This is a genomic window from Sphingosinicella sp. CPCC 101087, assembly GCF_004151485.1.
Taxonomy (GTDB): domain Bacteria; phylum Pseudomonadota; class Alphaproteobacteria; order Sphingomonadales; family Sphingomonadaceae; genus Allosphingosinicella.
The window spans coordinates 1-115,343 of sequence record NZ_SBFF01000003.1 but is presented as its reverse complement, the minus strand read 5'-3'; the positions used below and the strand labels follow the sequence as shown (position 1 = coordinate 115,343).

The 115,343-nt window shown below is 65.4% G+C and carries 89 protein-coding genes, 3 tRNA genes and 1 pseudogene (1 of these 93 running past the window's edge); 38 read left to right on the top strand and 55 right to left on the bottom strand.

Annotation, left to right across the window (positions count from 1 at the left end; all coding sequences use genetic code 11):
• The 3 genes from EKM57_RS05825 to EKM57_RS05815 form a co-directional block, all read left to right on the top strand.
• Window positions 1-1,014 carry the 3' portion of a glutamate--cysteine ligase gene (locus tag EKM57_RS05825; protein WP_129791552.1) on the top strand. The gene continues 360 nt to the left of window position 1, outside the view, so 1,014 of the gene's 1,374 nt are visible here — the last part of the coding sequence; its start codon lies beyond the left edge, outside the window; its stop codon occupies window positions 1,012-1,014.
• A gap of 114 nt (window positions 1,015-1,128) precedes the next feature.
• Window positions 1,129-2,070 carry a prolyl aminopeptidase gene (gene pip, locus EKM57_RS05820; RefSeq protein WP_129791800.1) on the top strand — a complete coding sequence of 314 codons (942 nt, stop codon included), beginning with the start codon at window positions 1,129-1,131 and terminating at the stop codon, window positions 2,068-2,070.
• 81 nt (window positions 2,071-2,151) lie between these two features.
• Complete coding sequence (locus EKM57_RS05815; protein ID WP_206185310.1) at window positions 2,152-3,300, top strand: PPC domain-containing protein; 1,149 nt, start codon at window positions 2,152-2,154, stop codon at window positions 3,298-3,300.
• On the opposite strand, the gene EKM57_RS05810 is transcribed toward EKM57_RS05815, so the two are convergent.
• A complete protein-coding gene (locus EKM57_RS05810; RefSeq protein ID WP_129791550.1) occupies window positions 3,245-4,573 on the bottom strand; it encodes an isoprenylcysteine carboxylmethyltransferase family protein in 1,329 nt (442 codons plus the stop codon). The two genes, EKM57_RS05815 and EKM57_RS05810, sit on opposite strands and share 56 nt — an antisense overlap.
• A gap of 157 nt (window positions 4,574-4,730) precedes the next feature.
• On the opposite strand from EKM57_RS05810, the gene EKM57_RS05805 reads away from it, so the two are divergent.
• The 4 genes from EKM57_RS05805 to EKM57_RS05790 all read left to right on the top strand — a co-directional run bounded on the left by EKM57_RS05805 (window position 4,731) and on the right by EKM57_RS05790 (window position 8,377).
• Window positions 4,731-5,360: a PilZ domain-containing protein gene (locus tag EKM57_RS05805; protein ID WP_129791549.1), complete on the top strand. Its 630-nt coding sequence runs from the start codon at window positions 4,731-4,733 to the stop codon at window positions 5,358-5,360.
• Between the two features lie 81 nt (window positions 5,361-5,441).
• The gene (locus EKM57_RS05800; protein WP_129791548.1) at window positions 5,442-6,338 is read left to right on the top strand and encodes a bifunctional 5,10-methylenetetrahydrofolate dehydrogenase/5,10-methenyltetrahydrofolate cyclohydrolase; all 897 of its coding nucleotides are present in this window, start codon (window positions 5,442-5,444) and stop codon (window positions 6,336-6,338) included.
• A 336-nt stretch (window positions 6,339-6,674) separates the two neighbouring features.
• The gene (locus EKM57_RS05795; protein WP_129791547.1) at window positions 6,675-7,334 is read left to right on the top strand and encodes a peroxiredoxin; all 660 of its coding nucleotides are present in this window, start codon (window positions 6,675-6,677) and stop codon (window positions 7,332-7,334) included.
• Entirely contained in the window at window positions 7,286-8,377 is a 1,092-nt protein-coding gene (locus tag EKM57_RS05790; protein ID WP_243450905.1) for a rhodanese-like domain-containing protein, read from the top strand. Before EKM57_RS05795 ends, EKM57_RS05790 begins: the two co-directional genes overlap by 49 nt.
• A gap of 117 nt (window positions 8,378-8,494) precedes the next feature.
• Here EKM57_RS05790 and EKM57_RS22410 read toward each other — a convergent pair whose 3' ends face one another.
• The 4 genes from EKM57_RS22410 to EKM57_RS05775 are packed head-to-tail and all read right to left on the bottom strand — an operon-like array spanning window position 8,495 to window position 9,985.
• Window positions 8,495-8,788, bottom strand: coding sequence for an SRPBCC domain-containing protein (locus EKM57_RS22410; RefSeq protein WP_206185309.1), 294 nt, complete (start codon window positions 8,786-8,788; stop codon window positions 8,495-8,497).
• Window positions 8,785-8,955, bottom strand: a complete 171-nt coding sequence (locus EKM57_RS22760; protein WP_206185308.1) for an SRPBCC domain-containing protein — start codon at window positions 8,953-8,955, stop codon at window positions 8,785-8,787. Before EKM57_RS22760 ends, EKM57_RS22410 begins: the two co-directional genes overlap by 4 nt.
• A complete protein-coding gene (locus EKM57_RS05780) occupies window positions 8,948-9,322 on the bottom strand; it encodes a helix-turn-helix transcriptional regulator (RefSeq protein WP_129791545.1) in 375 nt (124 codons plus the stop codon). Before EKM57_RS05780 ends, EKM57_RS22760 begins: the two co-directional genes overlap by 8 nt.
• A gap of 12 nt (window positions 9,323-9,334) precedes the next feature.
• A complete protein-coding gene (locus tag EKM57_RS05775) occupies window positions 9,335-9,985 on the bottom strand; it encodes a dihydrofolate reductase family protein (RefSeq protein WP_129791544.1) in 651 nt (216 codons plus the stop codon).
• A gap of 882 nt (window positions 9,986-10,867) precedes the next feature.
• Between EKM57_RS05775 and EKM57_RS05770 the strand changes: the two are divergent.
• A pseudogene (locus EKM57_RS05770) lies at window positions 10,868-11,258 on the top strand (IS5 family transposase); the annotation flags it as partial.
• Between the two features lie 35 nt (window positions 11,259-11,293).
• On the top strand, window positions 11,294-11,671 hold the full coding sequence (locus EKM57_RS05760; protein ID WP_129791798.1) for a VOC family protein: 378 nt from the start codon (window positions 11,294-11,296) through the stop codon (window positions 11,669-11,671).
• Window positions 11,672-12,287: 616 nt separating this feature from the next.
• On the opposite strand, the gene EKM57_RS05755 is transcribed toward EKM57_RS05760, so the two are convergent.
• From EKM57_RS05755 to EKM57_RS05740, 4 genes are all read right to left on the bottom strand, one after another.
• Window positions 12,288-12,869, bottom strand: coding sequence for an N-acetyltransferase (locus EKM57_RS05755; RefSeq protein ID WP_129791542.1), 582 nt, complete (start codon window positions 12,867-12,869; stop codon window positions 12,288-12,290).
• 43 nt (window positions 12,870-12,912) lie between these two features.
• Window positions 12,913-13,890: an alpha/beta fold hydrolase gene (locus tag EKM57_RS05750; protein WP_129791541.1), complete on the bottom strand. Its 978-nt coding sequence runs from the start codon at window positions 13,888-13,890 to the stop codon at window positions 12,913-12,915.
• 602 nt (window positions 13,891-14,492) lie between these two features.
• Entirely contained in the window at window positions 14,493-15,479 is a 987-nt protein-coding gene (locus EKM57_RS05745; RefSeq protein WP_129791540.1) for a restriction endonuclease, read from the bottom strand.
• A gap of 77 nt (window positions 15,480-15,556) precedes the next feature.
• Window positions 15,557-16,030 carry a hypothetical protein gene (locus tag EKM57_RS05740; protein ID WP_129791539.1) on the bottom strand — a complete coding sequence of 158 codons (474 nt, stop codon included), beginning with the start codon at window positions 16,028-16,030 and terminating at the stop codon, window positions 15,557-15,559.
• A gap of 523 nt (window positions 16,031-16,553) precedes the next feature.
• Between EKM57_RS05740 and EKM57_RS05735 the strand changes: the two genes are divergently transcribed.
• The 5 genes from EKM57_RS05735 (at window position 16,554) to EKM57_RS05715 (ending at window position 23,525) form a co-directional block, all read left to right on the top strand.
• The gene (locus tag EKM57_RS05735; RefSeq protein ID WP_129791538.1) at window positions 16,554-17,849 is read left to right on the top strand and encodes an AAA family ATPase; all 1,296 of its coding nucleotides are present in this window, start codon (window positions 16,554-16,556) and stop codon (window positions 17,847-17,849) included.
• The gene (locus tag EKM57_RS05730) at window positions 17,846-18,679 is read left to right on the top strand and encodes a hypothetical protein (protein WP_129791537.1); all 834 of its coding nucleotides are present in this window, start codon (window positions 17,846-17,848) and stop codon (window positions 18,677-18,679) included. Before EKM57_RS05735 ends, EKM57_RS05730 begins: the two co-directional genes overlap by 4 nt.
• A gap of 339 nt (window positions 18,680-19,018) precedes the next feature.
• Window positions 19,019-19,213 carry a hypothetical protein gene (locus EKM57_RS05725; RefSeq protein WP_129791536.1) on the top strand — a complete coding sequence of 65 codons (195 nt, stop codon included), beginning with the start codon at window positions 19,019-19,021 and terminating at the stop codon, window positions 19,211-19,213.
• Between the two features lie 198 nt (window positions 19,214-19,411).
• Window positions 19,412-20,212 (top strand): hypothetical protein, encoded by an 801-nt coding sequence (locus EKM57_RS05720; RefSeq protein WP_129791535.1) that lies wholly within the window; start codon window positions 19,412-19,414, stop codon window positions 20,210-20,212.
• Window positions 20,205-23,525: a DEAD/DEAH box helicase gene (locus tag EKM57_RS05715; protein WP_129791534.1), complete on the top strand. Its 3,321-nt coding sequence runs from the start codon at window positions 20,205-20,207 to the stop codon at window positions 23,523-23,525. Before EKM57_RS05720 ends, EKM57_RS05715 begins: the two co-directional genes overlap by 8 nt.
• Window positions 23,526-25,468: 1,943 nt before the next feature.
• Here EKM57_RS05715 and EKM57_RS05710 read toward each other — a convergent pair.
• Window positions 25,469-28,069 carry an RNA-binding domain-containing protein gene (locus EKM57_RS05710; protein ID WP_129791533.1) on the bottom strand — a complete coding sequence of 867 codons (2,601 nt, stop codon included), beginning with the start codon at window positions 28,067-28,069 and terminating at the stop codon, window positions 25,469-25,471.
• A 309-nt stretch (window positions 28,070-28,378) separates the two neighbouring features.
• On the opposite strand from EKM57_RS05710, the gene EKM57_RS05705 reads away from it, so the two are divergent.
• The gene (locus EKM57_RS05705) at window positions 28,379-29,107 is read left to right on the top strand and encodes a hypothetical protein (protein ID WP_129791532.1); all 729 of its coding nucleotides are present in this window, start codon (window positions 28,379-28,381) and stop codon (window positions 29,105-29,107) included.
• Between the two features lie 311 nt (window positions 29,108-29,418).
• Complete coding sequence (locus EKM57_RS05700) at window positions 29,419-29,691, top strand: hypothetical protein (protein ID WP_165357204.1); 273 nt, start codon at window positions 29,419-29,421, stop codon at window positions 29,689-29,691.
• A gap of 64 nt (window positions 29,692-29,755) precedes the next feature.
• On the opposite strand, the gene EKM57_RS05695 is transcribed toward EKM57_RS05700, so the two are convergent.
• The 6 genes from EKM57_RS05695 to traA form a co-directional block, all read right to left on the bottom strand.
• The gene (locus EKM57_RS05695; protein WP_129791530.1) at window positions 29,756-30,220 is read right to left on the bottom strand and encodes a hypothetical protein; all 465 of its coding nucleotides are present in this window, start codon (window positions 30,218-30,220) and stop codon (window positions 29,756-29,758) included.
• Window positions 30,221-30,350: 130 nt separating this feature from the next.
• Window positions 30,351-30,656, bottom strand: coding sequence for a hypothetical protein (locus tag EKM57_RS05690; protein WP_129791529.1), 306 nt, complete (start codon window positions 30,654-30,656; stop codon window positions 30,351-30,353).
• Between the two features lie 46 nt (window positions 30,657-30,702).
• The gene (locus EKM57_RS05685; protein ID WP_129791528.1) at window positions 30,703-31,860 is read right to left on the bottom strand and encodes an AbiV family abortive infection protein; all 1,158 of its coding nucleotides are present in this window, start codon (window positions 31,858-31,860) and stop codon (window positions 30,703-30,705) included.
• A 258-nt stretch (window positions 31,861-32,118) separates the two neighbouring features.
• Window positions 32,119-32,646: a YfbU family protein gene (locus tag EKM57_RS05680; protein WP_129791527.1), complete on the bottom strand. Its 528-nt coding sequence runs from the start codon at window positions 32,644-32,646 to the stop codon at window positions 32,119-32,121.
• A 394-nt stretch (window positions 32,647-33,040) separates the two neighbouring features.
• Window positions 33,041-33,607 (bottom strand): DUF6118 family protein, encoded by a 567-nt coding sequence (locus tag EKM57_RS05675; protein WP_129791526.1) that lies wholly within the window; start codon window positions 33,605-33,607, stop codon window positions 33,041-33,043.
• Window positions 33,608-33,616: 9 nt separating this feature from the next.
• Window positions 33,617-36,439 carry a Ti-type conjugative transfer relaxase TraA gene (traA, locus tag EKM57_RS05670; protein WP_129791525.1) on the bottom strand — a complete coding sequence of 941 codons (2,823 nt, stop codon included), beginning with the start codon at window positions 36,437-36,439 and terminating at the stop codon, window positions 33,617-33,619.
• A 172-nt stretch (window positions 36,440-36,611) separates the two neighbouring features.
• Here traA and traD point away from each other — a divergent pair, with 172 nt between their 5' ends.
• From traD to EKM57_RS05655, 3 genes are all read left to right on the top strand, one after another.
• On the top strand, window positions 36,612-36,935 hold the full coding sequence (traD, locus tag EKM57_RS05665; RefSeq protein WP_206185307.1) for a conjugal transfer protein TraD: 324 nt from the start codon (window positions 36,612-36,614) through the stop codon (window positions 36,933-36,935).
• A 19-nt stretch (window positions 36,936-36,954) separates the two neighbouring features.
• On the top strand, window positions 36,955-37,170 hold the full coding sequence (locus EKM57_RS22130) for a conjugal transfer protein TraD (RefSeq protein WP_206185306.1): 216 nt from the start codon (window positions 36,955-36,957) through the stop codon (window positions 37,168-37,170).
• Between the two features lie 89 nt (window positions 37,171-37,259).
• Window positions 37,260-37,535: an HU family DNA-binding protein gene (locus EKM57_RS05655; protein ID WP_129791524.1), complete on the top strand. Its 276-nt coding sequence runs from the start codon at window positions 37,260-37,262 to the stop codon at window positions 37,533-37,535.
• Window positions 37,536-37,569: 34 nt separating this feature from the next.
• On the opposite strand, the gene EKM57_RS05650 is transcribed toward EKM57_RS05655, so the two are convergent.
• The 3 genes from EKM57_RS05650 to EKM57_RS05640 all read right to left on the bottom strand — a co-directional run bounded on the left by EKM57_RS05650 (window position 37,570) and on the right by EKM57_RS05640 (window position 39,688).
• A complete protein-coding gene (locus tag EKM57_RS05650; protein ID WP_129791796.1) occupies window positions 37,570-38,493 on the bottom strand; it encodes a nucleotidyltransferase domain-containing protein in 924 nt (307 codons plus the stop codon).
• Window positions 38,494-38,567: 74 nt separating this feature from the next.
• On the bottom strand, window positions 38,568-38,789 hold the full coding sequence (locus tag EKM57_RS05645) for a sigma factor-like helix-turn-helix DNA-binding protein (protein WP_129791523.1): 222 nt from the start codon (window positions 38,787-38,789) through the stop codon (window positions 38,568-38,570).
• The gene (locus EKM57_RS05640) at window positions 38,786-39,688 is read right to left on the bottom strand and encodes an ArdC family protein (protein ID WP_243450904.1); all 903 of its coding nucleotides are present in this window, start codon (window positions 39,686-39,688) and stop codon (window positions 38,786-38,788) included. The genes EKM57_RS05645 and EKM57_RS05640 overlap by 4 nt, the downstream gene beginning before the upstream one ends.
• 512 nt (window positions 39,689-40,200) lie before the next feature.
• Between EKM57_RS05640 and EKM57_RS05635 the strand changes: the two genes are divergently transcribed.
• On the top strand, window positions 40,201-40,416 hold the full coding sequence (locus tag EKM57_RS05635) for an AlpA family transcriptional regulator (protein ID WP_129791521.1): 216 nt from the start codon (window positions 40,201-40,203) through the stop codon (window positions 40,414-40,416).
• Between the two features lie 148 nt (window positions 40,417-40,564).
• Here EKM57_RS05635 and EKM57_RS05630 read toward each other — a convergent pair whose 3' ends face one another.
• From EKM57_RS05630 to EKM57_RS05580, 11 genes are all read right to left on the bottom strand, one after another.
• Window positions 40,565-41,854 (bottom strand): triacylglycerol lipase, encoded by a 1,290-nt coding sequence (locus EKM57_RS05630; RefSeq protein ID WP_129791520.1) that lies wholly within the window; start codon window positions 41,852-41,854, stop codon window positions 40,565-40,567.
• 654 nt (window positions 41,855-42,508) lie between these two features.
• The gene (locus EKM57_RS05625) at window positions 42,509-43,309 is read right to left on the bottom strand and encodes an alpha/beta fold hydrolase (protein WP_129791519.1); all 801 of its coding nucleotides are present in this window, start codon (window positions 43,307-43,309) and stop codon (window positions 42,509-42,511) included.
• Window positions 43,297-43,812 (bottom strand): SRPBCC domain-containing protein, encoded by a 516-nt coding sequence (locus EKM57_RS05620; RefSeq protein ID WP_129791518.1) that lies wholly within the window; start codon window positions 43,810-43,812, stop codon window positions 43,297-43,299. The genes EKM57_RS05625 and EKM57_RS05620 overlap by 13 nt, the downstream gene beginning before the upstream one ends.
• Before the next feature lie 14 nt (window positions 43,813-43,826).
• Window positions 43,827-44,156, bottom strand: coding sequence for a helix-turn-helix transcriptional regulator (locus EKM57_RS05615; protein ID WP_206185305.1), 330 nt, complete (start codon window positions 44,154-44,156; stop codon window positions 43,827-43,829).
• Between the two features lie 219 nt (window positions 44,157-44,375).
• Window positions 44,376-45,626 carry an integrase arm-type DNA-binding domain-containing protein gene (locus EKM57_RS05610; RefSeq protein ID WP_129791516.1) on the bottom strand — a complete coding sequence of 417 codons (1,251 nt, stop codon included), beginning with the start codon at window positions 45,624-45,626 and terminating at the stop codon, window positions 44,376-44,378.
• Window positions 45,627-45,789: 163 nt separating this feature from the next.
• Window positions 45,790-45,863, bottom strand: a tRNA-Gly gene (locus tag EKM57_RS05605).
• A gap of 180 nt (window positions 45,864-46,043) precedes the next feature.
• Window positions 46,044-47,303, bottom strand: coding sequence for an amidohydrolase family protein (locus EKM57_RS05600; RefSeq protein WP_129791515.1), 1,260 nt, complete (start codon window positions 47,301-47,303; stop codon window positions 46,044-46,046).
• A complete protein-coding gene (locus tag EKM57_RS05595) occupies window positions 47,300-48,712 on the bottom strand; it encodes an amidohydrolase (RefSeq protein WP_129791514.1) in 1,413 nt (470 codons plus the stop codon). Before EKM57_RS05595 ends, EKM57_RS05600 begins: the two co-directional genes overlap by 4 nt.
• A 335-nt stretch (window positions 48,713-49,047) precedes the next feature.
• A complete protein-coding gene (locus tag EKM57_RS05590) occupies window positions 49,048-49,761 on the bottom strand; it encodes a hypothetical protein (RefSeq protein ID WP_129791513.1) in 714 nt (237 codons plus the stop codon).
• Window positions 49,758-51,041: an amidohydrolase family protein gene (locus EKM57_RS05585; protein ID WP_129791512.1), complete on the bottom strand. Its 1,284-nt coding sequence runs from the start codon at window positions 51,039-51,041 to the stop codon at window positions 49,758-49,760. The genes EKM57_RS05590 and EKM57_RS05585 overlap by 4 nt, the downstream gene beginning before the upstream one ends.
• A complete protein-coding gene (locus EKM57_RS05580) occupies window positions 51,038-52,408 on the bottom strand; it encodes an amidohydrolase (RefSeq protein WP_129791511.1) in 1,371 nt (456 codons plus the stop codon). Before EKM57_RS05580 ends, EKM57_RS05585 begins: the two co-directional genes overlap by 4 nt.
• Window positions 52,409-52,595: 187 nt before the next feature.
• Between EKM57_RS05580 and EKM57_RS05575 the strand changes: the two genes are divergently transcribed.
• From EKM57_RS05575 to EKM57_RS05555, 5 genes are read left to right on the top strand one after another with little or no spacing between them, the layout of a single operon-like run.
• On the top strand, window positions 52,596-53,807 hold the full coding sequence (locus EKM57_RS05575) for a PLP-dependent aminotransferase family protein (protein ID WP_165357200.1): 1,212 nt from the start codon (window positions 52,596-52,598) through the stop codon (window positions 53,805-53,807).
• Entirely contained in the window at window positions 53,807-54,928 is a 1,122-nt protein-coding gene (locus tag EKM57_RS05570; protein ID WP_129791509.1) for an ABC transporter ATP-binding protein, read from the top strand. The genes EKM57_RS05575 and EKM57_RS05570 overlap by 1 nt, the downstream gene beginning before the upstream one ends.
• On the top strand, window positions 54,925-55,986 hold the full coding sequence (locus tag EKM57_RS05565) for an ABC transporter substrate-binding protein (protein WP_129791508.1): 1,062 nt from the start codon (window positions 54,925-54,927) through the stop codon (window positions 55,984-55,986). The genes EKM57_RS05570 and EKM57_RS05565 overlap by 4 nt, the downstream gene beginning before the upstream one ends.
• Window positions 55,967-57,178 carry an ABC transporter permease gene (locus EKM57_RS05560; RefSeq protein ID WP_206185304.1) on the top strand — a complete coding sequence of 404 codons (1,212 nt, stop codon included), beginning with the start codon at window positions 55,967-55,969 and terminating at the stop codon, window positions 57,176-57,178. Before EKM57_RS05565 ends, EKM57_RS05560 begins: the two co-directional genes overlap by 20 nt.
• Complete coding sequence (locus EKM57_RS05555; protein WP_129791506.1) at window positions 57,175-58,008, top strand: ABC transporter permease; 834 nt, start codon at window positions 57,175-57,177, stop codon at window positions 58,006-58,008. Before EKM57_RS05560 ends, EKM57_RS05555 begins: the two co-directional genes overlap by 4 nt.
• Window positions 58,009-58,026: 18 nt before the next feature.
• On the opposite strand, the gene EKM57_RS05550 is transcribed toward EKM57_RS05555, so the two are convergent.
• From EKM57_RS05550 to EKM57_RS05505, 10 genes are all read right to left on the bottom strand, one after another.
• On the bottom strand, window positions 58,027-59,247 hold the full coding sequence (locus EKM57_RS05550) for a hypothetical protein (RefSeq protein ID WP_129791505.1): 1,221 nt from the start codon (window positions 59,245-59,247) through the stop codon (window positions 58,027-58,029).
• Window positions 59,244-60,542 (bottom strand): amidohydrolase family protein, encoded by a 1,299-nt coding sequence (locus EKM57_RS05545; protein ID WP_206185303.1) that lies wholly within the window; start codon window positions 60,540-60,542, stop codon window positions 59,244-59,246. The genes EKM57_RS05550 and EKM57_RS05545 overlap by 4 nt, the downstream gene beginning before the upstream one ends.
• Window positions 60,539-62,347, bottom strand: a complete 1,809-nt coding sequence (locus EKM57_RS05540) for a DUF885 family protein (protein WP_129791504.1) — start codon at window positions 62,345-62,347, stop codon at window positions 60,539-60,541. The genes EKM57_RS05545 and EKM57_RS05540 overlap by 4 nt, the downstream gene beginning before the upstream one ends.
• The gene (locus EKM57_RS05535; RefSeq protein WP_129791503.1) at window positions 62,344-64,152 is read right to left on the bottom strand and encodes a DUF885 family protein; all 1,809 of its coding nucleotides are present in this window, start codon (window positions 64,150-64,152) and stop codon (window positions 62,344-62,346) included. Before EKM57_RS05535 ends, EKM57_RS05540 begins: the two co-directional genes overlap by 4 nt.
• On the bottom strand, window positions 64,149-66,047 hold the full coding sequence (locus EKM57_RS05530; protein ID WP_165357198.1) for a S9 family peptidase: 1,899 nt from the start codon (window positions 66,045-66,047) through the stop codon (window positions 64,149-64,151). Before EKM57_RS05530 ends, EKM57_RS05535 begins: the two co-directional genes overlap by 4 nt.
• Window positions 66,048-66,082: 35 nt before the next feature.
• A complete protein-coding gene (locus tag EKM57_RS05525) occupies window positions 66,083-69,406 on the bottom strand; it encodes a TonB-dependent receptor (protein WP_165357196.1) in 3,324 nt (1,107 codons plus the stop codon).
• 149 nt (window positions 69,407-69,555) lie between these two features.
• A complete protein-coding gene (locus EKM57_RS05520) occupies window positions 69,556-70,524 on the bottom strand; it encodes a FecR domain-containing protein (RefSeq protein ID WP_129791500.1) in 969 nt (322 codons plus the stop codon).
• Window positions 70,487-71,023 carry an RNA polymerase sigma factor gene (locus EKM57_RS05515; protein WP_206185302.1) on the bottom strand — a complete coding sequence of 179 codons (537 nt, stop codon included), beginning with the start codon at window positions 71,021-71,023 and terminating at the stop codon, window positions 70,487-70,489. The genes EKM57_RS05520 and EKM57_RS05515 overlap by 38 nt, the downstream gene beginning before the upstream one ends.
• A gap of 99 nt (window positions 71,024-71,122) precedes the next feature.
• Complete coding sequence (locus tag EKM57_RS05510; RefSeq protein WP_129791498.1) at window positions 71,123-71,833, bottom strand: hypothetical protein; 711 nt, start codon at window positions 71,831-71,833, stop codon at window positions 71,123-71,125.
• A gap of 12 nt (window positions 71,834-71,845) precedes the next feature.
• Entirely contained in the window at window positions 71,846-73,513 is a 1,668-nt protein-coding gene (locus tag EKM57_RS05505; RefSeq protein ID WP_129791497.1) for an alpha/beta hydrolase-fold protein, read from the bottom strand.
• A 142-nt stretch (window positions 73,514-73,655) separates the two neighbouring features.
• Here EKM57_RS05505 and sseA point away from each other — a divergent pair, with 142 nt between their 5' ends.
• On the top strand, window positions 73,656-74,495 hold the full coding sequence (gene sseA / locus EKM57_RS05500) for a 3-mercaptopyruvate sulfurtransferase (RefSeq protein ID WP_129791496.1): 840 nt from the start codon (window positions 73,656-73,658) through the stop codon (window positions 74,493-74,495).
• On the opposite strand, the gene EKM57_RS05495 is transcribed toward sseA, so the two are convergent.
• The gene (locus EKM57_RS05495; RefSeq protein ID WP_129791495.1) at window positions 74,479-77,328 is read right to left on the bottom strand and encodes a pitrilysin family protein; all 2,850 of its coding nucleotides are present in this window, start codon (window positions 77,326-77,328) and stop codon (window positions 74,479-74,481) included. The genes sseA and EKM57_RS05495 overlap by 17 nt on opposite strands.
• Window positions 77,329-77,585: 257 nt before the next feature.
• Between EKM57_RS05495 and EKM57_RS05490 the strand changes: the two genes are divergently transcribed.
• The 10 genes from EKM57_RS05490 to EKM57_RS05445 all read left to right on the top strand — a co-directional run bounded on the left by EKM57_RS05490 (window position 77,586) and on the right by EKM57_RS05445 (window position 90,401).
• Complete coding sequence (locus tag EKM57_RS05490) at window positions 77,586-79,670, top strand: ATP-binding protein (RefSeq protein ID WP_129791494.1); 2,085 nt, start codon at window positions 77,586-77,588, stop codon at window positions 79,668-79,670.
• A gap of 208 nt (window positions 79,671-79,878) precedes the next feature.
• Entirely contained in the window at window positions 79,879-82,728 is a 2,850-nt protein-coding gene (locus tag EKM57_RS05485) for a monovalent cation/H+ antiporter subunit A (RefSeq protein WP_129791493.1), read from the top strand.
• A 2-nt stretch (window positions 82,729-82,730) separates the two neighbouring features.
• On the top strand, window positions 82,731-83,075 hold the full coding sequence (locus EKM57_RS05480) for a Na+/H+ antiporter subunit C (RefSeq protein WP_129791794.1): 345 nt from the start codon (window positions 82,731-82,733) through the stop codon (window positions 83,073-83,075).
• Window positions 83,072-84,601: a monovalent cation/H+ antiporter subunit D gene (locus EKM57_RS05475; protein WP_129791492.1), complete on the top strand. Its 1,530-nt coding sequence runs from the start codon at window positions 83,072-83,074 to the stop codon at window positions 84,599-84,601. Before EKM57_RS05480 ends, EKM57_RS05475 begins: the two co-directional genes overlap by 4 nt.
• Window positions 84,598-85,089 (top strand): Na+/H+ antiporter subunit E, encoded by a 492-nt coding sequence (locus tag EKM57_RS05470; RefSeq protein ID WP_129791491.1) that lies wholly within the window; start codon window positions 84,598-84,600, stop codon window positions 85,087-85,089. The genes EKM57_RS05475 and EKM57_RS05470 overlap by 4 nt, the downstream gene beginning before the upstream one ends.
• A complete protein-coding gene (locus tag EKM57_RS05465) occupies window positions 85,086-85,355 on the top strand; it encodes a K+/H+ antiporter subunit F (protein ID WP_129791490.1) in 270 nt (89 codons plus the stop codon). The genes EKM57_RS05470 and EKM57_RS05465 overlap by 4 nt, the downstream gene beginning before the upstream one ends.
• A gap of 4 nt (window positions 85,356-85,359) precedes the next feature.
• Entirely contained in the window at window positions 85,360-85,776 is a 417-nt protein-coding gene (locus EKM57_RS05460; RefSeq protein WP_129791793.1) for a Na+/H+ antiporter subunit G, read from the top strand.
• 214 nt (window positions 85,777-85,990) lie between these two features.
• The gene (locus EKM57_RS05455) at window positions 85,991-87,358 is read left to right on the top strand and encodes a TolC family protein (protein WP_129791489.1); all 1,368 of its coding nucleotides are present in this window, start codon (window positions 85,991-85,993) and stop codon (window positions 87,356-87,358) included.
• Complete coding sequence (locus tag EKM57_RS05450) at window positions 87,348-89,075, top strand: type I secretion system permease/ATPase (protein ID WP_129791488.1); 1,728 nt, start codon at window positions 87,348-87,350, stop codon at window positions 89,073-89,075. Before EKM57_RS05455 ends, EKM57_RS05450 begins: the two co-directional genes overlap by 11 nt.
• Window positions 89,076-89,096: 21 nt before the next feature.
• Entirely contained in the window at window positions 89,097-90,401 is a 1,305-nt protein-coding gene (locus tag EKM57_RS05445; RefSeq protein WP_129791487.1) for an HlyD family type I secretion periplasmic adaptor subunit, read from the top strand.
• 25 nt (window positions 90,402-90,426) lie between these two features.
• Here EKM57_RS05445 and EKM57_RS05440 read toward each other — a convergent pair whose 3' ends face one another.
• The 12 genes from EKM57_RS05440 to EKM57_RS05385 form a co-directional block, all read right to left on the bottom strand.
• Window positions 90,427-91,266: an SMP-30/gluconolactonase/LRE family protein gene (locus EKM57_RS05440; RefSeq protein ID WP_129791486.1), complete on the bottom strand. Its 840-nt coding sequence runs from the start codon at window positions 91,264-91,266 to the stop codon at window positions 90,427-90,429.
• Entirely contained in the window at window positions 91,266-92,552 is a 1,287-nt protein-coding gene (locus tag EKM57_RS05435) for an MFS transporter (RefSeq protein ID WP_129791485.1), read from the bottom strand. Before EKM57_RS05435 ends, EKM57_RS05440 begins: the two co-directional genes overlap by 1 nt.
• Before the next feature lie 6 nt (window positions 92,553-92,558).
• A complete protein-coding gene (locus EKM57_RS05430; protein ID WP_129791484.1) occupies window positions 92,559-93,929 on the bottom strand; it encodes an amidohydrolase family protein in 1,371 nt (456 codons plus the stop codon).
• Complete coding sequence (locus EKM57_RS05425) at window positions 93,907-94,590, bottom strand: hypothetical protein (RefSeq protein WP_129791483.1); 684 nt, start codon at window positions 94,588-94,590, stop codon at window positions 93,907-93,909. The genes EKM57_RS05430 and EKM57_RS05425 overlap by 23 nt, the downstream gene beginning before the upstream one ends.
• Window positions 94,587-95,435 carry a 4Fe-4S binding protein gene (locus EKM57_RS05420; protein WP_129791482.1) on the bottom strand — a complete coding sequence of 283 codons (849 nt, stop codon included), beginning with the start codon at window positions 95,433-95,435 and terminating at the stop codon, window positions 94,587-94,589. The genes EKM57_RS05425 and EKM57_RS05420 overlap by 4 nt, the downstream gene beginning before the upstream one ends.
• 181 nt (window positions 95,436-95,616) lie before the next feature.
• Entirely contained in the window at window positions 95,617-98,595 is a 2,979-nt protein-coding gene (locus tag EKM57_RS05415) for a TonB-dependent receptor domain-containing protein (protein ID WP_165357192.1), read from the bottom strand.
• Window positions 98,596-98,847: 252 nt separating this feature from the next.
• A complete protein-coding gene (locus EKM57_RS05410; RefSeq protein ID WP_129791480.1) occupies window positions 98,848-99,624 on the bottom strand; it encodes an IclR family transcriptional regulator in 777 nt (258 codons plus the stop codon).
• Between the two features lie 75 nt (window positions 99,625-99,699).
• Window positions 99,700-100,614, bottom strand: a complete 915-nt coding sequence (locus tag EKM57_RS05405; RefSeq protein WP_129791479.1) for a hypothetical protein — start codon at window positions 100,612-100,614, stop codon at window positions 99,700-99,702.
• On the bottom strand, window positions 100,611-101,678 hold the full coding sequence (gene dmpG, locus EKM57_RS05400) for a 4-hydroxy-2-oxovalerate aldolase (protein ID WP_129791478.1): 1,068 nt from the start codon (window positions 101,676-101,678) through the stop codon (window positions 100,611-100,613). Before dmpG ends, EKM57_RS05405 begins: the two co-directional genes overlap by 4 nt.
• Window positions 101,675-102,649, bottom strand: coding sequence for an acetaldehyde dehydrogenase (acetylating) (locus tag EKM57_RS05395; protein WP_129791477.1), 975 nt, complete (start codon window positions 102,647-102,649; stop codon window positions 101,675-101,677). The genes dmpG and EKM57_RS05395 overlap by 4 nt, the downstream gene beginning before the upstream one ends.
• Window positions 102,650-102,902: 253 nt before the next feature.
• Window positions 102,903-102,989, bottom strand: a tRNA-Tyr gene (locus EKM57_RS05390).
• 81 nt (window positions 102,990-103,070) lie between these two features.
• Complete coding sequence (locus EKM57_RS05385) at window positions 103,071-104,060, bottom strand: complex I NDUFA9 subunit family protein (RefSeq protein WP_129791476.1); 990 nt, start codon at window positions 104,058-104,060, stop codon at window positions 103,071-103,073.
• A gap of 205 nt (window positions 104,061-104,265) precedes the next feature.
• Between EKM57_RS05385 and EKM57_RS05380 the strand changes: the two genes are divergently transcribed.
• Window positions 104,266-104,352: transfer RNA gene (locus EKM57_RS05380), tRNA-Leu, on the top strand.
• 250 nt (window positions 104,353-104,602) lie between these two features.
• A complete protein-coding gene (locus EKM57_RS05375; RefSeq protein WP_129791475.1) occupies window positions 104,603-105,502 on the top strand; it encodes a DMT family transporter in 900 nt (299 codons plus the stop codon).
• Between the two features lie 135 nt (window positions 105,503-105,637).
• Here EKM57_RS05375 and EKM57_RS05370 read toward each other — a convergent pair whose 3' ends face one another.
• Window positions 105,638-106,540 (bottom strand): mechanosensitive ion channel family protein, encoded by a 903-nt coding sequence (locus tag EKM57_RS05370; protein WP_129791474.1) that lies wholly within the window; start codon window positions 106,538-106,540, stop codon window positions 105,638-105,640.
• 64 nt (window positions 106,541-106,604) lie between these two features.
• Complete coding sequence (locus EKM57_RS05365; RefSeq protein ID WP_206185301.1) at window positions 106,605-115,292, bottom strand: S-layer family protein; 8,688 nt, start codon at window positions 115,290-115,292, stop codon at window positions 106,605-106,607.
• Window positions 115,293-115,343: the final 51 nt, after the last annotated feature.

Here is a 115,343-nt window from a genome sequence, read left to right as displayed (position 1 = left end):
CTCGCCCAGGTCAAGGCGATAGGCGAGAAGCTCGGCGTGGGTTTTCTGGGCCTTGGCATGTGGCCCGACAAGAAGCGGTCCGACCTGCCGGTGATGCCCAAGGGCCGCTACGCGATCATGCTGTCCTACATGCCGAAGGTCGGCTCGCTCGGGCTCGACATGATGCTGCGGACCTGCACCATCCAGACCAATCTGGACTATCGATCAGAAGCCGACATGGCGATGAAGTTCCGGGTCGGTCTGGCACTGCAACCGCTCGCTACCGCCTTGTTCGCCAATTCGCCCTTCACCGAGGGAAAGCCGAACGGCTTTCTCTCCTTTCGCAGTCATATCTGGTCCGACACGGACCCCGACCGGACCGGCATGCTGCCCTTCGTGTTCGAGGACGGATTCGGCTACGAGCGCTACCTCGATTATGCGCTCGACGTACCCATGTACTTCGTGTTCCGCGACGGCCGCTACATCGACGTCGCCGGCCAGTCGTTCCGCGACTTCATGGCGGGGCGGCTGCCGGCGCTGCCGGGCGAGACGCCCTTCGTCTCGGACTTCACCGACCACTTGTCGACGATCTTCCCCGAGGTGCGGCTGAAGAGCTTCCTCGAAATGCGCGGCGCCGACGGCGGTCCGTGGAACCGGATCTGCGCCCTGCCGGCTTTCTGGGTGGGCCTGCTCTACGACGGCTCGGCGCTCGATGCGGCGTGGGACGAAGTGAAAGACTGGTCGATCGAGGAGCGGCAACGGCTGCGCGACGCGGTGCCGAAGCTCGGCCTCGCCGCCCCTATTCCGGGCGGCGGGACGTTGCTGGATCTCGGCCGGCGAATCGTCGCCATCGCCGAGAAAGGACTCAATGCCCGGGGCAGGCTCAATGCATCGGGGGACAATGAGAGCGGCTTCCTCGACCCGCTGCACGAGGTGCTCGCCTCGGGAAAGTCGCCGGCCGACCGGCTGCTCGACCGCTATCGAGGCGAATGGGCCGGCGATATTTCGCGAGTCTATGGAGAAGAGAGCTTCTGAAGGCTCCCTGTAGAGCCGGTGCCATGCTCTCGCTTTGATAATCGGCGCCCGTTCCGCTAGCGCGAAGCGAGCATCGAGAGGAGAGCCGTCTTGCCCGACACACCGGCGCGAACCTTGCGTACCCTCTATCCGAGGATCGAGCCGTTCGAAACCGGACGCCTCGACGTGGGCGACGGGCACTGCCTCTATTGGGAGAGGTGCGGAACTCGGGGCGCCAAGCCGGTCGTGTTCCTGCACGGGGGACCGGGCGCCGGAAGCAGCGCCGACCATCGGCGCCAGTTCGATCCCGAACGCTACGACATATTGCTGTTCGACCAGCGCGGATGCGGCCGCTCGACACCGCATGCCTCGCTCGAGGCGAACACGACCTGGCATCTGGTCGACGATATCGAGCGGCTGCGAAAGCTGATCGGCCATGAAAGATGGATGGTCTTCGGCGGCTCCTGGGGTTCGACCCTTGCGCTCGCTTATGCCCAGGCCCATCCCGAACGGGTCACCGAACTGGTGCTTCGCGGAATCTTCACCTTCCGCCAGTCCGAACTCGACTGGCTCTATCGCCACGGCGCCTCCGAGATCTTCCCGGACAAATGGGAGGAGTTCCTGGCGCCGATCCCGGAGACGGAGCATGACGACCTGGTCGCGGCCTATCACCGGCGACTCACCGACCCCGACCGTGCGGTGCAACTCCCCGCCGCGAAGGCGTGGAGCAAATGGGAAGCCGAGACGGTGACATTGCTGCCGAACCGTGCGGTGATCGAAGCCCACACCAGCGACGATTTCGCCATCGCCATCGCCCGGATCGAGACTCATTATATGATCAACAAGGGCTGGATCGAGGAAGGCAGTCTGATCACCGGAGCAGCGGCGCTGAAGGAAATTCCCGCCGTCATCGTCCAGGGGCGCTACGATTGCTGCACCCCGCCGGTGACCGCCTGGGACCTGCACAAGGCCTGGCCGGAGGCACGACTCGAAATCGTTCCCGACGGCGGCCACCTGTTCAACGAGCCGGGAGTGCTCGACGGCCTCATCCGCGCCACGGACGATTTCGCATCCTGATTTCGTTCCCGCGCCGAAACCGCTAGGCTCGGGAGCACACTGAGGGGGGAAGTTCGAATGCGCCACGGGTTCCAAGCTTCGATGGCGGTCCTGGCGGCCGTCCTGCTCGCAACGCCGGGACCGGCACAGCCGGGCACCGACCCGATCCTGTCGGCGGAAGGCCGGATCGAGGACGACGACAGCCGGGACTCCGAGCAGCATCCATTTGACGACCATCGCGTGAGGCTCGAGGCGGGGCAGCGTTACCGCCTGTTTGCGAGCTCCGCGGATTTCGACACGGTCATCCGGTTGTTCCAGCCCGGTTCCGACAGCCCAGTCGCCGAGAATGACGATTTCGGCGAGGGCCTCAACTCGCGAATCACCTACACGGCCGAAGTCGGCGGCGACTACAGGCTGCGCGTGCGGCCCTTCTCGGCGGAAGGGCGCGGCGCCTATACGGTCGGCGCCGAAGCGCTCGCGCCGCTGCCGCCGGCGGCGGAGGTGCCGTCCGGGGAGGGCTGGTCCGTGCGAGGACGGATCGAGGCGGGGGAGGAAGGCCGCGCCGAGGAACGCTTCGTCGAGCACCGCCTCCGGCTCGAGGGCGGCCGCCGCTATCGGCTCTCCGCCAGCTCCGAGGACTTCGATACGATGCTCGAGCTATCAAGGGAGGATGAATCCGAGCCGGTCGCCCAGAATGACGATCATGGCGGCAGCCTGAACTCCAGGATCACCTTCGCGCCCGAGCAAACCGCCGTCTACGTCCTGCGCGTTCGTCCGCTGGCGCCCGACACAGGCGGCGCGTTCACCCTCGGCGCGGAGCTGCTGCCGCCGCTGCCGCCGCCGATCACCCAGCCGGCAGCCACCCAGGCCGGAATGCAATGGCAAATCTGGGAAGGCGAGCTGACCGAGTCCGATCCCGACCGGGATGGAGCCCATTTCGACGACTATCTGGTGCCGATGCGCGCCGGCGAGGTGCGGCTCATCTCGGTGGAAGCGGCGGACTTCGACACGGTGGCGTGGGTGCTTCGCGCCGATGCGCGCGAAGGCGATCCGCTTGACCAGAATGACGATGCCGGACCGGGTCTCAACGCCCTGCTGGCCTTCCAGCCGACGGAAAGCGGCGACCATGTGATCCGCGTCACCGCCTACGGCAGTGGAGGCACCGGCCCCTATCGCCTGCGGGTCAGCGAGCCGCTCACTCCGCCGCCACCGGCTCCGACGGACGCGCCGGACGCGGAAACAATCGATTGAGGAGCCGGGGGATGGGGCCGTTGCGCTCCATCCATTCGGCATAGTCCCGATAGGCGGGATCGGCCATCAGGTGCCGCTCCTCGGTGCGGGCGCGCCAGTAATAGACTCCGGCGATGAGCGCCAGCACGACCGTGTTGCGCACCATGTCCACCGGATTGCCGGTCGTGGCGAGGAAGGGAAGCACCGCAAACCACCAATAGAGGTTTTTCGAGACATAGGCCGGATGCTTGGTCCAGGCGTAGGGACCGTGCGTCAGAATGCCGCGATGGGTGAGGTTCGAGAAGCGCAGGCCGAACGCCACCGTCGCCCATGCATAGACGCCGGTGAGGAACACCAGCCAGGCGCCCCAGGCAGCCGCGAGCAGCGGATATTCGGCGAACCAGTGGATCCAGCCCGCATCGTGATGCGTGCCGATCCCGTAATCGAGCGGCCCGCCCGAATTCATCAGGATGAAGGGCGGGTAGCAGACCAGGGCCGCCGTCCATCCCGCCGCATAAGGATTGGCGGACCGGATATGGGCGTCGAGCGGCTTCAGGGTCAGCACGTAGCCGACGGTGGCAAAGACGACGTCGATCATGAACATGGCGGCAATTAGCCAGCGGGCGAGATTGACGGGATTGTCGGTGATCCAGGTCCATTCGAGCCTGATCGTCTCGGCCCAATTGCCGGGAACGATCGAGATCATGAAGGCCAGGAAGAAGCCCTTCACCGCCCAGGCGCGAAAGAAGTCGTAAAGCAGCTCGCGATCCGCCTGATCGGGACGGCCGACCAGCATCTGGCCGAAATGCCAGGCGCCGTCGCGCGGATCGACGAGGCGCCGGTCGATCCAGAGCAGATAGGGAATGGAGAGCAAGAGCATCGGGACGGCGCCGAAGCCCAGGACCTGCATCGCGAACAGATAGGCTCCGTCCCAATACCAGCGGGCGATGCAATAGAGCGCGCCGATGATGCCCCAGACGCCCCAGAGACCGGCGAGCTTGACAAGGCTGATGTCGAACGTTTCCGACAACGGGCGCGGCGGCCGGTCCCAGTCGATGCCGGTGGTGGGACTGCGATGCACCTTGTCGACGAGGATCGACCAGAGGAGCATCGGCACCGCACAGGCGACCAAAGCCACGAGCGACGCGAGAGGGCCGACCATTCCGAAGGCGCGGGCGATCGCCGCCCAGCCGAGCAAACCGGCCAGCCCGACCATGCCGACCATCGCGCTGACCGCGGACCGCGGCCTAGGGTCGCGCCGAGACGCCGGATCGATCTTCGCTTCCGCCTCCATCCGCCCACGCCCTAGGCCCAAGAAGTAAGCAAGCCGTGAAGGCCGGACTTCGGCCCCATCCGAAGCCAGGTGGAAGTTGCAGGGCAAGCGTAAGCACTTCTTAAAGCAGTATGGCGGCATGATCGCACCATGACTCCGTCCGATACGAGGTAGATCGATGTTCGCAGACGATCATGTCGTGGAGACGAGCTTCTCCACTTCCGGCCGCGCCCCGGAACCGCCGGAGCGGCGCCAGCGGGATCGAATCGTCACCATCCTCAGGGTCGGAACCCTGATCGTCGATGGGCATCGCGAGCTGTGCCTGATCCGCAACATGTCTGCGGGCGGATTGATGGCGCACGTCTACAGCGCTCTGCAGCCCGGCCGGGACGTCATCGTGGAGCTCAAGACCAGCCAGCAGATCAAAGGCCGCGTCATCTGGGTGCGGGACGACAATGCGGGCATCGCGTTCGATCAGCCGGTGGACATCACCGCCATGCTGGCCAACCCTGCGGTACTCGACAATGGCTGGCGCCCGCGCATGCCCCGTGTGGAGGTCGACCGGCTGGCGACGCTCCGCGTCGGCGCGACGACCCATTGGGTGCAGATTCGCGACATTTCGCAAGGCGGCGTGAAGATCGAATGCGAGCAGCCGATCGAGATCGGCAGCCCGGTCGTGCTCACCCCCGAACATCTCGACCCCGTCGCCGGAACGGTGCGCTGGCAGCATGACGCGGCGTGCGGAATCGCCTTCAACCAGCCCATCCCGTTCGACCAGCTGATCAACTGGCTCCAGCGAACCGATTAGATCCGCCCGTCAGGCGTCTGACCGATTGTCTCGACGCGCGTGACCTGCAATGGAGCGCGAGCAGTCGGATCGGAGAGCAGAATGACAGCCGAGATCATCGATGGGCGCGCGCTGGCGGCCCAGGTCGTCGAGGGCGTGAGGCAGGAAATGGCCGGGCTCGAGAGGCCCCCGGGACTGACCGTCCTCCTGGTGGGCGACGATCCGGCCAGCCACGTCTACGTACGCGGCAAGGTCAAGCTGGCTCGGGACCTCGGCTTCGCCGCCGAGGTCAGGCAGATGCCCGCCGACGTCTCGGAGGAGGCGGTGCTGGCGGAGATCGCCCGTCTCAATCGTGACGACGGAACCGACGGGATCCTGGTTCAGCTTCCACTGCCCAAGCAGATCAACACGCTTCGCGTGATGGCGGCGGTCGACCCGGCAAAGGACGTCGACGGCCTCCATGCGCTCAATGCCGGCCTGCTTTCGCAGGGCGCGGAAGGGCTCATTCCCTGCACACCGCTCGGCTGCCTGAAGATCATCAAGTCTATCGTGCCCGACCTGACCGGGATGCATGCGGTCGTCATCGGCAGCTCCAACATCGTCGGTAAACCGATGGCCGCTTTGTTGCTCGAGGCGCGCGCCACGGTGACCGTCGCCCATGTCCATACCAGGGACACGCCGTTCATCTGCCGGGGCGCCGACGTGCTGGTCAGCGCAGTCGGCAAGCCGGGGCTGGTCCGCGGCAACTGGATCAAGCCGCGGGCGATCGTCGTCGACGTCGGCACCACGCGAATCGCCAAGCCCGATGGCGGTTTCCGAGTCGCCGGCGACGTCGACTTCGACGAGGCCCGCGAGGTCGCCGGCGCCATCACGCCCGTGCCGGGCGGTGTCGGGCCGATGACCATCGCCTGCCTGATGGAGAACACGCTTCGCGCGGCCAAGGCGCGGCTCCTGCGCCATTCGGCCGAGAAAGCGGAATCGGCGAAAGTCTTCGGCTGACCGGCTGGCGAAGAGCCTTGCGGAATTCTTCTGAATAGACATTGACGGGGTGTGTCGCCCGGAGTCGCCGTGGAGCCGGGACTGCAGGAGTGCGTGCGCCGGCCGCTGCCGAACCGAGCGTCGGCAGAAGGGAAGTCGTCGCAATCGCGGCGGATTCGCAGCTGTGCTGGCCCGGGCAGAGGCCGCTCCGAAACAAGGACGGTGGGCGGCCGCGCCCGCCTCGGCTATGTTGTTCGTGGAAGGCCGACCATTCGATTCGCTGAAAGTCAGGGGGAGCGGCAGAGCTCGTGGCCGCCGGATGCTCGACGTTTCAGCGTCCAACAAGGGGAACCCAGAATGTCTCTTCGCATCAATTCCGTGGCGCCGAACTTCACCGCTGAAACGACCGAGGGGCCGATCGATTTCCACGAGTGGATCGGCGACGGCTGGGCGATCCTGTTTTCCCACCCCAAGGACTTCACCCCGGTCTGCACGACCGAGCTCGGCTACATGGCCAAGCTCAAGCCGGAATTCGACAAACGGAACACCAAGATCATCGGCCTCAGCGTGGACCCGGTCGCCAACCACGCCATCTGGGCACAGGATATCGCCGAGACGCAAGGCGCTGCGCCCAATTATCCGATGATCGGCGACACCGATCTCGCCATCGCCAAGCTCTACAACATGCTGCCGGAGGAGGCCGACGGACATTCCGAGGGCCGCACGGCGGCGGACAATGCGACGGTGCGCACGGTTTTCATCATCGGGCCCGACAAGCGAATCAAGCTGATGCTCAGCTATCCGATGACCACAGGCCGCAATTTCGACGAGATATTGCGCGTGCTGGATTCGATCCAGCTCACCAGCAAGCACCGTGTCGCCACGCCGGTGAACTGGCAGGAGGGCGACAATGTCATCATCGTTCCGTCGGTGACGGACGCGGAAGCGGCGGCCCTCTATCCCGACGGATGGGAGACCGTGACGCCGTATCTGCGGCTTGTGCCGCAACCGCGATAGGCGTGCTGTTCGAGACTTTCAGCGCCGGAGGCTGCCGCTCCTATCTTCTCGGCTGCGATGCCTCGTGCGCCGCAATTCTGATCGATCCGGAGCTCGGCCTGCTCGATCGCTATCGGGGCTATCTGCTGCAGCAGGGACTGACGCTTCGCTACGTGGTGGATACGCACACGCATGCGGATCATTTCTCGGCAAGCCGGCAACTCGGCGAGGCGTTCAACGTGCCCGTGGTGATGCACCGGCTGAGCCCGGCGCCTCATGCCGACCTGCGCCTCGACGACGGGGACATGCTGATGACGGGCAGCCTCAAGATCACGGCCCTGCACACGCCGGGGCATACGCGCGATTCCATGTGCCTGGTGATGGCGGACCGGGTCTTTACCGGGGACACGCTGCTGATCGGCGGAACGGGACGCACGGACCTGCCCACCGGCGACCCCGATGAACTTTACGAGAGCCTGTTCGAGAAGCTGCTGCGGTTGCCGGGCGAAACCCTTGTCTATCCCGCCCACGACTATAAGGGGCGCGGCCATTCGACCATCGCCCAAGAGATCGCCGCCAATCCGCGGCTGCAGGTGACCGAGCGCACAGGCTTCGTGAGAATGATGCGCGATCTCGATCTTGCGGCACCCACCCATCTGACGGAAGCGCTGCGCACCAACATGAGCGGCGGCAAGACGGTGACCGAGCTCCTCGCCGAAGCGGCGTCCCGCGTACCCTTCATGTCGATGACCGAGCTGCACGGACGGTTGCAGGACGATCGCAGCGAGCTTGTCGTCATCGACGTGCGCGAGAAAGATGAGTTCGAGTCCGGACATATACCGAGGGCGCGTCATCTGCCGCGCGGTCAGCTCGAACTGCGGGTGAACAACGAGCTGCCCGATCCCACCGTGCGCATCGTCACCTGCTGTGAATTCGGCAAGATCTCGATCCTCGCCGCGGCTACCTTGCGCGAGCTCGGCTATACCCGCGCCGTCGCGCTGGACGGCGGCGTCAAGGCATGGTGCGAGGCGGGCTATGTGCTGGATCGCAGCCCCGTCACTTGAGCACAGCCCGAAGCGGCCAAGGACTGCGCGAATTTCACGGGCCAGCACCCCGGCTGATCGATTGCCGCAAGGTGCCCTCCCACCGGCATTCTGGTTCAGAAAGGTCCATGAGCGCCATCAGGTCTCGATCTCAAGGAGATTAGCCAGTTGGGCCACGACCGTGCCCCAGCCCTCATGAAATCCGAGCGCCTCATGTTTCTCGCGGTCCGCCCGGCTTTTGTGCAGCGCCTGTGCGCGATAGGCGGTGCCATCCGGGTGGTCGGCAAGCGTTATGATGGCGGTCACAAAACCATTCGCCGCCGGTCGCCAGCCACCGGTTAACGCGTTTGTATAGACGATCCGCTCCTCGTGGATCACATCGAGAAAGCAGGCTGAGAGGTGCGGCACGAACGGTCGGCCATTCTCGCTCATTTCGGTGACGAATGATCCGCCGGATGAAGCTCCAAGCTGACGACACGGCAGATCATGGGGCGCGGAATCCACCATTGAGCCAGTCGGTCAGGATCCACCCACGCGTTCCAGACCTGCGCTCGCGGCGCCTTGATAACCCGCGAAACTTCGAGATCGAGCTCAGTCATCGCGTTCCGCATTCCTCGCTGTGCCCTCTGCCTGTTCTTGCATCTCGAATGCCTCGAGGCGATCGGAATGGCGTTCCCAGATCGCCCTCTGCTCGGCCAGCCAGTGCTCGGCATGCGAGAGCCCCTGGCCATTTATGGTGCATGTGCGGGTCCTTCCGGATTTTGTCGTGCGGATCATCCCGCTGTTTTCAAGCAGCCGGATATGCTTTATGAAGGAGGGGAGGCCCATGCCAGAAGGGCCGGCAAGCTCGCTGACACTGGCTGGCCCTTGCCCAAGACGCGCGATGACCGCTCGGCGGGTGGGATCGGCGAGCGCCAGAAAGATCCTATTGAGACCTTCCGACGGCCGCTCAGCGACTGACGGCATTTCCCTCTCCCTTCAACGACTATTCACGCCGGCAAACGCGTGATCGGCCTTGGTGCGAACATAGGTGCCGACTGTTCCCGCGCCGGAATTTTCCAGCCGGCACGTGACGAGCCCCAACGGCGTTCGCTCCTCGGAAACCAGATTGAACCCCATCGGCGCGTCCGTGTCGCCAAAGAGCTTTCGGCCTTGGCCGACAATGACGGGAGCGATTGCGATACGCAGTTCATCAACCAGATTTGCGGCCAGCAGGGACCGGCCGAGCCGCCCGCTGCCGTGAACCTGAATTTCGCCATTCCCGTTTCGTTTCATAGCAGCGACGGCGCCTTCGACATCCCTGTCGAGCACGGTCACCGGCCCCCAAGGCTGGTCAACGAGCGAGGTTGCCGCGACATATTTCGGGAGCGTGTTGAGGCGGGCCGCATTGATATCCGTTGGATCGGTGATGGTGGGCCAAACGGCGGAAAATTCCTGATACGTCCTTCTTCCGAACAGAAATCCCGTTGCCGACCTTGTCCACTGTTCCACCGTCGATTCGAGCGCTTCATCGACAAAGGGCGCGAACCAACCGCCGCGCTCGAAGCCATCGGAGCGGTCCTCGTCGGGGGAGCCGGGGCCCTGGTGGACTCCATCGAGGGATAAGAAGTTCAGAATGACAATCCGCATCTCTAAGCTCCACGCCAATGGTTTGCTTCGAGGAGAACTATCACTGCGAGATACTTTCCTCAAGGGGAAACTGTCATGCCGCGGCTAAAGCCGAAGAAGGTGCTCGCAAAGACGCGTGTCACGACGGCACAAGGTTCCGAAATGAACGTGCCGAATCGAAAGGTGTTGGCGCTCTGGAGCCACGTCGATGCCGATAGGTGCGGCGGGGATCCGCTGCCGGGCTGGCGGCATGCCCTTCAGGAGCATCGAGCCTCGCTTCCGATCCACACCGCCTGGAGAACGCTGGTAACGGGCGCTTCCGGCATTCCCATCGCTTCAATCGATTTCGGACGGCAGTGCTGCTATCGGAAAGGATCGCTTCCTATGGCCGATGGCGTCCGTTCTCGGACGTTCTGAGATGGGCTGCTGGAGCGGTAGCGGGAATCGAATTGGTCAGGTAATCGGTTGAATATTCTAAAGGAATTCAGGCGCCCTGACTCCTGTCCATCAGCGATACCATCAGGAGCGAAATGAGGATGGGTTCGACTCTCACACCGGGAATCGATCTGTGGCCTGAGACCGATTCGCGAATCTGTCCCACCCCATACAAAAGCGTCCTATAGCAGCTCCAGGAAGCTGACTTCGCCCGGAGGTACGGAGCCATATTTTTGACCGGGGCTGGCCGGGAGCGGACTTTCCACTTCAAGGCGCTAGTCTGAAACTGAGGACCATGCGGCGCCAGGTGCCTCGTTGCGGGAATGGCCTGTTGCGGGGCCGTACGTTTCGTCGCGCGGCGTGATCGGGAGGCCGCCGAATTCTTCGGCCCGAGCGGCCTCGGCAAAGGCAGCGGATGCGTGCACGTAGCGGAGGTAGCGATCAGCGCTCGATCCGCACAGATTGTCAGGCGCGTCCACCAAGATCCACGCCGTCTGCGACCTCCTCGGCCGTCCCGTCGCGCTGACGCTCACGCCGGGCAACACCTCCGACATCAAGGCGGCCGCGCTTCTGGAAGAGCGCGTCACGCGCTGCCGCCGCCTCGTCGCACACCGCGGCTACGACGCCAACAGCTTCCGCAAGCTGTTGAAGGAGGCCGGCACGATCCCTCATCCCTGGCCGCAGCAACCGCAAGCGGCGCATCCGCCACGACGCGAAGCGCTATCGCGATCGCTGGTTGAGCGAGGCCATGTTCTGCCGCCTGAAGGACTTCCGCCGCGTCGCCACCCGCTATGACAAGCTCGCAGCCAACTTTGCATCAGCCGTGGCACTCGCCGCTGTCATCGCTTTCTGTTGCTGATAAACTTATTAAGTCTCGGACTGGGAGATATCGCTTTGCTCAGGATCGGCTCAATCGTTTGGGGCGTCGGCGACGTGTCCCGCGCCATCCAATTCTGGTCGGCGGCGCTGGACTACGAACCTCTGCGGAAGCCGAGTATAGACTGGGCGATCCTCGTGCCGCGCACTGGCGGTGGCCCTCAACTTGCGATCACGGCGGTGACATCGCAAGCCCAAGATCACCAACGCCATCATCTCGACCTTTATGCCGAAGACGCGTCCGCTGAAATCGAACGCCTGCTGGGACTCGGCGCCAGCCGTGTTGAATGGCGCTACCCCCCCGACGCAGATTACGTCGTTCTGGCCGATGCTGACGGCAACACCTTCTGCGTGGTCGAGAAGCGGACTGCCAAGCCCGACCCAGATCACGTTTGATCGAGTCCGTACCCCAATCTGCCACGCCTCGGGCCGGTCCGCCGCGACGCGGCGCTTCGCTTGGTGAGGACAGATTCGCCCGGCCGCCGAAGGCTGGTCCTGTCCCACAGCCGCGCGGCGGCATCCGTGAGACGCGCCCATGGAGATCGAGAACTTGATGGACCGCGACGGCTGGCAAGCAGCCGGTTGCTCGTTAGGATCGCTTTCTGCCGTTCCTGTAGCTCGCGAGGACTCACAGCCAGGACGGTGGGCGCCTCCTTCAGCCATTTCGCGGCTTGCTGATGGAAACGCCCCGTGTCCGGGGAGTGGTGGAACACGCGTGCGGTATTTCGAACAGATGCGGGCGGTCCCGCAGGTGGCGCCAAGCGCCAGGAGGGTGATGAAGATCATGTTGGGATGCCAAAGAATGCACTCGCCTTGGCGGAAGGAACCGTAGTCTAAGACCTTTTGGCGGCGCCTGCCGATGATCGGTGGGCGCCGCTCATTCGCGCTGCAGCTCGTTGCAGGTGGCTTGTTCCTGGTGGGAACCGGAAACCTTGTGATGCGGACGCCGGGGCTGGTCACCGGCATGGTGACAATGTCCCTAGCTGGGTTAGATCGTTGTTCTCACAAACACCTAGCGTCGGGCCCGCCGAATCATCGGAACCTGGACGGGCGAGCTCGCGGTCTTAATTTGGCCAATCGGTTCGAAGCCGAAGCGTCTATAGAGCGGAACGTTGCGCGAGTTCGAACTGTCGAGATAAGCAGGCCTGCCATCTTCGTCTATGCGGGCGATCGCCGCTTCCATCAAGGCCGTGCCCAAGCCCTGGCCCTGGCGCGCTGGATCGGCGGCGATGAGCGGCAGATACCAGTGCGGCTCGTGCAACCGGAACGCCTCCATCTTGGCGAAGAGCTCGGACATTTCCTGCTTGCGGTTGTCCGGCGTCTGCTCGGCCATGATTTTTTCCATGCGCTCATTGTCCGGCTCGACGCCCGGAGGCAGCCAGGTCGCCACCGCCGCGCCGTCGTCAGCGACGAAAGCGGTGCCGTGATCGAAGGCCGCGCCGCCGAAGGCATCGAAGAATTCGTCGCGCCGGTCCAGGTAGACCGCAGGGTCGGGCGATGCCCAACGCGCCATCGGATCGGCGCAAAAGCCGAGCACAATGGTCTGCATCAGCCGCGCCTTGTCCTCCCGCCTGCCGATCGTGACCTTTACCATGGTTGCCTCTCCAGTGAGTTATCGCTGAGTCGTGAAGCCGCCGCTAGTTTGGCTCAGGTTCGAATTGCGTCGCCTTCGAGGTGGGGTTTGTAAGATAGCGCTCGATGATCCGCGCTATGTCCGGCGACTGTCCGAAATTGTAGTGCGTGTATCCGGGAACGATCGCCAGCCGGGCGCGCGAGAACTTGGGCTCGCCTTCCCAGCCTGCATCCCGCACGCCGCCCCCGAACAAGGCGTAGAATTCCGCGATATGGTTTGCGGATATGGCATCGTGATCCGCGAATATCAGCAAGGTGGGTATCCGTAGCGCAGCGATCTCTGCGCGCCAGTCATAGTCCGTCCGCATGAGTGCGCCCATTCGATCGAGCAGGACCCCAAATCGCTCGGGGTCCGGCGAGACTTGCGCGTACCTTGTGTAGATCGGCGTTTCTTTCATCTGTTCGGCAAGTCCTGAATTCACCGCCTCCATTCCCTTCAACGCCGAGGGATACCAGCCGTCGCGTTCCGCCGCGGTGGAAATCACGATGAGATTGCGGACCATTTCGGGATACTGGATGGCCATTCGGATCGCCGCGTCGCCGCCATGCGAATAGCCCGCGACGTCGGCCTTCGGAATCTTGAGATGACGCAGGACGGCGGCTACGTCGTCGCCGTTCCGTTGGTGAGTCATCGGCGACTTGCGAAGCGCAGTGCGGCCATGACCTTCAAGGTCGATGCCGATGACCTGACGAGTTCGTGATAGCGGACCGATTACCTGGAGCATTGTGCTCGTGTCCATCAACCCGCCGGCCATGACGACGATCGGCTCGCCCTGGCCGTAGATTTCGTAGTGGACCTTTAACCCTTCGGCGGCGTCGGCGTAGCCGTTCCTCGACGGCTGGATGGCTTTCGTCTGCACCACATTTGGCTCCGTATCATTAGTGTTCGCTTGTTCGGCCGTTTGCGGTGAACAGGCGCCAAGAAGGAAGAGCGCGGTTCCGAGCGTCATACTGCGCACGTTCGTGAATTTGCGAAATGGCATGAAGGTCTCCCATAATGCTTCGCACAATCATGACGGAAAAATTGGCGACATTGGACCCGAGCGCCGCTCGGTACGCGCTTGTCATTCACAAAGAGAACTAGAGACGGGGCCCTGCGGTTCCAGCGTAACGGCTAACCACCGACGGATTGCGGTCATACAAAGCCGCTACGACCGAGCTGGACTGCGAGGAAGACGCGGGCCCGGGCTGAATGTCGGCTTGTACAATTCTCCGGCCGAGAGCGGACAGTCAACTATCGGCCATCCTCAGACATTAAATTGCGACTGGCATCGTCTGAAACGCTGATCCAAGTCCCGTTGGGGTCACCATTGTCAAGCCATAAGTACTTGAATTCGCGTATCTTGCGTGGGTGAGCCCCTCCGAGCTCCCCCGATTTGCCCCACAGAATCTCTGCGCTTTCGTGGGCGCTACCTAGGTGATCTGGGATCTCCTGGTTAGCCTCATATCTCCGCGGCTATGGCCGGTTTGCGCCCATTTCGGCCATTCAGCGCCGCCCAAGCCGTTTCCGAAAGCCGCCGTACATTAAGCGAGCGTCACCGCGTCGTGCCGCCGCGCCTCCTTAATCGGCCGCAGGGCGCAAGTGTCAGCACCTCCGAAACGGCTCGCGGTCGATCACCGCCGCGTAGATCTTTCTGCGCAACATCTCGACGAGATCGTCGCCGCGCGTCAGCACACCCACGATCTCCTCCAGCGTCACGAGCACGACGGTCATATGGGCCATCGCGTCACGTACCTGTCTGATCGCCGCATCAGAGAACCCGGGATTGGCGATGACCATCCCGCGGGCGCCCGAGCGACCCATCACTCGCACGAGGTGGTGCGCCACAACGTCGGTGCCAGCCGTTGTCGCCAGCCACTTCATCTCGACTAGATATATCGTTCCGTCGATCTCAATGACGCCGTCAATCTGCTCGACAATTCCTTCGCCGTCGTCCCCTTTGAGCTCGAACGCCTCGCGCACCGAGATACCAAATGCGGCGAAAAGATCGTTGAGCGCCTTCTCGGCGAGCTTACCGCGCCGTTGCGGATTCTGCTCGCCGAACAGCGCGAAGAGGCCGTCGCGCGCTGCTTCGATCGTGGCTTTGCGGTTACGGACTTCCTCCTGCTGGCGCGCATGCGCTTCGCGATGACGCGCGGCTTCGCGGTCGCGCTCGATCGACATCCGCGTGAAGCTGTCATGGACATTGACCCGTTCGCGGATGCTCGCGACCTGGCCCTTGGCGCGCATACGGTCGGCCTCCCAAGTCGTGCCGTAATCCTCGAACTCGACCACACGCTTAATCACCTCGCGTCGGGGACGAAGCCCGTTGTCGCCGCGCTCATTGAGCCGGGTGAGGATTGTTCGAGCGATCCCATATTTGTTGTGCGAGTTGCGATCGGTCGTCAGCTCGGCGCGAATGTCTTCATAGTCTTCGGTCGAGACCCCGGCGCCTTGGAAGAAGAGAATTACCGCATTCTTGCTCTTGCATAGCAGCGGGATCGTATCGACCAGCTGCTCAAGCAGGTCAGGCGGATAGTGAAACGCTGCGCCGAACTCGTCGGGCGTCTGATTTAGGGGCGGTGTGGCCATCCCGGTAATTTCGCTCAGTCATCCGTTGCTGTCCAGCGCGCGGCCTGCTCGGCCGCGCGGCAGGAGCCAGTGCACTGTCACCCCGGCAGCGTATGGTCTCTAACGAAGTGGGTCGGCGAGACCCCTTGGACCTGATTGAATAGGACCGCGCAGACCGCCTGAATCAAGCGACGAAGCCATTCCATGATCCTCAACCGGTCCGAGTAGAAAGCAAGGGCGTCGTCGAAGTCGAAGTGGGGGATCATAAACGTGTTGTTGTCTGTCTCGAACTCCTCGGTGGCAAACAAGATGCGCTGCCGGTCGGCGTCGGAGTGCGCCACCACCTTGCGACGCCGCTCGATCAGCCGATCGTGCAGTTCCTTCTCGTCCGGTGTGGGCTTGATGCCCATGTGCTTGAAGACCAGGAACGGGAGACCCTCGGCATTGCTGAACGCGCGACCGTAGGCGATGACAGCCGCATCTTCGAAGCAGCGATAGCGCCGCCTTTCCACGCGTGTAAGGCGTCTGTCCTCGTCAAGTTCGCACATGAAATCGATGGCGCTGAGCGCCATCTGGAAATCCGCTAGGGCTTGGACCAGCCGCTCCTGCCTGGGAGTAAGCGGGCTTGCCTCGCCTCTGCCGTCTTGGGTCGCAACTGGCATTCTTGTTCGGCGTCCCGCAGCCGCGCCTTTTCTGGGGCGCCGCACGGGAAGCTCCGTACTTTCAGCGCTGGGGTCAAGTCGACGTTCTAAATTCGACGGAGTAAGTTCAGGCTTCAGCCGTCGTGCGTAGAGCCGACGATCAACTTTCTCAGGGAAGTGGCCGAAGGAAGACCGGCGGCTTCCGGCCAGACTGCTCCAACTCGGGGCCTCGTCTCATCGCAGCCTAATTTGGCCCGTAGAGGAGAAAAATCATTGGAGACTCGATCTACGATCCGGGGCAGGATCATTGACCAGCATGGAATTCGGGACACAAGCTCGGAGTTGAGCCCCCCGATTGTATCCGATCGGGAGGTTTCGGCTTGGCCTTCGCGGGCCTTGCTGCCAACCTGCCCGTCGCAGGACTTGGAGATCGGGCCGCGGCCGAGGAGGCAGGATGTTCCTTGAGAAACTGGTGGTCGAGAATATCCGTTCGATCCCCTATGCCGAGCTCGACTTCACCACCGACGAGATCGAGCCGCCGATGGTGCGGCGCTGGTCGTTGCTGGTCGGCGAGAACGGCACGGGCAAGTCGACCCTTCTGAAGGCGGCAGCGCTGATCCTGGCCGGATCGGAGGCCCTCCCCCATCTCATCGGCGACTGCCGGTCATGGGTGCGCCGCGGCGCCGAGCGCGGGCGCATCACCGCGCGCCTCAGGACCGCCGAGTGGGAGCTTCGGGAGGTCGCGGTGGATATCACGAGCTCTGACACGGTGCGCGAGGTACTCTTTCGCAATAGGGATGACCTCAAGCCGCTCGACGACGCACTCGAGCATGCCACCCAGAACTATTTCGTCGTCGCCTACGGCCCCTATCGCCGCGTCGACGACGAGCGCGCGGCCCCGCTCGCGACCAAGGGCGCCGGACCCGCCCGCGCTCAGTGCCTCGCCACCCTGTTCGACAAGAATGCGGTGGTGAACCCGCTGCCAGCCTGGGCGATGGACCTCGACTATCGCCGCGGCGAGGACGGGCTCGATATCGTCCGCGAAGCGCTCAACGCGCTCATGCCCGAGGTGAGGTTCGACGGCGTCGACAAGCAAAAGCGGACGCTGCGCTTCACCACGCCCGACGGCATCGTCTCGCTCGAGGAGCTCAGCGACGGCTACCAAAACATGGCGGCCTGGATCGGCGACCTGCTCTACCAGGTGACCGAATCCTTCGCCCACCACCAGAACCCGCTCCGCGCCCGCGGCCTTCTGCTGATCGACGAGATCGACGCGCATCTCCATCCGGCTTGGCAGCGGCGCCTGCGCGCCTTCCTCACCGACCGGCTGCCCAATTTCCAGATCCTGGCGACCACTCATTCGGCGCTGACCCTGCAGCAGGCGCATGAGAACGAGGCCACCATCCTAGCCCGCGACGAGAACCGCCTGGTCAAGGCGACAGCCTTCCCCGGCGACCCCTCGAAGCTCAGGCTGCACCAGCTCTACGATCTCGGCTTCCGGATCGACTCGCTCGATTCCTGGGAGATCGAGCAGAGCAAGAATGTCTATCGCGAGCTCTCCTCCATTTCGGAGGAGCTGCTCACGGACAACCAGAAGATCGAGCTCGAGGCGGCGCAGGCGAAGCTAGAGGTAGTGCCCTCGGAGCGGGGCGACGATCTTGGCAACGAGGTGCTCGGACGCTATTTCTCGACGCTCGACCGGATCGCCAGCTCGCTCGAGGCGCGCCCCGGCGGCGGAGACGGGCGTTGATCCAGCTCCAGCGCGACCGCGCCCGGATCCCACCCTCGTTCCGCGATCCCGCGCGGCAGGCGCGGCTGCTGGAGCTGTTCCGCGCCAAGCGCGACGGGCAATTGGGCGATGCGACGATCAAGAAGAAGCTCTTCTCGTCCAGCCGCTGGAACGCCACCAAGCCCCAGCTGCAGCGCGAAACGTCCGGGAAATGCGCCTTCTGCGAGACGCCGACCTCGGCCGCTTATTATGGCGACGTCGAGCATTTCCGGCCCAAGGCGCTCTACTGGTGGCTGGCCTATTGCTACGACAATTATCTGTACAGCTGCCGCGTCTGCAACGGCAAGAAGAGCGACCAGTATGAGCATGGCGGCCCGCCGCTGGCCGAGCCGGCGGTCGATCCCGCCGCCGACGATGCGGCGCTCGCCCTGCTCGCCGCGGCCGCCTGCCCGGAGCCCGGCGACGCGGTTGCGATCGGCCAGCTGCTGGCCCTGCTCGATGCTGAGGGACCGGGCCTTCCCAATCCCTATCGCATCGATCCCGAGATCCTGTTCCAATGGGCGGCCGACGACGTCATCCAGGAGGTGAGGGCCGAGGCCCGGCCCGGCCTTCCTGCCGCCGCGTCGGCCTTGGCAACAGCCGAGCGGATGGTCGACATCAACCGCGAGGAACTTCGCATCTGGCGCTGGCGGACCTATGACTTCGCCCGGCGGCTGAGGGACATCGCCGCCAGCGCGACCGGACAGGCCAGGCTTGACACGATCGACACGCTACGCACGATGGCGGCGCCGACGCAGCCCTTCTCGGCGATGGTCCGCTATTTCGCCGGCGAGGAATGGGGCCTGATCTAGCGGGGACGACACCATCCTTGCCCTTGGGCGGGACCCTCCCCCTCACGGGAACAGCATGGCGCCACAATCCACGACCGCCGCAAGGCAGGCCCGGCTATCAACCAGGCGGCTTCACCGGAATTGAAGTCGAAAACCTTGTCATCGTCCATCCGTTGCCACCCCAGGATCGACTGGCTCAGGCAGCAAATCGAGTTGCGTCGCTGAGGTCGCAGGGCGGCGCCTGGAGACCGGCTCCGCCGCAAGGTCCACTACCGAAAATGCTGAAATCCGATCCCGTTCGACCGTAACTCCCGATAAAGGTCGATGACGCCTCGCGCCCGATCGCACTCCGGGCCCAGGGTGCCGCTCCAGGCCGCGGCCTCGCTCTCCTCGCGCGCCGATCGGCGATCCGGGACCGGCGGTCAGCCGGCGCGCGACTGCTCGGTCATCTCGGCATGGAGCCGCATCACGCCGCGAGAGACGGTGTGGGTAAAGGCGAAGGCCGGAGTCGCCGACCTGCTTCCCTGGTGGGGGCGCCTCGACGAGGCCGGCTAACGGGCCGAACGCGTCATGTAGAAAACCGCCTATTATCGGTGAAGCTGACATCGAAGTAGATGAGCGCTACGCTACGACAATGGGGAGGAAGGTCAGGCGGAGTGACAAGTGGTTGAGCGGCTTCGGTATCGCTCTGCTGTTGCTCGCGGCCCATGACTTGGGAGGTGCTATGGCTTGGCTGGGGTTATCGGAAGCGCGATGCCTCTGACGCTGATTCCGATATGCCACGGCACGCTGTGTCATGGCTCAAGGTGGACCATTGCTGACGAGGATGATCTTGCTGGCAAGGTCGCGCGGCTGGCACTCGGTCAGGCACGACATGTTGCAGCGATATTGACCGGCATCGATAAGCGGCCGCCCGCTACCCGCGCCGACACGGCGGCGGGAGCGATCAAGCTATTGACCGTGCCGAAGGACAAGCCCCCATATCATCGGGATGGGTGGGTGTTCCAGGCGATCTCGTGGATCGCGGCGCACCGTGCCGAGGTCGGGGCCGTGATCCGCGCGCCGCATATGATTCATGCGCACAAGGGGTTCGACGGCTTCCAGTTGAAACTCGATGATACCGGCCAGAGTATCACGGCGGTGGTGATATTCGAGGACAAGGCGACAGGGAACCCGCGCACTACGATCGCGGGCGACGTGTGGAAGGGCATCCGTGACCTCGAAAGCGGGTTGCGCATGAACGAGCTGATCCCGGAGGCTGGCGGTCTGCTCGAGGCGCACCAGCAGCGCTTTCCGGACCTCGATATCGACGTTGCGGTCGAGCGGATCGCCTGGGAGGAAGCCCGGCATTTCCGTGTCGCGGTGACCGCTGACACCGCTCATGACGACGATGACGCCCGCGCGGCACTGTTCAAGGGCTTTGACGAGGTGGCGCCCGGGCCCGCTGCCCGCCGCCAGGCGGAAACCATCGCCATCCCGAAACTGCGCGACTGGATGAAGGCCTTTTCGGCCAAGGCGATCAAGCAGATCGAGGCATGGCGGGACGATGTTTGATCCCGTCACGATCGACCTGATCAGTCGCGCGCCACCGCTGGGCGACCTTGACTTTTCCGAGCTACCACAGCGCTTCACCAATGCCTTTGCCGAAATCGTGGCGGCGCGGGTCCGGCTTCGTGGTGTCGCGAGCCTGGAGCAGCGCGGCGAAGCGCTCGTCGAGCTGCTTGCCGAGATGCGTCGTCTCGCGGCGGCGCAGGAACTTCTCGTTGCGACCGTGCCCGAGCGTGCCGACCGCGCCTCGGCTGCTTTCGTCGCAGGCACGGCGCACCAGCTATGCCTCATGGCCGAGACCGTCGCCGCAGACGGAGCGCCGCACTTCTCCAGCATCAACGCGATCCATGCCGATCACGACATCTGCGCGACGCTGCTGTTCCTGATCGCGGACTCGCAGAGTGACGCTGCCGAGATGGCCAAGCGGCTTAAGCGCCCGGATGGTGATCTGGGAGCTGAAGGACGACTGGTGACGGCGATCGGTGACCTGGCCACCGGCCGCTTGCGTGAAGTGATCGCCAGCGAGGTCGATGAAGACGATTTCCAATTCTACGATCCGCCGTCCGATACGAGCGCGAGCGGTATCGCGGTAGAGGCGCTGCTGCGCCGGCTGCACGCGGGCGTGATCCAGCTCGCGCGCGAGTTGCTTGTGGCTCCGCGCGACGGCGCTGGTGCCGACGTAGCCTCGGAGTCTCGTCGGATCTTCGCACAGGTTCGCGACCTTTCAGTCGCGGCAATCGATGACGTCTTTGACGAGGAGGGCCCGCAGGTCTTCAGCGCCTTTCCCGGCCCGCTGCACGTTGCCAAGCTGCTGCTGGCGGTGTCGGGTGATCTTGCCGAGGCGGCGTTATGCCGGGTTCCCGCGCCTGACGATGTCGATCCGGGCTCGTGGTGGCGGATCATTCGCCGTGCCGCGCGGAAGCGGCCGTACCTCTGGCGAAATCACCGCGAGGCGCTGGATAAAGGCTATCTCGCAAAGGGCGTTTCCGCAGCGGTCAGCTTCCCGACCGGGGGCGGCAAGTCGACGCTGGCCGAGCTCAAGATCGCGGCGGCGCTGCTTCGAGGCGGCCAAGTCGTGGTGCTCGCGCCGACGCTCGCGCTGGTCGACCAGACCGCCTTCACCCTCGGCAATGCGTTCAAAGATTACACCGTCTTCGGTGACCTCGACGACGAGATCACCTTCACCGACGTCCTCGAACTGCCGGAGATCATCGTCACGACTCCTGAGCGCTGTCTCGTGCTGGAGTCGATGCAGCCGGAAGCGTTTGCCGATGTTGCACTGGTGGTGTTCGACGAGTGCCACCTTCTCCACCCACGTGAGTCCGACCGAAGCCGCCGGGCGATCGACGCGATGCTTTGCATCCTCAATCTCACCAACTATGCGCCGGATGCCGACGTGCTGCTCGTATCGGCGATGATGCAGAACGCCGAGGAGATAGCCGGCTGGGTGGCCGAACTCACCGGCCGTCCGTGCCTCGCGCTGGACCTCGCCTGGAAGCCTACCCGCCAGGCTCGCGGCTGCGTGGCTTATGAAGATGCACGTATCACAGAGCTAAATAACCTGCTCGCCACGGAGCAGCTTACGGCAACCACCAAGGGCGTGCCTAAGCATGTCGCGAGCCGCCTTGATGCGCAGCCCTTTGCGTTTTTCTGCCTGCGGCAGACCTGGGCGACGCGCAATCGCGACGACTATGCCCTGATGGCGCTGCTCGACGAGACGGTGCCGTTCGCCACTGATGTGTCGAAGAAGTTCGGTGATTGGTATATGACGCCGAATGGCAACATCGTAGCCGGCACGATCGCCGCCGCCGCCGCCGAGGGTGGCCTGAAGACCTTGACCTTTGTTCAGAGTACGATTGCCGCCGAATCGACCGTCCGTCATTTTCGCAGCCTGTTGCCCAAGCGCCGCGTCGTGCTCAACGCGGAAGAGCAAGGATGGCGCAAGCTGGTCGAGGAGGAGATGGGCGGGCCGCAGCATTGCTATCTCAAGCTGGACGCCGCCGGCCAAGTCGAAGGGAGTGCCACCAGCCACCATGGCCAGCTGCTCAAGCCCGAGCGCATGCTGCACGAATCGCTGTTCAAGCGGCGTGACGGTGTTGACGCCCTGTTCGCCACCTCCACACTCGCGCAGGGCATGAATTTGCCGAGCGACGTGGTCCTGATCGCCGGCGACAGCCGCTGGGACGTTTCAGACGACAAGTTCAAGCAGCTCGACGCGCACGAACTGCTCAATGCCGCCGGTCGTGCTGGCCGTGCAGGCGAAGGCGGGCAAGGCTTCGTGCTGGTGGTGCCGAGCAAGATCATTAACATCGATGACGATGACAACACAATCAACCACCACTGGATGTCGCTGCAGAGCATCTTCTCGCAGTCGGATCAGTGCCTAAAAATCGACGACCCGATCACCGGCCTGCTTGATCGTATCCACATGCACGCGCACGAAGGCAATGAGGACTACTTTCTCGCCCGCCTGCCGGTCGGCGAGGATGATGCGCCCGATGAACCTGCCAAGGCGTTGATCCGGCGATCCTTCGCCGCGTATCGCAAGCGCCTGGAAGGGAAGGCCGAGTGGATTGAAGGCCGCATCAACGCAGCGCTTGCTCGCCGCGAAGAGCTATCGCCGAAACAGGATTTGACGTGGCTTGAGCGCGTCGCTGCATCGGCGGGCCTGCCTTACGAGGTCGTCGCCAGCCTAACAGCCCTGATCGAGGCCGGGGCGTTCGAGGGTGACAGCACTAGCTGCATGAACACGCTGTTCGATTGGATCGAGGCGAACCCGATCTGGCTGATGCACCTGATCAGGCCCAACGACATCGAAGGGCTGTTCGGAAAGGACTATCGCGCGATCGACGGAAACGCCGCCAAGGCGAAGGTCGCCTTGCCGCAGATCAGGCCGCTCCTGACCGCATGGATGGCGGGCAAGCCGCTTTGCGACCTCGAACGCGCGATCGGTACCAAGGAGCATCTCATCAAGACTTGCGAGACCGCGCGGCATTTCGTGGTTCGCTTGGTTCCGGACCTGGCTTTCGTAGCCGGGTTGCCGGCCCGCATCCTTGCGGCGAGAGCCGTCGCGGCCGGCGAGGAGCCTGCCATACCGATCGTGCTGCAGGCCTTGAGTGGCGTGGTCCGCAAGGGATGCGCAAGCCCGGAGCAACTCGCGAACGCGGTCCATATGAAGTCGGAATCACGGCCAGCGGCTCGTGCGAGGTTCGCCGAGATCGAACGTCACATTGCGGCTGGCACACCCTTAGAAAGCTTTGAAAACGTTCTTGTTCGGGTCCGGCATGCCCATGCAGTCGCGATGTTCGACGGACTTTAGCACTGCCGAGCTATCGAGGTCCTAACTCTGGATCAGCCCGTCGGCGACAGTGCCCGCTCCAGAAAGTCGATCGAGTTGCAGACCCCCGGAGCCGCGACGACTGGCGCCGCGCGCGCGACGCGCCTCCACACCCAGCTGTATCCAAAGAGTAGCTCCGCAACAGACAAGCGGCACCTGAATCAACGTCCGGTGCTGGTAGGCAACAAGACCACTGCGACGTCGGCTTCGGTCGAAGCTGCCGCTTGCAGTGCGTACTATGATCGTCCGGCTTGGGCGCATCCTGGACGACCTAGGCCGGCGAAGAAATGTCCGCTTTGGTCAGTTGGGCCTCGCAAGCGGACCTTCGCTTTCCGGCCACATGTCGTCGGCCGCAGCGCCTGCGCGGGAGGAAGCCTCAAATTCGGTGTAAGCCATTGCGGTTACTAGTGATTAGGCCACGTCCGCCCGTGTCTTCCCCACATTTCCCCCCACACCTCGCACGAGATTTTTTTGAGACTAGCTGCCCTGGCCTGGCCGAGTCGCTCACGTCCTCATTGCGCCCAATTCGGTCGCTCACGGCAGATCACGCAGCTACCAAAAGCAGCCACTTGCTCGTACCGGCGCGCGAGGCCAGCGTCTAGCTGAGCCGCATCGTCATGCCATGAGATCTCAATCGACACCCCGCCATCATGCGAACGAGGTAGGCGCTTCCTCAATTGTGCCCAGTTTCCGCGTTGGGAGCATTCGGCGCGTGAGGCTCATGTTTGCTCCCAGACTCGGTAAGTTGAATTCGTTCGATTTGCAGTCCACTCGGTGCATCCCACAATCTGTCAGCGCATCCAGGCGGGCCCGCCATGACGCCCAGTTGATCGACATTGCGGACGGTCCATTGGTCATCCACTCGCCTCAGCGAAATGCGGTATGAAAACCCTCCGCATGGGCGAGCTTTGGTAAGCGCCAGGAACGCCCAACCATGAAGAACCAAGGGCCTGACAATGGTAATCAATCCGGTACAATCGGAACCTCGCGCCAAGTGAGCCGAGGGATATTCGGTCCGTAAGTCGGCGGGAGACAATGGCTTCGGCCCCGGCATGGCCTGCTCGGAAGCTCGGACCAACCTCTCCGCATCCTGCCGATAGCCTTCTTGGTCGGGTTGGTGCGGCAAACTACGCTTCGTAGTGAGGTGTACACGATAATCAGGAGGCGCACCTTGCAGCGGAGTGGCTAGGCAGACACCCCGATCGTCAGGTCCAACTTGGTTATCCAGAGCGGCCAGAACAATCTGGATCTCCTCGTCTTCAGCGACCGGACCTGAAGGGCGGGGAGATCCGGCGCACGACGCTGCGGCAGTATACGACAGGACTATAAATGCGGTGGAGAACATTAGCGTGCGCATTGGTCTCTCCGTCGTTGCGATTCCTAGCAGACGAGTGGTCCAAGGAGTTGTTGGGACTCAAACTTACTGCCTCTCCATCATTTCGAGAGTGGACCTGACAATCGCGTCACCGCCATTGGTTTTCGTGTGGTTAGGCTCCTATTGGCCGAATCGAATGCGCCCGCATGCCGTGGCCTCATATCCGCTCTGCCCTGGTGGGTTCGCGAAGCGGCCTGTCTGCTTCCGGCCATTAGCTGAAGCGCCAGTGCGACCCACGATACCCAGAGCTCGGCGGTAGCGGGAATCGAATTGGTCAGGTAATCGGTTGAATATTCTAAAGGAATTCAGGCGCCCTGACTCCTGTCCATCAGCGATACCTCAGGAGCGAAATGAGGATGGGTTCGACTCAACACCGGGAATCGATCTTTGGTTCGGACCGATTCGCGAATCAGTCCCACCCCATCCAAACCCGTCCTATAGCAGCTCTAGGAAGCTGGCTTCGCGCGGAGGTACGAAGCCATATTTGCGACCGAGACTGGCCGAAAGCAGAACGTCCGGATCCGGCGCAATTCTCGCGCAGACGAACCATCTATCCTATCGAGGTCTGAAGCGCGGCACCTCGGTATTCCAGCTCGCGCCGACGGGTCTCGATGTCGCTCGTCGCACCTGTGTCGCGTTTGTAGCCCGCAAGTTGCTGCTCAATCTTCTCCAGCTTGCCCAGCATTCGGCTCAGAAGCTTACAGGCAGCTAGATCCGCAACGGGACGGCGTTCCACGTCCCCCCACCATTCCTCGAGAGCGGATACTCCCCTTTCCAATAGATCAATGACGACCACGTCCGCAGCTGCGAGCCGGGCTACACCTTCAAACACCCGTACGCGATCACCCCCGCGGGTGTTGGATCGGTCGAGTGCGTCCACGTAGGCACGGGCGAAGTCAAAACGCTGCCCCAGCAAAGAGTTAAAGTAGCCCACGTCGAGGCGCGTACGGCGCAGCTTAGCCGTGATGCGCTCAACCGCCTCGATCGCCAACTCGGCAATGCGATCCCGATCGCCGCGGACCTTTGCCGCGCTAATCATCTCACCGTTAGCCCTTAAATGCGCGGCTAGAGCAATGTCGCCGTTCGGCTCGTTCGAGATCCGCGTCCGAGTGATCTCTCGTAAGCCGATCCAGTCCTCCGTCTGCGTCTTTGCGCGTATGATGTTCGGGAGCAGCTCCGATTTGGTGCAGCCCAGCTTCGCGGCAGCGTCCAATTCCCGGTCTGCCTCGCGATATCGCGGCGGCCTGGTGCGTAGCAGGGAGGCGCCGAGAATGCTCGCCGCATCTCCGTTCGCCGGGAACTTCTTCCTTAAATCGCTAGCGACGATGACAGCCTCGTCGAACCGCTCGGCGCTCCATAGACGCACGATAGAGCGGATGCTTGCTCCGACTTGTCGCTCTTGGTTGCCGCTCCGCTCGTGTGCCCGTCCGACTGCCTCCTCGATCAGTTTGGCTCCCGCGCCCAGCTGAGTCCTTACAAGATCGACGACGGACTGCAGTTCGTCCGGCACGCTGATGGTCGAGTCACCCCGTCCTTTGGAAGCGGTGGCCATAAGGTGGTACGCCTGCAGTCCCGCGACTTGGTCGCGCACCGCTCGGTGCTGCATGTCAACGACTTCAGCTATGTCCGCCAATGTCGTCTCGCCCAGCAGCAGCACGGCATAGAGCACTCGCGCCTCCATGGCCGTAAGACGCTCAAGCTCACGCTGGAACGCGAAGTTCCTTACCTCCTCGCCATCGCGGCCCTTCCACTTTTCGACAACATCGCGCCTGTTCTCTCCAAGCTTGAGGAGGCGCACGATGGAGGCCGCGAACAACGGGGAGCCCGACGAGGCTTCAAAGATCTCATCGAGATCGCGTCCAACGAATGGTTCAACGGTAAACGCGCCGCAGAGGTTAGCTAGATGTACCTCGAAGTCGGTCCGCTTTAGCCCCAGTATTTTTACGATGGCCGTCGGTGGCAGACCTTGATCGATTCGCGATGTCATCAGCATGCGGGACGGCGGGAGTTCTCGACCGACGGTCCTCAGTGCGACGCTGTTCAACGCCGCTACGGTCTCCTTCTGCTCGTCGGGCGAGAGCGTATCCAAGTCGTCAACCACGACTAGCGACGGGATGGTCGACAACGCCTCAACCAAGCGATCTCCCACCTCCGTAAAGCTGGGCTCCTCCTCCGAAAGCGGCATCTCGTGGCTGAGCGCCTTCAGAATAGCGTTGAAGAGGGAGCTTAGGTCGTTAAAATCGACACGGGAAATTGGGACCATTTTTCCGCGGAGCGCCGAATAGGTCTGCTGCTTCGCCGTCAACCAAATCACCGTTTCAACCTCGCCTGCTCCCGTCTCGATCACCTCCTCTGCAAAGCGGTAGGCCAAGGTAGTCTTGCCAAGGCCACCAATGCCAGTGATGAGCCGGACAGGGCTTCGATCATCCCCGATCCATCTTCTCAGTTCAGCTAATTGCTCTTCCCTGCCAACGAACTCCAAGAGGTCAGTGTCCCGCGCCGGAAGATGCGCCTGGACCGCCACCGACGCCGCGCCCGCGACTTGTTCGGGCGGCAGTCGGTCCGAATGGAGGAAAAGCCAATCTTCGTGCGTGTTTGTAGCCGCCCGGCACTCGTCCCGTACCCTGACGTAAACTTCCTCGAGAAAGGCTCGCTTGCCGTTCGGTTTCTCGGGGCCTTTGCGGACAAGCTTTACCGGAGGTGCGCCAGCAGGCCGCCTCGGGATTAGCAGGAGGCCAAGCGAAATTCGGCCGTTCGGAGCGGGATAACGTAGAGTGTGATAAAGGCATTCAATGCTGATGCCGGCGTAGCTGTGCAGCGCCTTGTTCAGATCAGCGCAGTTGAACCCGTCCGAGATCCCGACGATTCTATCGCGGCCTTTATCCTTCACCCCGAAAAGAATGTAGCCGCCGAAGGCATTATAAAAAGCAACCGCGTCCTTCACTATCTCGGCTATCGAGATGCGGTGTTCAGCTTTTTCCGCTTCACTGGGTTGATCCTGCATGCTTGGGGCGTGAGCTTTGTAATCCCAAAGCTGACCCTCGCAGTCGAACGGGCGGCCGTCTGGCAGCAGAAGACCAAGAACCTCTGGCGTGAGAGCTCGGTTATCAACGGCCACCTTCAGCGCCTCGATGACATTGTCAGAGTTCAAGTTGCCCTCATGTTTTTGCCGCCTCGCCGGTATTCGTAGCAGCCTCGCTTACTCTCTACCATCTCCACCTATGCCGAAAATGCAGCTGATCAAACGGATAAGCCTTGGGAAGTCGCTTAACAGCTTTGAACGACCGAGATTGGGCGCAAAGCCGACGTTCAGCAAAGCTCCTGCGGGTACGCGGGAGGGAGCCCTCAAATTCGGCATAAGCCAATAGAGTTGTGAGTGTTTCCGACACGCGCCCACGTGTCTCCCCCACATTCTTCCCCCACACCTCGGACGAGATTTCTTGAGACTAGTCGCCCTGGCGTGGCCAGTCCGCTCCCGGCCAAACAGGCGGCGTGGCCATTGGCTTTCTGTTTTGCTATCTTTTTGGCCAGCATGGCGCGCCGCGATCGCCTACCTACTGACAGCTTTCCCCCTTGGGATGGGGCGATCGTTCTAGCGCCTGGAGCCGTACTTTTCCTGCATGTCGATCACCCCCCTTCCCCAACGGAGGGGGAACTCAGGTTTCAAGCCACTCGCTATCGTGGCGCAGTGCTGGCCGACGCATTTCATGTCGAAGAGCAGCTACTGAAACTAGCGCTCGCTGACGAGTTTGGCACTAACGACGGAGGAAAGGCCGGTCCCAACTATAGCGACAGGGAGAGCAACTGGCGCCGAGAAAATAGCCTTCGTCGGAAGATCGAGCGGTCGAAGCCGATCGTAAGGAAGCGTCTGCCCAAAACGGCAGCGGACATGCTGGTAAATAAGTTGTCCGCCTTCGGGCGTCTGCGCAACCTTTTTGCGCACTATCCTTTTTGGATGGTCCCGGTGCCTGATGAAAGCGCCTCTCTGACCGTGAGTTTCAGGGCCTACATCGCCGACAACAACCACGTGTACACTCTCGATGACGATCAAGCCCGCGAGTGGGGAGAACTGATCCAATCGGTTAGAGTAGGCGTCGAAAATCTCGTTCGCCAACTCGTAGGTGCTCCGCCGCTCAATCCCGATGGAACGCCTCCGGCGGCCAATCACGATAGAGACGCGCCAGACTGAGATTTGCGAGCTTGGACAGCAAGCCTCCCAGCGCCTCGGTGAGCGCAAGATCCATTATAAGACCGAAGAGCGAGAAGATGAGTTCGAAACTCCATTGCGCCTCGGCCGCAATGTGTCGAAAGTCGCCGGAAGCAGACGGGCTGCTGACGGCCACTTCCTGAAGCGCCAGAGGTAGCGGTAATCGACTTGCACAGGTAACAGGTTGGATATTAAGGATGATCCAGTCTCACCTGACTCTTGTCCATCAGCGGTACCATCAGGAGCGGAATGAGGACGGGTTCGACTCGCTCACCGGGAATCGATTTATAGCCGTGGACCGATTCGCGAATCAGTCCCACCCCCGTTCAAGCTCGTCCTATTTCTGCTCGTCGATGAAGCTGCGCGCCTCGGCGGTGCGGGTGCCGCGGAGTGCGCACACGCGATCGCTCCAATGCGGCATCGACCCGATCGAGGAAGGCCACTTCATCGCCGGCGACTTCCGCGACGACCAGATCAAGCCATTCGGGGTCGTCATCATAAAGGTCGCTGGATCAGACGCAGTGCAGACGTGCGAGTGCGCCTGGCTCAAGGACTTCGTCCAATAACGCCGTCAAGCCCGGATGCCGCTGTTGAGCGCCGTCCATCGTATCAGGTCCGGGCACTGCCGCGTCATTGCGGCCGTTCGATCGCCGTCCGGACATGCGCGGCGATCCGATCGAGCTGAACGATGACGGCGATGTCCCCGACGTCGGTGAGGCGGTCAGGCAGGTGCTGCAGGTCATCGCCGACGAAGAGGATGAAATCATAGTGCGGCGGCCAGGTCATCAGGATGGCTCCGGACAGGCGCCGCCGGTCGGAAAAGGCCTGACGTACATCCTCACTCGAGGCGATTCCATTAGCCTGCTCGAACGACAGCCCGAGGTCGATGAGCTGCTTGGCGAGGCGCATCAGGCATAAGTCGACTATGCCGAAGCGTTTCCATTTGGCGCGGATGCGGCCGAAATCGGGCGCGGGCGCATCGCGATGGACGAACGGCGCCATCACTCCGCTCGATCCCAACAGCCCGCGCTTGAGATAGGAGCGCAAACCTTCATATCCGATCACGACGATTTCAGCGGCACGCGCGGTCGTCACGGTCGGTTCCATCGGCCTGTCCCTTTCGGTCTTCGCATGACCAATATGGTGTCAGTATTTCGGTGTCAATAGGACCAAATCGAGCAAGAGGGGATGATCAAGCGGGGCAACTAGAGCCGCGGGGCGAGGATCAGGTGGCACCGACATTCGAACCCTCTGCGGATTGCAGGATTGTCGACCAGGTACGGCGGCCGGCGAGGATCAGATAGAGATCGGCCATTTGCTTGGCGCATCGAAGATTGGCGAGCGGGGATTCGCTCGGATCGCCTTCGCGTGTGAGTGTCCTGAACATGAGGTCGCGATGCTCCTGTTCGGGTATGATGGGCGCAAAAGCATTGTCATAGCAGGCCCGGAAGCCCTCTTCCTTGCCGTCCCAACCTTCGTATCTGGCGAAGGCGGCCGCCAGGCTGGCGACGAATGCCCGCCGCGCGAGCATATCAAAGCAATAAAAGATGTCGGACTTCGCGATCAGCGCGAGCCCGTCATAATAAGGCCGAAAAATCGGCGCAGCCGCGGCCTCGTCCAGAGGCGCGAACGCCATCATGCAGCGGATCGCATGATCGATATGCTTCTGTGAGCGCGACCGCGCGCCGGTCTCCCCAGAAGCTCTCGTTAGACCCCAGCTCCAGATGGCGATCATTTTCTAGATCGAGGATTTGATTGAACATCTGCCGTTCGAACCCGGGCCGTTCGAACCAGAAATAGCCGATGCTGCCGATATTAAGGCAGGCGACGACCAGCTTGGTGAGGTGGGCCAACCGCCCGGGAAGCGCGGTGAGCGGCGCATTGTCGTTCAGCGTCAGCTGCAACGTGAACTGATCCTTCTTGCCCGACCAAAGGAGCTGCACCGCCTCGATCTGCGCGTTCCACCGCTGCAACACCTTCGGCCTGAGTGAATGCGAAGGCGTGTAGACGATCGCATTGGCCCGCCACTTGGGCTTGGACCCGCCGGCCTGCGCCGCCGGCTTGACCAGCTCAGCCTGCAGCAATGTCCGGCTCTCCTCGTCGATGCGCGCGAATTCGTGGCGCGCCCAGGTGATCCACGCCCGCGCATCATTATCGAGCGCGTGATACTTCGCGATGAACGCCTTGCTGAGCAGACGACGGGACTGTTCCGGGTCGGCCATGATGTCGAGGAACCAGCGCAGCGCATCGTCTGTCCTATGCGCATCCGGATCAGGCGTACCGCAGGCCCGTTCATAGTCGAGGCGAGCCCGCGCCAGGGCAAGTGCGTGTTCGGCATCGCCCGCCTGAACCACCTCGCCCGCCGGAACGTCGGCCAGTTGCGCCCGGGCGTCCACGTAGAGGGAGGCGAGACGCATGTCGTGCATCCGCTCCGCAAATTCGCGGGCCGCCTCGAAATCTTTCGGGTCGATCCGTTCGATGGGAGACCAGATCGCCCATTGGAGCTTGCGGCGATGGCTTTCCAGCGCCTTGTCCATCCACCGGTTTTCGATGGTGCCGCCGGTTGCCAGTTGCCCGCCGATCATGCTGGCCTTGCCGACTTCCTCGAGCGCGAGCAAACTTAGATGATAGACGATATGGGGATAGTCGCCCACCCCAACTCGTTCGGCCGCAACGATGAAGCCCTCGGCGTGATCGAGGCACAGCTGCCGGTTGCGGATCAGGTCCTCACTCATCTGCGCCCTCTAACCCGTGCCAATGCGATCCACCCCAATCCGAGCCTCATGACTGCGCTGGCCTGCGCGGCACATGCGGATCGCCGGGGCTCCCTTGGAGGACTTCGGCGATGGCGCCGCAGGCGTCCCGGCGAGGGCGGCGCCGTTTCCGGCGGCGCCGGAGAGATGCACAAGGCCGCAGCGTGCTCAGGGACGCCACTCCCCGAGGCCGGGGCCTCAACGTGAACATAGCGCGAACACGCGAGCGAGTCTATAGGCCTATGCGGCCGCAGCGGCAGGGGCAAGAATCGTCCGAAGCTGATCGGCCGTGAAGGGTTCCCCCCCACAACCATGCATCGCTTCGTTGTACCGCCCGAGTATGACTCGATAGCGCGGCAAGGTGGCTTGGCTATGGCTGTTCAGGCTGCGTTCTTTGAACTCGCTGAACCGGTCCAGATCGTGGATGAGCGTGTGCGCGATGCCATGGTGCCGGTCGTGGTTGCCGTCGAAGCCGCTGAACTGCCACGGCATCGCTTTGATTTCGTCCTGTTCAGGCTGGTCAAGCTCGCCCACCGAGTATTCGACGAATGACCACATGGCGAGGATGTCCACTGTCTCGCGAACCTCTGCATCGCTCGGCGCCTCGCTGTCGAAGATGCCGGGATATTGAAGCCTGAGCGCCCAGTCGTCGCGGTTGATCACCAAGCGCTGCACCAGAGCCGGATCAATCTCCCGTTTGACCTTCATGGCCTCCATCAAGTCCGCCAGCATCACCACGATGAGGCGTTCGCCGTCCGTCAGGTCCATAAGATCTCTCCTGTTTTGTTTCGGTATCGATATGGTATCGGGGGCAAGGATTCCAAGGGTTAGGAATAGATGCGATGGCGGGCCCGATAAGCGAGGCGTTGGTAGCAGAAGCAAAGGACGGGCCTTCGGCTGCGAAACAAAGATTTAGCTGCGTGCCAAGGCTGATTGAGGAGCAGTTCTGAGGCGCAGGTTTGAGGGGCGTAGCCCGCACTCCGGCGGCCTGCTTCTGCTCATGAAAGGGACGTAAAGGGCCCTACTCTTTGTCGATACGATTAATTAGGCTGACTGGGGCAGCAGTATGCGAACCTGCGGCAGTCTACTCGCTCTGCGGAACTTTGCCCGGAACGGCCACTTACCCGCGCCGATCACGCGTCGAACACGGAAAATGGGCGCTTTACCGCCTGCGCGCCGTTTCCGCCGACTCTATCATCCTCTCCCCTGCGGCGGCCTGCTCCACCCCCATGACCCTTGCCGCCATCCACTCCGGCGCATGCCAACTCTCCGGAAGTGATCGGACGACAGCGCCCGGTACGATGGACCAAATCAGCATACCCACGACCACACCACCGGCCGCGATCCACCGCTCCCGGCGAGCCCGCCCCTCAACCGCGTGCCCCCTCTCGATCATCCCATCAATCCGCCCGAGGGAGTGGGCCAAGGCATCCCGCGCCTCGCCTAAGACCCGCCGATCTTCAACACGCGCGGCCTGAGCCGCGGCACCGATCTCCTTGGTCAGTTCCTCAGCCGACATTGCCAGCACACTGCTGGATTCGATCAGACCAAGCCGTGCCTCGATTGCCCCAAGGGCCTGGGCCATCTTGCCCAGCGTGAGGCTGTAGTCCGGCGCCTTCTCCCGCGCGGCGGTCAGCCCCTCGACCGCGCTGTGTAGCAAGCTGAGCTCGCCCCGCAGACGCTCGAACGCTTCTGCTGGATCGGCATCGGGGAAGTCATCCTTGGCCATTGTCGGAGCCTACATCCCTATCCCGAGAGAGCGCGAGCGGCTGAGCCATTCCTGGAGGTCGTGGGACAATGAATCACCCCCGGAGGCACCGATCCCGAGTTCCTTTCGCCGGTTTCGGACCAGCGACTCGAGCTGCGGATCCCGCTGAAGGCTCCGGCTCATCTCGGCCAATTCCTTCTTCACGCTATACGCACGGTCATGGTCGCCGGAGCGCTCCAGGCGATCCATCCGGCGCGCCCGCGTCTTCCACTGTGCAACGAACGTCTCGGCCCTGTCTGCCATGTCGATCCTAAGCTTGCGCTCCATCGCCATTGCCCGAATGGCTCTCGCCGGCTGGCCCCGGGCGGCCTCGCCGATCAGAGACAGATCCTTGTTTATCGCCGACCGAAGATCGTGCGCGGCCTGTGGCTGGAGCACGTCGAGCCGGTCGCGGGCCCTGGCGAGCGCCAGGCGCTGATGTGGCAGGGGATCGAAGCCCTGCCGACGCATTCGGACGATGTCCTGCGCCGCGCGCCCGTAGCGCTCGACCGCCTTGGCGAGCGGATCAGCCGGTGTCCGCTCGGTGCTCGGAGCCGCCCGCAGCCTGAGGCCCGCGAACGCACTACGCTGTTTCGGTGCAGGCTCAGGCGCCTTATCGGGGTCGGGCGCATAATCCGACGCCATATCCTTGCCCCGCTCGCGGCTGAGCGTGCGGACGAGGCGGGAGCGGTCGGCGAAGTCGTCCTCCCCATAGTGCAGGTCCACTCGCCGACGGTGGCGCGACAATGCGACATAGGCGGCGTGCCGGTCGAGCCCCGGCGTCGCCAGCACGTGAACCCGGTCGACGGTTATGCCCTGGGCCTTGTGGATCGTGGCGGCGTAGCCGTGATCCAGGTCGGCATAGTCTTTGTGATCGAACATGACCGAGCGGCCGTCGTCGAGCAGGACCTGCATCCGCATCGCATCAACGCTCCGCACCGTTCCGAGCGAGCCGTTCTTCACGCCCAGGCTGCGCTCGTTGCGAAGGAACATGATCCGGTCGCCGCAAGCGAACGCCCGCTCGCCGCGGCTGACCTTCAGCCCCACCTCTTCGCCCAGTTCGCCAGCGTCACGCATCCTGGCACGCGCCACCTTGTTGAGCGCGTGCACATCCTCATTGATGTGGGCGAGGATGATCCGACTATCGGCCGGCGCTATATTTCGGTCGCGCTCCCACCCTTCGATCAGCCGCTCGCGCGCCTCATCGCGCGAGGCGGCGGCGTGGACGTGCCCAGCCTCATGATAGGCGGATAGCGCTTCACCCGTCCGGCCGGTCGCCAGCTGGCGCGTTGCGTCGCGCTGCCACTCCTCCACTTGCCGGCGGATCGAAGTGATCTCGACCGCACCATGGCGCTCCGCGATCGCGCGGAACGCGGCGCCCGCCTCGATCGCCTGCAGCTGCTCGACATCGCCGACGAGCACAATCTTGGCCTGGCGCTTCCGAGCTTCTGAGACCACCCGCTCCATCTGGCGCGTGCCGATCATCCCGGCCTCGTCGATCACCAGCACGTGCCGGTCAGTGAGCAGCTCGCGCCCCTGCGCCCATTGATGCTCGAGGCTTGCAAGCGTCCGTGACTCGATGCCCGAGCCGTGCTCCAGATTCTCGGCGGCGATGCCGGACAGGGCGGCGCCATGCACGTGATAGCCGCCCTTCTCCCACGCCTCGCGGGCGACGCCGAGCATTGCGCTCTTGCCGCTGCCGGCATAGCCGATGACGTTGCTGAGCCCACGCGCGCTCGTCACATGCTCGAACGCGCCGCGCTGCTCCGGCGAGAGGATCATGCCGCGCACACGGGCTCGGGCGAGTGCTCGCTCCCGATCACGCTCGGCGACGCCATGATGGCGTCCCGCTTCAAGCCGAACCGTCGCCTGCTCGAGCCGCTTTTCGGTCTCGATCATGCCGCGACTGGTGAACCGCTCGTCTCCGCGCCCGTCCCTGCCGAGCCTGACCAGCTCGGGCGAGCCGCGAACCGCGGCCATTACATGATCGAACTGGTCCTTCCCGTCGCTGTGGCGATGCACGAACATGGCGAGGTCGCGGGTCGTGAACGTCGCCTGCCCGTGCGTGATCGCATCGAGGGCAAGTGCGGGATTGGCGAGAATGCGCTCGCCGTTGCGCCGCGCGATCGACAGATGCTCGTCGAGACGCTCGCTCTCCAGCCCCTGCCCCACCATGCGCGAGGCGGCTGGACCGATCTTGTTCTGCGGCTCGAGCTCGATCCCCTGTGCTTCCAGCGAGCGATGGTCGATCCGCGCATCGATATCGAGCTCGGCCAGCCGCTGGTTGACGTGATCGGCCCAGGCTTCGCGCCAGTGCTGGAGAAGAGTCGTTCGGTTCCAGTCGCGCACCTTCGCGCCGAACCCGTCCTCCCCCACCTCGCGCATCGACAGCATGACATGGGCATGGGGCCGGGGCTCGCCGTCGGAACCGATGTCCCAATGCACGTTGAGGTCTGCGATCATGCCACGGCTCACGAACTCGCGGCCGACAAAGTCGCGGGCGAGGTCAATTCCCTTTTCAGGGGATAGCTCGCGCGGAATCGCGAACTCGATCTCGCGCGCGAGCTGTGCATCCTTGCGGATCTCGGCCGCCTCGATCTCATTCCAGAGCCGCTCGCGATCCGACAGATGCTCCGGCGCGCCGTCCGGCAGCATCACTTCCGAGTGGATGACGCCGGCCTTGTTCGAGAAGTCATGGTGCCGGTCCAGACGCTGGTCGTGCAGCCGCGAGGCGGACCGGTACGCAGCCGCCGCCAAAGCGCTAGAGCCATTTGCGCGGGAGATGACTTTTGCGGAGAAGTGGTAGATCGCCATGTGCGACATACCACTTACACTTCAAAGCGCACGTCGGCACGACGTATAAGCGCGCCCTCGAAAGAATTCATCTTTCTCGGGACGCGTACGTCCCAGCACGTACCAGCCTGTTTACGCTGATCGAGCGCAGCGATAACTGAGAGGCTCTCATCGCACAACTGAGAGCAATCTCATGCGCAAACCCAGGGATTATGATTCGGAGCTGAAGGCGCTCCAGGACAAGGCCGCTCAGCTCAATCAGCGCAAGGTCCAGCAGCTCGGCGAGCTGGTGATCGCGACCGGCGCCGATGTGCTGCCGGTCGAGCTGCTCGCGGGGGCGCTGCTCGCCGCGAGCGACTCTCCCGACATGGTGGCGAAGGAGGAATGGCGCTCCCGCGGCGCCAAGTTCTTTCAGCACTCGCGCCGCAAATCTGGCGGAGGCAATCGCCGCCGGCCGCCGAGCCCTCCGACGGACGGCAGCCGCGCTGGGGAGACTCCAGGCGCGGCGCGCGCGTGACGACAAGAGGGCGTGGGTGGTGAAGCGCCGCGAACGGACGCGCCAGCTGATCGAGCTCGGCGGCCTCGTCGCAAAAGCCGGCTTGATAGAGCTCACAGACGACGATCGCGCGGTGATATTCGGCGCGCTCGTGGCCGTTGCGGCGAAGCTCAGAGGCGAGGATCGCGAACAGACGATGACGATCTGGCGGAGGCGTGGAAAGCGCGCCTACGGCCTGGAGCAAGGCACGGAGTGACAGCCGCGAGTGCGTTAATCACGTTCGTCGGTGGACGTTCGCGTGACCCGGGCGGTAGGGACACGCCGACCCAACGAAAGGAGCGCCACATGAACAATTCCGATCTCGCCGACAAGCTCGCCACCGAGCACGAACTTTCCAAGTCGGAGGCCAGAAAGCTGCTCGACTCCATGATCGACTCGATCGCCGACGCGGCCGCACGTGGCGAGGAAGTGTCCATCAACGGGTTCGGCAAGTTCAAGGTGAAAGAAACCTCTGCGCGCCAGGGCCGCAATCCCTCCACCGGCGCAACCATCGACATACCGGCCGGCAAGAAGCTCACTTTCACGCCTGCCAAGGCGGTGAAGGAGCGCCTGAACGGCTGACGCCGCTTCTGATTGTTTCCAGCAGCGCCGCCGCTCAAGCGGCGGCGCTGCGCTCTAGCTGCGCGATCCGCTCCGTGCAGATGACGTGCACGACGCGGCCGAGCTCCTCGACCTGCGCGCCGAGCCAGCTCAATTCGTCTTCGGTGATGCGATAGTGCTTCGAGTAGCGCGCCTTCACGTAGGCATCCTTCAGCTTCTCGAACATCGCGCGCTCCCGGCGCGTGTCTGAGGGCCAGACGTACACCAGCCTCCGATCAATCCGCTCCGCCTGGGTGCGTAGGAACCCCAGATTATGCACGTGCGGCGTGTAGAAGGTGCAGACCAGCAGCACGCAGTGATAGAGACGTTCGGTGGCCTGGTGCAGGATGAACGCGGCGTCCCGCAGTTCGTGCTGTGAAAGAAAGAATAGGAAGCCCTTCTGAGCGCTTAGCGCTTGCGGCATCCAATCTCCGAAATACTCCTCCGCCATGGCAAGGGCCTGAGCCGGCGTCTTCGGCTTCGGCTCGTGCAATTCGCTGTCGTCGGCCTGGTAAACCGCGATCCCTTCGCGGGCGACATCCATGAAGAAATATCGCCCATGGGCGAGGCCGTCATTCACCTCCTGCAGCGTGTGGACGATGAAGTTGACCGGGGTGCGCAAGGTCTTGGTGATCGAGAGTTCCCGGATCAACCGCTCCTCGGCCTTCGCCCAGTATTCCACGCGGTCGGTCAGCCGCTTGTCGTTGACGATGATCAGCAGGTCGTAGTCCGACTGGTAGCCCTTGGCGGTGTGCGGCTCATCGACCCAGGTGCCGCGCGCATAGGAGCCGTAGAGGATGATCTTGAGGATGCGCCCCTTCTTCTTCCAATCCTGGGTGGCGAGCGCGGTCGCCTCCCCGAATTCCTCGAAAACGATCTGCACCACGCGCTCGAGCTCGCGCTGCTTGGCCGGCGGGAGATGATCGAGGTCGGTTCGCATGGTCATTCGATCCTAGCCATGACAATCGTCGAAGCACAGCCTCGCCGGGCTCAAGCCCGGCGAGGCCGATATTCTCAGCGCCAGAGGTGCCACCAGCGCCGCTCCATCCGCCGGTCCAACTCGATGAGGGCGTCGGCTACATGGCGCTCGACGTCATCGGTGGTGATATCCAGCCGCGCGGCGATCTCGGCATAAGAGAGCCCATCGGCCGCGTTCATCAGGAATATTTCGCGCGTGCGGGGCTCCAGCTCGGCCAGCGCGCGCACGAGCCGGCGACAATCCGCTCCGCGGCTCATGACCGCGCCTCCTCTTCCTTGGCGAAGGCGAGCAGATAATCCGCCGCCTTGCTGGCGAGGCTGGCGGCACGGAAGATCGCACGCTCGTCCTCCCGCAGCACCTTGAGCCAGGCGCCAACATAGTCGGCATGGCGAACGGTCGGCCGGATCGACAGCGAAGCGCAGACGAAGGCACTCGCCATCTCCGCGACCAGCTCTTCACGCGCATACGGCGAAGTCCCGAAGCTAACCGACAGGTCGCGGCCCAGCCGGCTCGGATGGCCGGTCCAATGGCCGAGCTCGTGAAGCGCAGTACGATACCAGTTGATCGGCTCGAAATAGGCCTCAGGCGGCGGCACCTGGATGAAGTCCTGACCCGGCGCATAGAAGGCCATGTCCCCGCCGATCCGGAAGTCGGCGCCCGTCGCTTCGACCAGCGCGTCCGCATCCGGTATGGCCTCGCGCTCTTTCCGCGGCGCAGGAAGCTCGGTCAGCTTTTCCGGCAGCCCCTCGCATTGGTCGACGTTGAAGACGACGAACCGCTTCAGGAACGCAATCTGCCGCGCCTCGCGATCCTCCTCGGATGCGCGGTCTTCCTCCCCCTTCGGCGTGAACCGATCCGCATAACAGACGATCGTCCCCTTCTCGCCCTTGCGAACATGTCCGCCGGCGAGCTGCGCCTGCCGATAGGTGAGCCAGCGCTGGCATGAATGGCCACCCTCGACCGCGGCGGCCCACAGGATCAGCACATTGATTCCCGAATAGCCCCGCCCCGTCGACGCATTGCGCGGCATCGTGCACCCGCAGCTGGTGCTCTCCCATGGCTGCACCCACGGGATCCGCCCCTCCTCCAGCTGGGCGATGATGCGGCCGGTGACTTCCGAATAGAGGCTCTGACGCTGAACGGTGCCCTGGTTCACGATCCTTCTCCTTTCTCAAACCACCGCACCCGGCGCCGGAAGGGCGGGGTGGGCGGCAGGAGCGGACCGGCAAGGCCTGCGGCATTGAGGCGGGCTGCACCCGCAGGGCCGAAATGAAATGGAGGACCCCGGCGCAGCCGGGTTGCGGGCCGCCGCCGCGGGCCTAGAGGGCAGCGACGCCCACCCCGCCTCCCGGTGCCGGAGGCACCACGCCGTCGCGCCCAAAGGCGCGGCGACTACCAGGCCGGCTCGGCCGGCCCGCGTCAGACCGATCGTCACGCCGGCAGGCGACGAGACGCCGAAGGGCGACTCGGGCGAGCGCAAGCGAGGTAGAGCCCGGCCGCGGCGCAGCCGCGGGACGCCAAACCGCACCCTCGCGAGCAAACTTCGATGCTTCTCCGGCGCAGGGGGGTGCCGCCTGCGGAAGCTCGGGCCAGCACGTCTTGCGAAGTGCTGCGGAGGATCATTTCTCCCGTAGAAGCACCGCAACGTACCAGCAGACAGGTGACCTCATGTCTCTACAGTCTCAGGACCGCATTCTGCGGATCAGGACCGTGCTCCAGCTGACCAGCCTCAGCCGCTCCACCCTCTACAGAAAGGTTCAGCGAGGAGAGTTTCCGAAGCAGATCAAGCTGTCGGAGCGCTGCGCCGGCTGGCGCCAATCGGAGGTGAACGCCTGGATGCGCAACCCAATGTTCTACTCCGTCCACGACGACCGAGTCGAATGACTGCTCTGCGCCAATTAAGGTCGTCCTGAACACTGATTCCGGGGCCGGAAAGCTGACATTCCTCAGGCAAACTCATCACGTCGACCGCGAGCCAGTCCGCTAATTCCATCTCCTGCGCGAAAATCAACCACGATATTCCTGCACGGCCTCAAAGGCGGAAAGCTATCCAACGGCTTATTAGGTCGCATGCCTGTTTGGCTTGATACACGATGCTATGCTGGAGATCGTCGCTGCTGTGCGGGAGGTCATCCAGCATCACTACCCTCCAAGTCCCCCGGGGGCACGGCTCAACGCTTACATCGCGAACCACGGAGGCGATCGTCATTTCCGGACCAAGAGCAAGGGAGGCGACGGCCATCGTCAAGACAATGGGCAACAGAATAATGGGGAACAGTATATATCCTAGAATCTGACTCACATATGATCCAGTGAATAGTGTAACAAAAACGATAACTGGACCAAAAAACATAATAAGTAGTGCAACAGACGAGATATCGCCCAATACGGTATCCGAAGATATGACCGAGATGAGATAGCTGACTGGTAACGAAAATGCCATCGATGCGATCAAGACAAGGTAGAATCTGGTCCCAAGCAACGATTTCCACTGCTCGATCTCTGTATGGCCCGCCTGTGCGAGCTTGAGCGGTAAAGATAATAGCTTGCGTACTACCCAGCTGAGACCTTGCGCCGTTGAAATGACAATTGACGCTTCGTCTCCTGGAGCCCGGACGAAGAGCACCTTCTGTTCTGGGATGTCGGCATAATAGGTTTGGTCCAAGATCTCGCCTACCTTCGAGCCCCACATTTTAAAGGCGGCCCTGATGATCAGCATTGTACCCAGCCCGCTCACGACACACCAAAGCGAAGAGATGTCGAACGGCAGAATGGCAAGGTAGCCAAGGACAAATGGCACGAGATTGAACAGCGGGAGGCAGCGCCGGGTGACCGTGTCGATGTACCGCTTGCGGGACACAATGACGGGAGTCGCCAAGCATACCAGACCGTTAACAAGTCCCGATCCTCCGCGCTTCAACGCCGACAATGCGATGTTGCCGCCATGGCTATGCGCTATCACGAAAACCGGCACGCCTTCGTACTTGTCGCGAACGCTCTCCAGGTCGTTCGCAAGCCGGTCGGCCGCCTTATGTCGCGCTTGGATCGTGTTTCGCCCTGACCACCGAAACCTCCGAAACATTACTGAGCCGACGTCTTCACAGATGGCCGAGCACAACACAGAACCCTCTAAGGTCCAGTCTGCGTCCTGAGCCCAAGTCCCGTGCACGAGCGTAATGATAGCCGAAGGACTGGCGATCTCTCCGTGGCGGACACCCGCTGATCGAGCCCTGAGGGCATAAATTTGTGCGCGGCAGAAAGCGAACCCCACCGCGACCAAAAGCGTGGAGAGATATAAGCCAACAGCCACCAGGAGCGCCATTGCCAACGCCATTGGTCGGTACCCCTAACTTCCCCGAAATGACTTGTATTCTGTCGTGACTGGTGAACTATCGCAATCCGATTGGCTAAAGACTTCGTAGCGTCAGCAGGTGGAGTGCGTCGCTCCTGCTTGGGTAAAAATACCGGTATAGGAGAGATCGATGACCGTCGAGGAACGGGTAAGGCAATTGGAAGAGGAGGTGCACGTCCTCAAGCTCTCCGTCGACAAGCTTGTACGCTTACGGGAGGCTGATCTGGCGCGCAGCAACGGGGCCGCCCTAGGTCCCGGTGGGTCCCAAGTCGCAGACAGCACGGCTCGCAAATCTCACTGGGTTCGGAACCTAGTCTTGGCCATCGTGGGACTGATCCTCGTGGTGGCCGTTATCTCCGCGATGGCATCGTTGGGGGAGACATTGGAACGCGATTTCCAAACAATCGAGGCAGGTAGACAAGAAGCGCGACCGTAGCGAATAGTTGAGGAGCCCTCAGCGTGAATGTCTGCATTCTAGTTCGTGAGGAAAAAAACCGACGGTCCGCTCCCGGCCACGTCCAGCCAGCCGCAGTCGGTCTGACACCGCCGTTTATAGGCTCAAACACGATAATTTCAGGCTGCGCTTCCAGATCAATCAACGGACCGATCCCGGCGGGCGCCCCGTCAGCTGAGCAGAAACTTGCGGATCTGCTCGGCGACCGGCTCCGGCGCCGCCCAGAATGCGCCATGATCCTGGTCGGGCAGGGTCAGTACCGTGACGTTGGGCAGGAGCGCGGCCAGCGCGTCGGCGGCCACGCGAAAGTATGGCTCGCTGTTGCCGCCGACGGCGACTGCGATCGGCGCGTCGATCGACCAACGGTCGGCGGGCAGAGGTTTGCCGTCCATGAGGCCGCGGAGAATTCGGCCCTCGTAGGCGAAGGTGTGGGCGTACCGCGCCATCTCATTCCAGGACGGGTCCTGCTTCATCGGCTCGATGTACTCGGCGGGAACGCGGATCATCTCGGTCATGACGTATTCGACGGCCTCGCTGCGCTTGCCCGCCGCGACCAGCTCTTCCACGTGTTCAACGTAGTGGGTGGGCGCCGGCGGGCGGGAGTCGTCGACGATGAACGGTGGTTCGTAGAGGTAGAGCCCCGTCACTCGGTTGCCCAGCGCGCTCGCCGCGTCGAGTGCGATCGCACAGCCGCCGGAACCGCTGGTCAGGGCCGTGGAGCCGCCCGCGATGTCGATCAGTGCGGCGATGTCCTCGATTTCGCGGACGGGGTCGTAGGATTGTGGGTCGCCGCTAGCGCCGCGGCCTCGGCGATCGAAGCTGATCACCGTGAAGTGCTCGGACAAGGTCTTGACCAGGCCCGCCACCCCAGTGTGGTCCTCGGCGACGTTGCTGATCACGATGATCGTCGGGCCGGAGCCGGTCTTCTCGTAAGCGATCGTGGTGCCGTCGGCGGAGGTCATGGTCTGCATGATCGCGTCTCCATGGGTGTTTCGAGCAGGTCGCCGAGCCGGTCGAGAGCCTCGGCATAGCCCTCGGCCATCCGCAGCTCGACCGCTCGCCGCAGTGCCTGGCCGTCGGGGAAGCTCGCCTCGACTTCGACGCGGCAACCCGTGCCGTCCGAAGAGAATGTGACTGCGGTCGGGAAGGTGCCGGTGCCGTCGGGTTGCCACGCCTCGTCGGCGAAGCTGTCCTCGTAGGCCAGTTCGGCGCGCGGGACGACTCTGCGGTAGGTGGCGATGCCGCGGACCGGTTCCGTCGATCCGTCCTCCGGTGCGATCTGGAACCGCCAGCGGCCGCCCGGGCGAACGTCCATTTCGTACACGGTCGCGGCCCAGCCTGCCGGGCCCCACCATTTCGTGATCGCCTCGGCGTCGGTCCATGCCCACCAGGCACGGTCCACATTGGCGGCGTAGGAGCGGCTGATACGGATGGTGTTGCGTGACCTGTCGATCACGATGCCGTCCTCAGGCATGTTCTGGCTCCTCACTATTCCGTCTCGTCAAGGAAGGAGCCGAGGCGGTCCATCCGTTCCGACCACAGGCCGGCGAATCGCTGCGTCCAGTCGCTCAGCTCGCGCATCGATTCCGGACGTAGCCGGTAGATCCGTTGCTGTGCCTGCTTCGTTGCCTCGACCACGCCCGCCTCGGCGAGCAGACGCAGATGCCGGGACACCTGTGGCTGCCCCATGTCGAGGTGGTCGACGATGCCACCGACAGACCTCGGACCATTCCTGAGCAACTCGACAATCCGGAACCGGTTGGGCTCCGAGATCGCCGTCAGTCTTCGCTGTACTGCCTCGATCATCCGGATAAACATGCACGATGGCATATATACACGCAAGTGTATTCTTGTGTTTAGCGACGTGGCTCCCTTGAGCAGGCAAGCGCGGACATACGGGACTAGCGTCACAACCGTGGCACTGTCGGCCTGTCGAACGCACCGGACGCCCGCATAGCACCCGCGAGCGAATAGCGGCTTTCCTTATGAACGGCCCGAAAGCGGCCGATCCGCTTCCGGCCAGTACCTGAAGTACTATTAGGAGCCACGTTGCCCGAAGTTCGGCCGCAAGATTGTAGCTCCGCCCCGCAGATCGTCGAGATAATCCGACCAGTGCTGCATCATCCGTACCCGCTCGTCCCAATACTGACCACGCGTGTAGGCGCGCCGGACCGAATTGGTTTCGGCATGGGCAAGCTGCCGCTCGATGGCGTCGGGATTCCAGATGCCCATCTCGTTGAGCAACGTAGCCGCCATCGCGCGAAAACCGTGAGCGGTCATTTCATGCTTTGCGTAGCCAAGCCGCCTCAGGGCGGCATTGATCGTGTTGTCGGACATTGGTCTGTCCGTCGCCCGCAAGGAATGAAACAGGTAAGGGCTAAGAGCTTCGTCATGCTCCAGCTCACGAATGATCGCGATGGCCTGCCGCGACAGCGGCACGGCATGGGGCCTGCCCATCTTCATCTTGTGATCGGGGATGACCCAGACCGCGCGCTCGAAGTCGAATTCCTTCCACTCGGCATGGCGCAGCTCGCCGGGACGGACGAAGACACGAGGAAGAAGGCGCAAGGCTACGCGTATGGTCGGATGACCATCATAGTCCTCAAGGGAGCGCATTAGCGCACCCACCTCACGTGGCGTCGTGATCGCGGCACGGTGAGCCACCTTCGGAGTGACCAGGGCGCCTCGGAGGTCGGCACAGACGTCTCGTTCCGCGCGAGCCGTGGCGATCGCGTAGCGAAAAACCTGGCTACACGTCGACCGTACGCTGCAGGCGGTGTAATATTTCTTGGTCCGCTCGATCCTCTTGAGCGCGAGCAGAACCTCATGTGGGGTGATCTGGGTGATAGGCCGTCGGCCGAAGCTCGGCATGACCAGCCCAAGCTGCCATTCGTACTTCCTGATCGTCATCGGCGCGCGGGCTTCGAGGCTAACCTTCTCCAGCCACTCGTCCGAAACCGCCTTGAAGGTGTTTGCCTGCGCGATTGAGGCCTTGATCTTATCGAGCTTGACCTCATCGCTCGGATCGATGCCGTCGGACAGCTGGCGCCTTGCTTTGATCACCCGCTCGCGTGCATCGGCCAAACTCAGTTCCGGCCACCGTCCAAATGAGATCGTCCGCTGCTGTCCGGCGAACCGGTAGTTCATCCGCCAGTATCGGGCGCCGCTCGGCTTGACGAAGAGGTAGAGCCCGTCCCGATCCGAAAGCTTGTACGGCTTATCCCTCGGCTTCGCTCGCTTCACCGAAAGGGCCGTGAGTCCCGATTTCCGCCCGTCTCCGCCAGACATGATGGACCTCCGATTGTGGTGAAGGCCGGAGGTCCATCAATTGTACCAACAATGTTCTGAAACTGGGTGAGATGGCCCCGAACTTTCGGAGACCTTGTATCAGAAAAAGTCCGTCAAAAACAGAGGCCTAAGGGACGTTCTCGGACATTCTGGGAAGGGCTGCTGGAGCGGGTAGCGGGAATCGAACCCGCGTCACAAGCTTGGAAGGCTAGTGCTCTACCATTGAGCTATACCCGCTCATCAACGGCCTAGCTGTGCATTGCGGGCCCGCTTTGCAAGCCGCTTCACAGCATCGCCCTGATCGGATCGCCCACTGCCATCAGCACGGCGCCGTCGTCAACCTTCAGGACGCGGTTCCGGCCGTTGCTCCGTCGAAACCCGGCATGTTGCGAGGCGCCAGTCGAAGTTGGCGCGGCATCACGGCATGTAGCGGTCGCGCAGCTCCAGCGTCCGCGCCGTCAGCGGCTGCTCGATCCCGTCGATGAAGACCGCGCGCGGCTGCGACAACGGCTCGAACGGATCGCCGCTCCAGAGGACCAGGTCGGCCTGCTTGCCCGGCTCGACGGAGCCGAGCCGATCGTCGACGCCGAAGATACGGGCCGGATTGATCGTTAGAGCCGCAAGGGCGGCCTCGTGCGGAAGGCCATGCGCGACCGCGTTGCCGGCACCGTAGCGAAGCTCGCGCGCCCGGTGGGCGACGCCGCTTCCGGCCTTGAGCAGAACGGTGACGCCGGCCGCGTGCAGCCGGGCGGCATTCTCCAGACTGGCCCCGATCTCGGAGAAGCTTCGCGGCAGGTTCGCCACCGGATCGACGATGACGGCCACGCCGGCGCGGGCAATCTCGTCGGCCACGCGCCAGCCTTCCACCCCGCCGTCGATGACGATGCGCAACCGCTCTTCACGCGCGAAGGCGATCATCTCGACGATGTCGGAGGCGCGGTCGACCTTGACGATGAGCGGCATACGTCCTTCGGCGACGGGCACGAGCGCCTCGAGATCGGCGCGCGACAGGGCCTGCGGACGCCCTTCGCCGCGATCGTAGAGCGCGCGTTGACGTGCGAAGAAGCGCACATCCTCCAGCAAGGTTCGCAAGGCGACGATCGCCGCGCCGCGGGCGCCGCCGGCCCGCGCCGCGCCGCCTTCGCCCATTTCCAGCACCATCGCGGCGCGCGGCCGGGTGACCATCTGCGGGCGCTGGGCGAGATCGATCACCGCCGCCTGGCCGGCAAAGAGCAGAGGCCGGTCCGGCCGATCGTCGTAGAGCGGCGTTGTCACCGCGCGGGTGATTCCCGCGAGCCGCGCCACCGGCAGCAGGATGGAATCCGGGTTGAGGCCGAGGGAAATGTCGAAGGCGGCGCTCATCCGGGCGGCATGCGATGCGCGATCGGCGCTGGCCGGCACCTGACTGACCTCCACCGCGCCCAAGGTGCTGTCGGGCTGGATGAAGCCGGGCGTGACGATCCCTCCGCGGCCATCGACGATGCGGGCGCCTGGAGGCGGCGCGAGCCCGCCGCCGACGGCCGCGATCCGCCCGTCGCGGATCACCACCGTGCCGTTCTCGATCGCGCCCGCCGGCCCGGCGGTGAGGATCCGGGCGCCGGTGATGGCCACGGTTTCGGCGGCGGCCGGGACGGCGGCGAGGGCCGCGGCCAGCGTGGCAAGCCAACGAACGATCATCTCGCCTCCTGCCCGGCCTGGCCGACCAGGAAGTCGGAGCTATGAGCGCCGCCGGGCCGGCCGCGGTCGAACATTCGCGCGCCGTCGATCCAGACGGTCTGGGCCAAGGCGTAGATGCTGAACGGGCTGGCGGACCAGAGCACGACGTCGGCCGCCTTGCCGGGCTCGAGCGTACCGGTCCGGTCGTCGATGCCGAGGATCCGGGCCGGATTGGCGGTGATCCAGCGGATCGCCTCGCCCTCGCTGATATCGAGCCCGGCGCGGCGGCCGGCCGACAAAGCGGCGGCGGCCTCCTGGTTCAATCGCTGGACGACGAGCGGGTCGTCGGAATGGATGGCCGCGCATCCCCCTGCCGCGTCGACGATCGCCGCATTCTCCTCGATCGCGTCGAACACCTCCATCTTGTAGCCCCACCAATTGGTCCAGGTGACGGCGCAGATCTGCTCGCGCGCGAGCAGGGGCGCGATCTTGTAGGCTTCGCTGGAGTGATGGAAGGCGCGGATCCGGAAGCCGAACTCGCGCGCCACATCGATCATGATCGCCATTTCGTCGGCGCGGTAACAATGATTGTGGACGAGGATCTCGCCGCGAAGCACCCCGGCCAGCGTGTCGAGCTGGAGATCGCGCCGCGGCGGATCGCCGGCGCCGGCGCCATCGCGCCAGCGGTCCCAGCGACGCTGGTAATCGGCCGCCTCGATCCAGGCGCGGCGATAGCCCGCGACATTGCCCATTCGCGTCGCCGGCGAGCGGCCGCGGCCGCCATAGACCCGTTTCGGATTCTCGCCGCACGCCACCTTGAGCCCGGCCGGCGCGCCTGGAAAGCGCATCGCCTGCATCGTCACCGCCGGAACGTTGCGAACAGTGACGGTGCGCCCGCCGAACAGATTGCCCGAGCCCGGAAGAATCATGAGCGTGGTGACCCCCGCCTCGCGCGCCGCATCGAAGCCGGGGTCCTGCGGCCAGAGCGAATGCTCCGCCCAGACCTGGGCGGTGTTCGGATCGGTGAGTTCGTTGACGTCGTTCTGCGCTTCCACCGAGTCCGGCTGCGACCAGACGCCGAGGTGCGAGTGAGGATCGATGATTCCGGGAGTCACCCAGCGGCCGCGCCCGTCGATCCGGGCATGGCCTTCGGGCACCGCCACGTCGCGTCCGACCGCCTCGATCCGGCCGTCGGCGATCAGCACCGTACCATTCTCTATCGCCTCCCCCGTGCCGGTCAGGATCGTGGCGCCGACGATGGCGATTCGCTCGCTGGGCCCTGGACGGTAAGTGGAGGCATAGGGATCAGGCGCCGCCGCAGGATCTTGGCCGGCGCGCAGCGGCGCCGGCGACGCGGCGACCTCCGGCCGATCCTGCGCGGCGCAGGCGGCCAAAGCCCAGAGCAATGCAAGGCCGACCGGAGCGCGCATCAGCCCGAGGGCCCAAACCCGATCACGAGGCGGCCGTGATCGGCCGGAGAAGCCGGCTGGACAGGAGAGCGGCGCAGGCCGGGCCAGGCAGCCCGGCCAAGCCAATCGACGCAACCAGCCATGGACAGGCCGCCGCGCCCCCGGCGCGGCTGCGAACGTCCGGGGGACGTTCGCACCTGTCCATTCTCCGGCCGACCGCGAAGCGGCGGGCTGTCCTTTGCCGCCCGGACAGCGTCGCTCGTCGGTCACGATGGATTGACCATCGCTCCCTCCTGGCTTCTTGCCGGACAACAAATGCCAACCCGTCACAGTCGCCTCCTGATTGGGCTTGGGCCCTATGGCGTCAGCGAACGAACAACTTCTCCGTCCTCGCCGAGGAAGTCGATCGCCGAGGCGCCGTCGGGCGCGACCCGCATGCGGATGCGCGGACGGCCCATCGCGTCGCTCAGCAGAACGGCCGATTCGCGGTCGCGGGTCTTGCCGACCCAGACGCGCTGTCGGCCGAACGTCCCTTCCGCCATCACCCGCTGGATCTCCGCCGCCCGCTCGGGCCCTTCGGGCATGCTCGAAATGCGCTGGGCCAGCTCGAAATCGAGCGGCGAGTCGGGACGGTCGCTCACGACCATGCCCGCCCAGCGCCGTCCGCCCTGTTCGTTCTGGGTAAGCTGGATGACCTGGTCCTGCTCATACTGATCGAAGCTGATATGGCCGCTCCCCACCACCGTGCCGTCCGGCAGGCGCCGCCCGCTGAAGGTGAGGCCGCCATTTTCGGTACCTTCGTCATTGAGGAAGATCATGCCGGCGGTGCGCCGGCCGCTCGGATGCGGCCGCTCGACGCCGCGAATGTAGATTCCCGGCGTCCGGTCCGTGTTGGAGATGACCATTCGCAGCGTTCCGTCGGCTTCGCGCAGGTTGATCCGCTGGACGTCGATCTCGGTGAAGGCGGTCTTTTCCGGTCCCTGGTTCGCCACCGCGCCGGTGGCGAGGGAGGCGGCGCAGGCGATCGTCAGCACCGCGGAATAGAGGATCAGCAGCTTATTCCCGTTCATCGCTCGGCTCCTTGTGAGAGGGATGCGCGAACCGCCGGCAGGTAGCGGTCGCGAAGCTCGGTCTGGCGCGAGCTCATCGGCTGCGCCTCGCCGCGAATGAATATCGCCGTCGGGCGGCCCAGAGTGTCGAGCGGATCGCCATCCCAGATCACCAGGTCGGCATCCTTGCCGGGCTCGAGCGAGCCGACGGTATCGGCAAGGCCGAAGATCCGGGCCGGATTGAGGGTGATCGCGGCGAGGCTTTGCTCCCAGGTCATTCCGGCAGCGACGGCGTTGCCGGCATTATAGCGCAACTCCCGCTCGCGATGGTTTCCGTTGCCCTGGAAGGCGACCAGAACGCCCGCCTCGGCGAGGCGCCGCGGAGTCTCAAGCGTCGCGCCCAGCGATTCGAACGAGGCGGGCAGATTGTCCACCGGAGTCAGCAGGACCGGCACTTCGGCGGCGGCAATGTCGGCGGCGACCCGCCAGGCTTCGGCGCCCCCTTCAAGGATCACCCGCAACCCTTCTTCGCGGGCCAGCGCCAGCACGTCGCGAATATCCGAGGCGCGGTTGACGCTGACGAGCAGGGGCATTCGCCCTTCGACGACCGGCACCAGCGCCTCCAGGTCGGCGCGCGAAAGGCCATAGTCGCGCGTCTCTCCGCGATCGTAGGCGGCGCGGCGGCGAGCGAAATCCCGGACGTCGGCGAAGACGGTTCGAAGCGCGACCAGCTCCGCCGCGCGGGCGCCGCCGGCGCGCTCCGCCCCGGCATCGCCCATCTCCAGGACCATGGCGACGCCGCGGCGGACCAGCATCGGACCGCCGCCGAGCGCGACCGCCGCGGCCTGGCCCGCGAACAGAAGCTCGCGGCCCGGCGCGTCCCCATAGACCGGGGTTGCGATGGCGCGGGTGATTCCACCCAGCCTCGCCACCGGCACCAGCAGCGAATCCGGGTTGAGGCCGTAGCCGGCGTCGAACGCGGCGCTGATCCCGGGGAAGCTGGCGCCGCGATCGTCGGCGGCCTCGACCGAGCGGACCTCGATCAGGCCCAGCCCGGTGCCGGACGCAATGAAGCCGGGGGTGACGATCCGCCCTTGCGCGTCGATCGTCCGGGTGCCCGGCGGGACGGAAAGGTCGGCCCCAACGGCCACGATCCGCCCGTCGCGAATCAGGATGGTGCCACGATCGATGGTCCCAGCCGGCCCCACGGTGGCGATGCGGCCGTTGACGATCGCCAACGTCTCGGCGGCGGCCGGCGCCGCGGCCAGTGCAAGCAAGGCCGCGAGGAAGCGGCCGATCATCTCGGCGAGGCCTGGCCCGGCTGGCCGAGCAGGAAGTCGGAGGGCGCCTGATAGCGCGGATCGCTCCGGTCCCAGACCGGCGCGCCGTCGATCCAGACCCGCTCGGCCAAGGCGTAGACGCTGAAAGGATTGGCGCTCCACAGGACGAGATCGGCCATCCGGCCGGGCTCGAGCGTGCCGACCCGGTCGTCGATTCCGAGCGCCCGCGCCGGGTTGGCGGTGATCCAGCGTATCGCCTCGCCGTCGGTGACGTCGATGCCCGCGCGCCGTCCGGCCGCCAAGGCGATTCCCGCCTCCTGATTGAGGCGCTGGCCGAGCGTGGCGTCGTCCGAATGGATGATCGCGCAGCCGCCCGCGGCCTCGATCATCGGCGCATTCTCCTCGACCGAATCGAGCGCCTCCATCTTCGAACCCCAGCTGCTCGCCCAGGTTGCGACGCAGATATCCTCGCGCGCGAGCATGGGCGCGATCTTGTAGGCCTCCGTGGCGTGATGGAAGGCGCGGATACGGAAGCCGAACTCGCGGCCCATATCGATCATGATCGCCATCTCGTCGGCGCGATAGCAATGATTCTGGACGAGTATCTCGCCATCGAGAACGCCGGCCAGCGTCTCGAGCTGGAGGTCGCGGCGAGGCGGCTCGCCGCCGGAGCCGGCGCGGTCGAGCCGTCGGGCATAATCGGCCGCCTCGATCCAGGCGCGGCGGAACAAGGCGACATTGCCCATCCGCGTGGCCGGGGAGCGCCCGCGCGCTCCGTAGCTGCGCTTCGGATTCTCGCCGCAGGCCATCTTCACGCCGTAAGGGGCGCCGGGGAACTTCATCCCCTGGACGGTCGGGGACGGCACGTTGCGCAGAGTCACCGACCGGCCGCCTATCAGATTGCCGGATCCGGGCAGGATCATCAAAGTGGTGACTCCGCCGGCGCGGGCGAGGCGGAACTGCGGATCCTGAGGCCAGACCGCATGTTCGGCCCAGACCTCCGCCGTGTTCGGCGAGGTGCCTTCATTATGATCGGCGCTGAGGGGGGTGGTCGGCGACGACGAGACGCCGAGATGGGAATGGGCGTCGATCAGGCCGGGCGTCAGCCAGCGGCCGCTGGCGTCGACGACCTCATAGCCCTCCGGAACCGCGAGATCCTCTCCGACCGCCTCGACGAGGCCGTCCCGGACGAGGATCGTGCCGTTGACGAGCTCGGCGCCGGTGCCGGTGAGGATATGGGCGCCGGTGATCGCCATCGGCGCACCCGGCGCACGCCGATACGTGCTCGGAAAGGGATCGGGCGCCGTCGCGTCGGCACGCTCGGGAGGAGGCTGGGCACCGGCGGCGCAGGCGGCCGTCAGGAGCAGAATGGCCGCGACGCGCTTCATCCCTCCCGACCATCTCCCCCGTTCGCGTGCGCCTGCGCGCTTGCTTCTCTCCTGAACGACGCACCGGCGCGTCAAATCCGCCACTGACGATTTTCGCGAGCGCCGGATGGCGGATAAGCCGGCGAGACGCATCGTCATTGGCAGACGGCCCGCGTTCGAGAGGCCGTCGCAGCCGGGGTGGTGCCACGTGATCGAGAACCGCTTTGCCCGTCGCGCCGCGACGCTCTCGACCGCCTTCCCTGCCCCCCATTTCCCATCCGAGCTCGGGCCGGAGGTGATCCCGTTCGATTCCGGCTTCGCCGCGCCGCAGCTGCTTCCGGACCTGACCGCCTTCGCGCACGCCGCGCTGACCGAGCATCGCGAGGAAACGCTGCAATATTCGGCCACGCAGGGCCAACCCGAGCTGCGCGGCTGGCTTGCCGACCTGATGAACGAGGACGGCTGCTCGCTCGGGCCCGACAATCTGCTGATCGTCAACGGCGCCAAGCACGGGCTGGAGCTGGTGTGCCGGCTGCTGCTCGACGAAGGCGACGCCGTCGTCGTCACCGCGCCGACCTATTTCACCGCCATCCCGATCTTCCGAAGCTTCGGCGTCGAATTCGTCGAGGTCGGGCAGGACGAGGACGGGCTGCTCACCGAGGCGCTCGAGCACGCGCTCGCCGAGCGCCAGGCCGAGGGCCGGCCGCTCCCGAAGCTGATCTACAATGTCGCCGACTTCCACAATCCGACCGGCGCCACGATGAGCGAGCAAAGACGGCTGCGGCTGATCGAGATCGCCGAGCGCGAGGGCATCTTCGTCGTCGAGGACACACCCTACCGGCGGGTGCGGTTCGAGGGACCGACGATCGCCTCGCTGAAGGCGCTCGACCCGGGCGGAATCGTCATCCACCTCGGCACATTCTCGAAGCTGATCGCGCCGGGACTGAGGATCGGCTGGGTCGCCGCGGAATCCGAGCTGATCGCGAGGCTGATCCAGCTCAAATCGGATGGGGGCTCCTCGCCGCTGATGCAGCGGATCATCTACGAGTTCGGACGTTCGCCCGCCTTCGCCGCCCATGTCGAACGCGTTCAGGCGGTCTATCGCGAGCGCAGGGACCGGATGGTCGCCGCCGTACGCCGGCGTCTGCCGGAGGCGCAGCTGAGCGTTCCGGAAGGCGGCTATTATGTCTGGCTGACCCTGCCGCCGCATATCGACGGCGACGCCCTCGCCGCCCGCGCCGCACAGGCCGGCGTCAACATCATCGCCGGAAGCAAGTTCTTCGCGGGCGGGGAAGCCTATCCGGCCAACCGGACGCGGCCCAACCATCATGTCCGCCTTTCCTACAGCTATGCGACCCCGGAGCAGATCGACGAGGGCGTCGAACGTCTGGCCGCGATCTACGCGCCCCTCGCGGCCTGATGACCCAAGCCGAACCGCTTGCCCCCGACGCCGCCTTCGTCGCCTTTGCCGACGTCGGCAAAAGCTATGATGGCGGGCGCGCGGCGGTTTGCGGCCTGAACCTTTCCGTCCGCAAGGGCGAGTTCCTGACCCTGCTCGGCCCGTCGGGGTCCGGCAAGACGACGACGCTGATGATGCTCGCCGGCTTCGAGGCACCGACCGAGGGGGACATAAGGATGGAGGGCCGGTCGCTGCGCGGCCGGCCGCCGCACAAGCGCAACATGGGGGTCGTGTTCCAGAACTACGCGCTGTTCCCGCACATGAACGTCGCCCAGAACGTGCAATTCCCGCTCCAGGTGCGCGGCCTGCGGGGCGACGCCGCGCAAGCGAAGGTGGAGGCGGCGCTCGAGCTGGTCGACCTGGGAGGGCTCGGCGGCCGCCGCCCGGACCAGCTTTCAGGCGGCCAGCGGCAGCGCGTCGCCCTGGCCCGCGCGCTCGTCTTCGAACCCGACCTCGTGCTGATGGACGAGCCGCTCGGCGCCCTGGACCGCCAACTGCGCGAGCGGCTCCAGGTCGAGATCAAGCGCATCCAGCGCCGGCTCGGCGTGACGGTGATCTACGTCACCCACGACCAGGCCGAAGCCCTTACCCTGTCGGACCGAATCGTCGTCTTCGCCGGGGGCGTCGTCCAGCAGGTCGGCACACCCGAGGCGATCTACGAGCGACCGGAAAATGCCTTCGTCGCCGGGTTCGTCGGCGAGAATAACGGCCTCGACGGAATCGTCACCGCGCGCGACGGCGCGACCTGCGAAGTGCGCATCGCCGGCGACCTTCTGGTGCGCGCGACAGCCGTCGGCGACATCGGGCCCGGCGACGCGGTGGTGACGACGATACGGCCGGAGCATGTGGAGACCGGGACCGAGATCGGGACCCTGTGCAACCGCTTTGCCGCCTGCGTTGACGATGTCGCCTATCACGGCGATCATAGCCGCCTGCGGGCCATACTTCCCGGGGGGGCGGCGTTGACCATACGCACGCAAAACGGGTCTGCGCCCGGCGGCTCGGACCGCCTGACGATCGGCTGGTGCGCCGACCGATGCCTCGCCTTCCCGGCCGGCCGCGTCAACGGAGGCGGGGCATGACCGGCTTGCGGCGGCTGCTCGCCTGGCTGGCGCTCCCGGCGGCCCTGATCGGCCTGACGGGCTGCTCCGGCGAGTCCGAGCCCAGGCCGCTCACCGTGGTGGGCTGGGGCGGATCCTCGCAGGAGGCCCATCGCCGCGCCTACTGGCAGTCATTCACCCGCGCGACGGGGATCCGGCTTCAGGAAGACACATGGCATGGCGGCGTCGGCGTCATCCGCACCAAGGTGCTGGGCGGCGACACGAGCTGGGACGTCGTCCAGGTCGAGACGGAGGATCTGATCCTCGGCTGCGAGGAGGGCCTGTTCGAACCGCTCGAATGGTCGTCGCTCGGCGGCCGCGACGCCTTCATTCCGACGGCAGTCCATGACTGCGGCGTCGGCGCGATGCTCTGGTCCTATCTGATCGGCTGGGACGGCGACCGGATCGAAGGGCCCGGCCCCCGGACGTGGGCGGACTTCTGGGACGTGGAGCGCTTCCCCGGCCGGCGCGGGATGCGGCGCACGCCCAAATATACGCTGGAGTTTGCGCTGATGGCCGACGGCGTGCCGGCGAGCCAGGTCTATCCGACCCTGCGCACGCCGGCGGGCATCGACCGCGCCTTCCGAAAGCTGGACGCGCTCAAGCCGAACGTCGTCTGGTGGTCCTCCATCTCGCAGGTCCCGGACCTGCTCGGATCGGGCGAAGTGGCCATGTCGGTGACCAGCCCGGGCCGGCTGATCGTCGCCAATCGCACCGAAGGGCGCAACTTCCGGGTGAGCTGGGACGGCAACATCTATGCGGTCGATTATTGGGTGATCCTCAGCAACAGCCCACGCAAGGCCGAGGCGGCCCAGCTGCTGCGCCACATGACCCTGCCCGAGAACCAGATGCGCCTGCCGCAATATATACCGACCGGCCTGACCAGCCGCCGCGCCGGCGAGCTGATCGATCCGCGGCTGCGGCTCGATACGCCCTCCGACCCGAACAACATGACCAACGCGCTGGAGCTCGATGCAAACTTCTGGGTGGAATATGGGGACCAGCTTACCCAGCGCTTCAATGCCTGGCTCGCCCATTGAGCCTGCCGCCGGCCGGCGGCGGAGCGGGGCGAAGCGCGGCTGGACCTTCGCTCTGGTTGCACCCTTGCTCCTGTTCCTGGCCATCGGCTTCCTCGCTCCGGTGCTCCTGATGATGGCGCGGGGGGTCACCGACCATGAACTGGCCACCGCCTGGCCACTGACCGCGGAGGCCCTGCGCGAATGGGACGGGCGGGGGCTGCCCGACGACGGCCTGGCGCGCATTCTCGGAACGGAGATGAGGGCTTCGCGCCAAGCGGCGACGCTGAACCTGGTCGCCAACCGGCTCAATTACGACCGGGTGGGATCGCGCAGCCTCGTCTATGCGACCGCCGCGGCGATCGAAGAGGGCGCTCCGGCCGAATCCGTCGCCGACCTGGCACGAATCGATCCGCGCTGGGGCGAGCCGGCGCAATGGGCGACGATGCGGCATGCCGCCGGGCCCCTGACGAGCTTCTACCTGCTGGCCTCGGTCGACCGGCGGCTGAATGCCGACGGCCGGATCGAGCGGGTCGAACCGGAGCAAGCGGTGTTCGTCGAGATCCTGCTGCGCACCTTCAAGATCAGCGCCGTCGTCGCCCTGCTTTGCGCCCTGCTCGGCTATCCGGTCGCCTATCTGCTTGCCAGCCTGCCCGCGCGCTGGGCCAATCCCCTGCTCATCCTGGTCCTGCTCCCCTTCTGGACCTCGGCGCTGGTCCGCACCACAGCCTGGGTCGTGCTGCTCCAGACCGAGGGCGTGCTGAACAACCTGCTGCTGGACGTAGGGCTGATCGAGGCGCCGCTCGCCTTGGTCTACAACCGGATCGGCGTCTACATCGCCATGACGCACGTGCTGCTGCCCTTCCTCGTGCTGCCCCTCTATGGGGTGATGAAAAGCATTCCGGCCGCGGAGATGCGCGCCGCCAGCTCGCTCGGAGCGACTCCGGCGGCCGCCTTCCTGAAGGTCTATTTCCCGCAGACCGTGCCCGGCCTCGCCGCGGGAATGATCATCGTGTTCACCCTGGCGCTCGGCTACTATATCACGCCGGCCCTGGTCGGCGGCGGCGGCGACCAGATGCTGAGCGGATCGATCGCCTTCTACACCAACCAGACGCTGAACTGGGGCATGGCCGCAGCGCTCAGCCTGCTGCTGCTGCTTCCCCTGGCGCTGATGCTCTTCGCCGGCCGCTACCTCGTCCGGACGGTGCCGGCATGAGCCCGGTGTCTCCCTGGCGATCGCCCGGCCAGCGCGCGGCACGGGCGCTGCTGGTCGGCGCCTGCACCCTCGTCTTCGCCTTTCTCGTCCTGCCGACGCTGGCGGTGATCCCCTTGTCGCTCAATCCGAGCGCCTTCCTCGTCTTCCCCGAGGACGGGTTGTCGCTGCGCTGGTATCGCGAGCTCATGCACTCTCCCGCCTGGACGCGGGCGTTCCGCAACAGCATCTCCGTGGCCGTGGCGACGACCTTGCTGGCGACCCCGCTGGGCACGCTCGCCGCAATCGGACTGGCGCGTATGAAGTCGCGCGCCAAGCCGTTCATCGCCGGCCTGTTCGCGGCCCCGATGGTCGTTCCGGTGGTCGTCGTCGCCATCGCCTTCTACTTCCTGTTCGCGCCGCTTGGGCTGGTGAACGGCTTCGCCGGCCTGGTGCTCGCGCATACCGTGCTGGCGACGCCGTTCGTCGTCATCGTCGTCCATGCCGCCCTGCAAGGCTTCGATTTCGAGATGGTCCGGGCCGCCGCCAGCCTCGGCGCGCCGCCGACCACCGTGCTGATCCGGATCCTGGTGCCGCTGATCGGCCCCGGAATCGCCGCGGGCGCGGTGTTCGCCTTCATGACCTCGTTCGACGAGACCGTGGTCGCCCTGTTCATCGCCGGACCCGACCAGCGCACCATCCCGCTGCAAATGTTCGAAGGCGTTCGCGAGCAGATCAGCCCGACTATCACCGCGGCGGCGACCTTGCTGGTCATCGCCTCGTCGCTGCTGCTCGGCACCGCCGAGCTGCTGCGCCGCCGCAGCGAGCGGATGAACCGGCCGCCCGTTTCCTGACGGGTCAGGATCGACCGGTCAGCTTCGGAGGGCTTGCTCGAAGGCCGCAGCCACTTCCGCACCGGCGACGCCGGTAAGCAGGCGGAGGAAGACGGCCGTCGTGTGCACCGGCTCGCGCGCCATCTCGGCCAGCAGCCGGTCCATGGCCGGCCGGCCGATCCGCCGCTCCAGGTCGACGAGCAGCAAAGGGCCCTTCTGATAGAGCTGGACCCGGTTCGGACGGCCGTGACCCATTACCGGCCCGGCGTCCGCGGAAACGCGTCTCTTTTCCTCGATCATCTCCGCCGCCGCCTCGGCACCGAGCGCCGTTTCGAGATAGCGGATGGCGCAATATTCGGCGGCGGATTCGACGAGCCAGAAATCGTCCGTGATCGGGCTGGCCAGCATCCACCAGGCATGGGCCACCTCGTGCCCGGCGTGGCGGGCGGCGCCGCTCTCCGGATAGTCCGGCGCGCTGCGCCCGCCTTCGGAAAAGACGGTATAGCCGGTGCGGGCATAGGCCATCGGCCGATCGCGCCATACCACCGCCATCCGCACCGTCTGCGCGAGCGGGCCGAACCAGCGCTCGAAATATCGGGCGGCGCCTTCCGAATGGCGGATGTAGAAAGTGGAAAGGCGCGTGCCGAGATCGCGCGAGAAGAATTCGACTCCCGGCGCCTCGGCGCGCTCGAGGCCGCGCATCGCGACCATCGGGATGTCGATGTCGATATAGTCGCGCCGGATGCGCACGCTTGTGGGGCCGCGCGTCACCTCGCCCTGCGCCACGACCACCAAATCGGGCGCGAGACCTTCGATTTCGGCATCCAAAGTGAAGCGGGTCTGGATATCGGCGCCGACCGGAAACCACATATGGTCTATGAACAGCTCGAACCCATCGTCGCGGAGCGGCCTCACGCCATTGTCCTCGGCAGGGTTGATCGGCCCGCCGTAGAGCAGGCGCAGGCGCATCGGTCCGTTCGCCTCGGGCGCGGCGACGAAGCGATAGGCGTAGAGCCCCTCGACCGGGGATTCGGCGGCCGTCACGCCGGCCAGGCTGGCGCCCGAGAGCATGACACCGCGGAGCTCGAATCGGCGCGACAGCAGGAAAGTCTTTTCGCGCGTGCCGGGCGGCAGGACGATCTCGACATCCGCCTCGAGCGCGCCTGACGGGTCGAACGCGGCGCGCATTTCATAATGCGGCTCCGTCTGCCCAGCCGCCGGCGCAGCAATCGCCAAAGCGAGCAGCGCGAGGATTTTCATCGCCGATAAACCCGGCCGTCCCGCATGACGAAGGAAATGCGCTCCAGCACCGTGACGTCAGCCGTCGGGTCGCCGCGGACGGCGACGATGTCGGCCGCCTTGCCCGGGGAGATGGAGCCGATCAGGGCGGAAAGGCCGAGATGATCGGCCGCATTCACGGTGGCGGTCTGGATGGCCTCGAGCGGCGTCAGGCCAGCCCGAACGAGCAAGGCGAATTCGCGGGCATTCTCCCCGTGGCGGCTGACGCTCGAATCCGTGCCGAAGGCGATGCGGACGCCGCCGGCATGGGCAAGGCGGGCGGACTCGATCATCCGAGGGCCGACCAGCAGCGCCTTGTCCCGAACCGCTGGCGAGAGGAAGCCGTTCGGATCGTTGGCCCAGCGGCCGACCGTCTCGCCAGCCAGCAAGGTGGGAACCAGCCAGGCGCCGCGCTCCCGGAAAAGCCGAACGGACTCCGAGTCCAGATTCGTGCCATGCTCGATCGAATCGCCGCCGGCACGTAGAAAGGCGTTGATCGCCGCGGCATCATGGGCGTGAGCGGTGACGCGGCGCCCGAGCGCATGCGCAGCCTCGACGATCGCCCGCATCTCCTCGTCGGTGAATTGCTGCCCCAGCCCGGAGGCGAGGTCGGCCAGGACCGATCCGGTCGCGGTGATCTTGATATGATCGGCGCCGCGATGGATCGTCTCGCGGACGACCCGGCGGCAATCGTCGGCGCCCGAGCAGAGGCTCGGCCGGCGCAAGGTATGGCCGACGTCGGGCCGGTAGCCGGCCGGATCGCCGGGCCCGCCGTGAGGGCTCAGCGCGTTACCTGCCGCGACGATCCGCGGCCCGGGAATGCGGCCGCGGGCGATCCCGTCGCGGACCGCGAAGATCGCATCATTCTCCTCGCCCATGTCGGCGACGGTGGTGAAGCCGGCCTCGAGCGTGATCCGCGCATAATGCGCGCCGTCCACCGCCAGATCGGCGGCGGTCTGCACGGTTCGGCGCACCCGGTCGTTCGGGCCGTTTTCGTGGCAGATATGGACATGGGAATCGATCAGCCCGGGAAGGACGAAGCTGTCGCGAAGGTCGACGACCTCGCCCTGGCCTTCGCCGACATAGCCTTCCTCGATCCCCACGATCCGTCCGTCCCGGACAACGATCGTGTGGGCGGAAAGGACGCGCCCGCTCGCGGGATCGGCGAGCAGGCGGCCGGCCTGGATGTAGGTGGTTGCCGGCGCCTGAGCGGTTGCGCCGCCCGTGCCGAGCAGCAGCCCGAGCACCGCCGCGGCGACGAGGCGCCACTGCGTCACGCCTGAACCCCGCCGGCCGCGATCCAGCCGTCCACCTGCTCCTCCAGCATCGGCAGCGGCAGCGGGCCGTTGCCGAGAACGAGATCATGGAAAGCGCGAAGGTCGAAGGCGTCGCCGAGGCCGGCGCGGGCGCGCTCGCGCAGCTCGAGGATCTTGCGCATGCCGATATAATAAGAGGTCGCCTGCCCCGGCAGCACGATATAGCGGTCGATCTCCCGCTGATTGTCGTAATGGCTGCTTGGCATGTTGCGGTCGAGGTAATCGGTCGCCTGCGCCCGCGTCCAGCGCATCGCATGAATTCCGGTGTCGACCACCAGCCGACACGCGCGCATCAATGCCATCGAGAGCCGGCCGAAATCCGCATAGGGATCCGTATAGAGGCCCATCTCCTTGGGCAGCCGCTCCGAATAGAGACCCCAACCCTCGCTGAACGCGGCGATGCCAGCAAAGCGGCGAAAGCGCGGAATGCCCGTCAGCTCGTGGGCGATAACGGTTTCGATATGATGGCCGGGGATCGCCTCGTGGTAGAGAATGGCGGCGAGCTGATAGCGCGGCTGTGCGCTCATGTCGGCGAGGTTCACGTAGAAAATGCCTGGCCGCGAGCCATCCTGTGGCGGATTGGTGTAGGAGGCTTTCGGCGCGGAACGCTCCCGCCAGGTTTCCACGGCGCGGACTTCGACAGGCTTGGTCGGCAGGCGGCCGAACAATTCGCCCTGACGGCCGCGAATCTCCTCGAGCAGCGCATTGGCCTCGGCAAGATAGGCGGTCCTGCCCTCCGGCGTATCGGGATGATAGAAACGCGGGTCGGCCCGCATGAAGGCGAAGAAGTCCTGGAGCGATCCGCCGAAGCCGACCCGGGCCTTGATGGCCTCCATCTCGTCATGGATGCCGGCAACCTCGCGCAGGCCCAGCGCATGCACGTCCGACGGGTCGAGCGGCAGCGTCGTATAGGCTTCGAGCTGTGCGGCGTAGAAGGCCTGGCCGTCAGGCAGCTTCCAGACTCCGTCGACCTCGTCCGCTCGACCTTCCGCGGCTCGCAGATAGGAAATGAGCGTTCGATAGCCGTCGGCGAAGCCACCGCGCAGCGCCGCTTGCGCACGCCGAACCAGATCGGCGCGATCGCCCTCCGGCACCTGCGAGTCATTCAGCTTGGTCTTGAAGTCCGCCAGGAGCGGGCTGTCCGCGCCCGCGTCGAACGGCTGACCGCCAAGCAGGTTTTCGCACGGGCCGATCACCAGCGGATAGACGAAGCGCGGCGGGCGCACGCCAGCAGCCTCCTGCCGCTCCAGCTCCGCCACGACTTGCGCCATGAGCGGCGCGACCCGCTCCAGCCTGAGGATATAGGCTTCGGCGTCCGCCGCCGTGCGAATTGGATGGCTGTTGAGCAAGGTGGTCGGCACGCGGGTATGCATGCCGCCCATCTGGGTCAGCGCATATTCGTGCCGGCGCCAGCGCCAGTTGCGGATCGCCTGTTCCGCACCGCGCTCAAACATGCGATAGCTGAGCCGCGATTGCGGCGAGAGCCGCTCCATATCGAAGGTGCGCAGCCGCGCCAGATCCTGCTGGCGAAGCGCATGATTCTCGATCGCGCGCGCCTCGCTGAGATCGTCCCATTCGTCCTGATTGGTCCTGATGCCCTGGCGTGACTGGGCGATCGGGCTGCGGTCGAGTCCACGCTGGTAGACCGCTTCGAAAAAAGCCTCGAGGCGCGCATCCTCGTCACTCTGGGCCGCAAACAGAGGCGATGCGGCCCATTGGGCGGCAAAGGCGACGGTGAGCCGGCCGAAATCGCGCCGGGTGATCATGCGGCGCCCCTCGCGATCCACCGGTCGACATTCTCCTCGAGGATGGGAAGCGGCAGCGGCCCGCTACCCAGGATCGTGTCGTTGAAACGGCGGATATCGTAGGCGGCGCCGAGCCGCGTGCGGGCGCGATCCCGCAAGGCCATCATCCGCAGCTTGCCCATCTCATAGGCGCAGGCCTGGCCGGGCGTGACGATGTAGCGCTGGACGGCGGTGACATTGTCGTCGTGGTTGGCGGGCGTATTCTCGTCGAGCCAGGCGACGGCACGCTCGCGCGACCAGCGCAAGGCATGCACGCCCGTATCGACCACCAGCCGGCCGGCGCGCATCAGCTCCATCGAGAGTTGGCCGAACTCCTGCCAGGCATCGGCGTAGAGGCCCATCTCCATCGGCAGCTGCTCGGCATAGAGCGCCCAGCCCTCGCTGAACGCGGTATAGCCTCCGAACTGGCGGAAGCGCGGCAGCCCGGTGAGCTCGCGCGATACCGCCCGCTCGAGATGATGTCCGGGCACCCCCTCGTGATAAGCGAGGGCGGAGAGCTCGTAGACCGGCAGGTTCCGCATCGCGCGCATGTTGACGAGCAGGATGCCCGGCCGCGAACCGTCCGCCGACGGGGCGAAATAGCCCGCCGTTCCGGCCGAGGCCTCGAGCCACGGCTCGACCGGACGGACCTCGAGCGGCGCGCGCGGGCGGCGGGTCATGATCTCGTCCAGCCGCGCCATCACCTCGTCAATCTTCGCGCGCATCTCGGCGAGGTAGCGCGCCTTCCCTTCCGGCGTGTCCGGATAATAAAGATCGTCGCTGCTGCGCGCATGGGCGAACAGGTCCGCGAGCGAGCCGGAGACGCCGAGCCGCGGCATCAGAGCGCGCATAGCGCCGTGGATCCGCGCCACCTCCTCGTGGCCCAAACGATGGACCTCGTCGGCGGAGACCGGGAGCGTCGTCTCCATCTGGAGCGCCGCGGCATAATATTCGTCGCCCTCCGGAAGGTGCCACACGCCGTCGTTGCGGGTGACGATCCGCTCCCCCTCGCGAAGGTGGTCGATGAGCTGCCGGAAGCCGGGCCCGAAACCCTCGACCAGGCCGGCCTCCGCGTCCCGGACGAGCGCCGTCTTCTGGCCGTCCGCGAGATCGAGCCGGGCGACCTTCGTCCTGAAGTCGGCAAGGATCGGGCTGTCGCTCCCGGACGTGTCGAACGGCGCGCCGCGGAGCAAATTCTCGCAATTGCCGATCACCAGCGGGTAGGAGAAATCCGGCGGCCGGACGCCGTGTCTCGCCTGCAGCTCCAGCCGCGCAACGATGTCGGCCATATACGGCCGGACACGGTGCAGCCGCGCGACATAGGTGTCGGCATCCTCGCGGTTCGCGATCGCATGGCCGTCGATGAGAGTCTGCGGGATCGACCGCTGCGGGCCGCGCATCTGACAGACCGGATAGCGATTCAGCCGCCAGCGGTGGGCGCGCAGCGCCTGCTCGGAATCATATTCGAACAAGCGATAGCTGAGCTCCGCCTCCGGAGTCAGTGCCGCGCGATCGAACCGACGCAGCGCGGCGAGATCGCCGCGCACGAGCTCGGCATCCTCGGCGGCGCGTGCCTCGGTCACGTCCGGCCAGCGGTCCCGACCGGAGCGCAAGCCGAGATTGGCCTGCATCGCGGGGCTGCGCGCGACGTCGCGCTGCCACACCTGCTCGAAGAAGCGATCGAGCCGTTCGCTCTCGCTTCCAGGCTGCAGCGCCAGAGCCGGCGATGCGGCGGCCAGCATGCCCGCCGCCAGCATCTCGCGCCGGTTGAGCTCCGGACCCTTCATTCGCTCGCGGTCGGCCCGGAGCTGCCGCGCAGATGCCGATCGAGGAACTGGAGGATCGTCCGATAGGCGGTGATCTGGTTCGCCTTCTTGCGGAAGCCGTGACCTTCGTCCGGAAAGACGACATATTCGACCGGGACATTATTGGCCCGGACGTGCGCGACGATGTCCTCGCTCTCGGCCGGCTGGACGCGTGGGTCGTTCTGCCCCTGCAGGACCAGTAGCGGACGGCGGATACGGTCGGCATGGAAGAGCGGCGAGATGCTGCGCAGATAATCGGCGTCCCGCTCCGGGTCGCCGACCTCGGTGAAGAGCAGGCGGCGCAGGTCTTCCCACCAGGCGGGCGTGGCGGCGAGCAGTCGCGGCCAGTTGGACACGCCGTAAATGTCGACGCCGGCCGCAAAGGCTTCCGGCCGGAAGGTGAGACCCGCGAGCGCCATATAGCCGCCATAGCTCTGGCCCTGGATCGCCACGCGCGCCGGATCGACACCATGCTCCCGCGCCAGCCAGTCCCTCGCCGCGACGACATCGTCCAGATCCGCGCTGCCGTGACGCCGATCGTCCATATGGTAGAAGGTGCGCCCCGAGCCCGAGCTGCCACGATTGTTGATCTCGAACACGACATAGCCGTGGTTGACGAGATACTGGACGAGCGGACGATAGCCGATCCGGCTTTCGTCGCCCGGTCCGCCATGGACATGGATGACCGCCGGGCGGCGCTCGCTTGGGCGGGCACCGTGCGGGACATAGAGGATACCGGGAACCTGGACTCCGTCATAGGAGCGGAAGCGCACCACCTCGCCGGCGACGAGGTCGGCCTGGTCCACCTCCGGCGCCTGCGAGCGGAGCAGCAGTCGGCGCTCGCCGCTGTTCAGGTCGAGCAGGTAGACGTCGCCCGGCGTGGCGCCGTTGGACAGGGTCATCAATGCGAGCGGCGCATTGTTGGCGATCAGCAGCCCTACGCTGGCGTCCGGCGCCGGATTCTCGATCGGGATCGGCCGAAGGGTCGCGGCATCGAACAGATAGGGGCGGCTGCGGGCGTTTTCGTTGACCGAGACGAGGAGATAGCGATTGTCCCTCGAGAACCCCGCGCTCGAGACGTCCCACCGCTCGGGACGGAAGACGATGCTGCGCTCCCCCGAGGCCAGGTCCTGGCGCACGAGGAAGGTGAATTCGCCCCCATCGTCGGTCGTGTAGAAGAGGGTGTGGCCGGTGGCGGCGAAGGCCTGGGGCTCGCAGGCGACCGGTCCGTCCTCGGTGAGCTGGCGCAGCTGCTGCGCCTGCCGGTCGTAGACGTAGCAATGCTTGGTCTGGTTGTCGACGATCCGGCTCAGCGCGACATAGCGCCGGTCCGGGCTGACGGCGCGGATCTGATAGGCCCGGTCGTTCTCGAAGATGCGCTCCGACCGATAGCCGTCGGTGCTGATCTCGTGCAGATCGAAGAAGCGCGGATCGCGGTCGTTCATCTGGACGAAGAAGGAGCGGCCGTCATGCGCCCAGTCGACGAAGCGGGCGACATGGCGCTCGCCAGGCGTCGTGTCGCGGACGGTTCCGTCCGTCTCGCGGACGTAGATATGGGCGCGCTCGTTGCCGCCCTGGTCGCTGGAGAAGAGGATTCGCTCGTCGTGCGGGAAATAGCCGAGCGAGCTTACCGTCTCGACCGTCGAGCTGGTGAGCGGCCGCATCTCGCCGCCTGTGGCCGGCATCACGTAGATGTTGGCGATGCCGGTGCGGTTGCTGGTGACGATCAGCTTGCGGCTGTTCGGCGAGAAGGAGAAGCCGCCGAACGTTTCCGCCGCCATCAATTGTTCGATCGTGTAGGTCCGCGCCTGCCGCTCGGCCGGCGCCGCTGCGGGGACGAGCAGCAGCGCCAGCACGAACAGCAGGACGCGGACCATCGGGCCACCACGGCACGAAGGCATGATCTCCGACATCAGAACCGGACGGTGGCAGTGGCCGTGTAGGTCCGGCCGATCGGATCGAAGATGCCGAATTCGCGCTGCACAATGCCCGGGAAGGGCACCTTCCGGTCGAACAGGTTGCGAACGCTGAACTGGAGAAAGAAGTCCTCCTCCAGCCGGACGCCGAGCGCGGTGTTCACCAGCGTGTAGGATGGCACGTTGTTGATCTCGGGCGCGATATCCTCGTCCGTCGCGAGTAGGTCGAGCACGGTGTTGTCCGTCCAGATCACATTGACGTCGAGGTCGAACGGATCGAACACGAAGCCGACTCGCCCGCTGACGCGCCATTTCGGCGTCCCGAGCTCGCCCGCCGTCTCGACGATCGGGGCGGCGCCGGACGTCTGGGTGCGGAACCGGCTGATGTGGAAGACCTTGAGGTTGAGCCGGATCGCGCCCGACCCGGAATCGGGACCCGCGACGAAATTGGGCACCGGCACGCGATAGTCCACCTCGCCGATAATTCCCGCGAAATCGATCCTCTGGCTGTTGAAGTAGGATTCGAGGTAGCCGTCAGCAATGTCCCCGGCGATGCGAGTTCGGCCCGTCGCCGCGCTCTGCGCTGCGGCTTCGGCCGCCGTCAGGCGGCTGAAAGCGTCGCATGCGCCCTCGTCCGGGAAGTTCGGGCTGTCGTAGCAGGCGGATTGCGCCGTTCCCAGCGTGAACCGGGTGATCGCGCCTGTGAGATCTATCTCGGTATAATCGGCGTTGATGCGCAGGCGCGGGATGGCCGGCGGCTGCCATACGAAGCCGACCGACCAGGAATCGGCTTCCTCATTGTCGAGGTCGGGATTGCCGCCGATCACGCCGAAGGGCGAGGCCCCGCTCGTGGTCGGCACGAACGCCGTCGGATCGTTCACCCCCACCGCCGCGAGCGCCGCCGTGCAATTGGCACGACGCACGGCGGGGTTCGGGCCCTGGTCGATGCGGCTCGGCGCGCAAACATCGTTCGCATTCCGCGCCACCGGAGTCGCGTTCAGAAACAGCTCGACGATCGAGGGCGAGCGAATCGCGTGGGTGAAGACGCCGCGGATCATCAATCCGTCGGTGATTCGGCCGATCCTCGGTTCGAAGCGGCCGCCAGCCGACCAAGTGACGGCACCTCCGGTGCTCGAATGGGAAACATAGCGGGCGGCTCCCTCGAACTCGAGGCGCCTGATAACCGGCCAGCCCATCTCGTCGTCGACGAGCGGGACGGCGGCCTCCGCATAGATTTCATCCGTATTGAACCCTCGCTCCGGCGCGTCGGGAAAGGCCACTGGCCAGGGGGGCGGAGCGCCAAGGGGCGCGAGCAGCGACAGACCGTTGTTGATGACATCGTTACCTTCGAAGGAACCATTCTCGGTGCGATGAGCATAACCGATGCTGAAGGCGATCGGCTCGGCGATGCCGAACGGAAGCCGCCCGCCGATATTGGCGGTGATCTCCTCGAGCGAATTCTCGCTGATTCCGACGCCCTGGTCGATTACCGCCGCCGCGGCTTCGGGCGTGAAGGATCCCTCGCCGAATATGTTGAGCGGAATGCAGCTTCCGCCGGACCGGCACGCAATGTTGCCGCTCGCGTCGGTCACCACGTCGATCGCCGCCAGGAACCGCTCGAGGTTGATCTGGTTGAGTTCGGACCGATTGCGGCTATGGCCATAATTATAGGCCACATCCCAGTTGATGGCCTTGTCCCAAAGCTCGAAGTCTCCGCGGGCGCCGACGACGACACGCCACACGTCGAGTTCCGTGCGGGTGGGCTGGCTGTCGGCGATGTCGTTGAGGTTGCGGTTGAGACGGAAAGTCGAAGTCACGCCATTGGCCCGCAATATGTCGCGGGTTTCCGCCGGGAGGAACGGATTGTCGATGCTGAAGGTCAGGAGCGGACCGCCGACGCCCGGCGCGGCGAACTGGTAGAGTTCGCTGAGTTCGGTCGCCTCCGTATGCGCATAGGAGGCCTCGAAGAAGAGATTAATGTTTTCGGTAACGTCGAAATTGCCCAGCGCATTCAAAAGGTAGCGCTCGTTCGGCGCGACCAGGTTGATGTGATCGCCCGGATTTACGCCCTGACCTCCGTTGCGCAGCGCCCCACCCGAATCGCCAAAGTAGCGTGCGCCGCGGACGAACGGGATGAGCACCCCTCCATTGGCGAACTGGAGGGGAAGGTTGGTGTCCGACGCGTCTGCCCCGTTGACGGTTATGAGAGTCGCCTCGTTGGGCGCCCCCCCGGCGACGAACGGTAGCCCGCCTTCGGTCATCAGCGCGAAGACCTGCTCGATCGGGACGAGCGCTGGCAGACCGTCAGTCCGGTCGTCAGCGTTCTCCGTTCCGAGCAATGCGAGGGCCGGGAATCGATCGGAGAGGATGATCGGCTCCTGGCGCACATATTCGGCGCCGAGGACGATATTGCCGCGGCCCTCCATGAAATTGTGACCAAACAGGCCCCGTACCGCCTGACTCGCGGCATCGCCTCGCTCGCTGAGCGACGCCTGTCCGGTGAGCTCGAGGCCCTCATAATCATCCTTCAGGATGACATTGACGGTGCCGGAGATCGCATCGGAGCCGTAGACCGGAGCGCCGCCGATGGCGACCGTCTCGACCCGCTCGACAAGGCCGACGTTGATCAGATTGAGGTCGACCTGGGAGCCGGGTGAGACGGGCCCGCCAGTGCCCGAGACCGTGTTGGAGGAGACGAAGCGACGCCCGTTGACCAGCGTCAGGGTCCGCTGTGATCCAAGCCCGAAGAAGTTGGAGAAGCTCTGAGCGACGCCAAGCGCGGCCTGCGTCGTCTGGACCTGGCCGCTCGCGGGCGCCGCGAAGCCCGGCGTGTCCGACAGCGCCTGGATGACGTTTGTATAAGCGCGGCGCTCGAACTCCGCCTCGTCGGTTACGGTCGCGGCCCGGATCGTATCAACGCCCTCGCGAACGATCCGTGTGCCGGTGACGAAGACGTTCTGCGAGTCCTGCGCGGCCCCCGCATCGATTTCGGCGGAAGCCTGCGAAGCAGCTACGGATCCCAGCGCGGTGCTGCCCGCAGACGGCCGAGTCACCACCAGGGCGCCGCCGCTACCGGAAGCGACTTCGAGGCCGGTGCCGGCGAGCATCTGCCGAAGTGCTTCGGCCGGCGTATATTCGCCGGCCACGGGGCGCGTTCTGACGCCGGCGAGATCAGCGCTCGGGGCGATGACCTGCACGCCCGATTGGATCGCGACGGCCTGGACCCGCTGAGCGGCATCCCCCTCCGCGAGGTCGTAACGCTGCCGCTCCTGAGCCATGGCCGGTGCCGACCACAAGAGGGCGAAAGCCGCCCCGACCATCAGTCCCGTCCGAAGCGCCTTATGCTTTGATCCCGCCCCTTCCATCGAACTGCCCTCCCGTCGATGCGGACATTAATGTCCTTCAGCGGGAACGAGCGACGGCAGGGGGGAATCCACCATCGGTGTTCGAACTAAATGACGCGAAAGTTTCAATGCGATGGCGAGCTGGGGCGCCGCATGAGATGAAGCCCGCCGTCGCGCTCGACCACCGCGCCGTTGAAAGCCTGGGCGGCCGCCGTCGCGAAGGCGCGGCCGTCGCCGATCCTGAAGACTCCGACGAACTCGGCTCGCGCCAAAGTGGGATCGTCGATCACCACCGGCACGGGAGAATAGCGACTGACCTCGCTCGCGGCGCGCTCGAGCGACTGGCCGCTGAACACGAGCAGCCCCCGCTCCCAGGCCAGGCGGCGGCCAATCTCGGCCTCGTCGAGCGAGGCGCGCCGCGGGCCGGTCGGCGCCACGACGAATTGCTGGTTGGCCCGGATCAGCCGTGGTGGCTCACCCGCTTTGGCGACTTCGACCGTGCCTTCCGCCACCGTCACTTCGATATCGCCACCCTCCACCGCGACCGCGAAGCGGGTTCCCACCGCCCGCACCGTCACATCGTCGGCGGTGACGACAAATGGACGTGAGGTGTCATGAGCGACGTCGAACAGGGCTTCGCCCCGCCGCAGAACGATCTGGCGACTGTTCTCGTCATAGCGGACCTGGACCACGGCACCGCCATTGAGCACCGCTCTGGAACCGTCGTCGAGGGCGATCTCGCGCACCTCGGCCCGGGCCGTGGCGATGCGGCCGACGAAGCGGTCGTAGGTGATCCCTCCCACGAGGATAGCGAGGATCAGCGACGCCGCGATCGCATATCGGCGCCAGCGGGAAGCCGACTCGGGCGCGACCGGATCGGCGCGAGTCGTATCGTCCAGGGCGACCACCCGATCGACGTCGGTCCAGATCGCCTGGGCGCGAACGAACGCGCCGACGTGTCGGCTGCTTTGGGAGAGCCAATCGTCGAGCTGCTGCTGCTCCTGGGGAGTCAGCGCACGCTCGGCGGAACGGACGGCCCAGGCCGCCGCCAGTTCGTCAACGCCTTGCGCGCTTCCAGAGACGATTCGTACCAACGCTTGGAACCTCCGCCTCGTCCTCAGCCGACTTCATCTTGTCCGAGATGAAGCGCAAGGCCTTGGCCAGGTGCTTTTCCACAGTGCTTTCCGCCACGCCCATCCGGGCGGCGATCTCGCGCTGCGAAAGCTCCTCGAATTTCTTCAGCTGGAAGGCCTGGCGACATTTTGGTGGAAGCTCTTTTACTATCCTGTGCAATCGGGCGATTTCTTGCTGTCCGCTCAGCCGGCGATGTGCGTTTACCTCATCGTCGACGATGTTCAACTCCTCCAAATCCGCCATCAGCTCGATCGAGACGATGCGGGAACGGCGGAGATGCTCGCCGACGATATGGCGCGCCGTGACGAACAGATAAGCGCGGGGATTCAGGATGCGGTCGAGGTCCGCGCTCCACAGCCGCGCATAGGCTTCCTGGACGACTTCATCGAGATCGCAGGAATCGAGTCCGCGCAGCCGGACCGCAAGCCACCGCCGGACATCCGCTTCGTGCGGGAGCACCTCGCGGGCGAACCAGCGGAGTCGGCTGCCATGGTCCATGCGACATGGCATCACCGATGACGGTCCCCGTCAAGCGGTGAATGGCCCCGGCGAGCGGGATCAGGCGGCGATGCGCCGAACAACGTTTCCGGCCTCGTCGAGGAACTCGATGCTCGGGGTCCCGTCGGTGCCCACCCGCAACAGCAAGCGTGGCCGCCCCTCGGGATCGGCGAGCCGGACGATCGCGTCGCCCGAAGTCTTGCCGGCGAACACGCGCTCCGCGCCGACGCCCCCCTGGCTTTGCGCGAAGGCCCGCATCTCGCCCCGGATGCGGTCGCGCTCGGCGTCGCTGGACGCCCGCGCCGCCCGGTCGCTCATCTCCATCAGCGGCTGGATCGAATAGTCCGGCCGGTCCCACACGCGCAGGCCCGCCCGGCGCTGGCCGCCGCCTTCCGTATATTCGATCCCGACCGTCTGGTCCTGCTTGTATTGATCGAACATCAGGCTGGCACTGGCCGTCCGGCCGGCGGCATTGTTGCGATAGGTGAGCCCGCCCACTTCGTCGCCATCGTCATTGTAGAACCACATGCCGCCGCCGGTGCGGCTGTGGTGGCGATATTCCCGCCCATCCATGAAAAGGCCCGGAAAACGCGCGCTGTTCGCGAGCACGAGCCGGTAGCGGCCATTCGGCTCCACGATGTTCAGCCGCTGGACGCTGATCTCATCGAACGTCGTCACCTTGGGCTGGGGATCGGCCGATGCGAGGGTCAGGGGAATGAGGGCCCCGACACCGAGGCATCCCGCCAGCGCTGCAATCAGCTTCAGCCGCATCCCCTGTCCTCCTCAATAGTTCCAGGCGGCCTGGCTCTCGCCTGGCGGCGCGTTGCGCCGGACATGCTCGGCCATCTCGCGGACGACCCCGGCCCAGTCCGTATGGTGCCAGTTATGTCCCTTCCTCGGCCGACCATATTCGAAGCGGGCCGGATAATCGGCGCCGCCTACCTCGCGGATCATTTCCTCGAACTTGTAGACGGCGAGGTTGAGGTAGAAATCGTCCATCTCGCCGGCGAACATGTTGATCCGCCCGCGCAGCTGCGGCCCGAGCCTTTCCCAGTTGCGGCGGACATGGGCGCTGAGATCGAAGCCGTTGTCGCGCATATATTCGGCGACCTCGCGGTCGATCGCGCCCGTGCGAGGGTCGAACAAGGGCACCGGATAGCCGTCCGGCCCTACTGGCCCGTGCGTCGCCTGCCAGATGCCGAGCTGATAGAAGGAGCGGCCGCGCGAGCCGAGAACCGATTCAAGCCGCGCCAGGCCGCGTACGTCGAACAAGGGCTGGCCCTCGCGCGAGCGGCGGAACGGGCGCTCGCGCACGTTCCACTGGTTCAGGCGGACCTGGAACATGTTCTCGTCTTCGTAGATGTTGGCGAGCTGGTAACGGGTGAAGTCGATCGGATCGGGATTGAACACCCAGGCCCCGCCGATCAGCTCGGGATAGTGGACCTGCATCGCCAGCGCTTCCCAGCCGCCGGTCGAGGCGCCTTCGACGATCCGGGCATAAGGCTGGGGGATCAATCGGAACGTGCGCTCCAGATAGGGGATCAGCTCCTGCGTGATCGCGTCGCCGTAGGGGCCGTTATTGGCCGAGTTGAGCGAATAGGATTCGACGAAATAGGGGCTGGGTATCTCGAACGTGATCGCCACCATGCGGGGGAAGCCGTCCGACATCCATTCCTGAGCGAACTCGTAGCCGGTCTTCACATTGGCATCGCGCGCAGCGGCCTGCGCGCGTTCGGTGTTCGTCGCCGGATCGGTGGTGAAGCTGAACGGCGCGTCGCTATGGCCGAAGACGTAGACGGCAGGATATTTGACGTCGGGATGTTCGTCGAACCCGCGCGGCAGCAGGACACTTGCCCCGATGTGCATCGGCACGCCCCAGAAGCGGGACAATATCTCGCTGCGGATCCGGACGTGCTTGATCCACGCCGTCTCCACGCGCTCGGGCGTCGGCGGGATCGTCTCAGTCAGCGCCAGGTCGACGCGCTGCGATCCGGCCGGGTCGAGCCGGACGCGGACCGGACGGCTGTAGAGATTCCCCTCCATCATCCACGCAAAGACCCGGCGATGACTGATCGGCACCCAGATGCGGTGGCCGTCGGCGCGGTTGACCTGGGTGTAGCGCACCAGGAGAGCCTGAACATGATAGTCGCCCGCCGGCAGCGAAGCGAGGTCCACCGGGAAACTGTCGACATTGCCTTCGACGACGGCGGTGGCACCGGGGCGCAGCCCTTCGACGTCGATGCCGAAGGCGGGCGGCCCGGTGATGCCGATCTGGAGCCGCGGCTCGGGATCGGCGGCGGGCGATGCGACGACGATCAGCCGGCCCGTAATCGGCTCGCTCGCGGCCCCTTCCGGCAGAGTGACCGCAAAACGGATCTCGGCGACGGCCGGCGTCGCGGCCAATCCGAGCAGGACCGAAATCAGGATCCACAACCGCCCCAGTCCGCCCATGCCACTCTCCCGCCCTCTACAGACCCACGATGGACTGCGCGGCGCGATCCGCCAGTGCCGCCGTTAATTTTCGGCGGGTGGCTGCGGAAATGCGCGACCGGATCGTCTTTCCTTAGGTCAGCAAATGGGGAGGAATGGGGGAATGCCGGATCCGATGATCACGACCGAGGCGCTCGCCGCAAGGCTGGAAGACGCCGACCTGCGCGTCGTCGACGCGAGCTGGCACCTCGACGCCCGAGATGCGCTGGAGGAGTATCGCAACGCACACATCAAAGGCGCCGTCTTCTTCGATATCGACGCGATCGCCGACCGGGAAAGCCCGCTTCCGCACATGCTGCCCTCGGCTTCCGACTTCGCGGAGGCCGTCGGACGGATGGGCATCTCCCGGAGCGACGAGATCGTCGTCTACGACACGGTTGGGCTATTCTCGGCGGCCCGGGTGTGGTGGACCTTCCGCGCCATGGGTGCGGAGCGGGTTCGGGTGCTGGATGGCGGATTTCCCAAATGGAGCGGCGAAGGGCGGCCGATCGAATCCGGAATGCCGACCCCCAGGCCGGCCCGCTTCGTGCCGCGTTTTCGCCCTGAACTGGTCCGCGACGTGCCCGGCGTGAAGCAGGATCTTGCCACCAAGACGGCGCAACTGGTCGACGCCCGCCCCGCCGCACGTTTCGCCGGCGAAGCACCCGAACCCCGCCAGGGACTGCGAAGCGGCCACATGCCTGGCGCGCGGAGCGTGCCTCTGACGAGCCTGGTCGGCGCCGACGGGACGCTGAAAGCGGCCGCCGACCTGCGCGCGCTGTTCGCCGGCGCCGGGCTCGATCCAGACCTGCCGGTGACCGCAACTTGCGGATCCGGGATCACCGCCGCCGGAATCGCGCTCGCCTTGGCGCGGCTGGGGAATGAGGGCGCCGCCGTCTATGACGGATCATGGGCCGAATGGGGCGCCCGCCACGACCTGCCGGTGGTCACCGGCGGGCCGTAGCCGCCGCTTCCTCGGCCGCGCCTCCCTCGACGGTCACCAATCTCAGCCGCGGATAAAGCCGCCGGAGCGCGTCAATCCATTGCCGGGAATCGCCGGCGAGGATGAGCGTCGCCGTCTCCGGCCGGAGATAGCGCGCGACGACGGCCGAGACCTGACCTGCGTCGGCCGAAGCTTCGCCCGACAATTCGATCCGAGCCGCATCGAGCGGGGCGCCGGCCGCCACCAACGAGGCGAGATAGGCGGCCAGGCCTTCCGCCTGTTCGGTTTGCGACGCCAGGCTGTTGTCGAGGAAGGCCGATCGCTCCGCCAGGTCCGCGGCGGAGATGGGCTCCGCGCCCAGCCGCCGCACCTGCTCGAGGATAAGACCGGCCACTTCGGGCGCGGCGTCGTTGCGGGTCTGGGTGGCCGCGATGACCAGGGTAGCGTCGCGCCGGACGTCGACGAGGCTGCCCGCACCGTAGCTGAGGCCGCGTCGCACCCGTATCTCCTCGCCGAGCCAGCCGAGCCGGCCGCCGCCGAGGCGGGCATTTGCGACCTGAAGCGCCCGCCATTCGGGCGACTCACGGCCCGCCGCGCGCATCGCCGCGAGCACCGCCGTCTGCCCCGCCCCCGGGAGATCGACCACCAGGACCTGCGGCTCCGCGGCCCCGACCGGCGTCGCCGGCGACGGCGGGCCCGCCGTCGCGGACCAGTCGCCGAACAGGGCCTGCGCCAGCGCGAAGGCCTGGTCCGGCGCGAGGCCGCCGGACACGATGAGGGTTGCGTTGGCCGGGCCCCAGGTGAGCCGATGGACCGCCTCCAGCTCCGCGCGCCCGATCGCGGACAAAGTGGTGACGGTCGGGACGACGCCGTAGCGGGAGCCTGGGAACATGGCGGCGGGAAGCGCCCGCAGCGCGGCCTGCATCGGCTGGCGCGCGGCAACGGCCAGGACGTCGACCTGCTGACGCCGGACGCGCTCGATCTCGGCTTCGGGCAGATCCGGCCTGATTGCCACGTCGGCAAGAAGACGGCCGGCGGGAAGCGCGTTCGCCGCGGGCACCGAGACGGTGAGAATGGTCGCGTCGGGATCCGCAGAGGAGGATATCGCGCCGCCGAGCGCCGCAATTTCCTCGGCAATGGCCGCGGCGTCGCGGCCGCCGGCGCCGCGCAGCGAGACCGCCGCGAGCAGGTCGGCGAGCCCCGCCTTGCCGGGCGGATCCGCCGCGTCGCCGCCCGCGATGACCAGCTTGAGCGTCACCAGAGGGACATCGGTCGACCGAGCGGCGATCACCCTGAGGCCGTTGTCGAGCCGTCGCTCGGCCAGCATTGGAGGCGTGCGCGGCGCCGCCACGCCCGCAGGCGGCGGTGCCTGGCGCTCGGCCTCGGCCGCGATCGTCACCGGCGGACGCGTCGCCGGAGGAACGAGCGTCCCCATGGCCGTGACGTCGGGCGGGGCGTCGCCCGCATAGCCGGCCGGCCGAACCGATTCATCCTGATAGCGGATGGTAACCCTTCGCGCGTCGTCCAGGCGGAGCCGGGCAATGCGCTGGAGATCGGCGGGCGTGAGGTCGCGTATGGCGGCGAGGCGCCGGTCCTCATAATGCGGGTCGCCGTCCAGGATGACGCCGCCACCGAGCTCGAAGGCGCGGCCGCGCGCGGTCTCGCGGCGGCTCAGCGCATCGCCGAACATGGCGTTCTTAACCGCTCGGAGCTCGGCCGCGCCCACCGGCTGTTCGCGCAACCGGGCAATCTCGGCGGCAAAGGCCGCTTCGGCCTCCGCCAGTTCGCGGCCCTGGGCCAAGGTGAGGACGAGGGCGAAGGCATGGCCGTCGCGAGCCGGCAGATTGAAGGCCGAAATGTTGGAGGCCAGCCCGAGCTCGTCGACGAGGCGGCGGCGCAGACGCGCGCCGCTGCCGCGGGTCAGCAATGCCTCGATGAGAGCCATTCCAGGCGCGTCGGGATCGTCGGCCGCGGGTGCGCGCCAGGAGAAGACGATGGCCGGCAAGGGGACGTTGGGGGCGTAGGCATCGACGACGCGGGCCCCCGGGGACGCCGTTTCGGTGCGCTCGTCGCGCGGGATCGGGCGGTCGGGCCGCTCGACGGACCCGATATAGCGATCCACCCAGGCGTCGACCTGATCGGGATCGAAATTACCCGAGATGACGAAGACGGCGTTATCCGGCCGGTAATAGGCTTCGTGGAAGGCCCGCACGTCGGCCAATGTCGCCTGGTCGAGGTCGGCCGCCGTGCCGCCGATCGGCCGCACATAGGGATGCGTGGTGAAGGTGAAGGCCGGGATGAGGGTGTAGAGAATTCGGCCGTAAGGCTGGGCGAAGATTCGCTGGCGCAACTCCTCCTTCACCACGTCGCGCTCCGACCGGAAGCTCGCTTCGTCGATAACGAGGTTCCGCAGCCGCTCGCCTTCCATCCACAACAAGGCTTCCAGCCGGTCGGCGGGGGCGGTCACGTAATAAGCGGTGAAATCGAACAGGGTGGACGCGTTGGTGGTGCCGCCAAGCTCGGTCACGAACGGCGTCACGCCCTGCGGCAGGTTGCGCGTCGTCTTGAACATCAGATGCTCGAACAGGTGCGCGAACCCGCCCCGGGCGCGCGGATCATCGCGCTGACCGACATCGTACCAGACATTGACGGAAGCGGTCGGGGAAGCCGTGTCGCGGATGGTGAATATACGGGCGCCATTTTGCAGCACCCGCGCACGATGCTCGAGCGGAGGCACCTCGATAGAGGCCGCACCCGAGGGCTCGGCCGCGCCCGGGGAGGCCTCCGCAAGACTTGCGCCCGCCATTGGCATGACGAGCAATGCCAATGCTGCGAGCCTGCCGATCAGATGCATGAATCCCTCCGCCTTCCATAAGCATGATGGACGAAGGCAAGGGGTCCGCTATCCTGAGGCCTTCGGCCAGGGACTTTCTTCGAGGCGGCAGGGGTACGTCCGCCTGGTTTCGAGGGAAAAGCGCCAATCGAGACGAAGCGGCGGGCGATTCGATCGGACGTAGCAGACCGCTTGGTTGCGCTGCCGCATGGGAATGAAGGCTATAGCTGTGGAATTCAAAATTGCCGGGCAGGAAGCCGACGCCTAATCCCGATCCGATGAGCGACGGACGCCTTCACGAGATCAGCGAGCTGAAGGCAGGCCAACGGACGCGTCTGCTGATCGGCCTGTTCGCGGCGTTCGTCCTGGTGCTCGTCGTCCTGGCGCCGATCCAGCGAATCCAGGTCGAGCGCCGCGAGGCGGTCGAAGCGGCGATCCGGCAGAACGAGAACCGCGCGATCATGCTCGAGCAGTATCTGACACGCACCCTGGAGGCGGCGAACATCGCGACGCTTCATCTCGCGGAGCGATTTGTCCACGGCGAAGGCGGGCTCAGTCATGGAACGCTCGACCGGCCGGCCCGGATCGGCGGGCCGATCGCCGGCAATCCGAGCTTCCTGGGGGTCAGCCTCGTCGACGCGGACGGCAATCTCGTCGCCTCGACGCTGGGCACGCGCGTCGCCGGCACCAATGTGCGCAACCATCCGGCCTTTCGCATCCATGTGCAGCAGCCGGGCGATCGGCTGTTCGTCAGCGTTCCCGCCTTTTCGCGCCGGCTCGGCCGGGAGGTGATCTGGCTGACCCGGCGCATCGAACGCGAAGACGGATCCTTCGCCGGCGTGGCCGCGATCAACATCGCGCCCGAGCAGCTGATCGGCTTCCATGACGGCGTGTCGGTCCGTCCCTCCGATATCATTTCGGTGATCGGCCTCGACGGCATCACCCGGGCGCGAATCACCGGCGGGCAGATCAGCGCCGGCGAGGATCTTCGCGGCACCCTGGCGATGCGCAGGCAGGAGGCCGATCCGGACGGCACCTATCTCGGCCCCGGCGCTCTCGACGGAAAGATCCGATTCTTCAGCCATCGCCGGCTCGAGGACTATCCGCTGTTCGCCACCTACGGAGTATTGCGGGACGACGTCTTGCGGCCGGCGCGACAGCGGGCCCGGCTGATCGTCGCGGTCGCCGCCCTCGTCGCCGTGATCACCATCGCTTTCGCTCTCGTCCTCATCTCCCTGCTTCGGCGGCGCGACCGCTGGACCGCGGAGACGGCGGAGGCGAACCGGCGGCTCGAGGAAGCGCAGCGAATCGCCCGGGTCGGCGACTGGGACTTCGACCTGGAGACCGGCCGGATCAGCTGGTCGCCGCAGCTCTACGAGATGTACGGGCGCGATCCGGCTTCGGGCCCACCGACGCTGGCCGAGTTCGAGGCCATGCTCGACGAGGACTCGCGTCTCGTCGTCGCCGAGGCGATCACCGAGGCGATCGTGACCGGTGAGCCGCAAGTCTACGAGCTGCGGGCGAAGACGGCTGGGGGCGCAGAAAGCCATCGGTTGATCTCGGCGATCCCAACCCGCAACGGCGAGGGCCGCGTCGTCCGGATGTACGGCACCGACCAGGACATCAGCGACCGCAAGAGAATGGACCAGCTGGAGGCGGAGCTGTCGCATCTGTCGCGGGTGGAGGCGATGAACGCGATGGCCGCTACGCTGGCGCACGAGCTCAACCAGCCGCTTGCGGCGGCGGCCAATTTCCTGGTGGGGAGCCGCAAGATACTTTCATCCGGCAAGGGGGACCGAGAGGATGCGGCGGAAGGCCTGCGCGCCGCCCAGCACCAGGTGCAGTTCGCCGGCGAGATAATCAGACGGGTGCGGGCGATGGTGTCCAACGATCCCAAGGAGCTGAGGTCGGTCCCGATCGCCAGGATCATCGATGATGCCATTGCCCTGGGCACGATGGGGACTAAGCGGGACGGGATCGACATCCGCAAGCGGATCGGCGCCAATGCGGCCTTCGTTGTGGCCGACCGGATCCAGATCCAGCAAGTGCTGCTGAACCTCATCCGCAATGCGCGCGAGGCGGTGGCCACGGCGGAAAAGCCGGCGATCATGATTCGGAGCAGCCGGGCGGACGCGAATCATGTGACCATCACGGTCGAGGATAATGGCAGCGGCTTCGGGGCGGATTCGGCCTCGATGTTCACCGCTTTCTCATCGGGAAAGGCGCAGGGGCTCGGCCTGGGCCTGTCCATTTCGCGCACGATCATCGAATCGCATGGCGGCCGGATCTGGATCGAGAATCTGCCGACGGGCGGCGCCCGCGTGAGCTTCACTCTTCCCGGCGTCGAGCCGGAGGCGAACTAGCCGAACCTTTCGCCGGCAGCGTGACGGCTTCAAGTCCAGGCGCGGGCGGCGAGGCTGCAAGGCTCGCGCAAAGGGGAGGCGATTCTTCGGCCGAGGCCGACCGCCAGGTCGCGCCTTTTGCTTGATAGGGACGACTTCCGATGCCAGTTGGCCTCATGCCCCCATGGCTTTTCAGACCCTTGCCGCCTCTTGAGACGGGGACGATCCGGTGACGCTGGCCATCCTTGCCGCGATACCCTTCCTCGGCGCGCTCCTGGTCGCGGCGACGGCGAGACTCGGCCGCCACGCGAACATGATCGCCGCTGCCGGATCGACGTCCGCGGCGCTGGCGCTTCTCCTGTCGATGGCGCCACGGGTGCTGGCCGGCGAAGTGATCACCACGCGCATCGCCTGGATCCCGACGCTCGGCCTCGACGTCAACTTCTTCCTCGATCCGCTCGGGCTGATGTTCGCCGGCCTGATCCTGGGCATCGGACTGCTGATCATCATCTATGCCCGCTTCTACCTTGCCGCGGCCGACCCGATGGGCCGGTTCCTGGCCTTCCTGCTGCTCTTCCAGGGCGCGATGCTGGGCATCGTCATCTCCGACAACGTGCTGCTCCTCCTCGTCTTCTGGGAGCTGACCAGCCTGTCTTCATTCCTCCTGATCGGCTTCTGGCGGGCGCTGCCGGAGGGACGTCAGGGCGCGCGGATGGCGCTTGCCGTCACCGGCGGCGGCGGCCTGGCGCTGATCGCAGGCCTCTTGATGCTTGGCAGCATTGCCGGATCCTACGACCTCAGCGACATCCTGAGAGCCAGCGCGGAGATCAAGGCCTCGCCTCTCTACCTTCCGGCGCTGGTGCTGATCCTGGTCGGCTGCTTCACCAAATCGGCCCAATTCCCGTTCCATTTCTGGCTGCCGCACGCCATGGCGGCGCCAACGCCTGTCAGCGCCTATCTCCACTCGGCGACGATGGTGAAGGCCGGCGTGTTCCTGCTCGCCCGGCTGTGGCCGGCGCTCGCCGGCACCGATGCCTGGTTCTATCTCGTCGCGACCACGGGCCTGGTGACGATGCTCCTCGGCGCGGCCTTTGCGCTGTTCAAGAACGACCTCAAGGCGCTGCTGGCCTATTCGACGGTCAGCCATCTCGGGCTACTGACCATGCTGTTCGGCTTCGGCACCCCCATGGCGGCGGTGGTCGGCGTCTTCCACATCATCAACCATGCCACCTTCAAGGCGGCCTTGTTCATGAATGCCGGCATCGTCGACCATGAGGTCGGAAGCCGGGACATTCGACGGCTCGGCGGACTGCTCACCTTCATGCCAATCGCCGGAACCCTTGCGATCGTGGCCGGGGCCTCCATGGCCGGGCTCCCGCCGCTGAACGGGTTTCTTTCGAAGGAGATGATGCTCGAGGAGGCAGCCCACACCGTCTGGGGCGGGCTGAGCTGGCTGGTGCCGGTGGTCGCCACCATCGCCGCGACGCTCTCGGTCGCCTATTCGCTGCGCTATATCGCCCACGTCTATTTCGGCCCGCGACGCGACGACTATCCCAGGAGGCCGCACGACGCGCCCGTCGGCCTTTGGGGCCCTTCCGCCGTCCTCGTCATGCTGGTCGTGGCGATCGGCCTCTTCCCCGCCGCCATCGCCGGGCCGCTCGTCCAGTCGGTGTCCGGCGCGGTAATCGGTGACGAACCGCCTCGTTTCGCGCTGAAGATGTGGCATGGCTTCACGCCGGCGCTGGTCATGAGCATCGTGGCGGTCGCCGCCGGCGCGCTGATCCTGTGGCGGCATGCGGCCGCGGAACGGCTATGGGCGCGGCTGCCCGTCCCGGAAGCCAAGCGGCTGTTCGAGAGCGGGATCGAGACGTTGGGCCAAGCTGCAAATCAGGTGACCCGCCGGATCCACAACGGATCGCTGCAGCGCTCTCTCGCCGTCCTGTTCACGGCGGCCGTGCTCCTCGGCATCGAAGGCGCCGCGACGGGCGGCTTCAGCTTCGGCGCGCGACCCGGAATACCCGCCTCACCCGTTGCGATCGTGGCCTGGCTTGCCTTGCTGGGCGCGATCCTGGCCGTGATCAGCGCCCAGCGCCATCGCTATCTTGCGCTCATCTTCATCAGCGTCATCGGCCTGATCGTCTCGCTGGGCTTCGTCTATCTTTCGGCGCCGGACCTCGCGCTCACGCAGATCTCCGTGGAGGTCGTCACGATCCTCCTGCTCCTGCTGGCGCTCAACCTCCTGCCCAAGGAGCCGCCCCGGATCAGCTCCACCCCGCATCGGGTGCGCGATGGCGTGATCGGCGCGCTGGGCGGGACGGCCGCGGCGTTCGCCGCCTGGGCCGTGATGACCCGCGATCCGAACGATCCGATTTCCCGCTACCATTGGGAGAACAGCTATGAAGGTGGCGGCGGCACCAATGTGGTCAACGTCATCCTGGTCGATTTTCGCGGTTTCGACACGTTCGGCGAAATCATCGTCCTCGGCATTGCCGCCCTCGGCATCTTCGCTCTCCTCGAAACCGCGACCAAGGGCGTGTCGGGCCGGCGCCTGGCGAACTGGACCCCCGACCTGATCCGATCGCCCGAGCGGCACCCGATGATGCTCGTGGTGGCCACGCGGCTGCTGCTTCCGCTCGCGATCGTTGCCGGCGTGTACATCTTCCTGCGCGGCCACAACATGCCGGGAGGCGGCTTCATCGCCGGCCTGATCTTCTCGGTCGCGTTCCTGATGCAATATATGGCTTCCGGCTTCGAATGGGCCGACCGGCGACGCCGCTTCGACCATCATGCGCTCATCGGCTGGGGCGTGATAGCGGCCGCCACCACCGGGACGGCCGCGATCTTTTTCGGGGCGCCGTTCCTGACCAGCACGTTCGACTATTTCCATCTGCCGGTCATCGGCGAGTTCGAGCTGGCGAGCGCAATCGCCTTCGATGTCGGCGTCGCCCTCACCGTGGTGGGTGCGGTGATGCTGGCGCTCGCCCAGTTATCGAACGTCGCTCAACGCGCCGAGAAGCTCGAGCGGACCAAATATCCGATGGACGTCGACCCGAGCCGACATCCGGAGACAGCGGCATGACCCTGGAAATGCTGGTCGCCAGCGCCATCGGCCTCCTGACTGCCGCGGGAATCTATCTTTGCCTTCGCGGCCGCACCTTCCCGGTGGTGCTCGGCCTCGCCATGCTGTCCTACGCGATCAATGTCTTCCTGTTCTCGATGGGCCGGCTGATCGTGGACCGGCCGCCCATCTACCAGAAGGGTGTGGACGCCTATACCGATCCGCTTCCCCAGGCGCTGGTGCTGACGGCGATCGTCATCTCTTTCGGCATGACGGCCCTCGTGGTGGTCCTTGCGCTGCGCACCTATCTCGAGACCGGCACCGACCATGTCGACGGAACTCCGGACGAACGAGACGGCCCCGCATGAACCATCTCCTGATCGTGCCGATCGCCCTTCCCGCCTTCGTGGCGGCCCTGACTCTGCTCGGCATGCGCCGGACGCTCGCCCTCGGGCGCGCTTTTTCCGCCTCCGCCTGCCTGGCTCTCGTCCTCATCGCGCTCGGACTGCTGTGGCAGGCAAGCGACGGCACGATCACCCGTTATGCACTTGGCGATTGGCCCGCCCCGTTCGGAATCGTGTTGGTGCTGGACCGCTTTTCCGCGCTGATGCTGCTGATGACCTCGCTGCTGGCGCTGGCGGTGCTCGTCCACGTGATGGTGACCGGGCTCGACCGGCGCGGATGGCACTTCCACCCCTTATTCCACTTCCAGCTGCTCGGGCTCAACGGCGCCTTCCTGACCGGCGACCTCTTCAATCTGTTCGTCTTCTTCGAGGTGCTGCTGATCGCTTCATACGGCCTCATGCTGCACGGCCAGGGCACGGCGCGGCTCCAGGCCGGCGTTCAATATGTGATCATCAACCTCGTCGGATCGACGCTTTTCCTGGTGGCCGTCGGCATTCTCTATGGCGTCACCGGGACGCTCAACATGGCCGATCTCGCGGTGCGCGTGGCGGCGGCGCCGGCCAGCGACCAGGGCCTGATCCGCGCGGGAGCCCAGCTGCTGATCGTCGTCTTCGCGTTGAAGGCCGCGCTGCTGCCGCTGCATCTCTGGCTGCCCCGGACCTACGCAAACACATCCGCACCGGTGGCGGCGTTGTTCGCGATCATGACCAAGGTCGGAGTCTATTCGATCATCAGGGTGACGACTCTCGCCTTCGGCGACGATGCGGGCGCCGCGGCCTGGGCTCCGGCGTCATGGATGCTGCCCGCCGCCTTGCTCACCGTCGTGATCGGCTTCATCGGCCTGCTTGCGGCCAGCCGGCTGTTCGAGCTGGCAGCCTTCGCCATCATCGGATCGACCGGCACGTTGCTCGTCGCCGTGGCGCTGTTCGAGCAGTCGGCGCTGGCCGCCGCCATCTATTACCTTCCGCATTCCACCCTGGCCGGCGCCCTCCTGTTTCTGACAGCCGACCTGATTGCCCGCCGACGCGCGGACCTGGATGACCGACTCCAGCCGGGCCCGCGCCACGCCGGTATCGAGCCCCTCTCGCTGATATTTCTACTCGCCGCGGTGGCACTCGCCGGCCTGCCGCCCCTTTCCGGCTTCGTCGGCAAGCTGCTCGTGCTCGATGCTGCCCGCGATCATGCGGCCGCCCCATGGATCTGGGCGACCATCCTCGGCACGACCTTTCTCGCCATCATCGCCTTCGCACGGGCGGGAAGCCTGCTCTTCTGGAAGAGCGCGCAAGTCGAAACCCTTCCGAGGACGCGCCCGCCCGATCTGCGCCCATTGGCACTTCTGCCGGCATCAGGCCTGCTCGCGCTACTGGCCCTCCTTACGATTTTTGCCGGTCCGGCGACCGGCTATGCCGGCGAGGCCGCCGCCCAGCTCCTTTCGCCGCAGCTCTATATCGAGACGGTTCTCGGCGGCCATCGGGGAGGCGTACGATGATCCGCCGCCTTTTCCCCCACCCGGTCCTGGCGGCGCTGATCGTCATCGTCTGGACGCTGCTGCTCAACGATGTCAGCGTCGGCGGACTCCTGGTCGGCGTGGCGGTTGCCCTCATCGTACCCCAGCTGACGGCACCCTTCTGGCCGAACCGGCCGAAGATCCGGTTCGGCTGGCCGATGCTGGAATATCTCGCGATCGTCTTGTGGGACATCGTGGTGGCGAACTTCCAGGTAGCCTGGCTCATCCTGTTTCGCCCCAGTTCGCGCCTGCGTTCGCGCTGGCTGGTCATCCCGCTCGACATCCACTCGCCCGAAGCGATCACCACGCTGGCCGGAACGATCAGCCTCACGCCGGGAACCGTCTCCGCCGACGTCTCGGCAGACGGCCATTCGCTACTGGTGCATGCCCTCGACGCGGCCGATCCGCAGGCGGAGATCCAACGGATCAAGGACCGTTACGAGGCTCGACTCAAGAGGATCTTCCGATGATCGGAACCGCCCTCGCCATCGGCTTCATTCTCGTCGCCTCCGCGATCCTGATGAATGCATGGCGCCTCCTCGCCGGCCCTTCGAACGGCGACCGCATCCTCGCCCTCGACACGATGGCGATCAATGCCATCGCACTGATCATGCTGTTCGGCATCTACGAGGGCAGCACGACCTATTTCGAGGCGGCCCTTCTGCTTGCCATGGTCGGCTTCGTCGGCACCGTCGCCTACGCCAAGTTCCTGCTGCGCGGCGACATCGTGGAATAGGATGATGGAAACCGCCATCGAGATACTCATCTCCTTCCTGATCGTCCTTGGCGGCGTCTTCGCCTTCGTCGGTTCGCTGGGGCTGGCCCGACTTCCGTCGCTGATGACGCGCCTCCACGGCCCCACCAAGGCGACGACGCTCGGCGTGGGCAGCACGCTCATCGCGTCGATGATCTTCTTTCCGGCCTTCGTCGGAAGCTGGTCGGCGCACGAGCTGCTGATCGCCCTCTTCCTCTTCATCACCGCCCCCGTTTCGGCCAACATGATCGCCAAGGCCCATCTCCACCGGCAAGGCTGGGGCGTGGACCCGAACCCGGCCGACGGCATCAGGGATTCCCTTCCGGACACCGGCGGACCGACCGGCTGGGCGACCTTCTGGGAACCGCGCGAAGGCGGGCAGGACGATGTTCTGCGGCCATAGTCGCCGTCACAAGAGGGCCTGACGGACGACCCATCTGCCGGCCCCAAGGGATGAGGCCCGCAGATGGGCCGGCCCAGTCCAACTGCTTGACCTGCAAACGGAATGAGGCGCGGGAAAGCAGATAAGACTGGCGTTCCCGCGGCAGCCGATCTAAATCTGATGCCGGCAAGGGGGACATTTGCGGGGCATCATTCGCTCGGCGGCCGTGGGGGCCATGATCATCGCATCCGCGACAGCGACGGCGCAGGAACCCCTGCCTGCGCCCTCCGGCCGCCCGTTCGAGATCGATTTCGCCACCGACCCGGTGCTCAGGCTGCGACTCCAGCAAGCGGACCAGGAGGCGTTCCGCGCGCTCGTCGCCTCCGCAGTCGAGCAGCATCCCGGGACTGCCGAAGCCGCCGCCGGCGAGGACGAGGCGCTGGCGGGGCTCAGCGAGGCACGCAGCGCCGTGCTCCCCACGCTCGATGCGACGGTCACCTCCTACCGGGTCCTCTCGCGCGAATTCTCGGACGATCCCACCAACATCATCGAGAGCTCGCGCCCCGAGCAGCGGACGGATGCGATCCTGACGGCGCAGCAGACATTGTTCGATTTCGGCGCCACCTCCCGCCGCATCTCGGCCGCCGGCGCGCGCCTTCGGGCCGCCGGATCGGACCTGGAGGCAACGGCGGACCAGATCGCCATGAACGCGATCGGCGCCTGGTACGACGTGTTCGGCTATCGCGCCCTGGTCGCGCTGACCGAGGCGTTCGCGGATAGCCAGCGCGAGCTGCGCGAAGCGGTGGAGATGCGGATCCGGGAGGGGGCGTCGGCGGAAGGAGACCTTCCCCGCGTCGATTCCTACATCGCCCAGGCCGAGACGCGGCTGGCCCGCTTCCGCCGGCAGCTCGCGGGCGCCGAGGCGCGCTTCACCGAGCTGGCGGGAATGCCGCCTCCGGCCGAGCTCCAGCGGGCGCCCGCAATGGGGGTGCCGGTGCAGAGCCGGGACGAGGCCGCGCTCGCGGCGATGGAATCCCCGGCGGTGCGGAGCGCGCAGGCGCAGGCGGATGCGAGTCGCCAGGAGGCTCGCGCCGCCCGGGCGGACCGCCTGCCGCAGTTCAGTGCCGGAATCGACGCCGGGCGCTACGGCGTGTTCGAGACCGACAGGGATTATGACATACGCGGCCGCCTGGCCATGCGCTGGCGACTGCTCGGCAATGCCGACGCCCGCGCCGACCAGGCGGATGCCCGCGCCCGCGCCGCCGACGCGCGCGCGATGCGGATCACGGAAGAAGCCGAGCGCGACGCCGCCATCGCCTGGTCCGACGTGCGCGCGCTGGAGCAGCAGCTGCGCTCGCTGGAGCAGGCCTATATTGCAAGCCGCCAGTCGCGCGACGTCATTGCGGAGCGCTTCCGGTCGGCGCGCGGCACCCTATTCGACGTGGTCGACGCCGAGGATGCCTATTTCGAATCGGCGACCTCTTACATCCAGGCGCTGACGGAATTGGATGCCGCGCGCTACGTCCTGCTGTCCCGAACCGGGCGCCTGCTCGAAGCGCTGCGGATCGACGCTGACCGATTGAGGGGGGAAGGTGAGCGCTGAAAATCTCGTCAAGGTTCCCAGGCCGCGGCTCGCCGAATGGCTGATGGAACCGATGCGCCGCAACCGGTCGACCTATTGGAAAGTCGCGGTGGCAGCGGTGTTCATCAACATCTTCGGGCTGCTCACCGCCTTGTTCACGATGACGGTCTACGACCGCGTCGTTCCGAACAATGCCATGTCGTCCCTGGTCGCGCTTTCGATCGGCCTCGGCATCGTCATCCTGTTCGATTTCGTGCTGAAGATGCTCCGCGCCTATTTCGTCGACCATGCCGGCGCCCAGATCGACCGCGACATAGGCGGCGAGGTGTTCGAGCGGCTGCTGGCGATCCGCCTCGAGCTCAAGAAGGGATCGACCGGCGCGCTCGCCAGCATGATGCGAGAGCTGGAGGCGCTGCGCGACTTCTTCGCCTCCGCGACGCTCACCGCGGTCGTCGACGTGCCGTTCATCATTCTCACGCTCTGCGTCGTCGCGATCATCGGCGGCCCGGTGGTGCTGGTGCCGGCGCTCATGGTGCCGCTCGTCATCTTGATCGGATGGCTCACCCATCCCGCGCTCGAGCGGCTTTCGGCGCGCGCACTGGGCGAAGGCATGCTCAAGCAGTCGGTGCTGGTCGAGGCGATCGGTGGCCTCGAGACGGTCAAGACGGCCGGGGCCGCGCCCCTGCTGTCCAGGCGCTGGCTCAAGGCGGTCGAGCAACATAGCGACAGCTCGCTTCGCCAGCGGATGATCTCGTCGATCGGAGTCACTTTCGCGACGTCCGCCGGCACGATCTCCTACGCCGGAGTCGTCATCGTCGGCGTCAACCTCATCGCCGAGCAGCAATTGACGATGGGAGGCCTGATCGCCTGCTCGATCCTCGCCGGGCGCGCGATCGCGCCGCTCGCGCAAATCTCCCAACTGCTTTCCCGGATCACCGCGACCCGCACAGCCTATCGCCAGATCAACGCCATGATGGAGCTCCCGCCCGAGGGACCCGAAGGCGAGCCGCTAAAGCTCAGCCGGGTCGAAGGCCGGATCGAGCTGCGCAATGTCGGCTTCCGTTACCCCAACGCGCCGGAAAGAGCTCTGGACGGCGTAACCTTCACGATCGAGCCGGGCGAGCATGTCGCCCTGCTCGGCCGGGTAGGATCCGGCAAGTCGACCATCGCGCGCCTGATCCTCGGCCTCTATCCGCCGGAGGAAGGCCTGATCCTGATCGACGGCACCGACATCCGCCAGCTCGACCCCAAGGACCTTCGGGCCAATATGGGCGCGGCGATGCAGGAGAGCGTCCTGCTGACCGGTTCGGTGCGCGAGAATATCGTGCTCGACCGACCGCAGGTCGACGATGCGGAGCTGATCCGTGCCGCCGAGATTTCGGGCACCCACCAGTTCATGGGCCAGATCGCCAATGGCTACGACCTGAAGCTCGCCGACCGCGGCGAAGGGCTTTCCGGCGGCCAGCGCCAGTCGATCGCCATCGCCCGGGCCATTGCCGGAAAGCCGCCGATCGTCATCATGGACGAGCCTTCCAGTGCAATGGACGCGCAGACCGAGACCGCCTTGATCCAGCGCCTCACCCAGGAGCTGGAGGGGCGGACGCTGATACTGATCACCCATCGGCCGCCGCTGCTGCAGCTGGTGAAGCGAATCATTCTGCTCGACAGGGGCAAGGTCGTGGCCGATGGCGGACGCGACGCCGTGCTGCAGAAGATCATGCGCCCCAAAGCTGCCTAGCCAGGACGTCAGGACCCTAGCATGCACGGCACCCACATCGAGGACCTCACCGATCGGATCAAGCCGCGGACGGCGTCGAGCGTCCTCCTGTGGGTCGTCACCGGCTTCGTCCTGATCTTCTTCATCTGGGCCTATTTCGCCGAGATCGAGCGAACGGTTCGCGGCATGGGACGGGTGATTCCCAGCTCTCAGCTTCAGGTGGTGTCCAACCTGGAGGGCGGGATCGTCGAGGCCATACTCGTCCGCCAGGGACAGCTCGTGCGCGCCGGCGACCCGCTGATCCGGCTCGACGAGACGCAGACGGGCGCCGATTTCGGGAGCGGCGAGGCGACCTTGTCGGCGCTCGCCGCCAAGATCGCGCGGCTGCAGGCCGAGGTAGCGGGATCCAGCCCGGCCTATCCGGCGGCCAGCAATCCGGTGCTGGCGGAGCAGATCGCCATCGAACAGTCGCTGCACACCTCGCGCATGGCCGATCTCGCCAGCCTCTCCGCGGCGGCGCAGGCGCGCATCGCCCAGGCCGAACGCGCCGTGGCCGAAGCCGAGGCGACCTATCATGCGCGAGTGGCGGCGCGCGACTCGCGCCAGGCCGAAGTCCGGATCCTGCGTCCACTGGTCGAGCGCGGCATCGAGCCGCGGCTCAGCCTCGCCCAGGCGGAAAGTGCCGCGGCCGTCGCTGCGAGCGAAGCCGAAGCCGCCGCCGCGTCGATTGCACGCGCGCGTGCGAGCGTGGTCGAGGCGCGGTCCTCCTTCGCGCAGCTTCGCCAGGAATGGCGGGCGCAGGCGGCCAACGAACTGGCCTCGGCGCAAGCGGAGCGGGCGGCTCGGCGCCGCGCCCTGCCGGCGCTCGCGGAAAGGGTCGAGCGAACGGTCGTGCGCGCGCCGCTGGCCGGGCTGGTCAACCGGGTGCTCGTCACGACACGCGGCGGCACCGTCGCGCCAGGCGCGCCGCTCGTCGAGATCGTGCCGTCGGAAGAGAATCTGCTGATCGAAGCGCGCGTTCTTCCCCAGGATATCGCCTTCGTCAGCCTCGACCAGCCTGCCAAGGTCGCAATCACCGCTTACGACCGCGCCGTTTATGGGACGCTGGACGGGCGGGTCATTGCCATCTCGCCTGACGCGGTCACCGAGGAACGGACGGGAGAGACCTTCTATCTCGTCCGCGTTCGCACGGCCGCCAATGCGCTTCTGGACCCACGCGGCCAGCCGATGCCGATCGGTCCGGGCATGGTGGCGGAGGTCGACCTGCTCGGCGACACCCGCACGGTCCTCCAATATATCCTCTCGCCGATCACGAAGCTCAGCGAGACCGCGCTCAGGGAGCAATGAGCAGAGAACTTCCGCGGCGGCGCGGTCAGAGCGGATGGATGGTGAGCGTGGCGGCGCGGATCTGGGGCACCAGCAACCGGTTGCGGCGCGGATCGTAGCCGATCGCGGCCGGAACCTCGATATTCTCGGCGACCGTGGTGGTGGAGCCGCTCTCCAGGTCCAGGCGATAGACATTGTGCCCGAGCTGACTGGCGACGAGCAGGCTTCCGTCCGGCAGGACCACGATACCGTCGAATTGCCCGGTCGGCAGAGTCACTTCGCGGACAATTGCACCGGCAGGCGTGCGGACCACGAGGTTCACGCCTCTGCCGCCGTGGATGACGTTGCCATCGGGAAGCACGGCGATTCCATTCGGCCGCTCAAGCCCCGGATCACGGGGCGCGAAGGCCGAGACGGCGCCGTCCGGCCCGATCCGCCACAATGCGCCGGGCGACTCGTTGCTGCCGCTGTCGGTGACATAGACGGTGCCATCAGGCGCGACGGCAAGGTCGTTGAGCCGCACTGCACCCGCCACGTCGATCGTTTCGCGCGGCGCCCCCGTGCTGCGGTCGAAGGTTTTTACCGCGGCCACGTCAGCGACGTAGAGACGATCGCCGTGGACGAAGATACCGAGCGGGTCGACCAGCCCCTGTGAGATCCACTTGAGCTCAACTATGGTGCCGTCCGGCGCCACGCGCGAAACGAAGCCGTCGGCGCCGCCGTCCGGCCCGCGTTGCGCGCCGAGATTGGAGACGAGATATTCGTCCCGGGCCTCGTCGTAGCGAGCCGCCTCGGAACCTTGGAAACCGACATCGCGAACGACCTGCTGTGCCGCTGCCGGTGATGCGGCGAGAAGGGCTGCCGCGAGCAGATGAAAGGTCCTCATCACGCCTCCGCTGGTTTCAAGGTTTCGATATAGAGCGGACGCGAAGCGTCCAGCCTCAGGAAGAGCAGGGCCCCCATCACGCAGAAGGCCGAGACCACGAAGAAAGCCGATGTCCAGCCGCTGTGGACGACGAGATAGCCGGTCGCGACCGACGTCAGCGCGCCGGCAATATTGCCGAACGTGTTCATCACCGCGGAAACCGATCCGGCAAACTCTCCGCCGACGTCAAGGGTGACAGCCCAGGAGACGCCGACGGTAAGCTCGAGGCCGAAAACGGCCAAAGCGAAGAAGGCGACGCTGACCAACGGATCGGCCGCGGTAGCGGCGAACGGAACCATCACCCCCGCGATCAGGAAGCCGGCAAAGGCGACCAGCCGGCGGGCGAGCTTGAGATTGCCCGAGCGCTTCAGAAGGCCGTCCGAGAACCAGCCGCCGGCTAGGTCGCCGAGCACGCCCGCGGCGAGCGGAACGCTGGCGTAGAGGCCCATCTGGGCGAGATCGAAATCGCGGGCGTCGCTTAGATATTTTGGGAACCAGGCAAGGAAGGTGACGATGCTGTAGCCGTAGCAGAAGTACATTGCCGACAGCAGCCAGATCTGGCCGTTGCCGAGCAGCTGGCGCCAGGGCACCGAGCGGCGGCCGGCCGTGCGCGTGCCGAGCGCCGCCTCGATACGCTCCAGCTCCGCTTCGTTCACGGATGCGTGCTCGCGCGGATGATCGCGATAGAAGACGAACCAAAGCGCCGCCCAGGCGAGGCCGAGCAAGGCAAAGGCGATGAACGGCATGCGCCAGCCGAATTCGATGATCAGATAGGCGACCAGCACCGGAGTCACGGCGGCGCCGAGCCGCGCTCCGGCATGGGTGACACCCTGCGCCCAACCGCGCTCCGAGGGCAGCATCCACCGGGACAGCGAGCGGGTCGCAATCGGGAAAGCGCCGGCTTCGCCCATGCCGAACAGGAAGCGCATCACGACCATCGACCCGGCCGACCAGGCAGTCGCCGTCAGCGCGGTAAAGGCCGACCACCAGACCACCACGGCGGTCAGCGCTCGGCGCGGACCGAAACGGTCGCCCATCCAGCCGCCGGGGATCTGGAACAAGGCGTAGCTGATCTGGAAGGCGAAGAAGATCCACCCCATCGTGACGGTGGAGAAGCCGAACTCTTCCTGGATCGACGGGGCCGCGGTCGAGATCACGACCCGATCCATATAGGTGATCATGTAGGCGGCGACCGTGAGCCAGAGCACAATGTGCCTGACCCTGGTCGGACGGGCGCTGGTGGCCATAAATGCTTACCCCTCCCCGGCACCCCGGTTCAAATCCAGCGGCACGGGCCGGCCGGCGATGTAGACCGAACGGATCGTTCGGCTGTTGCTTATGTCCGCGAGCGGATCGGCCTCCAGGACGACGAGGTCCGCCCAATGCCCCGGTTCCAGGGTGCCGAGATCTTCCGCGCGGAGGAACTCGGCCGCCTGGCCGGTCGCCATGCGGATCGCCTCCGCCGGCGTGAAGCCCGCGTCCACGAGCTGCTGCAGCTCCCAATGCGCGAAATAGCCGGGAAAGCGGGAGATCGGCCCGCTGTCCGTGCCGAAGCCGATCCGGACACCCCCGTCGGCAAGGCGGCGCAAATTGGTCTTCGCCATCTCCAGGAAGCGGGGGAAATCGTGGAAATGCGGGTTGGACGCGATCCGGGCCTGATGTTCCGGGCTGCGCAGCCGGGCGAGCACCTCCGGTCGCACGGAGCGGGTGAAGAAGGGATCGCCAAGGAAGGGGGCAGGCTCGCCATAAGCGAACATCGAGGCTTCGCGGGACAGCGTCTCCGCGACCTGCCAGGTGCCGCGATCGCGCATCGCCTCGATCAGCTCGGCATCGACCGGCCGGTCGCGCACGCCATGGGCGAGGCCGTCTACGCCCTGCTCGACCAGCCGCTTGGCATCCTCCAGGTAGAAGATGTGAGCGATGGCGCGCAGGCCGTGGCGGTGAGCGGCCTCGATGACCGCCGCGCTGATCTCCGGCGGCATGGCCGGCATCGTGCCGAGCTCGTCATCGACCCAGAATTTGATGAAATCGGCGCCGTTGGCGGCTTGGCGATCGACCTCTGCGGCGGCCTCCTCGGGCGTCGAGACGGGCCGGTTGACCCCAGGCGCCCCGCCATATCCGCCCTCGAAGACGATGCCCTGACCCGAGGTAAAGATCCGCGCCGATTCCGGCCGCCCAGTCCGCTGGGCATCGCGGATCGCATAGATGTCGTCGCGATCGGTGCCCATCACCTGGACGGCGGTGACTCCGTAGGCGGCATAGGTGCGAAGATCGCGCTCGATATTCTCGGGCGTGAGCAGGGCCGGATCGGTGGCCAGTCCATCCGATATGGCGAGATGGACGTGAAGGTCGATCAGCCCCGGAATCACATATTGGCCGGCGAGGTCGATCGTTTCGGATCCGGCAGGGGCCTGAAGCTGCGTGGCCGGCCCGACCCAGGCGATGCGCCCGTCCCCGCCGATGATCATCGCAGCGTCGGGAACGGGCGGCCGTTCCGTACCGTCGATCAGCGTGAAATTGGTCAGCACCGTTCCGCCCGGTTCGTCGGCCTCGGCTGTGGAGCAGGCGCCGAGGACGAGCGCCAGCAGCAGGCCGAAGAGATTAGAAAGCCTTGATGCGGGCATCGTCGATGATCCTCTTGGCGCGCGAAGGATTGAAGATTCCGCAAGAGCAGAAGCGACTTAGATAGGCGACGGCCTCGTCCGGCGTGCAGCGGCCTTCCTTCACCCAGTCGATCATCTTCTTGGCGAAAGACTGGGCGATCATGCCGTGGCCGCACATGGTCGACAGCATCATCACATGGCGGTTCGGCACATTGTCCGGAATTCCTTCGAACCCGAGCGAATAGCCGATGCTGTGGCGGGGGACTCCGGCCTTTGCACAGCATCCCTGGCCATTCTCCAGCGACGAAGAGACGTTGATGCTAAGTCCCAGTTTCTCCTCCTTGATCCGCGCGACGAAGGCCTCAGCGGAATCCTTGTCGTCGAACACGGCGGCATAAGTGGTCGGCTTGCTTATTCCGGCGATCACCGCGTTGAAGTCCGGCCTGGTCGGCCGTGCGAAGAAATGTTCGACCGCGCGCTTGTGCCGGGTCGGCCGGATCGCTCCTCCGCTCATCGCATCACCCAGATTCACCGGCCCATATTCGAGCGCGATCTCGAGAAAGCGCTTGAGGGCGGGCATCGGGTCACCCCTGCCCTTCACGCCCTTCGCCGGAATGGCGATGACGATATAATCGTCGAAGAAGCTCTCGGCCGTGCCGAACCTGTGCAGCGTATTGGTCATGTCTCGAGCCCCTCCGGATCAGTCGTCTCGCGCTCGATCCTCTGGATCGGCGGCCCCGCGAGCCCGACGTTGGTCTTCGCCCGGTGCAGCTTGTAGCCGAGGCGCTTCAGGACCGGCGCGACGACATGATCTTCGCCATTCTCGTCGCAGCGCGTGCCGACGCCGAGCACGACGATCGTGTCCAGCCGCTTCTCGACTTCCCAGACGATGCGGATCACCTCCTCGACCCGCGCGACCGGGACCTTGATCTCGAGGATCGCGGAAAGCACTTTCTCGTCGAGGATGTCGGGCCGTACGGTTCCGGTCGTCACATCGGTCATCAACGTCGTCACCGGGTTGTTCGGCTCGAATGCGATGCCGGCCTGCGCCATGGCTCGGCTCATTTCCTGAATTTCGTGGAACCGGACCCCGACCCCCGGGCGGCCGAACTCGATGGTGAAGCCGACTTCCCCGACCGAGACCCTGTTGGTCACGTCGTTCGTCTTCACCTCCTCAGTGCCGCGCCCGACGATCCCGGTGGATTCGTGGGGCACGCGCGGGTCCGAGAAGGCGCGGCGGACGATGCGCGGCCATTCCAGATCCTCGGGCTCGAAGCATGCGGTCGGGCAAATGTCCGGGTCCGGCTCGAAGCGCATCAATAGCGCGCGCATCGCCTTGCGGGTGGCGCGGACCGTGCGCGGCGGCAGATGCTCCTGGCTGAGTCCGTTGTAGCAGGCATAGCATTCGACGCAGGCGTCGCGATTGATCGTGGCGCGTTTCGTCTTCGGATTGATGAAGATGGCGCCCATCGGACAGACGTAGGTGCAATTGCCGCAGGCGACGCACCTTTCCTGGTTGATCTTCATCGGCACGTGCTCCGTGTACGCGAACCTGCCGAGGCTTCTAGGACAGCTCCGCCCCAAAGCCGAACCGGCGTGTGAATCGAGACGCAATCCGGCCCGGCCCGCGCGGCGCCAAACGGCCGGCGAAGAAGCCCCGTCTGCGCAGGAGCCCCCCCGCCCCCGGGGCGGAAACAGAGCCGGCCGATCAGAATCGGAGCCTCGCGCCGATCGTCACGACCCGGCCGATCGGGTTGGCGCCATATTGGTCATAGCCCGGCGCCCGGTTGTAGAAAGGCGGATCGCGATCGAACAGGTTCGCGACATCGACGAAGACCTGGCTGCCGCCGAGGAAGCCCTCGCCCTGAAGGGTGTAGGCAAGGTTGAGATCGAACAGCACGCTGCCGCTCACCTTGTCGCCGCCACCGTTCGGATTGCCGTTCTCGTCGCGGGTGAGCGGCTCGACGGTGCTGCTCGACCAGTTACGATAGCTGCCGATATAATTGGCGAACAGGTCGATCGAGAAGCCGGAATGAGCCCACCCCGCATTGAAGCGGCCCTGGGTCTGGATCGAAGGGAAGGTCTCGTTGAAGCCGGTCGTGTTGAGCACGCTGAACCAGGGTCCGCCGCCGATATTCTGACGAAACTTCGTGAAGTAGGAGAGGGACGCACCGACGGTGAAGGTGCCGGCGCTAACGGTATCGTGCTCGTAATTGAGGCTGGCGTCGATACCTTGGACGTCCAGGTTCACGACGTTCTGCTGCCGGCCGTTGCGGATGAAGTTGATGCATTGCGGCAGGGGCCCGTTGAGCGGCGCCTGGCCGACAACGGCGGCGACTTCGGCGGCCGTCGCGCAATTCGGAAAGATGGTCAGCAGGTGGTTGAGGCCGGGCGTGTTGATCACTGTCGCCAGGTTCGGTGAAGTGACGCCGCCGCGGAAGCTGGCGTTGAACAAAGTCGCGGCCGCTCTGAAACCAGGCAGGAAAACGGGGGCGAAATCGGCTCCGATCGACCAGCCCTTCCCCTTTTGCGGCTCCAACTCGGGATTGCCGTTGTTGAAGGAAATGCCCTGGATGGTGCTGGTGGCGATCTGGCACGTGACCTGTCCGGGCGCATTGCATCCCGGCAGCTGGGCGGCGAGCGGATAGTTGGCGATCGGGATGATCACCGCGCCCGTCAACGGGCCGTAGCCCGAGAAGCTCGCCAAGCCCCCGCGGGAAGCGTCACCGAGGCTGCTGATCGCCGGCGCGACGAAAGAGCGCGACCAGTTGCCGCGGAAGCGCAGGCCGCGCACGACTTCGAGGTTGGCGCCTATCTTCGGATTGTTGGTCGAGCCGACGTCGCTATAGTCGTCGTGCCGCCCCGACACGGTGATCTCGAACCGGCGGACGAACGGCAGCGCGTTCGCTTCGCCGATGATCGGAACGAACAGCTCGGCATAGGCCGAACGGACGTTGCGGCCGAGGTCCAGATCGAGTTGCTCAGATCCCTTCGAGGCCGGCCCGGTATTGTTGGGCCTGCTGCGCTGGATCTCGAGCCCGTATTTCAGATACTCACCACCCACGGCGAGCCGGACGTCGCCGCCGGCCCAGGTGAACAGCGTGCCGTCCAGCCCAAGCCGCGCCTGGGTGATGGAATGGTAGTAATTGGCGACATTGAGCGAATCGGTGAGCATCGCGCGCACCGCCGCCGACGTGCGGTTGCTCGCGGCGGGGTTCCACACGTCGAGCGCGTTGTCGGTCGTGAGCGGCAGGTTGAGAACGATGACCGACGTTCCCGGAATTGATGGCCGCGTGACGTCTCCCCCGGTATTGGTGGTGCCGTTAAGCGCGAGGTTGGCGCAGCTTCCGCAAAGCTGGCCGTTGCTCTCGACCTGATGGTCCTCGCGCCCGACCAGCCCCAGGCCGGTCAGCCGCCAATTGTCGTTGATGCGGTATTCGAGATTGCCGGCCACGAAATAGTTGACCGAGCTGTTGTCGTTATAGGCTCCCGGGCCGAGCAGTTCGTCGGCATTCCAGCGCACCGTCTGGCGGTCTCCCTCGGCTGTGCCGGGAGCGATACCAGGCGGATTCACATAGAAGGGGTTGGCCTGATCGCCGGTGCGGAAAGCGGTCGCGGTGAGCGTGCCGCGGCTGTCGCGGGCATGGTTCTCGCGATTGGAGTAGAGGAAATCGACGCCGACCGTGAGGTCCGGCGTGATCTCATGCTCCACCTTTGCCATGACGTTGTGCCGGACTTCACGAGGCAGGAGGTCCTCGTAGATCGTGTTGTCGCACGGGGCATTGGCCGAAATGTTGGCCACCGGGTTCGCGTCGGTCGGCGACAGGAATATGCCGCCGGCCCCGCCGGGCTGGATCGTCGCCGGCGAGCAATTGAAGCTGGAGAAGTTCGTGCCGCCGTCGTCCCGGTGGTCCGGCCGCAGGAAATCGCGATCGGCATAAGCCAGTGCGCTTCGATAGGAGTGGGAATAAGCCAGCATGACCGAGCCCTGGTCCCACCGTGTGCCCCAGAGCGCGCCGGCATTGTAGGTCTCGTAGGAGTCGCCGAAGCCCGCCTGCGCCTGGACTTCGAAGCCTTCGTAGCGGCGACGGGTGATGAAATTGATCACGCCGGCTACCGCGTCGGAACCGTAGATGGATGAGGAGCCTTCGGCGAGAACCTCGACCCGCTCGAGGGCAATCGGCGGCACGATGCCGGGATCGGAGAGCGGATGCGGCTGCCCGCCGAGCGAGAAGCGATGGCCATCGATCAGCACCAGAGTGCTGTTGCTCGCACTGGAGCCGAGGCTGTGGATGGTCGGGGAATAATATGACGTCCCTGCCGGCCCCTGGCCGGCATTGCCCGCCGCGGTGATCTGGGGAACCGTCTTGAGGATCTGCTGGATCGTCTGGGCGCCGGTATCCTCGATCGCTTCGCGACCGACCGAAACCAGGTTGGAGCCGACCGGCGCGACGCCGCGCAGGCTCGTGCCGGTGACGACGATCGACTCGCCTTCCCCGCCCGACCCATCGGCCTCAGGGAAAGCGAGATCCTCATCCCCCGCCATCGGCGTGGTGTCACCAGGCACCGGTTGCGGCGCGTTTACCGTCTGGGCTTCCGGTGCCTGCGCCGAAGCGCTGGTCGCAGCGGCGACGGCGACGAGCGCGATGGTCGATGCGCCAAACCTGAGCAGCTTCAATGCTTTCATCTTCTCCCCTCCCATTCGGGCGCCCTCTTTGAGGCTTCGAATGGAGAAGTCCGGGTGTGGGCGGGAGAAGTCAAAATAGGGGGGTCAAATCCTCTCACTTGATGAGACAGGCTGAAGGCCTTCCTCATGCCATCGCGGCCTTTTCCGTAGCGGAAGTTCGCTTCGCCTCCGCAATCGCGAAGGTCGATTAAGAGCGGGGCCGAAAGCGCGCGCGCTTCCGGCCCCAGCAAGCAGACGCTCCAGCGCAGCGTCTCAGGCGGCGATCGACTCCGCGGCCGGCATCAGCTTGTGCTGGATGGCCGCGGCGGCACATTGAAGGGCGATCCGAACCTCGTCCTGGCGTTGCCCGTCCATGCGTTCGGCCTCGTCGGAGACCGAAATGGCGGCGATCGTCTTGCCCGTGGAATCGCGGACCGGTACCGCTACGCAGCGCAGGTTCAACGCGCTTTCGCCGTCGTCGATCGCGAAGCCGCGCTGGCGTACGCGCATGATCTCGCGCCGGAAGGCGGCCGGATCGGTGATCGTATGCGGCGTCAGCGGAACCAGGTCGCCCTCGTCGATGAAATCCTCCAGCTCCTGATATGGCAGGCTGGCCAGAAGGACCTTGCCGAGGCCCGTGCAATAAGCCTCGTGCTGTGCGCCGACCCGGGTGTGCACGGCGAAGCCCGCCGACTCTCCCACCTTCGCGACATAAGTCACCATCCCGTCCTCGAACACGCCCATATGAACGGTGAGCGAAAGCCGCGAGGCGAGGTCGAACAGAACGCCATGGGACACATCGCGAAGCAGTTCGGCCACCTCGACCTGGCGCGACAGGTGGATGAGCAGCATTCCCGGGCGATAACGGCCGCGCGGCCCGCGCAGCACCGCGCCGATCTCTTCGAGCGTCTGGATGAGCCGGTAGCCCGAAGCCTGCGGCAAGCGGGCGCGGCGGCTGAGTTCAGCGCTGGTAAGCCACTCGTCCGCGTCCCTGAAGGCGCGCAAGAGCTTGAAGGCCTTGCGGACGGATTCGTTCTTTGGCGTCGCCACCTTTCAACCTCCCTCTCGTTCGAGACTGGTCACCGGCGGGGGGAACGTCAATCGCGCTCCCTCTCGCGCCGGGCCTCACATTCTGAATCGGAACATCCAACCCACATCGTCGCAACAATACATGTACCCGTCGTGAAGCTTGGCCCCGTGAATGACCGGTGAGTCGTCCGGAAGCTGGATTCGCGCGTCGATCTCGCCGCTCGTCGCATTCTGCCGGAAGAAAGCGTTGAGGTTCGAGTCGGAGGCCCAGAAATGGGTCTTGGCGGCGTCGGTCCAGGTCATGTCGTGCGGCCGGTTCCCCGCGCTCGGATAGGAATCCTGGACCACCCAGTCCGTCTTGTCGATGACGAACACCGAGCGCGCCGGCGGCACGGCCACGTAGAGCAGCTTGCCCTTTTGAAGGATGCAGTGTGCGCCCGTACCGGGGGGCGCATCGATCCGATCGAGCGCGACCTGCCCGTTCGGCAGCCGCGCGACGTTCCCGGGAAGCGCGGAGGGCGGACGCGGCGCTTCCGGATAGGCCGGCTCGAGCGGCGTGCGGTGTCCCTCGACATCGCCGGCCATGCGGTAGATCAGGCCGGCGCCCGGGGTCTGATAGGCGGCGATGGTCTGCGATGTCCTTGGATCGAGATGGACGATCAGCCGATTGTAGGTCGAGCCGATCCACATCGTCCCGTCCTCGTCGTCGACGCAGATACCGCTTGCCGAGCGAACGTTGCTCGGCTGGAATTCACGGATCAGGCGTCCGTCGGCCGGGTCGATGAGGGAGATCCAGTTCTCCGGACCCTGGTCGATCACCCACATGCCTTCGTCTGTCTTGTCGAGGCCGTTCGGCTTGCCGTGCGGCGTTCGATAGAGAATCTCGATCGGACCGGAAGGCCGGGTCGGGATGCGCGAGAGATCCGGAGCCCGCGCGAAGACGGCGCCGGGGAAGGCAGCAAGGGTCGGCAGGCTCGCCAATATCCCGAGAAAATGCCTGCGTTCGATCATTCTTTCTCTCCTGTGCCTGCGCCCTGTTCCGCCGGGCCGCTCCTCGATCCGAGAATGTCCAGCGTGACGTCCACGATCATGTCCTCCTGACCACCCACCATGCGGCGGCGGCCGAGCTCCACGAGGATCTCGCGAACGTCGACGCCATAGTCGTTGCCGGCTTTCTCGGCGTGGCGGAGAAAGGAGGAATAGACGCCGGAATAGCCCAGGCTGAGCGTTTCCCGATCGACCCGCACCGGGCGGTCCTGCAGCGGACGAACCAGTTCCTCGGCCGCGTCCATGAGCTTGAACAGGTCGGTGCCGTGGCGCCACCCCTTTCGGTCGATCGCCGCGATGAACACCTCCAGCGGCGCGTTCCCCGCCCCTGCCCCCATGCCGGCGAGGCTGGCGTCCACGCGGATCACTCCGCATTGTGCCGAGACGATCGAATTGGCGACGCCAAGCGAAAGGTTATGATGGGCGTGGATGCCCCGCTCGGTTTCGGGTTCCAGAATCCGATCGAACGCCTCGAACCGTTCGCGGCAGCCGTCCATGTCGAGGGCACCGCCGCTGTCGGTGACGTAGACGCAGGTCGCGCCGTAGCTTTCCATCAGCTTCGCCTGACTGGCCAGTGCCTCGGGTTCGATCATGTGGCTCATCATCAGGAAGCCCACGGTGTCGAGACCGAGATCGCGGGCGCGTCCGATATGCTGACGGGCGATGTCCGCTTCGGTGCAGTGGGTGGCGATCCGAACGGAGGTGACGCCGAGCTCGTGCGCCCGTTCGAGATCCTCGATCGTGCCGATGCCCGGAAGCAGCAACGTGGTCAGCCGCGCTCGCTCGACGACTTCCGCGGCGGCCTCGAGCCATTCCCAGTCGGTCGCGGCAGCGAAGCCGTAGTTGAAGCTGGATCCGTTCAGGCCATCGCCGTGGGCAACCTCGATCGCGTCGACGCCGGCCTCATCGAGGGCCCGGGCGATCCGCCGAACCTGGTCGAGCCCATATTGATGGCGGATGGCGTGCATGCCGTCGCGCAGGGTGACGTCCTGGATGTAGAGGCGCGTGGAGGAAGGATCGAAACTCATGCACACGCTCCGGCGAGCTGTCGCTCCGCAATCTTCTCGGCGGTGCGGAGCGCCGCGGAGGTCATGATGTCGAGATTCCCGGCATAAGCGGGCAGATAATGGGCCGCCCCCTCCACCTCGAGGAAGATGGTCGACTTGATCCCCTCGAAGCTGCCGACGCCGGGGATGCGGATGGGATTGTTCGAGCCGAAGCGCTCGAACTGGACCTTTTGCTTGAGGCGGTAGCCCGGCACATAGGCCTGGACCTGCTTTAGCATCGCCTCCACGGCCGCCTCGATGGCCGGCTCGTCGGCGCCCGACGACAAGGTGAAGACGGTGTCGCGCATGATCATCGGCGGCTCGGCCGGGTTGAGGATGATGATCGCCTTGCCCTTTGCGGCGCCGCCGACCTGCTCGACGCCGCGCGCGGTGGTCTGGGTAAACTCGTCGATATTGTCGCGCGTCCCCGGCCCGGCCGAACGGGACGCGATCGAGGCCACGATCTCGGCATAATGGACCGTCGCCACCGACGCGACGGCGGCAACCATCGGAATGGTGGCCTGGCCGCCGCAGGTGACCATGTTGAGGTTGGGCGCGTCGAGATAACTGTCGCCGTTCACGACCGGAACGACATAGGGTCCGATTGCGGCCGGCGTGAGATCGATCATCACTTTTCCGGCGCCGGTCACGACCTCGCTATGCCGTCGATGCGCCCCCGCCGAAGTGGCATCGAAGACGATTGCGATGTCGGGCCATACCGGAAGCCGGATCAGGCCCTCTATTCCCTCGTGAGTGACAGCAACGCCGAGGCGGGCGGCTCGGGCGAGCCCGTCGGAATTGGGGTCGATTCCAACCATTGCGCCCATTTCGACGCGACTGGACGTGCGCAAGACCTTCATCATCAGGTCGGTTCCAATATTGCCCGATCCGATGATCGCCGCCTTTACTTTACCCGGCGCAACGAAATCAGGCGCCTGTCCGGCGGAAAGCATTCACGCACCCCCTTTCAATCCTGCGCATGAGGATGAATGCGGATCGCCACCGGGGTCAAATCGACGGCCGAGGATCTCTCATTCTGTGAGATTCGGTACGAAAGGGCAGGGAAGATTATGGCGATCGCGCGAAAATGGGCCGACACCGCCTTTGTCATCGACCCTCGCCTCGGCCGAGCCGAAACCACGGATTGCCGAAGTCGATGGGTTGCGGTCGGGGAGGGCCATGCCGGCCCGGCACGCTGCCTGATGATGGTGGACAGGGCTGGATTCGAACCAGCGTAGGGCGAAGCCCGGCAGATTTACAGTCTGCTGCCTTTAACCACTCGGCCACCTGTCCGTGGGAGCGCGATATAAGAAGGCGGCCCCTGTGGCGGAAGGGGCGGCGGCTGTCAACGCGCCGCCGGAGCCCCGCCTTCGCTCAATAAGGCGAGGGTCCTTGCGCGCGCGGATCGGGCCCGCCGCCGCCCGCAGGCCTCGCCCAGCGGCCTTGGCGGCGGTAGATCGGCAGCCATCCCTCGGCGACGGCCGCCAAGGGCGCCGGCCTGATTCCGAAAGCCTCGAACCCGGGACATTCGCCGCTCGCGACATTGTCCCGCTGCAGCATCAGCCACTGATCCCAAGTGATCGGAGCGCCGGGGACCCAGCCGCCGAGCCGCGCCATCAAACGCCCGATGCCGTCGGGGACCTGCAGCACCGGCCTGGTCCCACGGCCCGTCGCCCGGCAGATCCATTCGTTGATTTCGCGCATCGAAACGACCTGAGGTCCCGCCAGCTCGTACGTGCTACCCGAATGGGGCGCCGGATCGACCGCGGCGGCCGCGATCGCCTTGCCGAGATCGGCGGCGTAAACCGGCTGCACCTTCCAGGCGCCGCGAAGCACCGGCACGACCGGCAGCAGCCGAACCATCCGCGCAAAGCGGTTCACGAAATTGTCCTCGGGGCCGAACACGATCGACGGCCGAATGATCGTCGCGGCGGGAAAGTCGGCGCGGACCGCCTGCTCACCCTGCCCTTTGGTGCGGCCGTAGACCGATTCGCTTTCCGGATCCGCGCCGATCGCGGAAATATGCACGACGGCCGCCGCGCCGGCCGCGCCGGCCGCCTCGGCGACGTTGCGGGCCCCGCCGACATGGACGGCCTGCAGGTCTCCGTTGAAGATACCGACCAGGTTGATGACGGCGTCCGCCCCCGCGACCGCGGCGGCCACCTGCTCCGGCCGGGTCACGTCCGCATGCACGAACTGGATCTGCCCGAGGCCGGCAAGCGGCCGCAGGTAGAAAGCGCTGCGCGGCTCGCGCTCGGCGACCCGGACGCGCGCGCCGGCTGCGAACAAGGCCTGGGCGACATAGCGGCCGATGAAGCCGCCGCCGCCGAACAAGGTGACCAGCCGGTCCGTCTTTACCGTCATCTCCCGAGCGCCCTGGCTAGGTTGCATGAGACGGGCGCGCAGGCCCGCAGTCGCGCCGCTCCCTTGCCGCTTCGGCGCAGCGATGGCAAGCCGAACGCCCATTCCGGCGCCAGGACTACCGCCCGCTCCGCGCGGCACGATATCGGCGGCGCAAGCCGCGTTGACAAGCAGGGCGCGCCCTCCTACCTCGCGCGTCCTACCCCGTGCCCAGGTGGCGGAATTGGTAGACGCACCAGCTTCAGGTGCTGGCGCTCGCAAGGGCGTGGAGGTTCGAGTCCTCTCCTGGGCACCACTCTTTCCTCCTGCGGTATCCGCGGCCCGACCGGGTCTGACGGCCAACATGCCGATGGGCCCGACCGACGTCCTGGGCCGATCGCTTACCGCGATCGGATCGGAGGCGATCCCATCCGCCGTCGAATTTCCCTACCCTCCGAATCCCGGCTCGACCCGATGCCGACCTTTGGGCATGTGCGCGCGGCGCGTGGCGAATCCAGCTCCTCACAGAAGCAGGGCAGGGTCAATCGCGCTGGATTGGAGCCTTCTTGTTCATTTCCGAAGCGTTTGCGGTCGGGGCCGCCATCTGCCTCGCGTTGAGCTCCATGTTCATCGAAGAGCTAAAGGGGCGCGTTTCACTATTGCGGCTTGCTCGATGGCAGTTCGTCCTGGCCTTCCTGATGGCGGGGATCGCCGGTCTCCTCTTGGGCGGGTGGCGGGCCTTGGAGCTTTGGCAGGTCCAGCTCCTCGCCGCCTCGAGCCTGTTCGGTATCGTGATTGCAAGCACGACCTACTTTGCCGCGATCTACGCTATCGGGCCCCGGCTTACCGCCCTGCTCTTCTCGCTGACCTCGCCGTTCGCCCTAGTCCTGGGCTATGCGGCTTTCGGGGAGACGATCACGGTCCCGCAGGGATTGGGGGTTGCACTCGTTCTCTCCGGCATCGTGCTTGCGATCGGCCTGCCGCGCCGCCTCGCACCGAGGAATCAGGCGGGCCCATCCGTGTCGCTGCCGGCCGTGTCGCGGACCGGCATCGTCCTCGGCATCGTCACGGCCCTCGGTCAGGCCCTGGGAGGGCTTTTCGCGCGGCCCGTCATGGCCTCGGACGTGGAGCCGTTCACGGCGGTGGCCATCCGCGCCGGCCTCGCGGCAGCCTTCTTCCTCGTCCTCGCTTTGTTTCCCTTCGGCCGCGCCAAGAAGGAGATCTTCCGGTGGAAGGATCTGGGGCTAGGCGCGGGGGCGACGCTCTTCGGAAGTTGCTTAGGCATGGCGCTGCTCATGGCCGCCCTGGAGCGGGGAGACGTGGGGATCGTTTCCACCCTCTCCTCGATGACGCCGGTCGTCATCCTGCCGATGGTGTGGATCAGGACCGGCATCAGGCCGCCCGCACGCGGATGGATCGGCGCACTGCTGGCCATAACCGGCACAGCCTTTATCAGCTTGGGGTAAGCCTTCGCTGCACATCGAAAAGCCGGCCGGGCCAGTCGTTCTCCGGCGGCACGGGGCAGCCCGCCTCCACACTTCTTGCGCGCAGGATGAATGCCGTAGCGAGCGAGACGCGCCGCGGCCAGGTCGACCGAGGCGTCAGACTATTCGGGCTTCCGGCATTCGAGACTCCCCAGGCAGCGCCGTCATGCCTTGAGGGGCTTCTTCGCGCAGCTTGACCGGGGGCTTGCGCTGCATGATCTCGCCTTTGCTTATCTCCACCGCGTGGGGATAAGGGATCTCGATGCCTTCCCGGTCGAACGCCTCCTTCACCCTTTTCATCATGTCCGCCCGATAATCGAGATAGTCGTCTGTCTTGATCCAGACGCGGGCGGAGACGGTCACGGCGAAATCCCCAAGGCTTTCGACCCCGAACCAGGCCTGAGGTTCCGCCAATGCCCGCCGGTCGCCCGTCATGACCTCGGTGAGGACCTTGATGACTTGGTCGAGGTCGTCATCATAGCTGACACCGAAATCGATCACGCACCGGCGCTTCCCCTTGATGGTGAAGTTGGTGATGGGATTGGATACGGCCTGTCCGTTCGGAACCAGAATCCGGCGATCGTCGAGGGTGACGATTTCGGTGAAGAACAGGTCCAGCTCGGTGACGAGTCCCTCCTGGCCGTTTATCTCGACGAAGTCGCCGATCTGAAAAGGCCGCATGAAGGCGATCATGATGCCGGACGCGACGTTGCCGAGCGTTCCCTGCAAGGCGAGGCCCACCGCGAGGGCGCTCGCGCCGAGGACCGCAACGAGGCTCGCCGTCTGGACGCCGAACATCTGCAGAACGGCGATCAGGACGATGACGATGATCGCATAGCGGATCGTCCGCGCCAGAAAGGCGCCGATGGTCGTGTCGATCCGTGGGTTCTTGGCCGTCTGGGCGCGCGCGACGCGTGAAATGAAGAAGGCAAGCCATATGCCGGCGGCAAGGACGGCCGCCGCATAGAGCACCTTGAGGCCCCAGAACACCACAACTTCGGAGAAATCGGAGTTCAGCATTGTACGGTCCCATGTTCGCCGGTCCGGCACATGTCAGTAACATCAACACCGCCGTCCCGACGGTTCAGTCCACGGCAATTCCCGTCTGTACGCGCAGCTCAACCTCGGTGGTGTCCACGGTAGCCGTGTAGATGGCATAGTCGATGCCGCCGATTTCCTGGGGCCCGGCCGAAGTCCAGTCGTCGCTCAGGTCCAGCGTATCCCGCGTATCTCCCAGCACGGTCAGGAGCGAACTGCTTCCGGCTATGCCCAGGACGTCGGCCGCCGAAAGGCTGGTGATGTCGTTGTCGTGAAGATCGAGCACCTCGACGTTGGAGAGCCTCGAATCGAGCTGGCTGCCCGACAGGCTTTCGCCATGGCGCAGCCGGACGGTGTCCGTGCCGCCCCCCGCATTGATGGTGCCGCCGGTCCAAAGCAGATTGTCATTGCCGCTGGTGGGCAGCTGGGCGAACGATTCCACCGTCAACTGAACCGTATCCGAGACCGAGACGCTCGATCCGTCGGTCGTGAACGCCTCCACGCTGATCTGAACGCCTGACGCGCCGATATTCTGGTCCGTGAGCGCGTTGCGCGCCTGCAGGAAGCCCAGCCTGTCCAGGTCGGCCTGGGTCAGGCCCGTCAGCGTATAGGTGTCGGTGCCTGCATCGTAGCTGACCCCGTCGATCTTCTGATCCGTCCCGATGTAGATAGAGGCAAATTGGCCCAGGCCGGTAAGCTTCACCGTCGCCGTCTCCTGGGATGCATCGTCGGCGCCGGGCACCGACGCATCGGCGGCATCGGCCATCGAGGCATTCAGGTTCAGGGGAATGATCGAATTTTCCGGGCCGAACGTGTTGGTCGCCGTCAGGTCGACCCCGTCGGCGACGGCGGCGACGGTCACGTCGCCGAGCTCGAAGCTCTGGATCAGGCCGTCGTTGAACACGCTCTCGCCGCTTTCCACGGTGACCACGAGATCGTCGAGCGTCCCGCTCCAATGCTCCGGCGGCACGATGGCGACATAGGCCGGAAGGGAGCCGTCCGGATTGGAGATCACCCAGGTGTTGTCGCCGCCGGCATTGCTCGCCAGCACGGCGGTGCCGGCGGAATCGCCGACATAGACGAGGAATCCGTTGGGCAGGTTCGATAGCAGGATCGAGTTGATGAGCTCCGATCCGTCATCATCCACCAGGCTGACGACCAGATTGGTGATCGGAACCTGGTTCGACTCCGTGCCCGACGATGGCGAGCTGCTCACCTCGACACCGTTGTTGATCATGATGACCTGGCCGGTGCCCGATGCGGTTCCCGTCACGATCTGAGCCGACCCGCTCTCCTGAGTCCTTACCTGCGCACTGAACGACACCTCGCCTGCCGTGCTGTTGTTTGGCGTGTAGGTCAGCTCGACGGGCGTGCCGGCCGTCACGCCCGTGACGACATAATATTCCTCGCCATCGACGATCTCGGTCGGGAGCGCAGCGCCCTCATAGGTGAGCGTACCATTCTCCAGGCCGTTGGTGCTGCCGGCCGGATCCACCTTAATGTAGAGCTTCCCGTCGACGATCTCGCCGAAGGCGCCATCGGCGTCGTTCGTGACGGTGATGGTCACGGGAATGGACTCGACGCCTTCGTCGATCGGACCGGCCGAGATTGAAATCACCGCCGGGTCCGTGACCGGGTCCACCGGTACGATCATGTCGTCGAGATCCGCAATCTCGCTGCGGCCGGTCGGCACCGACACCGTCAGCCGCGCGTCGAGCTGAAACGCGCCGGCGGCACTATTCTCGTTGCTGTTTTCCGGTGCCGTGATCCTGATGCTGTCGAGCAGGCCGGCCAGCGCGGTATCGGCGTCCTCGCCCGGGCCGACCGTCACTGACGCGGTCCAGACTTCCTGGCCGCCCACCGTCGTGAAAGCCATGCCATCGATGCTTGTGCCCGGCGGGAGGTCCGACAGGCTGACCGTGAAGATGTTCGATATGCTGCCATCCCTGATCGTGACCTGGGCGTCGACGACCTGCGAAAGCGAAAAGGTGCCGTCCTCGGCGGCGTGAGCGCCATTATAGGCCCATTGGTCGATCTGCGCAGGCAGGGCTCCCTCGCCGGGGGCGAAGTCGGTGGTCAGATGCCAGGTCACCGTGTCGGACCGGACCGCCGTCGTCGCATCCGTGTCGCCCCGGTCCTGAGTCTGCACCTCGATCGTGATCGGAACGTTCTCGAGCTCGCCGGCGAACCCGCTGACATCGAACGCCACCGGAAGGCTGAAACCGCCGTCCGCGTCGATCGGCAAGGCGGCTGCGTCCTCGTAGATCAACAGCCAGGTTCCGGCGCCGCTATAGGCGCCGCCTTGGACCGAGACGCCCTCTGGCACGCCTTCGATGACTATTCGGATCACCTTCTCGCTGCCGTCCACATCGGGGGTCGCCCCCGCGACGCCGGCCTCCGGCGCTCCGGCGATGTTCAGGGTGACAGTGACGACATCTCCGGCGGTCAGGACCGCCGTGTCGGGCGTGGCGTCGTCGCCCGCATATTGGTCCGACACCGTCGTGACGCCGGCGCTGCCGCCGATGGCGCTGATCGACACGTCCACGGGATCGGTCACCGGATTGGCCGTGAGTTCGAAGGTACCATCCTGCACCCGCGTGCCGCTCGACCCGGCCGGCGTTGCGCCGTAGCTGTCGTCCGTAACCTCATATTTGAAATCGAACGAGCCGAGCGCGCCATCAAGATTGGCAGCGCCCTTGGCGGCAAGCTGAGCGATCTGGGCTCCGGTCACCACATAATAGCTCTGGCCGTCGATCGTCTCGAGCGGCAGGTTCGCTTCCGACAACGGGGTCGAGCCGAGATAGAGCGTGAAGTTCGGATTCTCGTCTACCGGAACCCAGACCGTGGTAAGCGCTTCATCCGTGTCGCCATTCTGATGCACGATGGCCAAGCCGAGCGGAGTCACCACGTCTTCGACCAGGGTGGCGCTGGTCGTGACCACGCCTTCCGCCGAAGGCGTCACCTCTATCTCGACGACCTGTGCGCTCCCGGTCCGGGAGTCGCCGTCATTCTCGGTCGTCACCGGCGTTACCAAGAAGCTCTGGGTACCGCTGAAATTCGCCGGCGTCGACACCGTGGCGGCCGCGAACTGCTGCTGGGTGAGCACCCAGACACGCTCCTCGCCCGTGCCGCCGACCAGCATCGTGCCTTGGCTGAGGGAGAAGCCTTGGGGAAGGCCGGTGACCCGCAAGGTCAGGACTTCCGATCCGTCCCCATCCTGGAGGCCGGCAGTCAGCAGCTCGCTGAGCAGCACCTGGTCCGCACCGCTGTCGAGTGCAGCTTCGTCATAAACCGTCGCCACCGCCTCAACGTCGGCCGCATCGGCCACGCCCCGCAGGGAGACATTGACGCTGAGATTCTGCGAGCTCGAGGCATCGGTCCCGTCGACCGAGAAAGCGGAGACGCCGAGCGTGAAGTCGTCATTGCTGTTGGGGGGCGGCTGAATAGTGAGCGTCCTGGTGGAATCGAACCCCTCAATCGTCACGCTGCCGCCGGTCACCGTCTGGAAGTTTCCGTCATAATAGAGCTCGGCACCGACGGGGATGCCGGAGATCGTCACGGTGAAAGTCTCGGACGGATCAGAGCTGGTCGGCCTTATCTCCAGCGGAATGGCGGTATCTTCGATTCCGGTCGCGCGGGCATTCAGCGCCATCGTGACCTCGTCCGCCACCGGCTGGATGACCAGGTTCGTCAGCGTCGACGATCCCGAGACGGCTTCCACCGTACCGCCATTCGGATCCGGATCGACCGTGAGGGTCCGAACGCCGATCTGGAAGGATCCCGAGAGATTTTCGGGTGCCTTGAACTGTAACGTGCTGAGATACTCGATCGGGATATCGACCGGTGTGCCGACATAGGTGACGACGACCCACTCGCCTCCCGCCTCGCTTGTATCGCCGTTCGTCGAGTAGCGGAATTGCGCGCCATTGGCGCTGCTTGCGCCGCCGTCGCCGGCGACCAGCCCGGGGGTCAGCCGAGCATAAACGGTCTCGTCACCGTCCTGGTTTTCCCAGCCGGCCCCCAGATCGAAGGCGCCGTCGGTCCCGAGCGTGAACCAGGCGTCCTCCTGGCCCGGTGTGCCATATCCATGGTCGCCCGGCATTGTGGCGTCGGAGGAGCCATCGCCGTCCGAATCGTCGTCCACGATTTCAGCCTCCGCCGTGACGGCGACGCCGACCGACAGGTTCACCGTGCTGGTTTGGGTGACCGGGGTTCCATTGATGTTGACCGTGTCGGCGCTAGTGACCGCGACCTCGATGGTGACGTCTGCGCTGCTGTGGGCCGGCGGCCGGATCAGGAAGCCGTCCAGAACTTCCTCCCGCTGCTGTTCAGTCAGGGTGTCGTCGAACAGGATGGTGTAGGTCCCGCTCCCCTCGATCACGTCATAGCCATCGCTGTCCCCGGTATCGGTCACGATCCACCCGACGGGCACCTCGAACGCGACCTGGGTGATGAGCTCGGTCCCACCTCCTTCGCCGTCGGTCGTCCCTATGCCGGAAAGGAAGTCTATGGCCTCGTCCTCTGCGGTCGTTACGTCCGACGCGGTCACGTCGCCGCCGAGCGGTGTCACATGCAGCTTGAGGTCCACCGAATCGAGGACTTCGTCCCCGGCCGTGGGACCGGAACCCACGCCGTCGGCATCCGCGTCCCGCGCCTTGACGGTGACGGTGATCGTCAGGTCGCCGCTGAAATCGGTGGGCGGGGCGATTACCATCGCCGGCAACCCGTCGGCGGAAGTGCTCAGGCCCGGCGCCGGCACCACCACCGGGTCGGACCCGGTAACCGTGACGCCGTTGACCGTGGAGCCGATCGGCAGACCTGAAATCTCGATCCACCGGACCTCTGATCCGTCCACGTCGGATGTCGCATTGCCGTCGCCGACGGGGAAAGCGATCGTGACCAGGTCCGCCAGATCGAAACTCGTATCCTCCACGATCGTGTGATCCGTCGCCAGACCATCGGCGTCGCCATCGACCAGCGAGATGGCCACCGGGTCGGTAACCGCCTGCACGTTGACCGCGACATCGGTCGACCAAGTGAAGCCGGGCACGCCCACGATGGGCGTTCCATCGTCCTCGACTTCATAGCTGGTCACGCTCACATTGATCGTGAAATTGGCGTGACTCTCGCTCGGTGGCAGGATTCGAAGGCCTTCATAGGTGGCCGTCGTCAGTGTCAGGTCCCCGCTCGTTCCGGAAACATGCGGCCCGTCCGACAATCGGATGGTGACGTCGCCGCCATCGGACACCAGCAGGACGTTACCCGCGCCATCGAGCAAGGTCGCCCCCGCGGGAATGCCGCTGAGCGTGATGACGCCCAGCAGCTCCGGATTGTCGCCCGTCCCGGAGCCATTCTGGTCTGTGGCGTCGCTGACGATCGGCGCATTCAAGCCGAGCGCAACGGCCGTGTCTTCTTCGGTCTGGATCGTGGGGTCGTCCACCGGCACTTGCGGAGCATCCGAGACCGGCTCGACGACGACGGTCACCGTGGTCGTGACTGTGCCGCCGCCGTCGTTCGTGGTCGTATAGGTAAAGGTGTCGGTCCCGCTGAAGTCGGAATCGGGCACATAGGTGATCTTGCCGTCAGAGCTGACGGTCACCGATCCGTTCGGCGGATCCGACACCACCAGGTTCGAATCCGACGCGTCGGCGCTGGTGTTGAAGGTGATACCGCTACTGTCCTCGTCGAGCGTGAAGGTCCGTTCGGTCTCCGGCTCGTCGTCGGAGATGGTGATGATGATAAAGTTCCCGTCGTCCGCGTCGCCGTCGGCATCGACCACGCCGAAGGCGATGGGCAGCTCGATTTCGCTGGTGCTCGTATGGTCCAGCGGACTTAGCAGGGAGAAGCTGTAGCTGGCGCTTGCCGAAGTCGGATCGACGATGGTGGCGACGAACACGACGGCCCCGCCAGCTCCGGCGGTCGCGGTGAGCGTGTAGCCGTCGGCGCTGAGCGTATAGACCAGTCCGACGCCGCCGGAGGTCAGGTTCAGGCTTTCCAGATTCTCCTGGTCGGAGGCGAAGGTCACGTTGGTGCCGTCCGCGCCCTGGGTGACCGCCAGCGATCCGGTCTGCGTCACGGCCGCCGGATCCGGATCGGTGCCGTTCGACAGATTGGCTTCGTTCACCACGTTCGTGGTCGGCACGCCGATCGAGGGGACCGTATCTTCGACCGTGACCGTCTGGTTCGCCCAGCCGCTCACGTCGCCGTCGCTGTCGATCAGATTATAGGAGAAGACGTCGTCGACGGAGAGATCGTTGCCGGGCTGCGGGTGTTCCACCGACGGCCCCGAGGTCGCGGCAGGATCGCTCGTATAGCTCCAGCTGCCATCCTGATTCACGGTGAGGCTGCCATGGATGGTGTCGAACGTGCTGCCGGCGGGGCCGGGGGCCACGGTTGCCGTGACCAATTCGCCGGACTCGCTGGTATACTGGATCTGATGGACGCGGGCGCCGTCGGCACCTTGAACGTCGTTGGCGAGCAGCAAGGTGCCCGTCACCGTTTGCGCCCCTTCCACGACGCTGGCCCCCGCATCGACCTGTGCCGTCGGAACGTCGTCGACCACCGTCAGGTTCAGCCTCGCGGGGACGCTGGAATCGCTGTCGTCCACCCTGTAGTCGACAGGGATCGACAGTCCGTTCTCGCCGCCTGCGGCTCCATGGTCCAGTTTCCCGACCAGCGTCATGGTCACGCTTTGGCTGGCCCCCGATGCATCCGTCGGGTTGTTCAGCGTCAACGTGAACACCACGGCGCCGCCCGGACCCGCAGTCGCCGTGAGCACGTGCCCGCCCGCGCTCAGCGAATAGGCGAGAGCGGTTCCGCCCGACGTCAGGTTCAGCGCCTCCAGGCCGCTCAAGGTCGAATCGTCGAAGACCACGTCGCTGATCGCATCAGCACCCTTCGCGATCCCCAGATCCTCCGTCACCGAATTGGTCTGCGAGCCCGCACTGCCCGTCCCGGGAATGTCCTGCTCGTCGATGGCGAGACCCACCGGTGCCGCCGTCGGATCGGTGTCGGTCACGGTCAGCGGCTGGATCGCCGATGAGGTGGACCCGTCATTGTCTTCGATCGTATAGCCGAAGGTCTCCGACACGCCCGACGGGTTGTTCTCCGTCGAATCGCTCGCATAGCTCCACGTGCCGTCAGGATTGACGGTGAGGGAACCGTAATGGGTATCTACGGTCAGGCCGCCCGGGGGGACTGCCGCGGTCGCGCTGTTGCCGGACTCGTCCGTATAGGTGATCGATACCACCTTGGCGGATCCGTCCGCGCCGACTTCGTCATTCCCCAGGAGGTTCGAGCCGCCGCTCGCCGAGCCCACGACCGTCCCGCCTTCGTCCAGCGAAAGCCCCGGCTGGTCCACGGCAACAGGCCCGTCATCGACCACCGACACCTGGAAGCTGCCGGCGTCGGTGTCGCCGTCCGCGTCCGTCACGTTGAAGTCGAAGGACAGGTCGATATCGGCTCCATCGTGGTCGAGCGGACCCGATAGCTCGAAGCTGTAGCCGGCAGTCGGCGAGCCCGGATTGGTCAGCGACACCGTGAAGACGACCGCACCGCCGGGGCCGGCGGTGGCCGTAAGCGTGTGTCCGTCGGCGCTCACGGCATAGACGATCGGGACTCCGTTGGACGTCAGATCCGCCGGCGCCGACTGGGCGGGATCGAAGACCGTGGTGACCGAGCCGTCGTCGGCGCCGGTACGCAGGTCGAGCGAGCCCGTCCGCGTCAGCGCGCTGGCGTCGGGATCGGTGCCGGCGGGCAGGCCCGCCTCGTCCAGGGTGACTGCATCGGGCGTGCCGATGGATGGAACATCGTCGACGATATTGACGCTCAGGCTGGATTGCCTGACCGCCCCTGCAGCGTCCTCCACCGCGAGCTCGATCTCCTCGATACTGTTGGCCGATGCCGCGTCGGGATTGGAGACGCTTTCCTCGAGCGTATAGGTGTAGCTCAGCGTACCCCCGGTCGAGACGCCGCCAATCTCGCCCGCCGAAGCAAACCCCGTCAGAGTCAGCTTGCCTTGCGCCGTGTCGATCTCGATCGGCGTGCCGGCGGAGATCGCTTCCAGCTGCGCGAGGGTGACCGTCGTGACTCCGATGGTGATGGTGGAGAGCCCATTGGCCGCCGAAATGGTGATGGTGCCGCTGACAGTTTCGTCCTGGCCGGCAGGGCCGTCGCTGGTGAGCCCCGCCTCGTAGACCGTCACCTCGCCGGGCTCGATTCCGTTGCCATCGACCGGTGCGATGGACGGGACGCCATCGTCATTTCCGTTGATGGTGATCGTCAGCGTCGTGAACGACGTGCCGCCTTCGCCGTCGGAAATCGCGTAGCTGAACGTATCGGAAAGCGGCGGACTCTCACCGTCCAGTGCGTTGACGGCCGGGTTCGAATTGTCCAGCTCATAGGTATAGCTGCCGTCGGCATTGAGAGTGAGCGTGCCGAAGGCGCCGACGATCTGCGTTCCGGCGTTCGGAACTGCCGGAAAGTCGCTCAGCTCGTCGGCCGTGCCGGCAACAACGTGCGTGACCGACAGGGCGTCGCCGTCCGGGTCGATATCCGTGCCCCCGGCGGCGGCTCCACTCTCGATGACGCCATCCGCCGCCGAGACGACGAGGTTGGGCCCATCTTCCGTCACGCTGCCCTGGTCCGCGGCCGCCTCGGGCGACGGGTTGGTGACGGTCCAGTTGAAGCTCTGGGTCACCGTGGCGCCATGCGGATCGGCTGCCGTCACCACCACCGTGTAGACGCCGGCCGGGTTGCCCGCCGTGCTCGACTGGCTTGCCGAAGG

What these genes read in the sequence shown, in the direction of transcription:
- EKM57_RS05690 (WP_129791529.1), bottom strand. Translation starts at nt 30,656, where the DNA reads ATGCTCGCGCGGCGGGCATTCGTCGCCAGCCTGGCGGCCGCCTTCGCC.
- EKM57_RS05815 (WP_206185310.1), top strand. Translation starts at nt 2,152, where the DNA reads ATGGCGGTCCTGGCGGCCGTCCTGCTCGCAACGCCGGGACCGGCACAG.
- EKM57_RS22760 (WP_206185308.1), bottom strand. Translation starts at nt 8,955, where the DNA reads ATGACTGAGCTCGATCTCGAAGTTTCGCGGGTTATCAAGGCGCCGCGA.
- EKM57_RS05370 (WP_129791474.1), bottom strand. Translation starts at nt 106,540, where the DNA reads ATGCTGAACTCCGATTTCTCCGAAGTTGTGGTGTTCTGGGGCCTCAAG.
- EKM57_RS05775 (WP_129791544.1), bottom strand. Translation starts at nt 9,985, where the DNA reads ATGCGGATTGTCATTCTGAACTTCTTATCCCTCGATGGAGTCCACCAG.
- EKM57_RS05425 (WP_129791483.1), bottom strand. Translation starts at nt 94,590, where the DNA reads ATGACCAATACGCTGCACAGGTTCGGCACGGCCGAGAGCTTCTTCGAC.
- EKM57_RS05505 (WP_129791497.1), bottom strand. Translation starts at nt 73,513, where the DNA reads ATGGGCGGACTGGGGCGGTTGTGGATCCTGATTTCGGTCCTGCTCGGA.
- EKM57_RS05675 (WP_129791526.1), bottom strand. Translation starts at nt 33,607, where the DNA reads ATGGCCAAGGATGACTTCCCCGATGCCGATCCAGCAGAAGCGTTCGAG.
- EKM57_RS05460 (WP_129791793.1), top strand. Translation starts at nt 85,360, where the DNA reads ATGGAAACCGCCATCGAGATACTCATCTCCTTCCTGATCGTCCTTGGC.
- EKM57_RS05470 (WP_129791491.1), top strand. Translation starts at nt 84,598, where the DNA reads ATGATCCGCCGCCTTTTCCCCCACCCGGTCCTGGCGGCGCTGATCGTC.
- EKM57_RS05590 (WP_129791513.1), bottom strand. Translation starts at nt 49,761, where the DNA reads ATGAACGGGAATAAGCTGCTGATCCTCTATTCCGCGGTGCTGACGATC.
- EKM57_RS05745 (WP_129791540.1), bottom strand. Translation starts at nt 15,479, where the DNA reads ATGGCCACACCGCCCCTAAATCAGACGCCCGACGAGTTCGGCGCAGCG.
- EKM57_RS05625 (WP_129791519.1), bottom strand. Translation starts at nt 43,309, where the DNA reads ATGCAGACCATGACCTCCGCCGACGGCACCACGATCGCTTACGAGAAG.
- EKM57_RS05680 (WP_129791527.1), bottom strand. Translation starts at nt 32,646, where the DNA reads ATGGACCTGACGGACGGCGAACGCCTCATCGTGGTGATGCTGGCGGAC.
- EKM57_RS05805 (WP_129791549.1), top strand. Translation starts at nt 4,731, where the DNA reads ATGTTCGCAGACGATCATGTCGTGGAGACGAGCTTCTCCACTTCCGGC.
- EKM57_RS05540 (WP_129791504.1), bottom strand. Translation starts at nt 62,347, where the DNA reads ATGATCACCCGGCGCGATTTCGGCCGGCTCACCGTCGCCTTTGCCGCC.
- EKM57_RS05550 (WP_129791505.1), bottom strand. Translation starts at nt 59,247, where the DNA reads ATGAAAATCCTCGCGCTGCTCGCTTTGGCGATTGCTGCGCCGGCGGCT.
- EKM57_RS05685 (WP_129791528.1), bottom strand. Translation starts at nt 31,860, where the DNA reads ATGAGTGAGGACCTGATCCGCAACCGGCAGCTGTGCCTCGATCACGCC.
- EKM57_RS05415 (WP_165357192.1), bottom strand. Translation starts at nt 98,595, where the DNA reads ATGAAAGCATTGAAGCTGCTCAGGTTTGGCGCATCGACCATCGCGCTC.
- EKM57_RS05525 (WP_165357196.1), bottom strand. Translation starts at nt 69,406, where the DNA reads ATGGTCGGGGCGGCTTTCGCCCTCTTGTGGTCGGCACCGGCCATGGCT.
- EKM57_RS05780 (WP_129791545.1), bottom strand. Translation starts at nt 9,322, where the DNA reads ATGCCGTCAGTCGCTGAGCGGCCGTCGGAAGGTCTCAATAGGATCTTT.
- EKM57_RS05715 (WP_129791534.1), top strand. Translation starts at nt 20,205, where the DNA reads ATGTTTGATCCCGTCACGATCGACCTGATCAGTCGCGCGCCACCGCTG.
- EKM57_RS05560 (WP_206185304.1), top strand. Translation starts at nt 55,967, where the DNA reads ATGCCTGGCTCGCCCATTGAGCCTGCCGCCGGCCGGCGGCGGAGCGGG.
- EKM57_RS05645 (WP_129791523.1), bottom strand. Translation starts at nt 38,789, where the DNA reads ATGAGCCGCGGAGCGGATTGTCGCCGGCTCGTGCGCGCGCTGGCCGAG.
- EKM57_RS05755 (WP_129791542.1), bottom strand. Translation starts at nt 12,869, where the DNA reads ATGGTAAAGGTCACGATCGGCAGGCGGGAGGACAAGGCGCGGCTGATG.
- EKM57_RS05720 (WP_129791535.1), top strand. Translation starts at nt 19,412, where the DNA reads ATGCCTCTGACGCTGATTCCGATATGCCACGGCACGCTGTGTCATGGC.
- EKM57_RS05475 (WP_129791492.1), top strand. Translation starts at nt 83,072, where the DNA reads ATGAACCATCTCCTGATCGTGCCGATCGCCCTTCCCGCCTTCGTGGCG.
- sseA (WP_129791496.1), top strand. Translation starts at nt 73,656, where the DNA reads ATGCCGGATCCGATGATCACGACCGAGGCGCTCGCCGCAAGGCTGGAA.
- EKM57_RS05465 (WP_129791490.1), top strand. Translation starts at nt 85,086, where the DNA reads ATGATCGGAACCGCCCTCGCCATCGGCTTCATTCTCGTCGCCTCCGCG.
- EKM57_RS05595 (WP_129791514.1), bottom strand. Translation starts at nt 48,712, where the DNA reads ATGCGCGCTCCGGTCGGCCTTGCATTGCTCTGGGCTTTGGCCGCCTGC.
- EKM57_RS05510 (WP_129791498.1), bottom strand. Translation starts at nt 71,833, where the DNA reads ATGCGGCTGAAGCTGATTGCAGCGCTGGCGGGATGCCTCGGTGTCGGG.
- EKM57_RS05385 (WP_129791476.1), bottom strand. Translation starts at nt 104,060, where the DNA reads ATGACGGTAAAGACGGACCGGCTGGTCACCTTGTTCGGCGGCGGCGGC.
- EKM57_RS05635 (WP_129791521.1), top strand. Translation starts at nt 40,201, where the DNA reads ATGTCTCTACAGTCTCAGGACCGCATTCTGCGGATCAGGACCGTGCTC.
- EKM57_RS05585 (WP_129791512.1), bottom strand. Translation starts at nt 51,041, where the DNA reads ATGATCGGCCGCTTCCTCGCGGCCTTGCTTGCACTGGCCGCGGCGCCG.
- EKM57_RS05795 (WP_129791547.1), top strand. Translation starts at nt 6,675, where the DNA reads ATGTCTCTTCGCATCAATTCCGTGGCGCCGAACTTCACCGCTGAAACG.
- traD (WP_206185307.1), top strand. Translation starts at nt 36,612, where the DNA reads ATGCGCAAACCCAGGGATTATGATTCGGAGCTGAAGGCGCTCCAGGAC.
- EKM57_RS05800 (WP_129791548.1), top strand. Translation starts at nt 5,442, where the DNA reads ATGACAGCCGAGATCATCGATGGGCGCGCGCTGGCGGCCCAGGTCGTC.
- EKM57_RS05650 (WP_129791796.1), bottom strand. Translation starts at nt 38,493, where the DNA reads ATGCGAACCGACCTCGATCATCTCCCGCCGGCCAAGCAGCGCGAGCTC.
- EKM57_RS05435 (WP_129791485.1), bottom strand. Translation starts at nt 92,552, where the DNA reads ATGGCCACCAGCGCCCGTCCGACCAGGGTCAGGCACATTGTGCTCTGG.
- EKM57_RS05420 (WP_129791482.1), bottom strand. Translation starts at nt 95,435, where the DNA reads ATGAAGATCAACCAGGAAAGGTGCGTCGCCTGCGGCAATTGCACCTAC.
- EKM57_RS22410 (WP_206185309.1), bottom strand. Translation starts at nt 8,788, where the DNA reads ATGAGCGAGAATGGCCGACCGTTCGTGCCGCACCTCTCAGCCTGCTTT.
- EKM57_RS05535 (WP_129791503.1), bottom strand. Translation starts at nt 64,152, where the DNA reads ATGAAGGGTCCGGAGCTCAACCGGCGCGAGATGCTGGCGGCGGGCATG.
- EKM57_RS05740 (WP_129791539.1), bottom strand. Translation starts at nt 16,030, where the DNA reads ATGGCGCTCAGCGCCATCGATTTCATGTGCGAACTTGACGAGGACAGA.
- EKM57_RS05655 (WP_129791524.1), top strand. Translation starts at nt 37,260, where the DNA reads ATGAACAATTCCGATCTCGCCGACAAGCTCGCCACCGAGCACGAACTT.
- EKM57_RS05615 (WP_206185305.1), bottom strand. Translation starts at nt 44,156, where the DNA reads ATGTTTATCCGGATGATCGAGGCAGTACAGCGAAGACTGACGGCGATC.
- EKM57_RS05490 (WP_129791494.1), top strand. Translation starts at nt 77,586, where the DNA reads ATGAGCGACGGACGCCTTCACGAGATCAGCGAGCTGAAGGCAGGCCAA.
- EKM57_RS05790 (WP_243450905.1), top strand. Translation starts at nt 7,286, where the DNA reads ATGGGAGACCGTGACGCCGTATCTGCGGCTTGTGCCGCAACCGCGATA.
- EKM57_RS05735 (WP_129791538.1), top strand. Translation starts at nt 16,554, where the DNA reads ATGTTCCTTGAGAAACTGGTGGTCGAGAATATCCGTTCGATCCCCTAT.
- dmpG (WP_129791478.1), bottom strand. Translation starts at nt 101,678, where the DNA reads ATGAGTTTCGATCCTTCCTCCACGCGCCTCTACATCCAGGACGTCACC.
- traA (WP_129791525.1), bottom strand. Translation starts at nt 36,439, where the DNA reads ATGGCGATCTACCACTTCTCCGCAAAAGTCATCTCCCGCGCAAATGGC.
- EKM57_RS05570 (WP_129791509.1), top strand. Translation starts at nt 53,807, where the DNA reads ATGACCCAAGCCGAACCGCTTGCCCCCGACGCCGCCTTCGTCGCCTTT.
- EKM57_RS05530 (WP_165357198.1), bottom strand. Translation starts at nt 66,047, where the DNA reads ATGGTCCGCGTCCTGCTGTTCGTGCTGGCGCTGCTGCTCGTCCCCGCA.
- EKM57_RS05810 (WP_129791550.1), bottom strand. Translation starts at nt 4,573, where the DNA reads ATGGAGGCGGAAGCGAAGATCGATCCGGCGTCTCGGCGCGACCCTAGG.
- EKM57_RS05555 (WP_129791506.1), top strand. Translation starts at nt 57,175, where the DNA reads ATGAGCCCGGTGTCTCCCTGGCGATCGCCCGGCCAGCGCGCGGCACGG.
- EKM57_RS05495 (WP_129791495.1), bottom strand. Translation starts at nt 77,328, where the DNA reads ATGCATCTGATCGGCAGGCTCGCAGCATTGGCATTGCTCGTCATGCCA.
- EKM57_RS05580 (WP_129791511.1), bottom strand. Translation starts at nt 52,408, where the DNA reads ATGAAGCGCGTCGCGGCCATTCTGCTCCTGACGGCCGCCTGCGCCGCC.
- EKM57_RS05600 (WP_129791515.1), bottom strand. Translation starts at nt 47,303, where the DNA reads ATGATCGTTCGTTGGCTTGCCACGCTGGCCGCGGCCCTCGCCGCCGTC.
- EKM57_RS05750 (WP_129791541.1), bottom strand. Translation starts at nt 13,890, where the DNA reads ATGCCATTTCGCAAATTCACGAACGTGCGCAGTATGACGCTCGGAACC.
- EKM57_RS05620 (WP_129791518.1), bottom strand. Translation starts at nt 43,812, where the DNA reads ATGCCTGAGGACGGCATCGTGATCGACAGGTCACGCAACACCATCCGT.
- EKM57_RS05445 (WP_129791487.1), top strand. Translation starts at nt 89,097, where the DNA reads ATGCACGGCACCCACATCGAGGACCTCACCGATCGGATCAAGCCGCGG.
- EKM57_RS05565 (WP_129791508.1), top strand. Translation starts at nt 54,925, where the DNA reads ATGACCGGCTTGCGGCGGCTGCTCGCCTGGCTGGCGCTCCCGGCGGCC.
- EKM57_RS05395 (WP_129791477.1), bottom strand. Translation starts at nt 102,649, where the DNA reads ATGCTTTCCGCCGGACAGGCGCCTGATTTCGTTGCGCCGGGTAAAGTA.
- EKM57_RS05455 (WP_129791489.1), top strand. Translation starts at nt 85,991, where the DNA reads ATGATCATCGCATCCGCGACAGCGACGGCGCAGGAACCCCTGCCTGCG.
- EKM57_RS05440 (WP_129791486.1), bottom strand. Translation starts at nt 91,266, where the DNA reads ATGAGGACCTTTCATCTGCTCGCGGCAGCCCTTCTCGCCGCATCACCG.
- EKM57_RS05430 (WP_129791484.1), bottom strand. Translation starts at nt 93,929, where the DNA reads ATGCCCGCATCAAGGCTTTCTAATCTCTTCGGCCTGCTGCTGGCGCTC.
- EKM57_RS05405 (WP_129791479.1), bottom strand. Translation starts at nt 100,614, where the DNA reads ATGATCGAACGCAGGCATTTTCTCGGGATATTGGCGAGCCTGCCGACC.
- EKM57_RS05630 (WP_129791520.1), bottom strand. Translation starts at nt 41,854, where the DNA reads ATGGCGCTCCTGGTGGCTGTTGGCTTATATCTCTCCACGCTTTTGGTC.
- EKM57_RS05610 (WP_129791516.1), bottom strand. Translation starts at nt 45,626, where the DNA reads ATGTCTGGCGGAGACGGGCGGAAATCGGGACTCACGGCCCTTTCGGTG.